The organism is Streptomyces sp. NPDC046831, assembly GCF_040645305.1.
Taxonomy (GTDB): domain Bacteria; phylum Actinomycetota; class Actinomycetes; order Streptomycetales; family Streptomycetaceae; genus Streptomyces.
Window position 1 is genome coordinate 1 of sequence record NZ_JBEYXZ010000018.1, and the last position, 114598, is coordinate 114598.

At 74.3% G+C, this 114598-nt stretch carries 97 protein-coding genes and 1 rRNA gene (1 of these 98 cut by a window edge); 61 read left to right on the forward strand and 37 right to left on the reverse strand.

Annotation, left to right across the window (positions count from 1 at the left end):
* The first annotated feature begins 56 nt into the window (after positions 1–56).
* Positions 57–173, forward strand: a 5S ribosomal RNA gene (gene rrf / locus ABZ920_RS17235).
* A 119-nt stretch (positions 174–292) separates the two neighbouring features.
* On the opposite strand, the gene ABZ920_RS17240 is transcribed toward rrf, so the two are convergent.
* A complete protein-coding gene (locus tag ABZ920_RS17240; protein ID WP_361505216.1) occupies positions 293–1234 on the reverse strand; it encodes a hypothetical protein in 942 nt (313 codons plus the stop codon).
* 222 nt (positions 1235–1456) lie between these two features.
* On the opposite strand from ABZ920_RS17240, the gene ABZ920_RS17245 reads away from it, so the two are divergent.
* The gene (locus ABZ920_RS17245; protein ID WP_361505201.1) at positions 1457–2185 is read left to right on the forward strand and encodes a hypothetical protein; all 729 of its coding nucleotides are present in this window, start codon (positions 1457–1459) and stop codon (positions 2183–2185) included.
* Between the two features lie 99 nt (positions 2186–2284).
* Here ABZ920_RS17245 and ABZ920_RS17250 read toward each other — a convergent pair whose 3' ends face one another.
* A complete protein-coding gene (locus ABZ920_RS17250) occupies positions 2285–3580 on the reverse strand; it encodes a DUF1015 domain-containing protein (protein WP_361504895.1) in 1296 nt (431 codons plus the stop codon).
* 73 nt (positions 3581–3653) lie between these two features.
* Here ABZ920_RS17250 and ABZ920_RS17255 point away from each other — a divergent pair, with 73 nt between their 5' ends.
* The 4 genes from ABZ920_RS17255 to ABZ920_RS17270 all read left to right on the forward strand — a co-directional run bounded on the left by ABZ920_RS17255 (position 3654) and on the right by ABZ920_RS17270 (position 8521).
* A complete protein-coding gene (locus tag ABZ920_RS17255; RefSeq protein WP_361504898.1) occupies positions 3654–4682 on the forward strand; it encodes an HAD hydrolase-like protein in 1029 nt (342 codons plus the stop codon).
* An 835-nt stretch (positions 4683–5517) separates the two neighbouring features.
* Positions 5518–6561 (forward strand): iron chelate uptake ABC transporter family permease subunit, encoded by a 1044-nt coding sequence (locus ABZ920_RS17260; protein ID WP_361504901.1) that lies wholly within the window; start codon positions 5518–5520, stop codon positions 6559–6561.
* Positions 6558–7631: an iron chelate uptake ABC transporter family permease subunit gene (locus ABZ920_RS17265; protein WP_361504904.1), complete on the forward strand. Its 1074-nt coding sequence runs from the start codon at positions 6558–6560 to the stop codon at positions 7629–7631. The genes ABZ920_RS17260 and ABZ920_RS17265 overlap by 4 nt, the downstream gene beginning before the upstream one ends.
* Positions 7628–8521, forward strand: a complete 894-nt coding sequence (locus ABZ920_RS17270) for an ABC transporter ATP-binding protein (RefSeq protein WP_361504907.1) — start codon at positions 7628–7630, stop codon at positions 8519–8521. The genes ABZ920_RS17265 and ABZ920_RS17270 overlap by 4 nt, the downstream gene beginning before the upstream one ends.
* A 255-nt stretch (positions 8522–8776) precedes the next feature.
* Here ABZ920_RS17270 and ABZ920_RS17275 read toward each other — a convergent pair whose 3' ends face one another.
* Positions 8777–9124: a sterol-binding protein gene (locus tag ABZ920_RS17275; protein ID WP_361504910.1), complete on the reverse strand. Its 348-nt coding sequence runs from the start codon at positions 9122–9124 to the stop codon at positions 8777–8779.
* Positions 9125–9166: 42 nt separating this feature from the next.
* On the opposite strand from ABZ920_RS17275, the gene ABZ920_RS17280 reads away from it, so the two are divergent.
* From ABZ920_RS17280 to ABZ920_RS17305, 6 genes are all read left to right on the forward strand, one after another.
* On the forward strand, positions 9167–9481 hold the full coding sequence (locus tag ABZ920_RS17280) for a hypothetical protein (protein ID WP_361504913.1): 315 nt from the start codon (positions 9167–9169) through the stop codon (positions 9479–9481).
* Between the two features lie 7 nt (positions 9482–9488).
* Positions 9489–10304: a TlyA family RNA methyltransferase gene (locus tag ABZ920_RS17285; RefSeq protein ID WP_361504916.1), complete on the forward strand. Its 816-nt coding sequence runs from the start codon at positions 9489–9491 to the stop codon at positions 10302–10304.
* Complete coding sequence (locus ABZ920_RS17290) at positions 10301–11206, forward strand: NAD kinase (protein WP_361504918.1); 906 nt, start codon at positions 10301–10303, stop codon at positions 11204–11206. The genes ABZ920_RS17285 and ABZ920_RS17290 overlap by 4 nt, the downstream gene beginning before the upstream one ends.
* A 212-nt stretch (positions 11207–11418) precedes the next feature.
* A complete protein-coding gene (recN, locus tag ABZ920_RS17295; RefSeq protein ID WP_361504921.1) occupies positions 11419–13161 on the forward strand; it encodes a DNA repair protein RecN in 1743 nt (580 codons plus the stop codon).
* Positions 13162–13195: 34 nt separating this feature from the next.
* Positions 13196–13945: a hypothetical protein gene (locus tag ABZ920_RS17300; RefSeq protein ID WP_361504924.1), complete on the forward strand. Its 750-nt coding sequence runs from the start codon at positions 13196–13198 to the stop codon at positions 13943–13945.
* A 230-nt stretch (positions 13946–14175) separates the two neighbouring features.
* Positions 14176–15309, forward strand: a complete 1134-nt coding sequence (locus ABZ920_RS17305) for a glycosyltransferase family 4 protein (RefSeq protein WP_361504927.1) — start codon at positions 14176–14178, stop codon at positions 15307–15309.
* Positions 15310–15751: 442 nt separating this feature from the next.
* On the opposite strand, the gene ABZ920_RS17310 is transcribed toward ABZ920_RS17305, so the two are convergent.
* Positions 15752–17416, reverse strand: a complete 1665-nt coding sequence (locus ABZ920_RS17310; protein ID WP_361504930.1) for a PucR family transcriptional regulator — start codon at positions 17414–17416, stop codon at positions 15752–15754.
* Positions 17417–17721: 305 nt separating this feature from the next.
* Positions 17722–19524 carry a glycoside hydrolase family 15 protein gene (locus tag ABZ920_RS17315; protein ID WP_361505203.1) on the reverse strand — a complete coding sequence of 601 codons (1803 nt, stop codon included), beginning with the start codon at positions 19522–19524 and terminating at the stop codon, positions 17722–17724.
* A gap of 563 nt (positions 19525–20087) precedes the next feature.
* Between ABZ920_RS17315 and ABZ920_RS17320 the strand changes: the two genes are divergently transcribed.
* From ABZ920_RS17320 to ABZ920_RS17360, 9 genes are all read left to right on the forward strand, one after another.
* Positions 20088–21767, forward strand: a complete 1680-nt coding sequence (locus ABZ920_RS17320; protein WP_361504933.1) for a CTP synthase — start codon at positions 20088–20090, stop codon at positions 21765–21767.
* A gap of 97 nt (positions 21768–21864) precedes the next feature.
* The gene (locus tag ABZ920_RS17325) at positions 21865–22491 is read left to right on the forward strand and encodes an NUDIX hydrolase (RefSeq protein ID WP_361504936.1); all 627 of its coding nucleotides are present in this window, start codon (positions 21865–21867) and stop codon (positions 22489–22491) included.
* Between the two features lie 265 nt (positions 22492–22756).
* On the forward strand, positions 22757–24817 hold the full coding sequence (locus ABZ920_RS17330) for a tetratricopeptide repeat protein (RefSeq protein ID WP_361504938.1): 2061 nt from the start codon (positions 22757–22759) through the stop codon (positions 24815–24817).
* 135 nt (positions 24818–24952) lie between these two features.
* Positions 24953–26077: an alanine dehydrogenase gene (gene ald / locus ABZ920_RS17335; RefSeq protein ID WP_361504941.1), complete on the forward strand. Its 1125-nt coding sequence runs from the start codon at positions 24953–24955 to the stop codon at positions 26075–26077.
* Between the two features lie 413 nt (positions 26078–26490).
* Positions 26491–27627, forward strand: a complete 1137-nt coding sequence (locus ABZ920_RS17340; protein ID WP_361504944.1) for a ParA family protein — start codon at positions 26491–26493, stop codon at positions 27625–27627.
* On the forward strand, positions 27624–28181 hold the full coding sequence (locus ABZ920_RS17345) for a hypothetical protein (RefSeq protein WP_361504947.1): 558 nt from the start codon (positions 27624–27626) through the stop codon (positions 28179–28181). The genes ABZ920_RS17340 and ABZ920_RS17345 overlap by 4 nt, the downstream gene beginning before the upstream one ends.
* Positions 28182–28610: 429 nt before the next feature.
* A complete protein-coding gene (locus tag ABZ920_RS17350) occupies positions 28611–29675 on the forward strand; it encodes a segregation/condensation protein A (RefSeq protein ID WP_361505205.1) in 1065 nt (354 codons plus the stop codon).
* Positions 29672–30355, forward strand: coding sequence for an SMC-Scp complex subunit ScpB (gene scpB, locus ABZ920_RS17355; protein WP_361504949.1), 684 nt, complete (start codon positions 29672–29674; stop codon positions 30353–30355). Before ABZ920_RS17350 ends, scpB begins: the two co-directional genes overlap by 4 nt.
* Positions 30355–31440: a pseudouridine synthase gene (locus ABZ920_RS17360; RefSeq protein ID WP_361504952.1), complete on the forward strand. Its 1086-nt coding sequence runs from the start codon at positions 30355–30357 to the stop codon at positions 31438–31440. The genes scpB and ABZ920_RS17360 overlap by 1 nt, the downstream gene beginning before the upstream one ends.
* A gap of 89 nt (positions 31441–31529) precedes the next feature.
* Here the strand turns inward: ABZ920_RS17360 and ABZ920_RS17365 are convergent, their stop codons facing one another.
* Entirely contained in the window at positions 31530–32315 is a 786-nt protein-coding gene (locus ABZ920_RS17365) for a nucleotidyltransferase domain-containing protein (RefSeq protein ID WP_361504955.1), read from the reverse strand.
* 22 nt (positions 32316–32337) lie between these two features.
* The gene (locus ABZ920_RS17370; protein WP_361504958.1) at positions 32338–32808 is read right to left on the reverse strand and encodes a Rieske (2Fe-2S) protein; all 471 of its coding nucleotides are present in this window, start codon (positions 32806–32808) and stop codon (positions 32338–32340) included.
* 245 nt (positions 32809–33053) lie between these two features.
* On the opposite strand from ABZ920_RS17370, the gene aroH reads away from it, so the two are divergent.
* The 5 genes from aroH (at position 33054) to der (ending at position 38074) form a co-directional block, all read left to right on the forward strand.
* Positions 33054–33416 carry a chorismate mutase gene (gene aroH / locus ABZ920_RS17375; RefSeq protein WP_361504961.1) on the forward strand — a complete coding sequence of 121 codons (363 nt, stop codon included), beginning with the start codon at positions 33054–33056 and terminating at the stop codon, positions 33414–33416.
* Positions 33413–34507 carry a prephenate dehydrogenase gene (locus ABZ920_RS17380; protein WP_361504964.1) on the forward strand — a complete coding sequence of 365 codons (1095 nt, stop codon included), beginning with the start codon at positions 33413–33415 and terminating at the stop codon, positions 34505–34507. The genes aroH and ABZ920_RS17380 overlap by 4 nt, the downstream gene beginning before the upstream one ends.
* 665 nt (positions 34508–35172) lie before the next feature.
* Positions 35173–35868, forward strand: a complete 696-nt coding sequence (cmk, locus tag ABZ920_RS17385; protein WP_361504967.1) for a (d)CMP kinase — start codon at positions 35173–35175, stop codon at positions 35866–35868.
* Positions 35869–35921: 53 nt separating this feature from the next.
* Positions 35922–36518 carry a lysophospholipid acyltransferase family protein gene (locus tag ABZ920_RS17390; protein ID WP_361505207.1) on the forward strand — a complete coding sequence of 199 codons (597 nt, stop codon included), beginning with the start codon at positions 35922–35924 and terminating at the stop codon, positions 36516–36518.
* Positions 36519–36592: 74 nt separating this feature from the next.
* Entirely contained in the window at positions 36593–38074 is a 1482-nt protein-coding gene (der, locus tag ABZ920_RS17395) for a ribosome biogenesis GTPase Der (RefSeq protein WP_361504970.1), read from the forward strand.
* 213 nt (positions 38075–38287) lie between these two features.
* On the opposite strand, the gene ABZ920_RS17400 is transcribed toward der, so the two are convergent.
* On the reverse strand, positions 38288–38710 hold the full coding sequence (locus ABZ920_RS17400) for a hypothetical protein (RefSeq protein WP_361504973.1): 423 nt from the start codon (positions 38708–38710) through the stop codon (positions 38288–38290).
* Between the two features lie 47 nt (positions 38711–38757).
* Positions 38758–39567: a hypothetical protein gene (locus ABZ920_RS17405; RefSeq protein ID WP_361504975.1), complete on the reverse strand. Its 810-nt coding sequence runs from the start codon at positions 39565–39567 to the stop codon at positions 38758–38760.
* 550 nt (positions 39568–40117) lie between these two features.
* Between ABZ920_RS17405 and ABZ920_RS17410 the strand changes: the two genes are divergently transcribed.
* The gene (locus tag ABZ920_RS17410) at positions 40118–40789 is read left to right on the forward strand and encodes a transglycosylase family protein (protein ID WP_361504978.1); all 672 of its coding nucleotides are present in this window, start codon (positions 40118–40120) and stop codon (positions 40787–40789) included.
* A gap of 160 nt (positions 40790–40949) precedes the next feature.
* Here ABZ920_RS17410 and ABZ920_RS17415 read toward each other — a convergent pair whose 3' ends face one another.
* Together ABZ920_RS17415 and ABZ920_RS17420 are read right to left on the reverse strand one after the other, a co-directional pair.
* On the reverse strand, positions 40950–41612 hold the full coding sequence (locus ABZ920_RS17415) for a response regulator transcription factor (RefSeq protein ID WP_361504981.1): 663 nt from the start codon (positions 41610–41612) through the stop codon (positions 40950–40952).
* A gap of 18 nt (positions 41613–41630) precedes the next feature.
* Positions 41631–42842, reverse strand: a complete 1212-nt coding sequence (locus ABZ920_RS17420; RefSeq protein ID WP_361504984.1) for a histidine kinase — start codon at positions 42840–42842, stop codon at positions 41631–41633.
* A 107-nt stretch (positions 42843–42949) separates the two neighbouring features.
* Here ABZ920_RS17420 and ABZ920_RS17425 point away from each other — a divergent pair, with 107 nt between their 5' ends.
* The 4 genes from ABZ920_RS17425 to ABZ920_RS17440 all read left to right on the forward strand — a co-directional run bounded on the left by ABZ920_RS17425 (position 42950) and on the right by ABZ920_RS17440 (position 46443).
* Positions 42950–43891 carry an ATP-binding cassette domain-containing protein gene (locus tag ABZ920_RS17425; RefSeq protein ID WP_361504987.1) on the forward strand — a complete coding sequence of 314 codons (942 nt, stop codon included), beginning with the start codon at positions 42950–42952 and terminating at the stop codon, positions 43889–43891.
* Positions 43892–43893: 2 nt separating this feature from the next.
* The gene (locus tag ABZ920_RS17430; protein WP_361504990.1) at positions 43894–44628 is read left to right on the forward strand and encodes an ABC transporter permease; all 735 of its coding nucleotides are present in this window, start codon (positions 43894–43896) and stop codon (positions 44626–44628) included.
* Between the two features lie 141 nt (positions 44629–44769).
* Positions 44770–45807: a YafY family protein gene (locus ABZ920_RS17435; protein ID WP_361504993.1), complete on the forward strand. Its 1038-nt coding sequence runs from the start codon at positions 44770–44772 to the stop codon at positions 45805–45807.
* Between the two features lie 420 nt (positions 45808–46227).
* Positions 46228–46443: an I78 family peptidase inhibitor gene (locus ABZ920_RS17440; protein WP_361504996.1), complete on the forward strand. Its 216-nt coding sequence runs from the start codon at positions 46228–46230 to the stop codon at positions 46441–46443.
* Between the two features lie 119 nt (positions 46444–46562).
* Here the strand turns inward: ABZ920_RS17440 and ABZ920_RS17445 are convergent, their stop codons facing one another.
* The gene (locus ABZ920_RS17445; protein ID WP_361504998.1) at positions 46563–47591 is read right to left on the reverse strand and encodes a phosphatase PAP2 family protein; all 1029 of its coding nucleotides are present in this window, start codon (positions 47589–47591) and stop codon (positions 46563–46565) included.
* Positions 47592–47846: 255 nt separating this feature from the next.
* Positions 47847–49112 (reverse strand): hypothetical protein, encoded by a 1266-nt coding sequence (locus ABZ920_RS17450; protein ID WP_361505001.1) that lies wholly within the window; start codon positions 49110–49112, stop codon positions 47847–47849.
* Between the two features lie 263 nt (positions 49113–49375).
* On the opposite strand from ABZ920_RS17450, the gene ABZ920_RS17455 reads away from it, so the two are divergent.
* Positions 49376–50974, forward strand: coding sequence for an MFS transporter (locus tag ABZ920_RS17455; protein ID WP_361505003.1), 1599 nt, complete (start codon positions 49376–49378; stop codon positions 50972–50974).
* Positions 50975–51205: 231 nt separating this feature from the next.
* A complete protein-coding gene (locus tag ABZ920_RS17460) occupies positions 51206–52396 on the forward strand; it encodes an acyl-CoA dehydrogenase family protein (RefSeq protein WP_361505006.1) in 1191 nt (396 codons plus the stop codon).
* A gap of 42 nt (positions 52397–52438) precedes the next feature.
* Here the strand turns inward: ABZ920_RS17460 and ABZ920_RS17465 are convergent, their stop codons facing one another.
* Positions 52439–52876 (reverse strand): cell division protein SepF, encoded by a 438-nt coding sequence (locus ABZ920_RS17465; RefSeq protein WP_361505009.1) that lies wholly within the window; start codon positions 52874–52876, stop codon positions 52439–52441.
* Positions 52877–53166: 290 nt separating this feature from the next.
* Between ABZ920_RS17465 and ABZ920_RS17470 the strand changes: the two genes are divergently transcribed.
* The 4 genes from ABZ920_RS17470 (at position 53167) to ABZ920_RS17485 (ending at position 61678) form a co-directional block, all read left to right on the forward strand.
* Complete coding sequence (locus ABZ920_RS17470) at positions 53167–54387, forward strand: DUF5685 family protein (RefSeq protein WP_361505012.1); 1221 nt, start codon at positions 53167–53169, stop codon at positions 54385–54387.
* Between the two features lie 932 nt (positions 54388–55319).
* Complete coding sequence (locus ABZ920_RS17475; RefSeq protein WP_361505015.1) at positions 55320–56219, forward strand: S1 family peptidase; 900 nt, start codon at positions 55320–55322, stop codon at positions 56217–56219.
* Between the two features lie 353 nt (positions 56220–56572).
* Positions 56573–60166, forward strand: a complete 3594-nt coding sequence (locus ABZ920_RS17480) for a DNA polymerase III subunit alpha (RefSeq protein ID WP_361505017.1) — start codon at positions 56573–56575, stop codon at positions 60164–60166.
* A gap of 612 nt (positions 60167–60778) precedes the next feature.
* Entirely contained in the window at positions 60779–61678 is a 900-nt protein-coding gene (locus ABZ920_RS17485) for an alpha/beta fold hydrolase (protein WP_361505020.1), read from the forward strand.
* An 82-nt stretch (positions 61679–61760) separates the two neighbouring features.
* Here ABZ920_RS17485 and ABZ920_RS17490 read toward each other — a convergent pair whose 3' ends face one another.
* Complete coding sequence (locus ABZ920_RS17490) at positions 61761–62849, reverse strand: lytic polysaccharide monooxygenase (RefSeq protein ID WP_361505210.1); 1089 nt, start codon at positions 62847–62849, stop codon at positions 61761–61763.
* Positions 62850–63723: 874 nt separating this feature from the next.
* Positions 63724–63858, reverse strand: coding sequence for a hypothetical protein (locus tag ABZ920_RS17495; RefSeq protein ID WP_361505023.1), 135 nt, complete (start codon positions 63856–63858; stop codon positions 63724–63726).
* A gap of 138 nt (positions 63859–63996) precedes the next feature.
* On the opposite strand from ABZ920_RS17495, the gene ABZ920_RS17500 reads away from it, so the two are divergent.
* Positions 63997–64617 carry a class I SAM-dependent methyltransferase gene (locus tag ABZ920_RS17500; protein WP_361505025.1) on the forward strand — a complete coding sequence of 207 codons (621 nt, stop codon included), beginning with the start codon at positions 63997–63999 and terminating at the stop codon, positions 64615–64617.
* A gap of 101 nt (positions 64618–64718) precedes the next feature.
* Here the strand turns inward: ABZ920_RS17500 and ABZ920_RS17505 are convergent, their stop codons facing one another.
* The gene (locus ABZ920_RS17505; RefSeq protein WP_361505028.1) at positions 64719–65219 is read right to left on the reverse strand and encodes a DUF402 domain-containing protein; all 501 of its coding nucleotides are present in this window, start codon (positions 65217–65219) and stop codon (positions 64719–64721) included.
* Positions 65200–66165: a GNAT family N-acetyltransferase gene (locus tag ABZ920_RS17510; RefSeq protein WP_361505031.1), complete on the reverse strand. Its 966-nt coding sequence runs from the start codon at positions 66163–66165 to the stop codon at positions 65200–65202. Before ABZ920_RS17510 ends, ABZ920_RS17505 begins: the two co-directional genes overlap by 20 nt.
* Positions 66166–66237: 72 nt before the next feature.
* Here ABZ920_RS17510 and ABZ920_RS17515 point away from each other — a divergent pair, with 72 nt between their 5' ends.
* The gene (locus tag ABZ920_RS17515; RefSeq protein ID WP_361505034.1) at positions 66238–66624 is read left to right on the forward strand and encodes a GntR family transcriptional regulator; all 387 of its coding nucleotides are present in this window, start codon (positions 66238–66240) and stop codon (positions 66622–66624) included.
* 235 nt (positions 66625–66859) lie between these two features.
* Here ABZ920_RS17515 and ABZ920_RS17520 read toward each other — a convergent pair whose 3' ends face one another.
* Positions 66860–67633: a DUF72 domain-containing protein gene (locus tag ABZ920_RS17520; RefSeq protein WP_361505037.1), complete on the reverse strand. Its 774-nt coding sequence runs from the start codon at positions 67631–67633 to the stop codon at positions 66860–66862.
* A gap of 83 nt (positions 67634–67716) precedes the next feature.
* The gene (locus tag ABZ920_RS17525) at positions 67717–68826 is read right to left on the reverse strand and encodes a DUF5925 domain-containing protein (protein ID WP_361505040.1); all 1110 of its coding nucleotides are present in this window, start codon (positions 68824–68826) and stop codon (positions 67717–67719) included.
* A gap of 546 nt (positions 68827–69372) precedes the next feature.
* Here ABZ920_RS17525 and ABZ920_RS17530 point away from each other — a divergent pair.
* Positions 69373–70179 (forward strand): SGNH/GDSL hydrolase family protein, encoded by an 807-nt coding sequence (locus ABZ920_RS17530; RefSeq protein ID WP_361505043.1) that lies wholly within the window; start codon positions 69373–69375, stop codon positions 70177–70179.
* Between the two features lie 84 nt (positions 70180–70263).
* On the opposite strand, the gene ABZ920_RS17535 is transcribed toward ABZ920_RS17530, so the two are convergent.
* From ABZ920_RS17535 to ABZ920_RS17545, 3 genes are all read right to left on the reverse strand, one after another.
* The gene (locus ABZ920_RS17535; protein ID WP_361505045.1) at positions 70264–71922 is read right to left on the reverse strand and encodes a nickel transporter; all 1659 of its coding nucleotides are present in this window, start codon (positions 71920–71922) and stop codon (positions 70264–70266) included.
* Positions 71919–73934, reverse strand: a complete 2016-nt coding sequence (locus ABZ920_RS17540) for a hypothetical protein (RefSeq protein ID WP_361505048.1) — start codon at positions 73932–73934, stop codon at positions 71919–71921. Before ABZ920_RS17540 ends, ABZ920_RS17535 begins: the two co-directional genes overlap by 4 nt.
* A gap of 134 nt (positions 73935–74068) precedes the next feature.
* Positions 74069–75643 (reverse strand): DUF4331 domain-containing protein, encoded by a 1575-nt coding sequence (locus tag ABZ920_RS17545; RefSeq protein ID WP_361505051.1) that lies wholly within the window; start codon positions 75641–75643, stop codon positions 74069–74071.
* A gap of 211 nt (positions 75644–75854) precedes the next feature.
* On the opposite strand from ABZ920_RS17545, the gene ABZ920_RS17550 reads away from it, so the two are divergent.
* Both ABZ920_RS17550 and ABZ920_RS17555 read left to right on the forward strand, forming a co-directional pair.
* The gene (locus tag ABZ920_RS17550) at positions 75855–76397 is read left to right on the forward strand and encodes a sigma-70 family RNA polymerase sigma factor (RefSeq protein ID WP_361505054.1); all 543 of its coding nucleotides are present in this window, start codon (positions 75855–75857) and stop codon (positions 76395–76397) included.
* 43 nt (positions 76398–76440) lie between these two features.
* Complete coding sequence (locus ABZ920_RS17555) at positions 76441–77250, forward strand: anti-sigma factor (RefSeq protein WP_361505057.1); 810 nt, start codon at positions 76441–76443, stop codon at positions 77248–77250.
* Between the two features lie 140 nt (positions 77251–77390).
* Here ABZ920_RS17555 and ABZ920_RS17560 read toward each other — a convergent pair whose 3' ends face one another.
* Positions 77391–78842, reverse strand: coding sequence for a PucR family transcriptional regulator ligand-binding domain-containing protein (locus ABZ920_RS17560; protein ID WP_361505060.1), 1452 nt, complete (start codon positions 78840–78842; stop codon positions 77391–77393).
* 99 nt (positions 78843–78941) lie between these two features.
* Here ABZ920_RS17560 and ABZ920_RS17565 point away from each other — a divergent pair, with 99 nt between their 5' ends.
* The 4 genes from ABZ920_RS17565 (at position 78942) to ABZ920_RS17580 (ending at position 83097) form a co-directional block, all read left to right on the forward strand.
* Positions 78942–80474 carry a cytosine permease gene (locus tag ABZ920_RS17565; RefSeq protein ID WP_361505062.1) on the forward strand — a complete coding sequence of 511 codons (1533 nt, stop codon included), beginning with the start codon at positions 78942–78944 and terminating at the stop codon, positions 80472–80474.
* Between the two features lie 76 nt (positions 80475–80550).
* Positions 80551–80952, forward strand: a complete 402-nt coding sequence (locus ABZ920_RS17570; protein WP_361505065.1) for a nuclear transport factor 2 family protein — start codon at positions 80551–80553, stop codon at positions 80950–80952.
* A gap of 16 nt (positions 80953–80968) precedes the next feature.
* Positions 80969–82408 (forward strand): gamma-aminobutyraldehyde dehydrogenase, encoded by a 1440-nt coding sequence (locus tag ABZ920_RS17575; RefSeq protein WP_361505068.1) that lies wholly within the window; start codon positions 80969–80971, stop codon positions 82406–82408.
* A gap of 422 nt (positions 82409–82830) precedes the next feature.
* Positions 82831–83097 carry a hypothetical protein gene (locus ABZ920_RS17580; RefSeq protein WP_361505071.1) on the forward strand — a complete coding sequence of 89 codons (267 nt, stop codon included), beginning with the start codon at positions 82831–82833 and terminating at the stop codon, positions 83095–83097.
* A gap of 40 nt (positions 83098–83137) precedes the next feature.
* Here ABZ920_RS17580 and ABZ920_RS17585 read toward each other — a convergent pair whose 3' ends face one another.
* The 4 genes from ABZ920_RS17585 to hmgA all read right to left on the reverse strand — a co-directional run bounded on the left by ABZ920_RS17585 (position 83138) and on the right by hmgA (position 88224).
* Entirely contained in the window at positions 83138–84346 is a 1209-nt protein-coding gene (locus tag ABZ920_RS17585; RefSeq protein WP_361505074.1) for a CaiB/BaiF CoA-transferase family protein, read from the reverse strand.
* 574 nt (positions 84347–84920) lie between these two features.
* A complete protein-coding gene (locus tag ABZ920_RS17590) occupies positions 84921–86096 on the reverse strand; it encodes a type ISP restriction/modification enzyme (RefSeq protein WP_361505077.1) in 1176 nt (391 codons plus the stop codon).
* Positions 86097–86129: 33 nt separating this feature from the next.
* Positions 86130–86879, reverse strand: coding sequence for a GntR family transcriptional regulator (locus tag ABZ920_RS17595; RefSeq protein WP_361505080.1), 750 nt, complete (start codon positions 86877–86879; stop codon positions 86130–86132).
* 28 nt (positions 86880–86907) lie between these two features.
* Positions 86908–88224, reverse strand: a complete 1317-nt coding sequence (gene hmgA / locus ABZ920_RS17600) for a homogentisate 1,2-dioxygenase (RefSeq protein ID WP_361505082.1) — start codon at positions 88222–88224, stop codon at positions 86908–86910.
* A gap of 151 nt (positions 88225–88375) precedes the next feature.
* Here hmgA and ABZ920_RS17605 point away from each other — a divergent pair, with 151 nt between their 5' ends.
* From ABZ920_RS17605 to ABZ920_RS17635, 7 genes are all read left to right on the forward strand, one after another.
* A complete protein-coding gene (locus ABZ920_RS17605; RefSeq protein ID WP_361505084.1) occupies positions 88376–88915 on the forward strand; it encodes a hypothetical protein in 540 nt (179 codons plus the stop codon).
* 101 nt (positions 88916–89016) lie between these two features.
* A complete protein-coding gene (locus ABZ920_RS17610; protein ID WP_361505087.1) occupies positions 89017–89631 on the forward strand; it encodes a TetR/AcrR family transcriptional regulator in 615 nt (204 codons plus the stop codon).
* Positions 89632–89767: 136 nt separating this feature from the next.
* A complete protein-coding gene (locus ABZ920_RS17615; protein WP_361505090.1) occupies positions 89768–92035 on the forward strand; it encodes a molybdopterin oxidoreductase family protein in 2268 nt (755 codons plus the stop codon).
* Between the two features lie 423 nt (positions 92036–92458).
* Positions 92459–93181, forward strand: coding sequence for a hypothetical protein (locus tag ABZ920_RS17620; protein WP_361505093.1), 723 nt, complete (start codon positions 92459–92461; stop codon positions 93179–93181).
* Entirely contained in the window at positions 93168–93890 is a 723-nt protein-coding gene (locus tag ABZ920_RS17625) for a class F sortase (protein WP_361505096.1), read from the forward strand. Before ABZ920_RS17620 ends, ABZ920_RS17625 begins: the two co-directional genes overlap by 14 nt.
* A gap of 362 nt (positions 93891–94252) precedes the next feature.
* Positions 94253–95641 carry an aldehyde dehydrogenase family protein gene (locus ABZ920_RS17630; protein WP_361505099.1) on the forward strand — a complete coding sequence of 463 codons (1389 nt, stop codon included), beginning with the start codon at positions 94253–94255 and terminating at the stop codon, positions 95639–95641.
* A gap of 14 nt (positions 95642–95655) precedes the next feature.
* On the forward strand, positions 95656–96738 hold the full coding sequence (locus tag ABZ920_RS17635) for a Zn-dependent alcohol dehydrogenase (RefSeq protein WP_361505101.1): 1083 nt from the start codon (positions 95656–95658) through the stop codon (positions 96736–96738).
* Positions 96739–96768: 30 nt separating this feature from the next.
* Here ABZ920_RS17635 and ABZ920_RS17640 read toward each other — a convergent pair whose 3' ends face one another.
* Positions 96769–97731 (reverse strand): DMT family transporter, encoded by a 963-nt coding sequence (locus tag ABZ920_RS17640; protein WP_361505213.1) that lies wholly within the window; start codon positions 97729–97731, stop codon positions 96769–96771.
* A 246-nt stretch (positions 97732–97977) separates the two neighbouring features.
* On the reverse strand, positions 97978–98619 hold the full coding sequence (locus tag ABZ920_RS17645; RefSeq protein WP_361505104.1) for a TetR/AcrR family transcriptional regulator: 642 nt from the start codon (positions 98617–98619) through the stop codon (positions 97978–97980).
* 88 nt (positions 98620–98707) lie between these two features.
* Here ABZ920_RS17645 and ABZ920_RS17650 point away from each other — a divergent pair, with 88 nt between their 5' ends.
* The 3 genes from ABZ920_RS17650 (at position 98708) to ABZ920_RS17660 (ending at position 100977) form a co-directional block, all read left to right on the forward strand.
* A complete protein-coding gene (locus tag ABZ920_RS17650) occupies positions 98708–99859 on the forward strand; it encodes an acyl-CoA dehydrogenase family protein (protein WP_361505106.1) in 1152 nt (383 codons plus the stop codon).
* Positions 99860–99917: 58 nt separating this feature from the next.
* Positions 99918–100205 carry a YiaA/YiaB family inner membrane protein gene (locus tag ABZ920_RS17655; RefSeq protein WP_361505109.1) on the forward strand — a complete coding sequence of 96 codons (288 nt, stop codon included), beginning with the start codon at positions 99918–99920 and terminating at the stop codon, positions 100203–100205.
* Between the two features lie 145 nt (positions 100206–100350).
* Entirely contained in the window at positions 100351–100977 is a 627-nt protein-coding gene (locus ABZ920_RS17660; RefSeq protein WP_361505111.1) for a TetR/AcrR family transcriptional regulator, read from the forward strand.
* A gap of 240 nt (positions 100978–101217) precedes the next feature.
* On the opposite strand, the gene ABZ920_RS17665 is transcribed toward ABZ920_RS17660, so the two are convergent.
* Positions 101218–101679 (reverse strand): MaoC family dehydratase, encoded by a 462-nt coding sequence (locus ABZ920_RS17665; RefSeq protein WP_361505114.1) that lies wholly within the window; start codon positions 101677–101679, stop codon positions 101218–101220.
* Positions 101680–101813: 134 nt separating this feature from the next.
* Here ABZ920_RS17665 and soxR point away from each other — a divergent pair, with 134 nt between their 5' ends.
* Positions 101814–102335, forward strand: a complete 522-nt coding sequence (gene soxR / locus ABZ920_RS17670; RefSeq protein WP_361505116.1) for a redox-sensitive transcriptional activator SoxR — start codon at positions 101814–101816, stop codon at positions 102333–102335.
* A 27-nt stretch (positions 102336–102362) separates the two neighbouring features.
* On the opposite strand, the gene ABZ920_RS17675 is transcribed toward soxR, so the two are convergent.
* Positions 102363–103085, reverse strand: coding sequence for a 3-keto-5-aminohexanoate cleavage protein (locus tag ABZ920_RS17675; protein ID WP_361505119.1), 723 nt, complete (start codon positions 103083–103085; stop codon positions 102363–102365).
* Positions 103086–103200: 115 nt separating this feature from the next.
* A complete protein-coding gene (locus ABZ920_RS17680) occupies positions 103201–103803 on the reverse strand; it encodes a hypothetical protein (RefSeq protein ID WP_361505121.1) in 603 nt (200 codons plus the stop codon).
* Between the two features lie 253 nt (positions 103804–104056).
* On the opposite strand from ABZ920_RS17680, the gene ABZ920_RS17685 reads away from it, so the two are divergent.
* Positions 104057–106858, forward strand: a complete 2802-nt coding sequence (locus tag ABZ920_RS17685) for a penicillin acylase family protein (protein ID WP_361505124.1) — start codon at positions 104057–104059, stop codon at positions 106856–106858.
* A gap of 91 nt (positions 106859–106949) precedes the next feature.
* Here ABZ920_RS17685 and ABZ920_RS17690 read toward each other — a convergent pair whose 3' ends face one another.
* Positions 106950–108218: a DUF1343 domain-containing protein gene (locus ABZ920_RS17690; RefSeq protein ID WP_361505127.1), complete on the reverse strand. Its 1269-nt coding sequence runs from the start codon at positions 108216–108218 to the stop codon at positions 106950–106952.
* A gap of 441 nt (positions 108219–108659) precedes the next feature.
* Between ABZ920_RS17690 and ABZ920_RS17695 the strand changes: the two genes are divergently transcribed.
* The 3 genes from ABZ920_RS17695 to ABZ920_RS17705 all read left to right on the forward strand — a co-directional run bounded on the left by ABZ920_RS17695 (position 108660) and on the right by ABZ920_RS17705 (position 111756).
* Entirely contained in the window at positions 108660–109424 is a 765-nt protein-coding gene (locus ABZ920_RS17695; RefSeq protein ID WP_361505130.1) for an SDR family oxidoreductase, read from the forward strand.
* Positions 109421–111079, forward strand: a complete 1659-nt coding sequence (locus tag ABZ920_RS17700) for an AMP-binding protein (RefSeq protein WP_361505133.1) — start codon at positions 109421–109423, stop codon at positions 111077–111079. Before ABZ920_RS17695 ends, ABZ920_RS17700 begins: the two co-directional genes overlap by 4 nt.
* Positions 111080–111162: 83 nt before the next feature.
* A complete protein-coding gene (locus tag ABZ920_RS17705) occupies positions 111163–111756 on the forward strand; it encodes a TetR/AcrR family transcriptional regulator (protein ID WP_361505136.1) in 594 nt (197 codons plus the stop codon).
* A 118-nt stretch (positions 111757–111874) separates the two neighbouring features.
* Here ABZ920_RS17705 and ABZ920_RS17710 read toward each other — a convergent pair whose 3' ends face one another.
* The 3 genes from ABZ920_RS17710 to ABZ920_RS17720 form a co-directional block, all read right to left on the reverse strand.
* The gene (locus ABZ920_RS17710) at positions 111875–113089 is read right to left on the reverse strand and encodes an acyl-CoA dehydrogenase family protein (RefSeq protein WP_361505139.1); all 1215 of its coding nucleotides are present in this window, start codon (positions 113087–113089) and stop codon (positions 111875–111877) included.
* Between the two features lie 5 nt (positions 113090–113094).
* Positions 113095–114129, reverse strand: a complete 1035-nt coding sequence (locus ABZ920_RS17715; RefSeq protein WP_361505142.1) for a phosphotransferase family protein — start codon at positions 114127–114129, stop codon at positions 113095–113097.
* A gap of 450 nt (positions 114130–114579) precedes the next feature.
* Positions 114580–114598, reverse strand: the end of a protein-coding gene (locus tag ABZ920_RS17720; protein WP_361505145.1) for a hypothetical protein. The gene runs 281 nt beyond the window's last position; only the last 19 of its 300 coding nucleotides appear in the window; its start codon lies off the right edge, out of view; its stop codon occupies positions 114580–114582.

Sequence of the window (114598 nt, forward strand, 5' to 3'; positions counted from 1 at the left end):
CACGAACGACCCCGCACATCTAGTGGTGTGTGGTGCGGTTGTCAGTTTCATAGTGTTTCGGTGGCCATAGCGTGAGGGAAACGCCCGGTTACATTCCGAACCCGGAAGCTAAGCCTCACAGCGCCGATGGTACTGCAGGGGGGACCCTGTGGGAGAGTAGGACGCCGCCGAACAATTCTTGGAGGACCCCTGGTCGCCAGCGTTCAGCTGGGACCAGGGGTCCTTTTGTTTTTTCATGGCGCACCGGGTACCCGGTTGCGCGAACACGACTGTGCGGTACACAAGACAGGAGTCACCGATGTCCACCAACTCTCCCGATGAGCGTCCGGAGCGCGATCAGCGCCGCCGGGACGGTGGTGACCGCGGTGACCGTGGCGGATACCGGGGTGGCCCGCGCCGCGACAGCGACCGCGGTGGCCAGGACCGCGGTACCTACGACCGCGGTGGCTACGGCCGTCGTGACGACCGCCGGCACGAAGAGCGCGGTGAGCGCTCGGAACGCGGCGACCGCGGCGGTTTCCGCCGCGACGACCGCCGGGACGACCGACGCGAGGGCGACCGTGGGGGCTACGGGCGCCGCGACGACCGCGACCGTGGGGTCCGCCGCGAAGGGGAACGTCCTGCGTACCGGCGCGACGACCGTCGAGACGACCGCCGTGACGGCGACCGCGGGGGCTTCGTCCGGCGCGACGACCGCGACGGCCGCGGGGAGGGGCGGGACGACCGTCGTGGTTTCCGGCGTGACGACGACCGCGGTGGCTCCGGCCGGCGGGACGACCGCGACCGGGGTTTCCGCCGCGACCGCGACGACCGGTCCGAGCGACCCGGCCGCGGAGGCTACCGCCGCGACGACAACCGGAGCGACAGCCGGGGCGAGCGCAGTGGCTACGGGCGTCGTGACGACCGCCGCGACAGCGATCGTCCGGCCTACCGGCGCGACGATCGGCGAGACGACCGGCGCGACGGAGACCGCCACGACCGGGGCGGCCACCGTCGCGACAGCGACCGTCCGTCCTACCGCCGCGAGGACGAGCGTTCCTCCTACCGTCGCGACAGCGACCGTCCGTCCTACCGTCGTGACGACGAGCGTTCCTCCTACCGTCGCGACAGCGACCGTCCGTCCTACCGTCGTGACGACGAGCGTTCCTCCTACCGTCGCGACAGCGACCGTCCGTCCCACCGTCGTGAGGACAGCCGTCCGTCCTACCGTCGTGACGACGAGCGTTCCTCCCACCGTCGTGACGACGACCGTCCGTCCTACCGTCGTGACGACCGCCGGGACGGTGACCGCGGTGGGTTCCGTGGCCGGGACGATCGCGGGGGACGCGGTCCCCGCCGGGACGACCGGGGCGGCCGCCCCGGTGGCTTCCGCGGCGGGGACGACCGGCGCGGCGGTGGCCGGTTCCGGGACGACCGGGACCGGGACAGGGACCGGGACCGGGAGCCGATCAAGCGGCTGCCCATCCCGCAGGACGTCACCGGCGAGGAGATCGACAAGGACGTCCGGCAGGAGCTGCAGAGCCTGCCGAAGACGCTCGCGGAGGACGTCGCCAGGAATCTGGTGATGGTCGCCCGGCTCATCGACGAGGACCCCGAGGGAGCCTACGGCTACTCCAGGGTCGCCCTGCGCCTGGCGTCGCGTGTCGCCGCCGTGCGCGAGGCGGCCGGGTTCGCCGCGTACGCCTGCCAGAAGTACGGCGAGGCGCTCGCGGAGTTCCGGGCGGCCCGCAGGATGACCGGCACCGTGGACCTGTGGCCCGTCATGGCCGACTGCGAGCGCGGACTCGGCCGGCCGGAGAAGACCCTGGACATGGCCGGGGCCCCCGAGGTGCGCAAGCTCGACAAGGCCGGCCAGGTCGAGATGCGGCTCGTCGCGGCCGGCGCCCGGCGTGACATGGGCCAGCTCGACGCGGCCATCGTGACGCTGCAGAGCTCCGAGCTGGCCTCCAACTCCGTGCAGCCGTGGACCGCGCGGCTGCGGTACGCCTACGCCGACGCCCTGCTCGCCGCCGGCCGGGAGGCCGAGGCACGGGACTGGTTCGCGAAGACCGTGGAGGCCGACCGGGACGGCAGCACCGACGCCTCGGACCGGCTGGCCGAGCTCGACGGGGTGGAGTTCGTCGACGCCCTGGACGACACCGAGGAGCCGTCCCCGGAGGCGTCCGAGGAGACCGACGAGGACTGACGTCGCGCCATGCGCAGGAGGGCAGGACCCCACGGGGTCCTGCCCTCCTGCGTTGCGCGTGGTGGTCGTTCCCGCGTCCGGGCGGCTCGGCGTCCCCGGTCAGACGTCCAGAGCGCGCAGCACGAGCCCCGACGCCGGCTTCGGACCGAACGACGTCGACTTGCGGGGCATCATGACGCCCTGCCGGGCCAGGTCCCGCACGACCTCCTCGCGGACCGGGTGCAGCAGGACCGCCGTGCCTCCGTCGCGCTCCGCCTTGCGCACCGTCGCCTCGGTGTCGTGGATGTAGGCGATGTGGGCCGGGGAGTCCTCGGGGACGCGCCAGACGTGGTCCAGGAGCGTCGCGTGCAGGACCGTGGCGTCCAGCGTGCGCCAGGCGGCGGGGCGGTCCGCGGGGACCGTGCGGGCCAGCAGGTCGGGGTCCGGCCGGTCCACGAGGTGGAAGGAGCCGTCCCCGGCGAGCAGGAGGGCGTTGCCCGCGGCGGCCGCGTCCGCGAGGGCCTGCAGGGCCTTCGCGAGCGGGACGTCGAGGTGGCGCACACGGAACTGCCCGCCGAGCGCGGCCAGCGCGTCCGCGACCGGCAGGCCGTGCAGCAGACGGTGGATGGCGCGGACGCGGAGCGGGTAGCGGGCCGTGTCGACGAGGAGGACCAGCCCGTGGTCCCAGGGGCCGGGGGAGGAGTGCTCGGCGCGGAGCTGCCGGTAGGTGGCCCAACGGTGGTGGCCGTCGGCGATCAGCGCCTGGTGGCGGGCGAGGTCCTCCTGGACGCGGGCCAGGTCGGCGGGGTCGGTGATCGACCACAGGCGGTGGCTGAAACCGTCCTCGGTGGTCGTCGACAGCAGCGGGGGCCGTTCGGCGGTGCGCTCGACGATCACCGCCGTGGCGGCCGCCGGGTCCTCGTCGCCGCGGTAGGTCAGGAGCAGCGGCTCGAGGTTCGCGCGGGTCGCGCGCATCAGGCCGGCGCGGTCGGCGACCACGTGGGGCATGACGTCCTCGTGCGGCAGCACCACGCCCTCCGCCGGGTCCGACACGCGCAGGGCGCCGATGAGGCCGCGCTGCAGCAGACCGCCGCCGTCGCACTGTTCGTAGACGTACAGCCCGGGCTCGGGGTCGGCGGTCAGGACGCCCTCGGCCAGCCAGCGGCGCAGGGTGTCCGCGGCCTGCTCGTTGCGGGCGCCGGGCGTTCCGTCCTGCGGCAGGATCAGGCGGACGATGTTGTGGGGGTCGGCGGACTCCAGGTGGTGCAGGCCGTCGGGGCGTACGACGACGTCGTACGGCGGCGACGTCACTGCAGCCAGGCTGCCGACCCGGTCGGGGTCGTAGCGCAGGCCCCGGAACGGGGTGAGTTCGAGGCCTCGGCGCGTCGTTGCCGGCGAGTGACCTGCAGTGTTCATCCCGGCATCGTACGTGGGACGCGGCCATGGGGGATGATCGGGGGAAAGTCGGCGATTCGAGGAGCGATGCACCATGAGCCAGGGCGTCAGGACGAGGCCCGAGGGCAGTGAGCGGGCCCTGCACGAGGCATACGACACGGCCCTGCTCGACCTGGACGGAGTGGTGTACGCGGGCGGGGAGGCGATCGCCCACGCGGTCGGGTCCCTGGGCACGGCCCGGGAGGCCGGCATGCGTCTGGCGTACGTCACCAACAACGCGCTGCGCACCCCGGACGCCGTGGCCGGCCACCTCACGGAGCTGGGGATACCGGCGCAGGCGGCCGACGTCATCACCTCGGCGCAGGCGGTGGCCCGGCTGATCGCCGACCAGTTGCCCCAGGGGGCGCGCGTCCTCGTCGTCGGCGGGGAGGGACTGCGGGTGGCGCTGCGCGAGCGCGGCCTGGAACCGGTCGAGTCGGCCGACGACGACCCGGCAGCGGTCGTGCAGGGCTACGGCGGGCCGGACATGGGCTGGGGGAGGTTCGCGGAGGCGTGCTACGCCATCGCGCGCGGGGTGCCGTGGTACGCCTCCAACACCGACCTCACCATCCCGAGCGCCCGGGGGATCGCGCCGGGCAACGGCGCCGCCGTGGAGGTCGTCCGGCTCACCACGGGGGCGGAACCGCAGGTGGCGGGCAAGCCGCTGCCGCCCATGCACCGCGAGACGATCCTGCGCACCGGGGCACGGCGGCCGCTGGTGGTCGGGGACCGGCTCGACACGGACATCGAGGGAGCGTTCAACGGCGGCGTCGACTCCCTGCTCGTCCTGACCGGCGTGACCGACGGGGCGCGGCTGCTCGCCGCGCCGCCACGGCACCGGCCGACGTACGTCGACGCCGACCTGCGGGGCCTGCTCACCGGGCAGCCGGAGGTCAGCGCCGACGAGAGCGGCTTCCGGTGCGGCGGCTGGACGGCGACGGCGGGTCCGCAGCGGCTGGAGCTGGACGGTGACGGCGAGGCGCTGGACGGGCTGCGCGCCCTGTGCGCGGCGGCGTGGACGGCCGCCGGTGACGGAGTGTGTGAGCTGGACGGCGAGAAGGCGCTGGCCCGGCTGGCTCTGTGACGCCGGGGCGGCCCGTCGTGCGGGGACTGCCCGCGGCGGCCCTCCGCCCCGGTGCCGGGCCGACCGGAGACAGCGGCCGGGGCCGGCGGGCCTCCAGCTGGCAGGACGGCGTGGCCCGGCGGCTTCCTGGCGGAGCGGCCTGCGGCGGCCGGACGGCCCGAGGCGGCCTTCCGGTCTCTCGGCCGGGGCGGCGGTCTTCGGATGGCAGGACGGCGTGGCCCGGCGGCTTCCTGGCGGAGCGGCCTGCGGTGGCCGAGCGGCCCGAGGCGGCCTTCCGGTCTCTCGGCCGGGGCGGCGGTCTTCGGATGGCAGGACGGTCGGCCCGGCGGCTTCCTGGCGGAGCGGCCTGCGGTGGCCGGACGGCCCGAGGCGGCCTTCCGGTCTCTCGGCCGGGGCGGCGGTCTTCGGATGGCAGGACGGCGTGGCCCGGCGGTTCCCTGGCGGAGCGGCCTGCGGTGGCCGAGCGGCCCGAGGCGGCCTTCCGGTCTCTCGGCCGGGGCGGCGGTCTTCGGATGGCAGGACGGTCGGCCCGGCGGTTCCCTGGCGGAGCGGCCTGCGGTGGCCGAGCGGCCCGAGGCGGCCTTCCGGTCTCTCGGCCGGGGCGGCGGTCTTCGGATGGCAGGACGGTCGGCCCGGCGGCTTCCTGGCGGAGCGGCCTGCGGCGGCCGAGCGGCGGCCTTCCGGTCTCTCGGCCGGGGCGGCGGTTGTCAGATGGCACGACGGTCGGCCCGGCGGTTCCCTGGCGGAGCGGCCTGCGCCTCGCGCCGAGGCAGGGCGAGGGGCGAGGCCGGGCGATGCACCGTGCAGCCGCGGAGGGTAGGCTAACCTAACCTCTGTGCTGGTCGACAGTCCTCCCGAGAAGCGCGCGGCGATCGCCGCGGCGCCGCCCACCCGCCGGGCGACACGAGCCGTCGGGCTCCTCGTCTCCCTCGCCGTCCTGGCGCTCGTCGCTCTGGCGAGCATCGCGATCGGGGCGAAGGAGCTGTCCCTGGCCCAGGTCTGGCACGGGCTGTTCCAGGACTCGGGGACGTACGGCGACATCGTGGTGGGTGAGCGGCTGTCCCGCACTGTCCTCGGCCTGCTCGTCGGGGCGGCGCTCGGGCTGTCCGGGGCGGTCCTGCAGGCCCTGACCCGCAATCCGCTCGCCGAGCCGGGCCTGCTCGGCATCAACGCCGGCGCCTCGGCGGCGGTCGTCACCGCCCTGACGTACTTCGGGGTCACCAGCCTCAGCGGCTACGTCTGGTTCGCCTTCCTCGGCGCGGCCGCGGTGGGCGCGCTGGTGTGGTTCCTCGGCGGCAGCCGCAGCGCCACCCCCGTCCGGCTCGCGCTCGCGGGCACCGCCGTCAGCGCCGCGCTCTACGGCTATCTGCAGGCCGTCATGATCACGGACGGCGCGGCGCTCGGCACGATGCGCTTCTGGACCGTCGGCTCGCTGGCCTCGGCCACCGGCACGACGATCGAGCAGGTGCTGCCGTTCCTCGCGGCGGGGACGGTCCTCGCGCTGCTGCTGGCCCGGCCGCTCAACGCCCTCGCGATGGGCGACGACACCGCCCGCGCCCTCGGCGCCGACCTGAACCGCACCCGGGCGCTCGCGATGCTCGCCGCGACGGTGCTGTGCGGGGCCGCGACCGCGGCCTGCGGGCCGATCGTCTTCGTCGGGCTGATGGTGCCGCACGCCATCCGCTCCTTCACCGGTCCCGACCTGCGGTGGATCCTGCCGTACGCCACGGTCCTGTCGCCGGTGCTGCTGCTCGGCGCGGACGTGGTCGGGCGGATCGTCGCCCGGCCCGCCGAGGTGCAGGTCGGTGTCGTCACCGCGATCATCGGCGGCCCGGTGTTCATCCTGCTCGTACGGCGGCGGAGGACGACGCAGCTGTGAAGACCACCCTTCCGACGCCGTCCGGCCGTTCGCCGCGGGCCGTGCGCGCGCTGCGCGCCCCGGGCGGCCTCTCGGTCCGCCTGGACGCGCGGGCCTCGGCCGTCGTCCTGCTGCTGGTGCTGGCCGCGCTCGTCGCGGGCGTCGCGCTGATCGGCACCGGCGACTTCCCGATCCCGGCCTCCGACGTGCTGCGGACGCTCCTCGGCCGGGGTGACCGGGGCCAGGAGTTCATCGTCCGCGAACTGCGTCTGCCGCGCGTCCTCGCCGGGCTTCTCGTCGGTGCCTGCCTCGGGCTCGCGGGCGCGCTGTTCCAGTGCGTCTCCCGCAACCCGCTGGGCAGTCCGGACGTCCTCGGCCTCACGCAGGGGGCGACGGCGGGAGCGCTCACCGTGATCGTGCTGTTCTCCGGCAGCGCCGCGGCGGTCACCGCGGGCGCGCTCGCGGGTGGTCTGGTCACCGGGCTCGCCATCTACCTGCTCGCCTGGAAGCGGGGCGTGCACGGCTACCGGCTGGTGCTCGTCGGCATCGGCGTGTGCGCGGTGGTCACCGCGGTCAACGGCTACCTCATCACCCAGGCCGACTTCGTGGACGCGGCGCGCGCGGTCGTGTGGATGACCGGTTCCCTCAACGGCCGTGACTGGGACCAGGTCCGGCCGCTGCTCGCCGTGTGCGCCGTGATCGTGCCCCTCGTCCTCGTCCGCGCCCGCGACCTGCGGATGACGGAGATGGGCGACGACGTCGCCGGCGCCCTCGGGGTCCGCGTGGAGCGGGTGAGGCTGCTGCTGACGGCGGCCGCCGTGCTGCTCACCGCGGCCGCCACCGCCGCCGCCGGGCCCGTCGCCTTCGTCGCCCTGACCGCACCGCAGCTGGCCCGGCGCCTGACCTCCTCGCCCGGGCCGAACCTGGTGCCGTCCCTGTGCATGGGCGCCGCCCTGCTGGTCACCGCGGACTGGGCCTCCCAGCGGGTGTTCGGTGCCGACCAGCTGCCCGTGGGCGTGGTCACCGGCGTACTGGGCGGGGTGTACCTGCTGTGGCTCCTGGTCGCCGAGCGCCGGGCCGGCCGGGTATGAGCGACCTGCACCCGCCGAGCGCCACCGCGGGCGTCCGCGGCGGGCCGAACAACCGAAGGAGCACCGTGAACCGTCTGTCCGCCGACCGCGTCACCCTCGCCTACGACCGGCGCGTCATCGCCGAGCAGCTGTCGGTGGACATCCCCGACAACTCCTTCACCGTGATCGTCGGTCCGAACGCGTGCGGCAAGTCCACCCTGCTGCGGGCGCTGTCGCGGATGCTCAGGCCGAGCGAGGGCCGGGTGCTGCTGGACGGGCAGGTCATCCAGTCGATGCCCGCGAAGAAGGTCGCCCGGACGCTGGGCCTGCTGCCGCAGTCGTCGGTCGCACCCGACGGCATCACGGTCGGCGACCTGGTGGGCCGCGGCCGCTACCCGCACCAGGGCCTCCTGCGGCAGTGGTCGGCCGAGGACGAGCGGGTCGTCCGGGAGTCGATGGAGCGGACCGGCGTCGCCGAGCTCGCCGACCGCTACGTCGACGAGCTGTCCGGGGGGCAGCGGCAGCGGGTGTGGATCGCGATGGCGCTCGCCCAGCAGACGCCGCTGCTGCTGCTGGACGAGCCGACCACCTACCTCGACATCCAGCACCAGATCGACGTCCTCGACCTGTGCGCCGAACTGCACGAGGAGCACGGGCGCACGCTGGTGGCCGTCCTGCACGACCTCAACCACGCCGCCCGGTACGCCACCCACCTCGTCGCCCTGCGCGCCGGCCGGGTCGTCGCCGAGGGCGCGCCGCGGGACATCGTCACGGCGGAGCTGGTGGAGGAGGTGTTCGGACTGCGCTGCCAGGTCATCGACGACCCCGAGACGGGGACGCCGCTGGTGGTGCCCGCGGCGCGCAGGGCACGCGCCCGGGTGTCCGCGAAGGGGGCCGCCACCGCCGGCTGACGGCTGGCGGGCCCGGGCAGCGGGCCCGCAGCGGCTTCCCAGGGCTCCTGACCGGCGCGGCCGGGCCGTCGCCGGTCGGGGCCGGGCGGGCCCCAAGGGCTGTCCCGTGATCCGCGGTGGACCAGCGCTCGGCGTCGGATGCGGTGCGTCGCAAGGCGGAGGGGCGCCCTCGTACTGGGCCTATTCGGGCGATCCGACAACGCGGCGAGGTGCCGTGGCTGTCGTCGTGCGCCCGCCGGGGTCACGGGACAGCCCTCAGAGCAGTTTCCGCAGGCGGAACAGGTCCGTCAGGCCGGCCTCCAGCCTGACCCGGCCGGCCCCCCACGCCTTGGCGAAGTGCAGCCGGCCCCCGACCAGCGCGACCAGGTCGTCGCCGGTCATGGCCAGCCGGATCTGGGCCCTGGCCCGCGGCGGCCCCTTCAGGGTGTCGTGCACCTCGATCCGCCCGCCGGCGAGCCGCCCGGCGAAGGTGATGTCGAGGTCGGTGATCCAGCAGGTCACGGAGCGGTCGAGGGAGGCCGCCGCCCGGACGTCCCCCTCGGCGCCCCGCATGCTGTCCGACAGCTTCTCCAGTGCGGCGCGGCACTCCTCGATCGTGGCCATCGCGACCGACGGTACCCCGCGGCTTCGAGGTAGCGTCGGGGCATGAACGACTCTGTGCCCGAGGGCGCGGTCGCGGAGGAGGCGACGACCCCGGAACCGGGTGCTCCGGCCGCACCGCGGCACGACCCGGACCACGACCCCTCCGCCCCCGCGCCCCTGAACGTGCCCCGCACCCCCACCGGCGACGCGGACGTCGACGCGGCCCTGGAGCGGCTCGGGGACGCCGACCACCTCGCCACGGACGGTCACGTCGAGGTGTACGAGGATGTACACAGGGGACTGCGTGACGCGCTGACCGCGCTCGACGCCCGCCCGGGACCTCCGGTGCCCCCACGACCTCTCGACAACAGGAGCTGAACCGAACGTGGCAGGAGTCGCACGCCGCCGTCTCGACGCGGAGCTGGTCCGCCGGAAGCTCGCGCGCTCGCGCGAGCACGCCGGCCAGCTGATCGCCGCCGGGCGGGTCACCGTGGGCAAGACCGTCGCGACCAAGCCGGCCACGCAGGTGGAGACCGCCGCCGCCATCGTCGTCGCCGCCGACGACAGCGACCCCGACTACGTCTCCCGGGGCGGCCACAAACTCGCCGGCGCCCTCGCGGCCTTCGTTCCGCGGGGGCTCGTCGTCGAGGGTCGGCGGGCGCTGGACGCGGGCGCGTCCACCGGCGGCTTCACCGACGTCCTGCTGCGGGCCGGGGCCGCGCACGTCGTCGCCGTCGACGTCGGATACGGACAACTCGCCTGGTCCCTGCGAAACGATGAACGCGTCACCGTCAAGGACCGTACGAACGTACGCGAGTTGACGATCGAGGCGATCGATGGGGGGGCTGTGGATCTTGTCGTGGGGGATCTGTCCTTCATCCCGCTCGGCCTGGTGCTGCCCGCCCTGGTGCGGTGCACGAAGCCGGACGCCGACCTGGTGATGATGGTCAAGCCGCAGTTCGAGGTGGGCAAGGAGCGGCTGGGCAGCGGCGGCGTGGTCCGCAGTCCCGAGCTGCGCGCCGAGGCGGTGCGGGCGGTGGCCGCGAAGGCGTGGGATCTGGGGCTCGGTGTGAACGGCGTCACCGCCAGTCCGCTGCCGGGACCCTCGGGCAATGTCGAATACTTTCTCTGGCTGCGGGCCGGCGCTCCCGAACCGGACCCGGCCGACATCGACCGTGCAGTGGCGGAGGGGCCGCGTTGACACAGACCCAAGCTCGTACCGTTTTCCTGCTGGCCCACACCGGGCGGCCGGCAGCCATTCGCAGTGCCGAGCTCGTGGTCAAGGGGCTCCTGCGCTGGGGCATCGGCGTGCGCGTCCTGGAGGCCGAGGCGCGCGACCTGCCGCTGCCGGACGAGGTGGAGCTGGTCAAGGAGGCCACTCCGCAGTGCCTGGACGGCTGCGAACTGCTGATCGTGCTCGGCGGCGACGGCACGCTGCTGCGCGGCGCCGAGTTCGCGCGGGCCTCCGGGGTGCCGATGCTCGGCGTCAACCTCGGGCGCGTCGGGTTCCTCGCCGAGGCCGAGCGGGACGACCTCGACAAGGTTGTCGACCGTGTGGTGTCGCGGGCGTACGAGGTCGAGGAGCGCATGACCGTCGACGTGGTCGTGCACCGCAACGGCGACATCGTGCACACGGACTGGGCCCTGAACGAGGCGGCCGTGCAGAAGGTGTCCGCCGAGCGGATGCTCGAGGTGGTGCTGGAGATCGACGGGCGGCCGGTGACCGGCTTCGGCTGCGACGGGATCGTGTGCGCGACCCCGACCGGGTCGACCGCCTACGCGTTCTCGGCGGGCGGGCCCGTGGTGTGGCCGGAGGTGGAGGCGCTGCTCATGGTGCCCATCTCGGCGCACGCCCTCTTCGCCAAGCCGCTGGTGACGTCGCCGGACTCCGTGCTGGCGGTGGAGGTCCTGCCGCACGTTCCGCCGGGTGTCCTGTGGTGCGACGGACGGCGGACCGTCGAGCTGCCGCCGGGGGCGCGGGTCGAGGTGCGGCGGGGCGCGGTGCCGGTGCGGCTGGCCCGGCTGCACCACGCCTCCTTCACGGACCGGCTGGTGGCGAAGTTCGCGCTGCCGGTGTCGGGGTGGCGGGGGGCGCCGCACTAGCGTCCGACGTCCGTATCGACCACCACGGGAGCGGAAGCGGCGCCTCCGGGACGTGCCCGGGAATTTTCCGGGACGCGGGCGGTCCGGCCGTCCCCGCGCGGGGCCCGGCCGTCCCCGCGAGGGCGGGGACGGCCGGCGGTCTGTCCATGCGCACGGACGTGCGGCTTCCCCCCTCGGGTGGGGCGCGTCGCACAGCACGGGCAAAACCTCGTATGGTCGGGGACGTGTTGGAGGAGATGCGGATACGGTCGCTCGGTGTGATCGACGACGCGGTCGTCGAGTTGTCACCCGGCTTCACCGCCGTCACGGGTGAGACGGGTGCGGGCAAGACCATGGTGGTCACCAGCCTGGGACTGCTGCTGGGCGGGCGCGCGGACGCGGCGCTCGTCCGGATCGGGGCCAGGAACGCGGTCGTGGAGGGACGGATCACCGTGCCCGCGGACACCGCCGCCGTCGTGCGGGCCGAGGAGGCCGGGGCGGAGCTGGACGACGGGGCGCTGCTGATCAGCCGTACCGTTTCGGCCGAGGGGCGCTCGCGGGCGCACCTGGGCGGGCGCAGCGTGCCCGTGGGGCTGCTGTCGGAGCTCGCCGACGAGCTGGTCGCGGTGCACGGGCAGACCGACCAGCAGGGCCTGCTGAAGCTGTCCCGGCAGCGGCAGGCGCTGGACCGGTACGCCGGGGACGCGGTGGCCGTGCCGCTGGCGAAGTACTCCGAGGCCTACCGGCGCCTGCGCGCGGTCTCCGCGCAGCTGGACGAGATCACCACACGGGCGCGTGAGCGCGCCCAGGAGGCCGACCTGCTGCGCTTCGGCCTCGACGAGATCGCGGCGGTCGAACCGCGGGCCGGCGAGGACGTGGAACTGGCCGAGGAGGCGGAGCGGCTCGGGCACGCGGAGGCCCTGTCCTCCGCCGCGACGGCCGCGCACGCCGCCCTCGCGGGCAATCCGGAGGATCCCGAGGGCATCGACGCGGCGACCCTCGTCGCGGGCGCTCAGCGGGCGCTGGAGGCCGTGCGGTCGCACGACCCGGCGCTCGCCGCGCTGACCGACCGGATCGGGGAGATCGGCATCCTGCTGGGCGACGTCGCCGGGGAGCTTGCGGGCTACGCCGACGACCTGGACGCCGATCCGCTGCGGCTGGCGGCCGTGGAGGAGCGCCGGGCCGCGCTGACCGCGCTGACGCGCAAGTACGGCGAGGACGTCTCCGCCGTGCTCACGTGGGCCGAGCGGAGCGCCGCACGGCTGACGGAACTCGACAGCGACGACGAGCGGATCGAGGAGCTGACCGCCGAGCGGGACGCGCTGCGCTTCGAGCTGGGCGCGCTGGCACAGGCGCTGACGGACGCGCGGACGGAGGCCGCCGAGCGGTTCGCGGCCGCCGTGACCGCCGAGCTGGCCTCGCTCGCCATGCCGCACGCCCGGGTGTCGTTCGACATCCGGCAGACGGAGGACCCCGAGGGCGTCGAGGTCGGCGGGCGCACCGTCGCCTACGGGCCCTCCGGCGCCGACGAGGTGGAGCTGCTGCTCGCCCCGCACCCGGGGGCGCCGCCGCGGCCGATCGCCAAGGGCGCCTCGGGCGGTGAGCTGTCGCGGGTGATGCTGGCGGTGGAGGTCGTGTTCGCGGGCACGGACCCGGTGCCGACGTACCTGTTCGACGAGGTGGACGCCGGTGTCGGCGGCAAGGCGGCGGTGGAGATCGGGCGCCGCCTGGCCAAGCTGGCGAAGACCGCCCAGGTCGTGGTGGTCACGCACCTGCCGCAGGTGGCGGCCTTCGCCGACCGGCAGCTGCTCGTGGAGAAGACCGACGACGGGTCGGTGACCCGGTCCGGGGTGAAGGTGCTCGAGGGCGAGGACCGCATCCGGGAGCTGTCGCGCATGCTGGCGGGCCAGGAGGACTCCGAGACGGCCCGCGCGCACGCCGAGGAGCTGCTGGCGAGCGCCCGCGCGGACCGGTAGCGAACGGGGTCCGTACGGTCCGTAGGGTGACGGCATGATCACTGGTGTCGCCGCCTCCGCCGCCTGCTCCGCCGTCCTGACCCGTGCCGGAACGGCCGTGCTGCGTGCCACGGCGCCCGGTGGCCGGGGCCGTTGGGAGCGGCGCAACCACGCCGGGCGGTCCGTCGGGCTCCACGCCGGTCCCGCGGTGGCCGTGGCGGCCGCGGTCGCGGCGGGCCGGGTGCGGCCGGCCGCCGGCCTCGCCGTGCTGGCCGCCGGTGCCTGCGGTGCCTACGACGACGTGGCCGGCGCCGGTGACCCCCGGCGCGGGTTCCGGGCGCACCTGGCGGCCCTGCGGGACGGCGAGGTCACCAGCGGGGCGGTCAAGCTGTTCGGCATCGGCGCGGCGGGCCTGGCCGCCGGCGCCCTGCTGCGGGAGCGGCCGCTGGACAAGGTGCTCGCGGGTGTCGTGATCGCCGGGGCGGCGCACGCGGTCAACCTCGTCGACGTGCGGCCCGGACGGGCCGCCGCCACGGTGCTCGCCCTGGCGGCGCCCGGGCTGCTGCGGCGGGGACCCGGCGCGGAACTGGCCGCCGCCGCTGTGGGCGCGGCCGCGGCGGTCCTCCCCGAGGACCTGGGGGAGCGCGTGATGATCGGCGACACGGGGGCGCACGCCCTGGGCGCGACACTCGGCGCGGCCGCCGTCGTGTGCAACGGGCGCCTCGGTCTGGTGGCGCACGCGGCGGCGGTGGTGGCCGCAGCCGTGTACGGGGACAAGGTGAGCGAGCCGGCCCGAGCCCGGTGAGAGAAGAGCGCCCCGCCCGTTCTTTTCACCCGTGTGGGTGACCCAATCGGGCTCGTCGCCCTGTTTCCGCGTGCCCCTCACACCCCCGCCGTTCCCGGAACACCCGTACGTGCTGGCATCCTTGACGCCGGAACCAGCGCGTGGAGGCATCGAGCGGCACGCCCCTGAGCCGGCTTCCTTCTGTACGTTTCGTCGTGACCGCCCGACGCCGAACCAGGAGCCCCGGCCACGTGAGCCACGTGAGCAGCCGCGCATCGCACGGCCAGTCACCGCTGCGCACCGTGCAGGTGCTGGGCGGTGGCAACGCCGGCAGCAGCGCGCACGTGCGGTCGCTGACCGCGGGGCTCGTCGCCCGGGGCGTGCGGGTCACCGTGTGCGCCCCCGAGGAGGCCGACCACGCCTACGACTTCACCGGCGCCGGTGCGCGGCATGTGCCCGTGCCGCGCAGTACCGACCCGGTGTCCGTGGCCGCGCTGCGGACCGCCTGCGCGGACGCCGACCTCGTGCACGCGCACGGGCTGCACGCCTCGTTCCGGGCGGCGCTCGCCCTCAGCGGGCGGAGCACCCCGCTCGTCGTCACCTGGCACAACCGCGCGTACGCCGAGGGGCCCCGGGCGCATCTCCTGCGCCTGCTGGAGCGGCGCGTCGTCAGGGCGGCCACGGTCGTGTTCGGCACCACCTCGCCGCTGGTGGACCGGGCCCGCCGCAGGGGCGCGCGCGACGCACGGCTCGGCGCGGTCGCACTTCCTTTGCCGTCCGCTGCCGCGAGCGAGGACCCCGATCGTCCGCGGGCCAAGGTGCGGGCAGAACTCGGCGCCACGGGACGGCCGCTGCTGATCGCCGTGGGCTCCCTCGACCCCACCCGCGGCCACGAGGTCCTGCTGGACGCGGCCCGCGCCTGGCGCGGCCTCGACCCCGTCCCCCTGCTCGTGATCGCCGGTGAGGGACCGCTGCGGCCCCTGCTGCAACGCCGCATCGAGGACGAGGAACTGCCCGTCCGGCTGCTCGGCCGGCGCGACGACGTGGGGGAACTCCTCGCCGCCGCCGACCTCGCCCTGCTGCCGGGCAGCGAGGAGGCCCGCTCGGTCCTCGCGCAGGAGGCCCTGCACGCGCGCGTGCCGCTCGTCGCGGCGCTGACCGGCGGAGTCCGCGAACTCGTCGGAGACGCCGCGGAACTGGTGCCCCGTCAGGACGCCGGGGCGCTCGCCGCCGCCGTCGTGCGCCTGCTCGGCGACCCCGAGCGGTGCGAGCAGCTCCGGCAGCACGGCGCCCGGCAGGCGGCCACCTGGCCGACGGAGGAGGAAACCGTCGCCCAGGTCCTCAGCGTGTACGACGAGCTGACCCAGCCGCGGCTCCTGGCCTGAGGTCCGGCGGGTGCCCGGGGCCGGGCGCGTTCCTCACCGGACACGGCGCGGTTGGGCCCCACCCGTCAAGGCCGCCCGGGACCGAGTGACGGCGCCGCCGTCCGCGATGCCGGCGGGCTCGGGCTGAAAGAAGACGGTCCCGGCCGGGGTGCGACAAGCGACGGCACGACGACCACCAAGGGCACGGGCACCGCGATCCTGAACAGAACCAGCTCCCGACCCGCAGGATGCTGTCGGCCCACCGCACGCCCGAGCACAGGGAGTTGAAGAGCCTTGCCGCTCCGTGCCGGGCAGGTACGCCGCCGCACCGGTCGATCTCCGCGTCGAGCGCGGCCCGGCGGCCTCCCGACCGGCCCGCGCCCTGCCACCCGTTCAGCGGGAGACCGCCGTTCCTGTCCCGGTGCAACGCGCGCCGACGGCCCCGGCCGCGGCGGGACGGGGCTCAGGTGACGTGCCGGCGCGCCCGCAGCGCCAGGCTCAGCGCCAGCACCGTCTGCGGGTCGTCGAGGTCGGTGCCCAGCAGCTCCCCGATGCGCGCGAGGCGGTTGTAGAGCGTCTGCCGGTTCAGGTGCAGCTCACGGGCCGTCTCCGCCTTGCGGCCCGCGTGCGCCAGGTACGTCTCCAGGGTGGGCAGCAGCGGCGGCTTGGCCCGGTGGTCGTGATCGCGCAGCGGGCCGATCGCGCGGTCCACGAAGTCGGCCAGGTCCGGGTGGTCCCGCAGCCGCCACAGCAGCAGGTCGATGTCGAGACGGCGGGCGTCGTACCACGGCCGGTCCGGCAGGCCCTGCGCGGCCGTCGCCGTCTCGGCCGCGTGCCGCAGGCCGGCCGAGGCCGCCGCCCAGCCGCCGGCCACCCCCACCACCACGACCGGCGGCTGCGCGCCCGGCCGCCGCATGCCCGCCCGCTCCGCACCGGCCCGCAGGGCCGCCGCGACCCGGTCCGCGACCACCGGCCGCTCCGACTCCGCGCGCAGGCCGAGCAGCAGCGGCACCCGGCCCTCCACCGGCCGCACGCCCAGCAGCACCGGCACGCCGACCGAGGCCAGCTCCTCGGCGACCGCGCGCGCCAGGACCGCCCAGCCGCCGCCGACCGCGCCGGCGCGCGCCGTGCCGTCGGCGGCCGGCGCGTCGCCGAGCCGCATGACCACGGGCAGCAGCGGTCCGTCGCCCGGCTTGAAGCCGAGGACGCGCGCCTGCGCCGGGGCGTCGTCGGCGGCGATACGGCCTTCGGCGAGGTCGGAGAGGAAGTCGCCGCGGCCGCGTGCCGCCAGCTCCTCCTCCTGGCGGGCCTGCATCAGCACCACGGCCAGGATGCCCGCCGCCCGCTCGACCGCCATGCGGTGCACCGGCGCCAGCGGCGCCCGGACCGGCAGCAGCACGAGCCGGGCGCGGACCGCACCGGCCCCCGGCCCACCGCCGGGCACGTCCACGAGGACGGAACCGGACGGCGGCGGGGCGTCGGCGTCCCGGTGCTGGCCGCGCAGCCCCTCCCAGACCTGCAGCGGGTCCGCACCCTCGGGTCCGGCACCGGCCGCGTACAGCAGCCGGCCGCCGGGGGTCTCCAGGAACACGGGGTTGCCGGCGAAGCCGGCCAGGACGCCGAGGACCTGCGGCACTCCGCCGCCGGCCAGCAGGGCGCCGGTGCAGCGGCGGTAGACCTCCTCGGCCCGCTGCTGGAGCGCGTAGTGCCCGTTGACGATCTCGGTGTGGATCTCCTCGGTGACGGTCACGAACGGCACCTCGCGGTGCAGCTGCACCAGCGGGAGGCCGGCCGTGCGCGCCGTCTCGACCAGGGCGGCGGGCAGACGCGCGAACCGGGGGCCGAGCTCGACCACGAGCGCGGCGATGCCGCGGTCGGCGAGGGTGCGGACGAAGGCGCGCTGCTCGGCGGGGCGGGTGCCGAGGCCGTAACCGGTGGTCAGCAGCAGCTCGCCCCCCTTGAGCAGGGAGGCGATGTTGGGGACCTCGCCGGCGTGGACCCAGCGGACGGTGCGGTCCAGCCGGTCGCCGCAGGCGAGGACCTCGGGCAGGCCGCTGCGCAGGCCGGGCAGCTCCAGAGCGCGCCGCACCGTGATCCCCGCGCCCTCGGTGTCGAATGCGCTGTCCATGCAGCGGACGCTACCTGGGCGGACGTCCGCGAGACAGCTCGGGCGGCACACCCGCGCCCGGTCCGTCCCGCAGACCCGTCCGGCCCGGCCCATGGGCGGCCGCCCTGCCGGACTCGTCCTGCCGGCCGCCGCCCTGCGGGCCGCACGCCGGGCCTGTCCTGTCCTGCGGGCCGCCGCCCCAGCGGCCTCGGGCGGTGCCCCCGCCGATCCGTCCTCAGGACGTGCGGACGGGCATCGGCCCGGTGCCCGTCCGCACGTCCGGTGCCCGGGCACCGGACGTGGCCCGCGACCCGGTGCTCCCGCGATCAGCCCCCGTAGGCGCCGCTCGCGGTCAGCCGCAGGGCGGTGTCGATCAGGGGGACGTGGCTGAAGGCCTGCGGGAAGTTGCCCACCTGGCGCTGCAGGCGCGGGTCCCACTCCTCGGCCAGCAGGCCGAGGTCGTTGCGCAGGGACAGCAGCTTCTCGAACAGCTTCCGGGCCTCGTCGACGCGGCCGATCATCGCCAGGTCGTCGGCCATCCAGAACGAACAGGCGAGGAAGGCGCCCTCGTCGCCGGGGAGGCCGTCGACGCCCGCGTGGTCGCCTTCCGTGGGGTAGCGCAGGATGAAGCCGTCCGGCGTGGACAGCTCGCGCTGGATCGCCTCGATGGTGCCGATGACCCGTTTGTCGTCCGGCGGCAGGAAGCCCACCTGCGGAATGATCAGCAGGGACGCGTCCAGCTCCTGCGAGCCGTAGGACTGCGTGAACGTGTTGCGCTCCGGGTCGTAGCCTCTCTCGCACACGTCCCGGTGGATCTCGTCGCGCAGTTCCTTCCAGCGCTCCAGCGGGCCGTCGGCGTCCCCGGACTCCAGCAGCTTGATCGTCCGGTCGACGGCGACCCACGCCATGACCTTGGAGTGCACGAAGTGACGGCGCGGGCCGCGCACCTCCCAGATGCCCTCGTCCGGCTCCTGCCAGTGCTGCTCCAGGTAGCGGATGAGCTTGATCTGGAGCAGCGAGGCGTAGTCGTTGCGGGCCAGACCCGTCATGTGGGCCAGGTGCAGGGCCTCGGTGACCTCGCCGTAGACGTCCAGCTGGAGCTGGTGCGCGGCGCCGTTGCCGACCCGGACCGGCGCGGAGTTCTCGTAGCCGGGCAGCCACTCCAGCTCCGCCTCGCCGAGCTCGCGCTCACCGGCGATGCCGTACATGATCTGCAGGTTCTCCGGGTCGCCGGCGACGGCCCGCAGCAGCCACTCGCGCCAGGCGCGGGCCTCCTCGCGGTAGCCGGTGCGCAGCAGCGACGACAGGGTGATCGCCGCGTCGCGCAGCCAGGTGTAGCGGTAGTCCCAGTTGCGGACGCCGCCGATGTCCTCGGGCAGGGAGGTGGTGGGGGCGGCGACGATGCCGCCGGTGGGGGCGTACGTCAGCGCCTTGAGCGTGATCAGGGAGCGGACGACGGCCTCGCGGTACGGGCCGTGGTACGTACAGTGCCCCACCCACTCACGCCAGAACGCCTCCGTCGCCGCCAGCGACTGCTCCGGCTCCGGCAGCGGCGGCGGCTCCTTGTGCGAGGGCTGCCACGAGATCGTGAAGGCGATCCGGTCACCCGGGGCGACCGTGAAGTCCGCGTACGTGGTCAGCGACTCGCCGTACGCCTCCGCCGGTGTGTCGAACCACACGGAGTCGGGCCCGGCGACCGCCACCGTGCGCCCCTCGTGCTTGTGCACCCAGGGCACGATGCGGCCGTAGGAGAACCGCATCCGCAGCGCCGAGCGCATCGGCACCCGGCCCGAGACGCCCTCGACGATCCGGATCAGCTGCGGGGCTCCGTCGCGCGGCGGCATGAAATCGGTCACGCGGACCGTGCCGCGCGGCGTGTCCCACTCCGATTCGAGGATCAGCGAGTCGCCGCGGTAGCTGCGGCGGGCCGCGACGGGCGGCTCCGCGTCGGCCGCGTGAGCCGGGCCGAGGCGCCAGAAGCCGTGCTCCTCGGTGCCGAGCAGACCGGCGAAGATGGCATGCGAGTCGAAGCGGGGCAGGCACAGCCAGTCGACTGTCCCGTCCCGGCAGACCAGTGCTGCGGTCTGCATGTCTCCGATGAGTGCGTAGTCCTCGATGCGCCCGGCCACGTGCATCTCCAGTCGAACGGCCACGTCACCCCGCGAAGGGGCGGTCGCTAGTGCGGTCAGGGGGTCGTTGTAGTGCGTCGTTGAGCGGTGAGGCAATCAGCCGCTCGGCTTGTCATGCAGAACGGCAAAACGACAACTGTTGCTCAACGATCTGACGAGCTCACGTTGTTCCGGGTCTTACGGGCGGGGTGGTGCCGTGTTGCCGGCCGGGCTCGGCAGCGAGTGTCCGAGCAGGATACGACGCACGTAGATGATGTGCGTGCCGCTCCGGGCAACGCGCGTGAGCCGAACGGGTGGGCCATGGGTGAGACGCGCGGGAACGGCGGTGCCTCCGTGGCGGCGCGTGCGCGGAGCGTGGCCGGAACCCGTCCCCGCCCGCTGCCGACGCCTGGCCGGAAGCCATCCGGCTTTGGCGCTGATACGCTGGTAGCCCGTGGACCGGTGGGCTTCAAACCCCCGAACCGCAGCGACGGCTCCTCCGGGACGTGACCCGGGAGACAACCCGGATACCCGGACAGCCGCACCGCACTCCAGACCGCGACCACGGGAGCCCCCTCTTGGCCATGCCGCCCGCTGCTTTCCGCAGCACAGCCACGACGACCAAGCACATCTTCGTCACCGGGGGTGTCGCCTCCTCGCTCGGCAAGGGACTGACCGCGTCGAGCCTCGGCATGCTGCTCAAGGCCCGCGGCCTGCGCGTGGTGATGCAGAAGCTCGACCCGTACCTGAACGTCGACCCCGGGACGATGAACCCGTTCCAGCACGGTGAGGTGTTCGTCACCAACGACGGCGCCGAGACCGACCTGGACATCGGCCACTACGAGCGCTTCCTCGACCGGGACCTCGACGGCTCGGCCAACGTCACCACCGGCCAGGTGTACTCCACGGTGATCGCCAAGGAGCGCCGCGGCGAGTACCTGGGCGACACCGTGCAGGTCATCCCGCACATCACCAACGAGATCAAGCACCGCATCCGCCGCATGGCCACCGACGAGGTGGACGTCGTCATCACCGAGGTCGGCGGCACCGTCGGCGACATCGAGTCCCTGCCGTTCCTGGAGACCGTCCGCCAGGTCCGCCACGAGGTCGGCCGCGACAACGTCTTCGTGGTGCACATCTCGCTGCTGCCGTACATCGGCCCGTCCGGCGAGCTGAAGACCAAGCCGACCCAGCACTCGGTCGCCGCCCTGCGCAACATCGGCATCCAGCCGGACGCGATCGTGCTGCGCTGCGACCGAGAGGTGCCGACCGCGATCAAGCGCAAGATCTCCCTGATGTGCGACGTCGACGAGGCCGCCGTCGTCGCCTGCCCCGACGCGCGCTCGATCTACGACATCCCGAAGGTCGTGCACTCCGAGGGCCTGGACGCCTACGTCGTGCGCAAGCTCGACCTGCCGTTCCGCGACGTCGACTGGACCACCTGGGACGACCTGCTCGACCGCGTCCACAACCCCGACCACGAGGTCACCCTCGCCCTGGTCGGCAAGTACATCGACCTGCCCGACGCCTACCTGTCGGTCATCGAGGCGCTGCGCGCGGGCGGGTTCGCCAACCGGGCGCGCGTGAAGATCAAGTGGGTGACGTCCGACGACTGCAAGACCCCGGCCGGCGCCGAGGCGCAGCTCGCCGACGTCGACGCCATCTGCATCCCCGGCGGGTTCGGCGACCGCGGCGTCCTCGGCAAGGTCGGCGCCATCCGCTACGCCCGCGAGAACCGGATCCCGCTGCTCGGCCTCTGCCTGGGCCTGCAGTGCATCGTGATCGAGGCCGCGCGCAACCTCGCCGACATCCCGGACGCCAACTCCACCGAGTTCGACCCGGCCACCGCGCACCCGGTCATCTCCACGATGGCCGAGCAGCTCGACATCGTCGCCGGCGAGGGCGACATGGGCGGGACGATGCGCCTGGGCATGTACCCGGCCAAGCTGGCCGAGGGGTCGATCGTGCGCGAGGTGTACGACGGCAAGGAGTACATCGAGGAGCGCCACCGCCACCGCTACGAGGTGAACAACGCCTACCGCGCGGAGCTGGAGAAGAAGGCGGGCATCGTCTTCTCCGGCACCTCGCCGGACGGCAAGCTCGTCGAGTATGTCGAGTACCCGCGCGACGTCCACCCGTACCTGGTCGCCACGCAGGCGCACCCCGAGCTGCGCTCGCGCCCGACCCGTCCGCACCCGCTGTTCGCCGGCCTGGTGAAGGCGGCCGTGCAGCGGCAGGCCGAGGCGGGCCGCGTCTCCGAGTGACACACCGGCTGTACGGTTGCCGGGGTGCACACCCTCACCAGGTGGGCACCCCGGTGACGCAGGCAACCGATGCACCGTACGTGTGGAAGGGCAGGGCATGACGATCAAGGACGCCGCCGAGGAGTGGGAGATCCGGGCGACCGAGACCCCGTTCACCGGGAACAAGACGTCGGTCCGCACCGACGACGTGGTGATGCCCGACGGCAGCGTGGTCCGCCGCGACTACCAGGTCCACCCCGGCTCCGTGGCCGTCCTCGCCCTCGACGACGCCGGCCGGGTGCTGGTCATCCGCCAGTACCGGCACCCCGTGCGGCAGAAGCTGTGGGAGATCCCGGCCGGTCTGCTCGACGTGCCCGGCGAGAACCCGCTGCACGCCGCCCAGCGCGAGCTGTACGAGGAGGCGCACGTCAAGGCCGAGGACTGGCGGGTGCTGACCGACGTGTACACCACCCCCGGCGGCTGCGACGAGGCCGTGCGGATCTTCCTCGCCCGCGGTCTGTCCGTGGCCGAGGGCGAGCGCTTCCAGGCCGAGCACGAGGAGACGGACCTGGAGCTCGCCCGCGTTCCGGTCGACGAACTGGTGCGCGGCGTGCTCGCGGGCCAACTGCACAACAACTGCCTCGTCGTGGGCGTCCTCTCCCTGGTCGCGGCCCAGCGGGGTGACGGCCTGGACGCCCTGCGCCCGGCCGAGGCGCCCTGGCCCGCGCGCCCCTTCGAGTCCTGACGGGCTCCGCTCCTCCCACCGCCGTCCCCCTGCGCGGTGGTGACCGCTCCGCGGCCCCGGACCTGGTGACCACCGCCGTGCGGACCGGTCCGACGATCGCCTGATCCGATCAGGGGACGTGTCCGCCGTGCTCCACACGGAAGGTCGCAGAGCGTGAACTAGGCTTTTCACCACGCCCGGACCGGAGTTCCGGCGGGCTGGCGCGTGCGGTGGGACGGGAGCGTGGCCCGTGACGGATCAGGCGGTGGGCGCAGGTGGCGCGGAAGTGTCCCGGAAGGACCCGAAGCCCGCCACGGCACCGAGCCGGTTCCTGGGCCGTACACGCGAGTTGAAGGAGCTGCGCGCCGACATCGAGCGGGCCGGCCTCGACACCCTGGCCGGCCGCAAGGCTCCCCGCGCGCGTGTGCTCCTGATCGCCGGCAGGCCCGGCTCCGGCCGTACCGCGCTCGCGGAGGAGCTGGTGCGGCAGGTGGCCGGGCGGTATCCGGACGGCGTGCTGCGGGCCCGCCTCACCGACCCCGACGGCACCCCCGTGCCCGTCGTGCGCGCGGCCCGCGACCTGCTCACCGCGCTGGAGCTGCCGACCCCGCCCGGCGCCGCCGAGGACGAGCTGGCCGAGGCCTTCCGCGCCGCCCTCGCCGGCCGGCGGACGCTGCTCGTGCTCGACGACGCGGCCGACGCCGAACAGGTCGACGCGCTGCTGCCGGAGAACGCGGACTGCCTGGTCGTCGCCGTCGCCGAGGGCCCGCTCACCGGCATCGCGGACGTCCGCCCCTGCACCCTGGGCGGGCTGGACACCAAGTCCGCGGTGGCGCTGCTGTGCCGGCACATCGACCCCGTCCGTGTCACCGTCGATCCGCGTGCCGCCGAGGCCCTCGTCGAGACCCTCCAGGGGCAGCCCGCCGCGCTGGTCCTGGCCGCCGGCTGGCTCGCCGCCCGCCCCCAGGCGGCCGTCGCGGACCTCGCCAGGCACCTGCACGCCGACCCCGGCGACGGCACCCCGCTCGCCCGGATCCTGCGGCTCGTGCACTCCGCTCTGCCCGGCGCCGCCGCGCGCACGCTCCGCCTGCTCGCCCTCGCCCCGGCCGGCGACGTGGACCCGCACACCGCCTCCGCGCTCGCCGGCTGCTCGGTGGACGCGGCCCGCGCCCTCCTCGACGACTTCGCCGCCTCCGGCCTGCTGCGGCCCCTGACCTCGCCGCTGCCGCGCTACGAGGTGCCGGGCTGCCTGCACCCGCTGCTGCGATCCCTGGCTCGCGCCCACGACCGCCCCGCCGAACTCCAGCTGGCCCGCGCCCGCATGCTGGAGCGCACGGTGCGGCTGCTGCAGTCCTGCCGCGCGATCACCGAGACCGACAGTCCCGATTCCCGGGAGCGGCTGAACGGACTCCCCGCCGCCCTGCGCTTTCCCAGCCCGCGCGCCGCGGAGGTCTGGCTCGGCGCGCGCCGTCCCGCGCTGCTCGCCGCCGCGCGGCTCGCGGTCGCCGACGGGGAGCTGGACACCCTGGCCCGGCGCCTGATGTCACAGCTCGTGAGGGCGATGGCCGCCCACTTCGGCACCCAGGCCGCCGCCGGCGACCTCTACGACATCCACGGCCTCGTCCTCGACGTCGCCGAGCGTCGCGACCTGCCGAGGGAGAAGGCCGCCGCCCTGCTGAACCTCGCCGACCTCGACGCCCGGACCGGCCGGACGGCCACGGCGCTGGCCCGCTACCGGGCGGCGCTGGACGCCGGGCGGGAGGCGAACGACCCGTACGCGGCCGGCCGCGCGATGGAATCCGTAGGCGGCGCCCACCTGGAGCTCGGGGACTACGACCGGGCGGCGGACTGGTTCGGCCGGGCCCTGGCCCACCGCCTCGCCCGCGGCGAACGCGTCGACGCCGCCCGGCTGTACGGCCGTATCGCCACCGCGGCCACCTACGCGGGCCGTTACGGGGAGGCCCTGCGCAACTGGCGCGCGGCCGTCGCCGCGCACCGCAAGAACGGCGATGTCGCGGGCCAGGCGCGGGCGTTGAGCGAACTGGCCCGGGTCCAGGAGTACGCGGGACGGCCCGCGGAGTCGCTGCGCACCTGCCAGGAGGCGGTGGAGTGGGCGCGCCGGGCCGAGGACGTCCGGCTGCAGGCGGCGCTCCAACTGCGGCTCGCCGACACCCTGGAGCGCCTGGGCGACCCGACGGCCGCGAGCCTGCACCGGGGGGCGGCCGGGCGCATGCTGGGAGAGGAGATCCGGGGGATCGACGGCCGTACCGACGGCGACACGGAGGTCACAGCGCCGGAACAGGACTCCAACGCCTGCGAAATCCGCAGTGCATCCGACGAAGATTGATGCAATGGAAGGCTAGACAGCGAGAACACCTTCATTAGACTGGCTTTGCCGCTCGTTCTCCCGCGGTGTCTCCTGGTGTGCCCCCGTATGCCGGGTTACGTCTTGCATTGCCCCACATTCCCTGAGTCAAGGACCGTGATCGACGTGAAGGTCGGCATCCCCCGCGAGGTCAAGAACAACGAGTTCCGGGTGGCCATCACCCCCGCCGGCGTGCACGAGCTGGTGCGCAACGGCCACCAGGTCGTCGTCGAGCGGAACGCCGGTATCGGCTCCTCCATCCCGGACGAGGAGTACGTGGCGGCCGGCGCCCGGATCCTGGAGACCGCCGACGAGGTCTGGGCCTCCGCCGACCTGCTGCTGAAGGTCAAGGAGCCCGTCGCCGAGGAGTACCACCGCCTCCGCAAGGACCAGATCCTCTTCACCTACCTGCACCTGGCCGCCTCCAGGGAGTGCACGGACGCCCTGCTGGAGTCCGGCACCACGGCGATCGCCTACGAGACCGTCGAGCTGCCGAACCGCGCGCTGCCGCTGCTGGCCCCGATGTCCGAGGTCGCCGGCCGCCTGGCCCCGCACGTCGGCGCCTACCACCTGCTGGCCGCGAACGGCGGCCGCGGTGTGCTGCCCGGCGGTGTCCCGGGCGTGCCGGCCGGCAAGGCCGTCATCATCGGCGGCGGCGTCTCCGGCTGGAACGCCGCGCAGATCGCCATCGGCCTGGGCTTCCACGTGACCCTGCTCGACAAGGACATCAACAAGCTGAGGGAGGCCGACAAGATCTTCGGTACGAGGATCCAGACCGTCGTCTCCAACGCCTTCGAGCTGGAGAAGGCCTGCCTCGACGCCGACCTCGTCGTCGGCGCCGTCCTCATCCCGGGCGCCAAGGCCCCGAAGCTGGTCACCAACGAGCTGGTCTCCCGGATGAAGTCCGGAAGTGTCCTTGTCGACATCGCGATCGACCAGGGCGGCTGCTTCGAGGACTCCCACCCGACCACGCACGCCGAGCCGACCTTCAGGGTCCACCAGTCGGTGTTCTACTGCGTCGCCAACATGCCCGGCGCGGTGCCCAACACCTCGACCTACGCGCTCACCAACGCCACGCTGCCGTACATCGTCGAGCTCGCCAACCGCGGCTGGGTGGACGCGCTGCGCCGCGACCCCGCGCTGGCCAGGGGGCTCAACACCCATGACGGCAAGGTCGTCTACAAGGAGGTCGCCGAGGCGCACGGCCTGGAGCACGTGGAGCTGGACTCCCTGCTCGGCTGAGCGGCCCGCCCGTCCCTGCCGCCAAGTGCCCCGGCGGCAAAAGGCGATTCGTCAACACATCTGGTCAACCTCACACATCCGGCCGGACCTTGCCCGACAAGGTCCGGCCGGATGTGTGTATGGTCACTTCGCCGCACTCGGTCAACTCGCCTCGAACGTAACCCTTCGACCGATTCACGCCACGGTGGAACCTGCCGTGCGACGGTCGTACGCCCTTGACAGAGGGTTGTTTCATGGCCGACACATCGGGCCGGGTCCGGGCGATTGTGTTGCTGCGGACCGCCGACACGCCATAGAGTCGCCAACCGTCGGCATGGTGCCACGCTGACCTGTCTAGAAGTTTCCTGGTCACCAAGGAGGTAAGACGACTTGTGAATGAGTCGACATTTTCTCCCGGGGGTGGTCAACCAGGAATGCCTGCGCGGGGCCAGAGCCCCACAGGGCTCGAGGCTGTCGGCTCCGTCGCGGTGCGCACCTTCGCAGCCCACCAGAGTCACCAGAAGCCAGGAATGACTCCGTCAGCACACCAGAGCATGGATGGCCAACACGTGAACGCCATGGCCGGCGACGGAAGTGGCGCGTCCCACAACCACTTCGCCGACTACGACGAACTGCCCGACGGGCACTTCTACGACCCCGACGCCGAGTACGAACCGGACCCCGAGTACGCGGCCACGCTCGCGCCCGACGCCGCCCGCCAGCGTCGTGAGCGCGTCGGCCCGACCGGCCGCCCGCTGCCGTACTTCCCGATCCCGGGCCCGCTGACCGACCACGGCCCCGCGAAGATCATCGCGATGTGCAACCAGAAGGGCGGCGTCGGCAAGACCACGTCGACCATCAACCTGGGTGCCGCGCTCGCGGAGTACGGCCGGCGCGTGCTGCTCGTGGACTTCGACCCGCAGGGCGCGCTGTCGGTGGGTCTCGGCGTCAACCCGATGGAGCTCGACCTCACCGTCTACAACCTGCTCATGGAGCGGGGCATGTCCGCGGACGAGGTGCTGCTGAAGACCGCGGTCCCGAACATGGACCTGCTGCCCAGCAACATCGACCTGTCGGCGGCCGAGGTGCAGCTCGTCAGCGAGGTCGCGCGCGAGTCGACGCTGGCGCGCGCCCTGAAGCCGCTGCTGTCCGACTACGACTACATCGTCATCGACTGCCAGCCCTCGCTCGGGCTGCTCACCGTCAACGCCCTGACGGCCGCGCACAAGGTGATCGTGCCGCTCGAGTGCGAGTTCTTCGCGCTGCGCGGTGTGGCCCTGCTGACCGAGACCATCGAGAAGGTGCAGGAGCGGCTCAACCCGGAGCTCGAGCTCGACGGGATCCTCGCCACGATGTACGACTCGCGCACCGTGCACAGCCGTGAGGTGCTCGCGCGGGTCGTCGAGGCGTTCGACGACCACGTCTACCACACGGTCATCGGCCGCACGGTCCGCTTCCCCGAGACCACCGTCGCCGGTGAGCCGATCACCACGTACGCCTCCAACTCCGTCGGTGCCGCCGCCTACCGCCAGCTCGCCAGGGAGGTGCTCGCCCGGTGTCACGCCGAGTGAGTCTCCCCGGGGCCGACGAACTCTTCCGCACGACAGGGGGTATGGCGCTCCAGCCCTCCACTCCCCGGCGCCAGGCCAACGGCGAGGCCCGGGTCCCCGCTCCGGCGGGGGAGAGCGACCCCGCCGCCCCGGCGGACGACGCGCCGCAGGCGGTGCCTGCGCGGGGCGGCGACGGCGAGGGCGCCGAGCACGTCGCCGTCGGCACCGACGCGGCCGACGCGGGGGAGTCCCGCAGCCGGGGCGCGGCCGGCGAGCGCTCCGGGCGCCCCCAGGGAGCACCGGACGGCGCTTCCGCCGCCGCCCAGCCCCGCAAGCGCGGGCGGACCGCGACACGGCGGCCCAGCGGCCGGGAGCGGCACGACGAGAAGATCACGGTCTACGTCTCCGCCGAGGAGCTCATGGACCTCGAACACGCGCGCCTGGTGCTCCGCGGCGAGCACGGGCTGGCCGTCGACCGCGGGCGGATCGTCCGCGAGGCGGTCGCGGTCGTGCTCGCGGACCTGGAGACCCGGGGGGACGCCAGCATCCTCGTACGACGGCTGCGCGGGCGGTAGCGGTAGCCTGCGGGGGTCATGACCTCGAACGACGTTCCCCCTCCCGCCCCGGGCGCCTTCGCCGGCCGACGGCGCGCGCTGGGGCGGGGGCCGGGCGCGAGCGCTCCGCGCGCCGAGCCGGAGGCGCCGGCGGCGCCCCGGGCGGCGGCGCGGTCCGTCGCACCTCCGGCGGGCGGCGGTCGGCCGGTGGCGGAGCGGGAGGCGGCAGAGGCCGAGCGGGCGGTACCGGGCACCGAGCCGGGGGCACCGGACAGCGTGCCGGAGGCGCCGGACAGCGGCCGGGCGGTACCGGACAGCGTGCCGGAGGCGCCGGGCACCGGCCGGGAGGCGTCGGCCAGCGAGCCGGAGGTACCGGCGGTCGCCGGTGGGACGCCGCGCCCGTCCTCCCCGCAGCATGCGTCCTCCCGTGAGCGTCCAGCTTTCCCTGGGATTCCGGCATTCCCTGAGCGTCCGGCTTCCCCTGCGCCCTCGGCCGCGCCCGACCGCGAAGACACCGACGGGCGGGGGGCACTCCCGTCGCCCGGCGGAACGAGCGCCCGGCAGGCCGGCCGGCCGGGCCACGACCCGTCGGCTGCCGACGGGCGGGAGGCCACCCGAGGGCAGGGGGCCGCCGTCCCGGAGCCCGCAGCGGCGCGCGAGGCCGCCGGCGGGGCCGTGCCCGGGGAGGGCGACGGCGGCGACGGCGTCTTCCGGGTGCGCCTGTCGAACTTCGAGGGGCCCTTCGACCTGCTCCTCCAACTGATCTCCAAGCACCGGATGGACGTGACCGAGGTCGCCCTCTCCAAGGTCACCGACGAGTTCATGGCGCACATCCGGGCCATGGGGCCGGACTGGGACCTGGACGAGACGACCGAGTTCCTGGTCGTGGCGGCCACACTGCTCGACCTCAAGGCGGCCCGGCTGCTGCCCGCCGCCGAGATCGAGGACGAGGCCGACCTGGCGCTGCTGGAGGCACGCGACCTGCTGTTCGCCCGCCTGCTGCAGTACCGCGCCTACAAGCAGATCGCCGACATCCTCAGCCACCGCCTCGACCAGGAGGCCCGGCGCCACCCCCGTACCGTCGGCCTGGAACCGCACCACGCGGAGCTGCTGCCCGAGGTGGTCATCACCGTCGGCGCGGAAGGACTGGCCCGGCTCGCCGTCAAGGCGATGCAGCCCAGGCCCAAGCCGCAGGTGTACGTCGACCACATCCACGCGCCCCTGGTGAGCGTGCAGGAGCAGGCCGGGGTCGTCGTCGCGCGGCTGCGGGAGCTGGGCGAGGCCAGTTTCCGCGCCCTGACGGAGGACACGGACGACACGCTCACCGTCGTGGCCCGCTTCCTGGCCCTGCTGGAGCTGTACCGCGAGAAGGCCGTGGCGCTGGAGCAGGAGACCGCACTCGGCGAACTGCTGGTGCGCTGGACCGGCGGGGACGGGGACACGGCTCCGCATGTGACGGACGAGTTCGACCGGCCGCCCGAGCGGCCCGGGACGGCCAAGGAGGCGAAACCGTGAGCGAGGAGACCACCGGCGCACCGGCGGGAGGGCGCACGGTCGCGGACCTCGACCTCAAGCCCGCCCTGGAGGCGGTCCTCATGGTCGTGGACGAGCCCGCGACCGAGGAGCACCTGGCGAAGATACTGCAGCGCCCCCGCGGGCGGATCGCGGACGCGCTGCGCGAGCTCGCCGACGAGTACACGGTCCAGGGACGCGGCTTCGAGCTGCGGCTGATCGCCGGCGGCTGGCGCTTCTACACCCGTCCCGAGTACGCGGCCGCCGTCGAGGGCTTCGTCCTCGACGGGCAGCAGGCCCGGCTCACCCAGGCCGCACTGGAGACGCTCGCGGTCGTCGCCTACCGCCAGCCCGTCAGCCGCAGCCGCGTCTCCGCCGTGCGCGGAGTGAACTGCGACGGCGTGATGCGCACCCTGCTCCAGCGCGGTCTGGTCGAGGAGGCGGGCGCGGAACCCGAAACAGGTGCGATCCTGTACAGGACGACGAACTACTTCCTGGAGCGGATGGGCCTGCGCGGTCTGGACGAGCTCCCGGAGCTCGCGCCCTTCCTCCCGGAGGCGGAGGCGATCGAGGCCGAGACCCAGGAGGGCGTACCGTCGTTCGACCCGGACGCACCCGATGACGGCCCGGGCACCCCGGTCACCCCGGGAACCGACGACGCAGACGACCAGACGGAACATTGATGCGAAGCAGCGGCAGGAACGGCGGACACGGCGGGCGCGGCAACCACCGCGGCGCCGGCAACGACAGGGACGACAAGCAGGGGCAGGGCCGTCCCCGCAAGCCCCGCCCCGAGGAGCGCCGCTACGACGTGGGCCCCGGCGCCACGAAGGACGGCCCGAAGTCCGGACGTGGCGGTGCGGCCCGCGGCGGCGCGAAGGGCGGCCCCCGGCAGCCCGGGCAGTCCCCGCAGCAGGGCGGCGGACGCGGCCGGACCGCCCCGGCGCGCCCGCGCGAGTACGAGGCGCAGATCGAGGAGCGCAACCGGGAGCGGTACGCGGGCAGGAAGGACGTCAAGCTGCCCAAGACCTTCCCCGGCGCCGAGCAGGAGGGCGAGCGGCTGCAGAAGGTGCTCGCGCGCGCCGGCTACGGCTCCCGGCGCGCCTGTGAGGAGCTGATCGAGCAGGCCCGGGTCGAGGTCAACGGCGAGATCGTCCTCGAGCAGGGCCGCCGGGTCGACCCGGAGAAGGACGAGGTCAAGGTCGACGGCCTGACCGTGGCCACGCAGTCGTACCAGTTCTTCTCGCTGAACAAGCCCGCCGGTGTCGTCTCCACCATGGAGGACCCGGAGGGCCGCCAGTGCCTCGGCGACTACGTCACCAACCGCGAGACGCGGCTCTTCCACGTCGGACGGCTGGACACCGAGACCGAGGGCATCATCCTCCTCACCAACCACGGCGAACTGGCGCACCGGCTCACCCACCCCAAGTACGGCGTGCGCAAGACCTACCTCGCGCACATCGTCGGCCCGATCCCCCGGGACCTGGGCAAGCAGCTGAAGGACGGCATCCAGCTCGAGGACGGCTACGCCCGCGCCGACCACTTCCGGGTCGTCGAGCAGACCGGGAAGAACTACCTCGTCGAGGTCACCCTCCACGAGGGCCGTAAGCACATCGTCCGCCGGATGCTGGCGACCGCCGGCTTCCCGGTCGACAAGCTGGTCCGCACCGCCTTCGGGCCCATCACCCTCGGCGACCAGAAGTCCGGCTGGCTGCGCCGCCTGTCGAACACCGAGGTCGGCATGCTGATGAAGGAGGTCGACCTCTAGGGCTCGCGCCGGAGACCTCCAGGGCCGGTCCGGACCGGCCCCCGCTCCGGACCGGCCCCGCTCCGGGGCCGGTCGTCGCGCGGGGCGCCTCAGAGCTGCCCGGCGCGCCGCGGGGGCACGACGCCCCGCACGCCTTCACGGTCCGGGAGCGGCCGGAGGGCCGAGGCGCGGCGGACGCGGACCAGGAAGTCCTCCACCCGGCGGCGGTCCGGCTCCGGCGGGAGCGGTGTCCGGTGGGAGGCCTTCTCGGTCTCCGCCGCCAGGCGGGTCGTCCACGCGTCCACCTCGGGCCACGGGACCTCCCCGCGCCGGACCGCCAGCAGGCGCTCGCGCTCGTCCCCGACGTCGACGGCCAGCCGGCCCGTGCGCACCAGGCCGCGGGCGCTGTGCAGCAGGCGCAGCATGTGCATCGCGTGCTTCCAGCGGCGGGCGGCGGCGCTGGTCCCGCCTGCCGGGGCGGAGTCGCGGGGCCAAGGCTGATGGCGCAGGTCGGCCTCCAGTCTGCGGCGCTGCGCGAGGGCGTAGCGCGTGAAGCTCTCCCGCACCCGGCGGGAGAGGAACGCCCCGCGCAGTGCGAGCAGTTCACGGCCCGTGTCGTCGGCGTGCTCCACCAGCGGCGAGTGCAGGCACTCCAGGACGTTCGGATTCCCGCGCAGCGCCAGCTCGCAGAAGCGCTCCAGCTCCCAGCCGAACTGCTCCGGCAGCGGCCCCTCCACGTGCGTCGGCGGCTTCTCGAAGCGCCAGAACAGGGCGGTGGGGGCGACGAACACGCCCCGGCGGTCCGTGTCGCTGCCCTCCGTCGCCAGACCGAAGGCGCGCGAGCCCATGACACAGGCGTAGATCGTGTGGTCGCGTACCAGGTCCTCGGGCTGCATGGCGGGCAGCGTACGCGGGGCCTCACGCCAGGCGGATCGAATTTCCCTCCACCGTGATCCGCTCGGCGGGCAGGGGAGTGGTGGCCGGGCCCTGGGCCACCGAGCCGTCCGCGACGCGGAAGCGGCTGCCGTGGCAGGGGCAGTGGATGCTGCCGTCGGCGACCTGGTTCAGCGTGCAGCGCTGATGGGTGCAGACCGCCGAGAAGGCCTTGAACTCGCCCTTGACCGGCTGGGTCACCACGACCTTGTGATCGGTGAAGACCGTTCCGCCGCCCACCGGGATGTCGGCCGTCGTCGTCAGTTCCCTGACACCGGCCGCCTCGGTGGCGGCCGGCGCGGAGGACTTCCCGGCCGGCGAGGACGGCGGCACGGAGGACCCGGAGGGCGTCGAGGGCGCCCCGGGAGCGGCGGAGTCGTTGCTGCCGCATCCCGCCGCGACGAGCGCCGCCGCGCCCGCTGCCAGAACCGTGCGCCGCGAAGAGCTGTGGGTCATGTCGTCACTCCGAAGATCCCGGGGGAGGGGGCGCTCCGAGCGGAGCGGCAGCATCCTCGCACCGAAAACGATCAGGACGAAGCAAGCCGGGACACAGTAGCGCGTAAGGGGCATTCCGTAGCGCTGCATGTCGTACCCGTGGCGCGCACCCGTGCCGTCTCAGCGGGCGGGCGCCGCCGACCGGCCGGGCCGGGTCTGACTAGGCTGGACGCGAGCCGATACGCACGTCAGCAAGGAGCACCACCGTGGCGGTACGAGCGGTCCGGGGGGCCGTCCAACTGGAGCGGGACGAGGCCGGTCACATGGACGAGCAGGTAGGGTCCCTGCTCACCGCCCTCCTGGAGCGGAACGGCCTGACCACCGACGACCTGATCAGCATCTGGTTCACGGCCACGCCCGACCTGCACAGCGACTTCCCGGCGGCCGCCGCCCGCAAGCTGGGCATCGTCGACGTGCCGCTGATCTGCGCCCAGGAGCTGGACATCGAGGGCGCGATGCCGCGAGTCGTCCGCGTGCTCGCGCACATCGAGACCGACCGGCCGCGCGCCGACGTCGTCCACGTCTACCTCGGCGCCGCGGCCGCCCTGCGCAAGGACATCGCCCAGTGAGGACCGCGCTTGTCATCGGCACCGGGCTCATCGGCACCTCCGCCGCCCTGGCCCTCGTCCGGCGCGGTGTCACCGTCCACCTCGCCGATCACGACCCGCAGCAGGCCCGCACGGCGGCCGCGCTCGGCGCCGGGACGGACGAGGCGCCGCAGGGCCCCGTCGACCTCGCGATCGTCGCGGCTCCGCCGGCGCACGTGGCCGGCGTGCTCGCCGACGCCATGCGCCGGGACCTGGCACGCGGATACCTGGACGTCGCCAGCGTCAAGGGCGGCCCGCGCCGTGCCCTGGAGGCACTCGGCTTCGACCCGGCGGCCCTGTCCCGCTACATCGGCACGCACCCGATGTCGGGCCGGGAGAAGTCCGGCCCGCTGGCCGCGACCGCCGACCTCTTCGAGGGGCGCCCCTGGGTGCTGACCCCGACCCGGGACACCGACACCGAGGTCCTCAACCTCGCGCTCGAACTGGTCTCGCACTGCCGCGCGGTGCCCGTGGTGATGGACGCGGACGCCCACGACCGCGCCGTCGCCCTCGTCTCCCACATGCCCCACCTGGTCTCCAGCATGGTCGCGGCGCGCCTGGAGCACGCCGAGGACGCGGCCGTACGGCTGTGCGGCCAGGGCATCCGGGACGTGACGCGGATCGCCGCCTCCGACCCGCGGATGTGGATCGACATCCTGTCCGCGAACCCGGGGCCGGTCGCCGACCTCCTCGCCGACGTCTCCGCCGACCTGGAGGAGACGGTCCGCGCGCTGCGCGCCCTGCAGTCCTCCGACGAGGCCAAGCGCGAGGAAGGCGCCGCCGGCATCGAGGACGTGCTGCGCCGCGGCAACGCCGGCCAGGTCCGCGTCCCCGGCAAGCACGGCTCCGCGCCGCGGGAGTACGAGGTCGTCGCGGTCCTCATCGACGACCAGCCCGGACAGCTGGCCCGCATCTTCGCGGACGCGGGGATGGCCGGGGTCAACATCGAGGACGTGCGCATCGAGCATGCCGCGGGGCAGCAGGCCGGCCTGGTGCAGCTGATGGTGGAGCCCAAGGCGGCGCCGGTCCTGACGACCGCCCTGCGGGAACGGGGCTGGGCCATCCGGCAGTAGCCGCACGGCGCGGGCCCGCCGGGGGGCGGGAGAGTGCCCGCGCGGCCGGCCGTCCCGGTACGGGGGCCGTCCGCCGGGGGCGTGCCTCGGCGGACCCCGGCGCCCGCCGCAGGGCCCGCCCGCGGTGGGCGCGCGATCCGCCGGAAGCCGGGCGCGCACCAGGGCCGGGCGGCCGCCGTTGACCCGGGGGCCCACCCCCGAGCCGGGCGTCGGGCGTCCGGACGCCCGTCCGCCGGTCGTCCTGCCGTCCGCCGGTTCTCCTGGGGATCCGCCGGGCTCGAAGTCGTCCGCGGTAGGGCCGACGTCGGGCGCTGGCCGGCCTGCGGACCGCCCGTCCGCCGGTTCTCCCCAGGCGTCCACCGGTCGTCCGGGTCATCCGCCGCGAGCCTGCGCCGGGCGTCCACGCCGGTCGTCCGGAACCGGCCGACCCGTGACGGGCGCGGGACAGGCGAGTGGCGGCGTCGTCCGCCGTGAGCCGGGGCGTCCCCGAGAGGGCGGCGCTTGGCGCGGCCGTCGTGCGTGGTGCGGCCGCCGGCCGCGGCGGGGCTTTCCGCCGTGGACGACGGCCGCCCGTCGGAGGGGGGTCCTGGAGCCAGTAACCTTGTGCGGGGCGCCCTCGCGTCCCGTCGACCCGCCACCACCCTTCACCAGGAAGGTGCCCCGCTGTGGAAAACGGCGCCGCCCGGACCGCCCAGCCCGTGATTGTCGCCATCGACGGCCCCTCCGGCACGGGCAAGTCGAGCACGTCGAAGGCCGTGGCCGCGCAGCTCGGCCTGAGCTACCTGGACACCGGCGCCCAGTACCGGGCGATCACCTGGTGGATGGTGACCAACGGGATCGACGTCGAGGACCCCACCGCGATCGCCGCGGTGGCCGGCAAGCCCGAGATCGTCTCCGGCACCGACCCGGCCCACCCGACGATCACCGTCGACGGCGTGGACGTCTCCGGGCCGATCCGCACCCAGGAGGTCACCTCCCAGGTCAGCGCCGTCAGCGCCGTCCCGGAGGTGCGCGCCCGGATCACCGAGCTGCAGCGCTCGCTGGCCGCCTCCGCCCCGGCCGGCATCGTCGTCGAGGGCCGTGACATCGGCACCACCGTGCTGCCCGACGCGGACCTGAAGATCTTCCTCACCGCCTCCGCGGAGGCGCGCGCCGCCCGCCGCAGCGGGGAACTCAAGGGCGCCGATGTCCACACCACCCGCGAGGCCCTGATCAAGCGGGACGCGGCCGACTCCAGCCGCAAGACCTCGCCGCTGGCGAAGGCGGACGACGCCGTCGAGGTGGACACCACCGAGCTCACGCTCACGCAGGTGATCGAGTGCGTCGTCACCCTCGTCGAGGAGAAGCGGGCCGCGAGGTGAGCCTTCCGTCGGAGCGCGGCGCCGACGTCGGCCGGCGGATCGGCGTCGGGCTGATGTACGGGCTGTGGCGTCCCCGCGTCCTCGGCGCCTGGAGGATGCCCGCCACCGGTCCGGTGATCGTCGCCGTCAACCACTCCCACAACATCGACGGCCCGATGGTGATGGGCGTGGCCCCCAGGCCGGTCCACTTCCTGATCAAGAAAGAGGCGTTCGTCGGCCCGCTCGCCCCCTTCCTGACCGGCATCGGCCAGCTGAAGGTGGACCGCCACACCACCGACCGCACCGCCATCACCACGGCGCTCGGCGTCCTGGACAACGGCGGCGTCCTCGGGATCTTCCCGGAGGGCACGCGCGGCGAGGGCGACTTCGCCTCCCTGCGGGCCGGGCTCGCGTACTTCGCGGTGCGCAGCGGCGCCCCGATCGTCCCGGTGGCCGTGCTGGGAAGTTCTGACCGGCGCGGGCGGTTGACAAGGGCGCTGCCCCCGCTGCGCTCCCGCGTGGACGTCGTCTTCGGCGACCCCTTCCCGGCAGTCGAGAACACCGGCGCGGCGGTGCGGCGCACGCGCCGGGCGCTGGACGAGGCGACCGAGCGCATCCAGAAGCAGCTCACCGCCCACCTGGAAAACGCCAGGCGCCTCACCGGGCGCTAGGCGACACTTGAGTAGTGGATGACCCGCCGGGGTGCGCCACCGATCACCACAATGAACGACGAGGTACGGACTTCATGAACGACGACATCCAGCCCGACGGCTCGGCGGAGCACGAGTACGAGCACGGGGCACTCGGTGACGCCGAGTACGCGGAGTTCATGCAGCTCGCCGCGGACGAGGGCTTCGACATCGAGGACGTGGAGGGCGCCATCGAGGCGGCCGGACACGGCCCGCTGCCCGTGCTCGCCGTCGTCGGCCGCCCCAATGTCGGCAAGTCGACCCTGGTGAACCGCATCATCGGCCGTCGCGAGGCGGTCGTCGAGGACAAGCCCGGTGTCACCCGCGACCGCGTCACCTACGAGGCGGAGTGGGCCGGCCGCCGGTTCAAGGTCGTCGACACGGGCGGCTGGGAGCAGGACGTCCTCGGCATCGACGCCTCGGTGGCCGCGCAGGCCGAGTACGCCATCGAGGCCGCCGACGCCGTCGTCTTCGTCGTCGACGCCAAGGTCGGCGCCACGGACACCGACGAGGCCGTCGTGCGCCTGCTGCGCAAGGCCGGCAAGCCGGTCGTGCTGGCCGCCAACAAGGTCGACGGCCCGAGCGGTGAGGCCGACGCCGCCTATCTGTGGTCCCTCGGCCTGGGGGAGCCGCACCCGGTCTCCGCGCTGCACGGCCGCGGCACCGGCGACATGCTGGACCGCGTTCTGGAGGCGCTGCCCGACGCCCCGGCGCAGACCTTCGGCACCGCCGTCGGCGGACCCCGCCGCATCGCCCTGATCGGCCGTCCGAACGTCGGCAAGTCCTCGCTGCTGAACAAGGTGGCGGGCGAGGAGCGCGTCGTCGTCGACGAGCTGGCGGGCACCACCCGCGACCCGGTCGACGAGCTGATCGAACTGGGCGGCACGACCTGGAAGTTCGTCGACACCGCCGGCATCCGCAAGCGCGTGCACCTCCAGCAGGGCGCCGACTACTACGCCTCGCTGCGCACCGCCGCCGCCGTGGAGAAGGCCGAGGTGGCCGTCGTCCTCATCGACGCCTCCGAATCCATCTCGGTGCAGGACCAGCGGATCGTCACCATGGCCGTCGAGGCGGGCCGCGCCCTCGTCATCGCCTACAACAAGTGGGACACCCTGGACGAGGAGCGCCGCTACTACCTGGAGCGCGAGATCGAGACCGAGTTCGGGCAGGTCTCCTGGGCGCCGCGGGTGAACGTCTCGGCGCGGACCGGCCGGCACATGGAGAAGCTGGTCCCGGCGATCGAGACCGCGCTCGCCGGCTGGGAGACCCGGGTGCCGACCGGGCGGCTCAACGCCTTCCTCGGCGAGCTGGTCGCCGCCCACCCGCACCCGATCCGGGGCGGCAAGCAGCCGCGCATCCTGTTCGGCACGCAGGCCGGCACCAAGCCGCCGCGGTTCGTGCTGTTCGCCTCCGGCTTCATCGAGGCGGGTTACCGGCGCTTCATCGAGCGCAGGCTGCGCGAGGAGTTCGGCTTTGAAGGCACGCCGATCCACATCTCGGTGCGGGTGCGCGAGAAGCGCGGCGCGAAGAAGAAGTAACCGGGCAGGCGGCCCGCGCGGCGGGCGGACAGGCAGGAGGGGCGGCCCCCCCCCGGGGCGCCCCCCCCGCCGGCCGCCCCGCACCCCCCCCCCCCCGGCCGGGGGGCCCCCGCGCGCGCCCCACCCCCCCCCCCCCCCGCCCGGGGGGGGGGGGGGGGGGCCCCGGGGGGGGGGGGGGCCCCCCCCGGGCCCCCCCCCCTCCTGCCTGCCGCGTCACAGCCCCCGGCGCGGCGCGGGCGGCAGCGCCGCCGGTACGTGGTGCGTCCCGGTGCCCTGCCGTCCGATCGTCCCCACGCGCTGCCACTGCGCCTGCTGCTCACCGGTGCCGTGCCGGGTGCCGTACGCGTCCGTGCCGTAGGCGCCGTACGTGCTCGAACCGTAGGAGCCCGTACCGTGCGCCAGGTTCCCGAACCCGACGAAGTGCAGGTCCTCCTCGCCGCTGCGGTCGCCCGGCAGGGTCCGGTAGGACTTGACGTACTCGGCGTAGAGCGCGTCGTAGATCGGCGTGGCCGAAGGGGCGCCGTGCGGATCCTGGCCCGTCCGTGAGGCCGGCACCTGCCCGGTCGAGCCCAGGCGGGAACTCGGGGCGGGGATGGGCGGGTAGGACTGGCGGCGGGGAACGTCATATGCGTGCACGTATGTCCAAACGACCCCGGCACGGAAGGGATGCGGTGTCCGGGGGCTCAGGTCCCGGCCAGCGGCATCGCGGCCGCGACCAGCCGGCCGGCGGCCGCCGCCCGGTCCAGGGCGTCGCGCAGCAGGTCCTCCCGCGGCTGCCGTCCGATGGACCCCACCGGAGCCGCGAACATGAGGACCTGCTGGTGCTTGTTCGCCGCCGCCCGCCAGCCGTCGGTGACCTGGAGCGGCTGGTGCGCCTGCCACCAGGCCACCGGCTGGCCCCCGTTGCCGCCGGGCTGCAGGACGGCGTGCAGCTGCCCCATGGCGACCAGCACCGACCAGCCGTGCAGGACCGGGGGCACGGCGGTCAGGCCGGACACGGGCACGAAGCCCTGCTCGGCCAGCAGCGGCAGGAAGTCGTCACCGGTGCCGCCGGTGGCGCCGGCACCCGGGCGCGCGATGGGGGCGGTCGGCTCGACGACCAGCGCCGGGTGCAACTCCCCGGCGATCAGGACGAGTCCGCTGGTCACACCCAGGACGGCCTGCTCGGGCACGACCGTGGCGGGCTGCGGCGGCAGTTCCGGTTCTGCGGTCCGGGAGCCGGCGTTGATGGAGCGCACCGCGCCCTGCAACTGCTCCTCCGTGACCTGGACGACCTGCGAGGGCAGGCAGGTGGCGTGGGCGAAGGCGAGGACGGCGGTCTCGTCGCCGATGAACAGGACGGTGCTGGTGCGCTCCTGCCCGGAGTCGCCCGGGGTGCGGCAGGACGTGCAGTCGTAACTGCCCGGGGCGTTCTCTCCGGCGAGCAGCCGGTCGGCTTCTTCGTCGCCGATCTCGGCGCGAACGGCGTCGCTGACGTCGAGCATGCGCGGCACGGGTGGCTCCCTCGGATGCGGTGCGTGGCGGGACCGGGTGGCTCCCGGCCCGGGAACCGGGTGGGCTCCCGGCTCATGAAGATGACAACGGCCGATCTGTGGCGGGAGTCACGCACCACGCCGAACGGAATCGAACCGTCCGACGCGGAGGGTCACGTGCCGTGCGGAAGCTGTCACTCGTCGTCAACTCCCCGGCGCCCAGGAAAGGTTGAGTGCGTGAGGTGGGTCACAGGAACTCGTGGCGCGTGGTCGAAAAATCAGGAAATCAACGAATGAAGTGGGTGTCCGGAAATCGCCGATACCTTCAGTAACGAGCAACTGGCCAGCGGCGACCGGTAATTGGTTGATTCCGGGCCGAGTCGCTCCCTACATTCCTCCGCCGTGTGCAACGAGCACCGCTCGGGTACGTCCGCCGACCGTACGGCACCCGTACGACACCGGTTCGACAGCACGCCCTCACGGCGGACGGGGGCGGAGCGTGACGGCCGCGCCCCAGCGCGCGGAGCGCGCCCCGCCCCGGGGGAGCCCGGGTCCTCCCGGAGGGATCCACATGTCCGATTGTGCCGATACCACCCGCTACACCGTCCGCAAGGCGCGGACGGCGGCGGTTCTCGCCGGGGCGGCGCTGCTCGCCCCGCTCGGGCTGCTGGCCGCGACGGGCGACGCCCGGGCGGCGGACGGGGGAGTGTGGGACCGCATCGCCCAGTGCGAGAGCGGCGGCAACTGGCACATCAACACCGGCAACGGCTACTACGGCGGGCTCCAGTTCGCCGCCGGCACCTGGCGGGCCTACGGCGGTACGGCCTACGCGCCGACCGCCGACCGGGCCTCGAGGTCCCAGCAGATCGCCGTCGCCACCCGGGTCCAGCGCGCCCAGGGATGGGGCGCGTGGCCGGTCTGCTCGGCCCGGGCCGGAGCGTCCGGCAGCGCACCGGCCGCCACCGGGACGGGAAACGGATCGGCCCGGCCGGGTCACGCACCGGCGCGGAAGGCGGCCCGTGCGACGGCCCCCGCGCAGCGGCCGGCGAAGGCGCCGGACCGGGCGCCGGACCACCCGGACCGCGGCGCGTCCCGCGGCGACTACATCGTCCGCGCGGGCGACACGCTGAGCGGCATCGCCGCCCGGCACGGGACCACCTGGCAGCGGCTGCACGCCCTCAACAGGGCCGTCATCGGCGACGATCCCGACGTGATCCTCCCCGGTCAGCGCCTGGCCCTCTGAGCCGGCGCCTCCCCGCCGCGGACCGCACGGCGGCGCCCACCGGCCCACCCGCCGGCGGGCGCGGCCGGTCCGCGAGCACGTGCGCCGGCTGTCCGGCAGGCCCGTTGCGGCCGCGCCGGGCAGCCGGCGCGCGGCCCAGTCACCGGTCGCCGCCCGATCCTCAGCCCGGCGAGACGAAGCCGGACTCGTACGCCGCGATGACCGCCTGGGTGCGGTCCCGGGCGCCGAGTTTCGCCAGTACGGAGCTGACGTGCGACTTCACGGTCTCGGTCCCCACCACCAGGTGCGCGGCGATCTCCGCGTTCGACAGGCCTCGTGCCATGAGACGCAGCACCTCCCCCTCGCGCTCGGTCAGTGCGGCACGTTCCACGGCACTCAGGGCCGCGGTACCGCCGTGGGCCCGGCCGTAGGAGGAGGCCAGCCGCCGCACCGCCGCCGGGAACAGCAGGGAGTCGCCCTCGGCCACCAGCCGTACGGCGTGCACGATCTCCGCCGGCCGTGCCCGCTTGAGCAGGAAGCCGTCGGCGCCGGCGCGCAGCGCCCCGTACACGTACTCGTCGTTCTCGAAGGTTGTCACCACCACGATCTTCGGTGGGTCCGCCATGGTGCGCAGCACCGCCCGGGTGGCCTCGATGCCGTCCATCAGCGGCATGCGGACGTCCATGACGACGACGTCGGGGCGCCGTTGCCGTACCAGGGGGATCACGGCGGCCCCGTCGGCGGCCTCGCCCACTACTGCGATGTCCGGCTGAGCCTCCAGCACGGCCCGCAGTCCGGCCCGTACGAGCGGCTCGTCGTCGACCAGGAGAACGGTGAGGGGCATCCGGTCAGCCTAGGTCAGCTACAGCGGCAGATCGACGTGCAGCAGCCAGTGGCCGCCGTGCCGTCCCGCCCAGGCCCCGCCCCCTAGCAGCGCGGCCCGCTCACGGATCCCGCGCAGCCCTCGGCCGCCGCCCGCGCCAGGCACCGGTGCCGGATCGGGCAGCGGATTGCGCACTTCGAGCCGCAGCCGCGCCGATTCGACGGCGATGCGCACGCCGATGCGCACGGGGCCCGCGTGCCGCAGCACGTTGGTGAGGGCCTCCTGGAGCATCCGGTAGGCCTCGCGGGACACCGGGGCCGGAAGGTCCTCCAACGGCCCGGTCACCTCGGCGTCGACCTCGGCACCCGAGGACCGGGCGGAATCCAGCAGTCGGCCCGCCTCGTCGAGAGCCGGACGTGCGCCGGCCGGCTGCCCTGTCTCGCGCAGGACGAGCAGGACACGGTCCAGGTCCTCCAGCGCGGCCCGTCCCGTCTCCTCGATGGCCTTGAGCGCCCGGTCGGTGAAGTCCGGGTCGCCGGCCGCCCGGGCGGCACCCGCCTGCACCACGGCCAGGGTCAGCGCGTGGCCGAGAGTGTCGTGCAACTCCCGTGCGATGTCGTTGCGTTCCAGCAGCCGCTCGGTGCGTTCCTCCAACTCGGCCAGCCGTTCCCTGACCGACGGTCCGAGCAGCATGCGAGCGGCCGGGGCCATGAGCGCCCCCGCCCCGGCGGCCACCATGACCAGCACCAGCACGGGCACCGGTGCCAGCAGGACGTACACCCAGCCCGCCCCCTGAACGTACGGGAGCGGGCCGGGGAGGCCCGGGTCGCCGGCGGCCGCCCCGGCGAGCGACAGCGTGAGCGCCAGCAGTGCGTTGGTCACCAGTGCGAGGGCGAGCCCCGCTTCCAGACGCAAGGCCAGCCAGGCGCCGGTTCTGGCGCGGTCGGCCCACGACGCGGAGGAAACGGTGGAGACACCCGGGTCCTCGTCGTTCCGCACGCGGGCGTGCGGTCCGGGAAACAGCATCAGCCGCGCCTGCAGCCCCTCCGCACGGCGGACCGAGGGCACCATGGCGGCGGCCGGAGCCAGGGGAATCGGAAGGACCGCGATCAGCAGCCAGTCGTGCGGTGACGGGTCGCTCAGCCCGGGATAGACCATGGCGCAGGCCAACGGCACGATCGCACCCACGAGCGTGTGCAGCCAGCGGGTGTAGGTGACCGCACGCGTCAACGGCAGCAGGAAGCCCGGCATGCCGTCATCGTGGCAGAGCAGCAGGGGCCGCCGTCTCCCCCGTGCGGGGGAGACGCTCTCCTCGGACGGGGGATGTCCGTCCGCGCTCTCCCGGCAACGCTGGGGCCATGACCAGCATCGACGTCGAAGAACTCACCAAGAAGTACGGCGGCACCCGGGCCGTCGACCGCCTGACGTGCAGCATCGCTCCGGGACGGGTCACCGGTTTCCTCGGCCCCAACGGCGCCGGCAAGTCCACCACCATGCGCCTTGTCCTCGGCCTCGACCGCCCCACCTCCGGCACCGCCACGGTCGGCGGCCGCCCCTACGCGACGCTGCGCCAGCCCCTGCGCACGGTCGGCGCCCTCCTGGACGCGCAGGCGGCCCACGGTTCCCGCACCGCCCGTGATCATCTGCGCTTCCTCGCCGTCAGCAACCGCCTCCCGGCACGCCGTGTGGCGGAGGTCTTGGAGGACACCGGTCTCACCGGTGTGGCACACCGTCGCATCGGGACCTTCTCGCTCGGCATGCGCCAGCGCCTCGGCATCGCCACCGCGCTCCTCGGGGATCCACCCGTCCTCATGCTGGACGAGCCCACCAACGGGCTCGACCCGGAAGGGATCGTCCGGATGCGCCGCTTGCTGCGCCGGCTCGCCCGCGAAGGGCGCACGGTCCTGGTCTCCAGCCACCTGATGAACGAGACCGCGGCCTTCGCCGACCATCTCGTCGTCCTCGGCAGGGGCCGGCTCCTGGCCGACGTCCCGACACAGGACTTCATCGAACAGCACAGCCATCCGCGCGTACGCGTCCGCACCAGTGATCCCGGCCGGCTGCGGGCCGCACTGGTGGCCCGGGGACACACGGTCGCGGAAGGCGATGACGGCCGATGGGTCGTCGACGGCGCCACAGCCGAACAGATCGGGGCCGTCGTCGCCCGCGAGGGCATTCCCGTCTTCGAACTCACCGACGAGCGTGCCTCCCTGGAGCAGGCCTACCTCGCTCTCACGGCGGCCGAGGGGGAGTTCGCCTCCGCGACCCCCGCGTCCCCGACCACCACGCAGGAGGCCTGACCATGTCCGTTTCCGCGGTGCTCCACTCCGAGTGGATCAAAATCAGGTCGGTCCGTGCGAGCTTCGGATCGCTCCTCGCTGTCTTCGCCGCCACGGTGGCGATCACGCTGCTCGTCTTCGCCACCGTGGGCCGGGCAGAGGCGGAGAGCGGCGAGGATCCCGTCTTCGGGGCCTTCTACGCGCTCAACTTCGCGCAGATCGCTGCGATCGCCTTCGGGGCCACCGCCGTGTCCTCCGAGTACGCGGGCGGTGCCCTGCGGATCTCCCTGTCGGCGGTGCCGCGCCGGGGCCTTTTCTACGCGGCCAAGACGGCCGTCGTGGCCACCGCCGCCCTCGTTGTGGGACTCGCCACCGCGTTCGCCACCTTCTTCGCGGGCCAGGCGTTCCTGGGAGAGTACGCCATCGGCCTCGATGAGCCGGGAGCGCTGCGGGCCTGCGTCGGCGGGGGGATCTACCTCGCTCTGATGGCCCTGTTCGCCACGGGACTCACTTTCCTGCTGCGCAGCGCCGTCGCGGTGCTCAGCCTGCTCATCCCGTTCATCCTGATCGTGTCCTTCGTGGTCGGGGGCGTCGCGGAGGGTGCCGCCGCCTATCTGCCCGATCGTGCCGGGCAGCAGGTCCTGCACCAGGACCCGGCAGGAGACGTCGGCCCCTGGGCAGGTCTCGCCGTGACAGCGCTGTGGGCGGCAGCCGCGCTCCTGGCCGGTCGGTGGGCGGTGCGCCGGCGTGATGCCTGACCGCTCGGTGGCCGGCGGGCGCCCGCCGCCCGTCCCGGACTGCTGCGAGGAGGTCCGGCGCGGACCGGTTCCGCGAAGTGCGGCGTCCTCGGGGGACACTTGCGGACAGTCGCTGTCCGCGACTCCTGGCAGACTCGAAGCATGCTGGAGACCTCGGCACGACTGCTGCGCCTGCTCTCACTGCTCCAGGCCCACCGTGAGTGGTCCGGCTCCGAACTGGCCGCACGGCTCGGCGTCACCGCGCGCACGGTGCGCCGGGACGTGGACCGGCTGCGGGAACTCGGCTACCCCGTCAACGCCAGTCCCGGCACGGGCGGCGGCTACCAGCTGGGCGCCGGCGCCGAGTTGCCGCCGCTGCTCCTGGACGACGACGAGGCGGTCGCCGTCGCCGTCGGACTGCGCACGGCCGCCGGGCAGGGCATCGAGGGCATCGGCGAGACGTCGGTGCGGGCCCTGGCCAAGCTGGAGCAGGTGCTGCCGGGCCGGCTGCGCCGCCGGGTCGGCGCCCTGAACGCCTTCACCGTGCCGATGCTGCGCGGCCCGCAGCCCTCCACCGTCGACCCGGCCGTCCTGACCGAGCTGGCCCATCTGTGCCGGGACGCCGAACGGCTCCGTCTGGAGTACCGCAGCCACGACGGCACCGTGACCCGCCGCACCGTCGAACCGCACCGCCTGGTGTGCACCGAGCGCCGCTGGTACCTCGTCGCCTGGGACCTCGACCGCGACGACTGGCGCACCTTCCGGGTCGACCGCATTACCCCGACACCGCCGCACGGGCCGCGCTTCACCCCGCGCACCCCGCCCGCCGACGACCTCGCCGCCTATGTCTCGAAGGGCGTCTCCACGCACGCGTACGCCACCCACGCCGTCGTCCGCCTGCTGGTCCCGCTCGCCGAGGCCGCGGAGCGCGTCTCGCCCTCGGCGGGGACGCTGGAGGCCGACGGGCCCGGCGCGTGCGTGCTGCGGACGGGTGCGGCGACCCTCGACGTGATGGTCGTGCACGTCATGATGACGGGCCTGCCGTTCGAGGTGCTGGAGCCCGCGGAGCTGACGGAGGCGATCAGGTCGGCGCGCGACCGGCTCGACGCCGCCCTCGCCCGGTCCGAGGGGACTGGCCGGCGTGCCCCGGACGGCGAAGGCAGGACGTCGAAGGTCCGCGACGGAACCGGGGCGGCGTGACGACCCCGCGGCGCGGCGGCGGACAGGGACCGCCCGCGGGGGCAGCGGCCGGCCGGGGCCAGGGGCGCCGTCCGCCTCCCTCGTGCTCCGCGGCGGGGGCCTGCGGGGGGTCGGTGGTGAAGCGGTGGATTTCCTGTGGTGGCGCCTGTCCCCCGACCCGCGGTATTCACCGGGAAATAATGTGCCGCCGCCCCCGGCCGGTTCTCACGGCGCATTTCCGCGCGCTTTACGGCCGTGCCGTGCCGGTCCGGGGAATCGCGTGCGCATTCCCGCGAAAGGGTGACGGAATCGGCCGCGCGGGTGAAGGGGCGGGCCGGGACGGGTGTCGTGCCTGTGACAGAAGTGTGACCGGAGGGGGATGTGTGATCCCGGTGTTCCGGGGCACTTCCCCGGGCCGCGTCCTGCGCCTAGCGTGGCGGCATGGCACCGATTCCCGCTCCGTCAGCGGAGCCCCAGGACAGTCCGGACGGGTACGTCGGCCTCGACGCCGAGCGCGCCGAGCACCTCGCGCGTGAGCGCGGCTGGACCACCGTGCGGTCCCTCGAACCGGGCACGGTCATCACCATGGAGTACCGCGTCGGGCGGCTGAACTTCGAGGTGACGGACGGCCGCGTGGCCCGGGCCTGGAAGGGCTGAGCCACCTGATGGGCGAGGGCCCCGGCGTCCCGGACGGGCACCGGGGCCCTCGCCCCGTGTGAGGGAGGTGCGCACCGGGCGCGGCCTCCCGCGGCGCCGGTGCCCGGCGGTGCGGGAGGTCAGTTGCCCGTCAGAGGACGGGCCGCCGAGGGCGTGGCACGCGCGACGCGGTCGGCGTGCGGGGGCCTGCGGCTGCCCACGGGAGTGACCGGGGTGCGCTCCGAACGGGTCGCGTGCGGGCCCGGGGCGAGGTAGATCGGCGTCCTGGGCGCGCGGGGAGTGACGCCCTCGCAGGCCGCCGGTGCCTCCTCCGGGGCGCGGGTGTGCGCGCCCAGCGGCACCGGCGCCCCGGCCGGGGCGGTCGGCACGGGCACCGGCGCGACGCGGCCGCGACGGTCGCGCAGGCGGTCGCGCAGCTCGAACAGCGCGGCCTCGGCCCCCGCGATCAGCGGCTCGAACCACGGCAGGGCCAGCAGGATCAGCAGCCCGGCGGCCCAGCCGAGCAGCACGTCGCTGAGCCAGTGCGTCCCCAGGTACACGGTGGTGAGGCCGACCCCGAGCGACGTCACCGCGGACAGCGCCGACAACCAGCGCCGCGCCTGCGGCGTGGAGGCCAGATAGGCCAGGATGCCCCAGGTCACCACGGCGTTCGCGGTGTGGCCGCTGGGGAATATATCGCCGCCCAGGCCCATCTCGTTCGAGCCGATCACGGTCGCGTAGTGCGGCCCGAGACGTCCCATGCCGAGCTTCGCGGCGCCGACCGTGACGTTCAGCAGCAGCAGCGACGCGGCGAGGGTGAGCAGCGGACGAAGGGTGTGCTGCCGCCACGAGCGCCAGCCCAGCCACGCCGCGACCATCACGGCGGTCGGGCCGCGCTGGCCCAGCACCACGTAGTAGTCGAGGAAGGCGTGGATCTGCGGCCACTGCTGGTACGGCCGGAAGAACATGACCTGCCAGTCCAGCCGGACCAGCCAGGAGGTCGTCACCACGGCCCAGACGATCGCCAGGTAGAAGGCCAGGGTCGAGGAGAACAGCACGACCCGGTGCCGGCTCATCCTCGGCACGTCGATGTGCGCCGGCCGTTGCGGCTCACGGTCCAGCCTGGCGAACACCCGGTCCAGGCGGGTGAGGGTTCGTTCGGTACGCACCTAATCGACGTTACAGGGAGTGAGCTCACCTCCCTGACGAAGCACGGGGTTTGTGATGACGATGTGATGTGGGATTGCTCTCAGCCGGCGTTGCTTTTCCGCCGTCGTGAAATGCCGCGGGCGCACGGCAGGTAATTCCTTTGATCATTCCGGTGGGGAGTTGTTCCGGTGCCCGGGAATTCACCGGCCGAACGCCCCGGACGTATTCCGTCGCGCGTTCACCGGACGCTCCGGTCACCCTCCCGGCCGGGTCGATCACGGGGGACCGGAGCCGTTCAGCCAGAACGCCCCGTACACCGCCGAGGCCACCGCCACGCCGCCCACCACCAGCGCCGCCCTGGACGTCCGCAGCCGGCCCACGGTGAGGGCGAGTGGCAGCAGCAGCGGGAAGGCGGGCAGCAGCAGGCGCGGCTTGGAGCCGAAGTAGCTCGACGCACACAGCGCCAGCGCGGTGACGATCCCCGAGTACACCAGGAGCGGGAGCGGCTGGCCCTGCCGGGCGCCGGCCACGTACAGCCGGGCCACCAGAGCCACTCCGGCGACGAGTGCGAGTCCCGCCAGGGCCGAGGGGAACGACGTGAACTTGTCGCCGACGAAGCGGGCGAAGGCGTACCCGCCGTCGAAGCCGTTGCGCCAGCCCGCCTGGACGTCCAGGTAGCCGAGGGGCCCCTTCCCGGTGCGGTGCCCCACCCACAGGACGTACCCGGCCGCGCCGAGCGGGGCGAGGAGCACGCCGGCGGCGCGCCGGGCACCCGGCCGGGAGGCGCGGGTCTCCTCCCGCGCGCCGGGCGCCCCCGCGGCGCCCCGGCTCCGCAGGTACGAGGCGGCGGCCGCCGTCCAGACCGCCGCCACCACGGCGAGGCCCACCGGCCGGGTCAGTCCCGCCGCCAGGGCCAGGGCACCCGCGGTCACCCAGCGGCCGGTCAGCACCGCGTACAGCGACCAGGCGGCCAGCGCGGTGAACAGCGACTCGCTGTACGCCATCGACTGGACGATCCCGACCGGCAGCACCGCCCACAGCAGCACCGCGTACGTGGCGGTCCGCGCCGCTCGCGCCGGCACGGGTCCGGCGCCGCGCTGCGACGCGCCTTCCGCGCCCCCGCCGTACCCGTCGCCTCCGCCGCACACGTGCTCGGCGACCGCGAAGACGCCCCAGGCCGCGGCCACCGAGGCGAGCAGGGCGACGACGAAGCCGGCGTCGGCGTACGACAGGGGGCTCACCGCGGCGAGCAGCCGCTCCAGCCAGGGCAGCAGCGGGAAGAAGGCCAGGGCGGAGTGGACGTCCCCGTTCGGCAGGCGCACCTCGTAGCCGTAGCCGCCGCCGGCCACCCGCGCGTACCACAGGGCGTCCCAGCGTGCGGTCAGCAGCGTGTACCCGCTCCGGCCGTGCGCGGCGCTCCACAGGACCAGGACGAGGACGCCCAGGGCGCGGACGGCCGCGTACCCGAGGAGGGCCGGCGCGGCCCGGCGCAGCATGCCGGGCCGGGCCGGTGCCGGCGCGCGCGTGTCAAGAACGGTCACGGGCCCGATTATCGGCCGCGCCCGCGGCCGCCCGGACCGCCGGGCCCCTGCCCTTCCGGATGCGGAGTGGCGTACGCCACATGGTTCCCCGACAGGTGTGAGAGATGGGCCACGTGGCACGGGAACGGACTCGCGTACGCTGACGAGTCACTCGCACTTCGTTGCGCGGGCCGGGGACCACCGCTCCTTCCCGGCCGAGCCGTGGGGGAGTCCCCCATCCCGCGGACCCGCCGGAGGCGAGGGTTCATCTGGGAGGTACGTACATGTCCGGGACGACCACGGCCGCCGCGCTGCGCCGTCGGGCGGCCGGGGCCGGTGCCAACCGCTGGGTCGTCCTCGTCGTCCTCTGCGTCAGCCTGCTGCTGGTCGCGGTGGACGCGACCGTCCTGCACGTGGCGGTACCCGCCGTCACCGAGGACCTCCGGCCCGGCGCGATCGAACTGCTCTGGATCGTCGACACCTACCCGCTCGTCTGCGCCTCACTGCTGATCCTCTTCGGCACCCTCGGCGACCGGGTGGGCCGCAGACGGATCCTGCTCCTCGGCTACGCCCTGTTCGGGATCGCCTCCGCCGTGGCGGCCTTCGCGCAGAGCCCGCAGACGCTGATCGGCGCCCGGGCGCTGCTCGGCGTCGGCGGCGCCATGATCATGCCGGCGACGCTGTCGATTCTGCGGCAGGTCTTCCCGGACCGGCGCGAACGCGCGCTGGCGATCGGCATCTGGAGCGCGGTGGCGGCGGTGGGCGCGGCGGTCGGGCCGCTGCTCGGCGGCTTCCTGCTGGAGCACTTCTGGTGGGGGTCGGTCTTCCTCGTCAACATCCCGCTGATGCTGGTCAGTCTGCCGGTGGGCCGGCTGCTGCTGCCCGAGTCGACGGGCCGCCGTGACGGTCCGTGGGACGTCGTCGGCGCGCTCATGGCGGCGGCCGGACTGTTCGGGGCGGTGCTGGGCGTCAAGCGGCTCGGCGGCGGGGAGCCCGCGCTGAGCGTGCTCACCGTGGTCCCGCTGCTGGTGGGAGCGGTGCTGCTCGTGGGGTTCGTGCGGCGCCAGCGGCGCCGGACGCATCCCCTGGTGGACCTCGGCATGTTCGCGCGGCCGGCGTTCAGCACGTCGGTGGGGTGCATCGTGCTGGCCATGCTCGCCCTGGTGGGGCTGGAGCTGATCGCGGCGCAGTACCTGCAGCTGGTGCTGGGGCTGTCCCCGCTGCGGACCGGGCTGCGCCTGCTGCCGCTGACGTTCGCCGCGATGGCCGCCGGGCTGGCGGGCGCGCGGGCGCTGCGGCGGTTCGGGCCGCGCCGGATGGTGTGCTTCGGTTTCTGCCTGACGGCGGCCGCGGTGGTGCTGCTGACGGCGATGGGCCGGCACGACGACGCCGGGCTGCTGCTGACCGGTTTCGTGCTCCTCGGCTTCGGCCTGGAGACGACGCTGTTCGCGGCGTACGAGTCGATGCTGAACGAGGCCCCGGCGGCGCAGGCGGGCGGGGCCGCGGCGATCGGGGAGACGTCGTACCAGCTGGGCGCCGGCATCGGGATCGCGCTGCTGGGCAGCGTGATGAACGCGGCCTACGCGCCCGGGCTGGCGGCGGTGCCCGGGGTTCCGGCGGACGCCTCGCGGGCCGCGTCGCACTCCGTGGGGGAGGCCTACGAGGTGGCCGGGCAGCTCGGCGGCTCCGCCGGTGCGGCGCTGCGGCGGGCGGCCCGGGACTCCTTCGTGCACGGCCTGCACGTCACGTTGCTGGTGAGCGCGGGACTGCTGCTGCTGGGGGCCCTGATGGCGCTGCGGCTGCCGCGGGCGATGCAGTGCGAGGAGGCGGCGGTGGAGCTGCCCGCGCCCCGGGAGGCCGAGAGGTCGCGCGTCTCGGCGTGAGAGCCGCCTAGGCGCACGGCCGGTGACGGGCACCTCGGCGCACCGCCGGTGACGGGACGTCCGGTGTCCGCCTGCGCTCCGGGGCCGCGTCGCACCCCGCCGCCGGCCGTCGGCCCCGCAGCGCGCGGCGCGGGGTGGGGGAGCGGGCTGGACGTGGGGGAGACTGCGTCGTAACGTCGGGCCGGAGTCGCGTAACTAGCGCCGCTAGTTTTAGTTGCCGGAGGGTGTCCCATGTCCGCGTCCTCGAAGTTGCCCCCGTTCGACCCCGCCGATCCGCTCGGCGTCGACGACCTGCTGGACCCCGAGGACCTGGCCGTCCGCGACACCGTGCGGAACTGGGCCGCCGATCGTGTCCTGCCCCACGTCGCCGAGTGGTACGAGAAGGGCGAACTGCCCGTCGTCCGCGACCTCGCCCGCGAACTCGGCGCCATCGGCGCGCTCGGCATGTCCCTGGAGGGCTACGGCTGCGCCGGGGCCACCGCCGTGCAGTACGGACTGGCCTGCCTGGAGCTGGAGGCGGCCGACTCCGGGATCCGCTCCCTGGTCTCGGTCCAGGGCTCGCTCGCGATGTACGCCATCCACCGCTTCGGCTCCGAGGAGCAGAAGCAGGAGTGGCTCCCCCGCATGGCCGCCGGCGAGGTGATCGGCTGCTTCGGCCTCACCGAGCCCGACCACGGGTCCGACCCGGCCTCGATGCGTACCCACGCCAAGCGCGACGGCGCCGACTGGGTCCTCAACGGCCGCAAGATGTGGATCACCAACGGCTCCGTCGCCGGGGTGGCCGTCGTCTGGGCCCGGACCGAGGAGGGCATCCGCGGGTTCCTCGTGCCGGCCGGCGCGCCCGGGTTCTCCGCACCGGAGATCAGGCACAAGTGGTCCCTGCGGGCCAGCGTCACCAGCGAGCTCGTCCTCGACGACGTCCGGCTGCCGGCCGACGCGGTGCTGCCCGGGGTGGTCGGGCTGCGCGGGCCCCTCGGCTGTCTGTCCCACGCCCGGTACGGCATCGTCTGGGGCGCCATGGGCGCGGCCCGGTCCTGCTTCGAGTCCGCGGTGCGGTACGCGACGTCGCGGGAGCAGTTCGGGCGGCCGATCGGCGGCTTCCAGCTCACCCAGGCCAAGCTCGCCGACATGGCGGTCGAGCTGCACAAGGGAATTCTGCTCGCCCATCATCTGGGGCGGCGCATGGACGCCGGCCGCCTGCGTCCCGAGCAGGTCAGCTTCGGCAAGCTCAACAACGTGCGCGAGGCGATCGAGATCTGCCGTACCGCGCGGACGATTCTGGGGGCGAACGGAATTTCGCTGGAGTACCCGGTGATGCGGCACGCGACGAATCTGGAATCGGTGCTCACCTACGAGGGCACCGTCGAGATGCACCAGCTCGTGCTGGGCAAGGCGCTCACCGGACTCGACGCCTTCCGCTGACCCGGCGAACGGGAACGGGCAGGGCCGGTGAGCGGCCCTGCCTCAGCTCTGGTTGTAGAAGCCGTCCGAGCGGTGCTGCGCGGACTGGCCGCTGACGATCTCCGTGTCGGCCGGCGTGAGCAGGAAGACCCGGTTGGACACGCGGTCGATCTGGCCGCGCAGGCCGAAGATGAGCCCCGCCGCGAAGTCGACCACGCGCTTGGCGTCGGCGGGCTCCATGGCCGTGAGGTTCATGATGACGGGCACCCCGTCCCGGAAGAGCTCGCCGATGGCGCGGGCGTCCCGGAAGCTGTCCGGCGTCACCGTGCCGATCCGGCGGCCCTTGTCCTCGGCCGTGTCCGAGGCCACCTTCACCCGGGGGTCGGTGACCCAGGCGTCCCCGGACTCGGTCCCCTCGGAGTAGTCGTCGTCGTAGTAGCGCTCGTCATCGTTGTCGTCGACGAGGCCGAGCCACGCACTCGCCTTGCGTACCGATCCCATGGACGCCTCCTCTCACAGCGGTCTTTCTTGCATTCCGCATCCCTATCGTCATCCATGATGCGGACAGTGCGCCAAGTGGATAGACGCCGCGCGGGGGGTTTGTGACGGTACTGGTGCACAGCGAATCCGTCGAGAGGCCGTGTGCCCCAAGGCTCGAGAACTACACGGCTGCTGACGGTGAGTGAAATATGATTGTCCACGGCGTACGGGTGACGGCCGGGGCGTACGGGTGAACGAAGGGGCCGACGCGATGCGGCGGCTCGACGGCGTACACACTACGGGGGAATGCCGTGTTCGGAATTGTCAGACCCTGCCGTCACCGGCTCGGTGAAAGCCTGAAGGCCCAGTGGACGGCCCATTTGTGCGGGCTGTGCCTGGCGCTGCGCGGGGACCACGGCCAGCTCGCGCGCGTCGTGACGAACTACGACGGGCTCCTGATATCCGTCCTGGCGGAGGCTCAGGCGGAGCGGTCCGGCGGCGCGCGGCGCACGGCCGGGCCGTGTCCGCTGCGGGGCATGCGCACCGCCTCCGTCGCGCAGGGTGACGGCGCCCGGCTCGCGGCGGCCGTCTCGCTGGTGCTCGCCTCGGCCAAGGTGCGCGACCACGTCGCGGACGGGGACGGGCTGCTGGCGCGCCGCCCGGTGGCGCACGCGGCGCGCCGGGTCGCCGAGAGCTGGGGACGCGCGGGCGCCCGCACGGGGGCGGACGTCGGGTTCGACGCGGCCGTCCTCGTCGACGCCGTCGACCGGCAGCCGGGCGTCGAGGCGCTCGCCGGACCCGGGACGCCGATCCTGACCGTCACCGAGCCGACCGAGACGGCGACCGCCGCGGCCTTCGCGCACACCGCGCTCCTGGCCGGGCGTCCGGGCAACGCCGAGCCGCTGGCCGAGGCCGGTCGGCTGTTCGGGCGGCTCGCCCACCTCCTGGACGCCGTGGAGGACAAGGACGCCGACGCCGCCTCGGGCGCCTGGAACCCGCTCACCGCGACGGGCACGCCGCTCACCGAGGCCCGCCGGCTCGCCGACGACGCCGTGCACGGCATCCGGCTCGCACTGCGCGAGGTCGAGTTCACGGACGGACGGCTGGCCCACCGGCTGCTCGCGCACGAACTGGGCCGCTCGGTCGACCGGGCCTTCGGCACCGAGTCCTGCGGGCACGCCACCGACGCCGCCTTCGGACCGCCGCAGGGCCCCTACGCGCCCCAGGGACCCCGGCACCCGGGCACTCCGTACGACCCGGACCACCCTGATGACCCGAACCACCCGCACGGTCCCGGCAGCCCCTTCGGCGAGCCCCCGCGGCCGGGCCGCCGCGGTCTGTGGAGCGGGTGCGCGGTCGCGATCGGGCTGTGCTGCACCTGCAAGGTGTGCTGCGCCGACGAGTTCGAGGGCCCCTGGTCGAGGCAGCGGCGCGAGGGCTGGTGCAGCGGTTGCGACTGCTGTGACTGCAGCGACTGCTGCGGTTGCTGCGAGTGCTGCGACGGATGCGACTGCGGCTGCTGCGACTGCTGAGGCCGGGGAGCCGTCCACGGCACGCCGCCGTGCTGGTGCCGCGTCAGGCGACGTCTGCCCGTCGAGGAGCGGCGTCCGGTGCGTGCTCCCGGGGTGCCGGCCGGACGCCCTCGTACTGGATGTACTGGGGCTTTCGGCCGGTTCGAGGACGGGGGCGCGTGCCGGGCGTCGCGACGGGGCGGACATCGGCTGTCGCGCCACTGAAGCTGCGCGGGAGGTTGACGCGCCGTGAGGTCCGCGACCGCGCAGGGCCCCGGGGTGTCCGGCTCGTCCGACGGCTGGTCACCCGCCGGGATCGTCGTCGTTGCGCCGGGTTTGCGCCCGCGTTCGGGGATGGAAGTCCTGATGCCATGACGACGGACGCATCCGACGCGGCAGGGTCGCGGCTCCCACGCCGTGTCAGCGCGCTTCAGGGGACTGGTGGGCCGCTCGTTGCCGCCGCCACGCACGGTTCCGGTGGTTTTCCGGAGGGTCGAATTCCAGACATCGCCCGGATCCGGCCGGTCACCGGTCAGGCGGCCGCCCCCGCCCCGGGTGCGGACGGCCCGGCCGGGCGGGTACGGGTGTCCGGCGAGGCGGTGCGAACCGGTCGCCGGCACCGGACAACGGCCACCTGATCTGCCTCTTCGCGCGCGCCGGGCCGGGTGCCGGCGGCGCGGCGGCGGCGGACGGCGCCCGCCCGCCCGGGCGGTGGCGCCGGCCCGGTTCCGACCGGACGTCAACCAGGCCTCGTCGCACACGATCCACCCGCATCGCACCCCGTCGCACGGCCGAAAGGCACCCTTGCGCCGACCGTCCGTTCGGCCGAATACTCCCCCCACAGCGCTTGTCAGGGACACGGCGTGTTCGGAATCCGGTCACGTTCCCCTGGCTGCGCCTCACGGGCCCCGACCCCACGCGGGCCCCCTACTTCCCCTGTGGAGGAACGTAAAGTGAGGATCAAGCGCACCACCAGCAGCGGCACGACGAGACGGACCCGGCTGATCGCCATCGCTTCCGGACTCGTGGCCGCCGCCGCGATCGCGGTCCCCAGCGCGAACGCGTCCGACACGGCCACCTTCAGCTCCGCCCAGCTCACCAACGCGAGCGACTCGGTGCTCAAGGCCGACATCCCGGGCACCGCCTGGGCCGTCGACAGCAAGACCAACCGTGTCGTCGTCACCGTCGACAGCACCGTCTCCCAGGCCGAGATCGCCCAGATCAAGGAGCAGGCCGGCGCCAACGCCGGTGCCCTGACCATCAAGCGCACCCCGGGCAAGTTCAACAAGCTGATCTCCGGCGGCGACGCCATCTATGCGAGTAGCTGGCGCTGCTCGCTGGGCTTCAACGTCCAGGACAACAGCGGCAACTACTACTTCCTCACGGCCGGTCACTGCACCGACGGTGCGGGCACCTGGTGGTCGAACTCCTCGCACACGACCACGCTCGGCACCACCGCCGGCTCCTCCTTCCCCGGCAACGACTACGGCATCGTGCGCTACACGAACAGCTCGGTGGCCAAGTCGGGCAGCGTGGGAAGCCAGGACATCACCAGCGCCGCCACGCCGTCGGTCGGCACCACCGTCTACCGCCGCGGCTCCACGACCGGCACCCACAGCGGCCGGGTGACCGCGCTCAACGCGACCGTGAACTACGGCGGCGGCGACATCGTCTACGGTCTCATCCAGACCACGGTCTGCGCCGAGCCCGGAGACTCCGGCGGCCCGCTGTACGGCGGCACCACCGCCTACGGCCTCACCTCCGGCGGCAGCGGCAACTGCAGCTCGGGCGGTACGACCTTCTTCCAGCCGGTCACCGAGGCGCTGAGCGCCTACGGGGTCCACGTCTACTGACGCGCCCCGGCCGGCCGGCACGGTGACCCCGCGCGGCCCGTTCCGCCGCCGGCGGCAGGTGAGCCCCCGCACACGATCGTCCGATCGTGTGCGGGGGCTCACGCGTGTGCCGCGTCCTGCGTGGGCTGACGCCGGGGCTCGGCGGTCCGCCACGGCTGCGCCGGCCGACGGCCCGCGCCGGCCCGCCCTCCACCGGGTCCGGCCCGCCCCGTCCCGCGCGTTGCGTTTGCGCAGGTGAGACGCGCCAGAACGGTTGTCGCACAGACGTTCGAGGATGGGGGTATGGTGGAGCTGGGGAAGTTGTGAACTGATGTTCGAGAGCCGATGCGGGCTCACGAGTACGGGAGGTGCGGGTGCCGGGCTTCACGCATCTGCACACCGTCTCCGGGTTCTCCCTGCGCTACGGCGCCTCACACCCGGAGAGGCTGGCCGAGCGGGCCCTGGAGCGGGGCATGGACGCCCTCGCGCTCACCGACCGCGACACGCTCGCCGGCACGGTGCGCTTCGCCAAGGCCTGCGTGAAGGCGGGCATCCGCCCGCTGTTCGGTGTGGAGCTGGCGGTGGCGGAGTCCGAGCCGGCGCGGCCGGAGGCGCCCGGGCGGCCGGAACGGCGCCGGACGCCCGTGCGCGGCGGCGCCTTCGTCGACGAGTCGGCCCCCCGCGTCACCTTCCTCGCGCGGGACGGCGCCCGCGGCTGGGCCGGCCTGTGCCGCCTGGTCACCGCCGCCCACTCCCCGAAGTCCTCGGCTTCGTCCCAGCGGCCGTCCCTCCTCGGGCCGGGGGGATCGCCGGCCCCTGACTCCCCACTGCTGACCTGGTCCGACAACCACGCCGACGGCCTGACCGTACTGCTCGGGCCCGGCTCCGACGTCGGCCGCGCCCTGGCCGCCGGCCGCCCGGACCGGGCGGCGCGGCTGCTGGCGCCCTGGCGTGAGGTCTACGGCGACTCCCTGCGTCTGGAGGCCGTCTGGCACGGCCGCACCGGCACCGGCCCCGGGTCGCTGCGCCTGGCCGCCCGCACCGTCGGCTTCGCCGCCGAGCAGGGCGTCCGGCCGGTGCTCAGCAACGCCGTCCGCTACGCCGACCCCGGCCAGGGCCCGGTCGCCGACGTCCTCGACGCCGCCCGCCGGCTGGTTCCCGTCGGCGCGGCCGGGGAGCTCGACTCCGGCGAGGCGTGGCTGAAGGACCCGGGCGCGATGCTGCACGCCGCCGAGCGGATCGTCGAGGCGGCGGGCTTCCGGCGCGAGGCCGCCCACCGCCTGCTGGAGCAGACGCGGGCCACGGCCGCCGAGTGCCGGGTCGACCCCGAGGACGACCTCGGCATGGGCTCCGTCCACTTCCCCGAGCCGCACCTCGTCGGCGCCGGCCGGCGCACCGCCCAGCGCGCCCTCGCCTCCCGGGCGGCCGCGGGCATGGTGCTGCGCGGCTACGCCGGCCGCCGGGACTACTGGGAGCGGATGCACGACGAGCTGGACATCATCGCCCACCACGGCTTCGCCTCCTACTTCCTCACCGTCGCCCGGGTGGTCGACGACGTGCGGGGGATGGGCATCCGGGTCGCCGCCCGCGGCTCCGGCGCCGGCTCCCTGGTCAACCACCTCCTCGGCATCGCGCACGCCGATCCGGTCGAGCACGGGCTGCTGATGGAGCGCTTCCTGTCCAAGCGCCGCATGGTCCTGCCCGACATCGACATCGACGTGGAGTCCGCGCGCCGGCTGGAGGTCTACCGCGCGATCATCGGCCGGTTCGGCACCGAACGGGTCGCGACGGTCGCCATGCCGGAGACGTACCGGGTCCGCCACGCGATCCGCGACGTCGGCGCCGCCCTGTCCATGGACCCCGCCGACGTCGACCGCATCGCCAAGTCCTTCCCGCACATCCGCGCCCGCGACGCCCGCGCGGCGCTGGAGGAACTGCCCGAGCTCCGGAAACTGGCGGGGGAGTCCCAGCGGGAGGGCGGGCGGTACGAGCGGCTGTGGGACCTCGTCGAGGCTCTCGACGCCCTGCCGCGCGGCATCGCCATGCACCCGTGTGGTGTGCTCCTGTCCGACGCCTCCCTGCTCTCCCGGACACCGGTGATGCCGACCAGCGGCGAGGGCTTCCCCATGTCCCAGTTCGACAAGGACGACGTCGAGGACCTCGGGCTGCTCAAACTCGACGTGCTGGGCGTGCGGATGCAGTCGGCGATGGCGCACGCGGTCGCCGAGGTGGAGCGGGCGGCGGGGGAGCGGGTCGACCTGGACGCGCTGCCGCCGGACGACCCGGCGACGTACGGACTCATCCGCTCCACCGAGACGCTGGGCTGCTTCCAGATCGAGTCGCCGGGCCAGCGCGACCTGGTCGGGCGCCTGCAGCCGTCGACCTTCGGCGACCTGGTCGTCGACATCTCGCTCTTCCGGCCGGGCCCGGTCGCCGCCGACATGGTGCGGCCCTTCATCGAGGCGCGGCACGGGCGGGCGCCGGTGCGCTTTCCGCACCCGGACCTGGCGGAGCCGCTGAGGGAGACGTACGGGGTCGTCGTCTTCCACGAGCAGGTCATCCACATCCTGGACATCATGACCGGCTGCGGACGGGACGAGGCCGACCGGGTGCGGCGCGGGCTGTCGGACCCGGAGTCGCAGGCGCGGATCCGCGTGTGGTTCGCGCAGCACGCGGCGGCGCGGGGCTACAGCGCGGAAACGATTCAGCGGACCTGGGAGATCGTCGAGGCGTTCGGCTCCTACGGCTTCTGCAAGGCGCACGCGGTGGCCTTCGCCGTGCCGACGTACCAGTCGGCCTGGCTGAAGGCGCATCACCCGGCCGCCTTCTACGCGGGACTGCTCACGCACGACCCCGGCATGTACCCCAAGCGGCTGCTGCTGGCGGACGCGCGGCGGCGCGGGGTGCCGATCCTGCCGCTGGACGTGAACAAGTCGGGGGTCGCCCACCGGATCGAACTGGTGTCTGAATCGGCGCGATGGGGGCTGCGGTTGGCCCTGTCCGACGTGCACGGCATCAGCGAGGCCGAGGCGGCGCGGATCGCGGACGGGCAGCCGTACGCCTCGCTGGTGGACTTCTGGGAGCGGGCGCGTCCGAGCCGTCCCGTCGCCCAGCGGCTCGCCCAGGTGGGCGCGCTGGACGCGTTCGGCGCCAACCGCCGCGACCTGCAACTGCACCTCACCGAGCTGCACCGGGGCACCCGGAGCACCGGCGGCGCCCAACTGCCGCTGGGCGGAGGGCGGAAGACCGCGGCGGCCGGACTGCCGGCCCTGTCGGCCGAGGAGCGGCTCAGTGCCGAGCTGGGCGTGCTGTCCATGGACACCTCGCGCAACCTGATGGACGACTACCGCACCTTCCTCGACGAACTGGGCGTGCTGCCGGCGCGGCGGCTGCGCGAGGCGCGGCACGGCGAGACCGTCCTCGTGGCGGGCGCCAAGGCGGCCACCCAGACCCCGCCGATCCGTTCCGGCCGGCGGGTCATCTTCACCACGCTGGACGACGGCACCGGCCTGGTCGACCTCGCCTTCTTCGACGACTCCCACGACGCCTGCGCGCACACCGTCTTCCACTCCTGGCTGCTGCTGGTGCGCGGGGTGGTGCAGCGGCGCGGACCGCGCAGCTTCAGCGTGGTGGGCGCCGCCGCCTGGAACCTCGCCGAGCTGACCGAACTGCGCGCCCGGGGCGGCCTCGACGAGGTGGCCGCCCGGCTGGCGCGGCCGGGCGGCCCGCCGGAGGGGGCACAGGACGCTCCGGACGGCGGCGCCCGGCGCGCCCGGCTCGCCGGATCGGAGGGGCGGCCGGAGCCGGCCGGGTCCGCGGCGCAGGACCCCATGGAGGCCGCCCGCAACCGCAGCATCCGCATGCCCACCGGCTACGAGATGCACCCGTGGGCGGATCTGCGCCCCGCGGGCGAAGGGCCGCCGAACGGAAGGAAGTTGTGGCACCGCAGTCCCGGAAGCGCGGGCTGACGCCACCCCGCGCCGGGGTCCGGCTGCGGGCCGGTGCGTGGGGCGGCGCCGCCGCGGTCGGCTCCGGTGTGGCCGGTTCCGCCGCGGTCGGCTCCGGTGTGGCCGGTTCCGCCGCGGTCGGCTCCGGTGTAGCCCCCCGCCGCGGTCGGCTCCGTGTGACACGCCGGGGTTCTGACGGCCGGGGAGCGTGTACGGGGCGGCTGACCGCGGGCGCCCGCGACCGCCCGCGGTGCCGCGGCCGGTGACGGCCGTGGTCCGGGACGACGGGGCGTGACGGCCGCCGGCCCGCCGCGACGGGTCGGTGCGGTCGGCCCGGCATGAGCCATGAGCAGGGGAGCGGCAGTCCGGCGTCGGCAGAACCGCGCGACCCAGGGCCTGTCCTGCGACGGAGCTCACGCGTCCGCGCACCTCGGAGACCTCTCCCGGCCGGAGTCATGACGGCCCGTCAATCAGGTTATCGCGGCTCCCTGTTGTCCCGGGAAGTTTTTACCGACGCATAACTTCACACTTGGACTACTCACCCGTAACTTGACGAATGAACAGCATCCTCGTGATCCGGATCACAGGGCGTCGTGCCGTCGCACCTCCCTTGAGCCGCAAGGAGATCACCCGATGCTGCCCTGGAAACGCCTGCTCAGACCCCTGGCCGCCGTGCTCCTGGCCACCGCCGTCGCCACCGTCCCCGCCGCCACGGCCCACGCGGCCGGGAACCCCGGCCGGCAGGCCCCCCTCGCCGCGCAGAGCACGGCGTCCGCGGGAGGCTGGAACAACTACGCCTGCAAGCCGACCGCCGCGCACCCCCGCCCCGTCGTCCTCGTCCACGGAACCTTCGGCAATGGCGTCGACAACTGGCTGTCGCTCACGCCGTATCTGACGGACCGCGGCTACTGCGTCTTCTCCCTCGACTACGGCCAACTGCCCGGCGTCCCGGTCTTCTACGGCCTCGGCCCCATCGACAAGTCGGCGCAGCAGCTGTCCGTCTTCGTCGACAAGGTGATCGCCGCGACCGGCGCCGCCGAGGTCGACATCGTCGGCCACTCGCAGGGCGGCATGATGCCCCGCCACTACCTCAAGTTCCTCGGCGGAGCCGCCAAGGTGAACGCCCTCGTCGGCATCGCGCCCGACAACCACGGCACCACGCTGGGCGGACTCACCAAGCTGCTGCCGTACTTCCCCGGCGCCGCCGACCTGCTGACCGCCGCCACCCCCGGCCTCGCCGACCAGGTGGCCGGGTCCCCCTTCCTCACCCGGCTCAACGAGGGCGGCGACACCGTGCCCGGCGTCCGCTACACCGTCATCGCCACCGCGTACGACGAGGTGGTCACGCCCTACCGCAGCCAGTTCCTGAGCGGAGCAGACGTGCGGAACGTGCTGCTGCAGGACCTGTGCCCGGTCGACCTGTCCGAGCACGTGGTGATCGGACTCTTCGACCGCATCGCCTTCCACGAGGTGGCCAACGCCCTCGACCCGGCCCACGCCTCCGCCACCACCTGCGCGTCGGTCTTCAGCTGACCCCGCGACGGCCCCGGGCCGCGCCGCACCGAGGGGCCTGTCCGGCCTGAGCCGCCGGACAGGCCCCTCCCGCGAGTCCGCGTCAGCGGCCGTGCCGGGCCGTCCGGACCGCCCGCCGCCGGACCGAGGCGAACAGCGCCGCCGCGCCGAGTGCCAGGGCGGCGGCGCCGCCGACGGCGACGTACGGCGTGCTGCCGTCGCCGCCGGTCTCGGCGAGGCTCCGGGAGGCGCCGGCCGCCTTCGGGACGTTCCCGGACACGACGGTGTTCTCCGCGTCCGGCGTGGAACCGCCGGCGGGCCGCGCGTCCGCCCCGGAACCACCGGCGGTCTGCGTCCCGCCGTCCGCCGGAGTGCCCTCGGCGGCCGGGCGGTCCGCCGGGCCGGACGGGTCCGTCGTGGTGCGGGGGTCGTCGTCCCCGTGGCCGTGGTGCTCGATCGTCGACTTGCCGGCACCGTCCGCGATCTGCTGCTCGGTGGGCGCGGAGGCGGCCGGGGCCGGGGCCGTGCCGCCGCCCGCCGTGCCGCCGCCTCCGCTGCCGCCGAAGGTGACGTCCGAGCAGGAGTAGAAGGCCTCCGGGCTGTCCGAGCGCTGCCAGACCGCGTACAGCAGGTGCCGCCCCGAACGCTCGGGGAGGGAACCGGAGAAGGTGTAGAAGCCGCCGGAGGCCACCGGGTCGGTGGCCGTCGCGACCGGATGCCCGAGGTCGAGGTCGCCCCACGCCAGCGGCTTGGCCGGGTCGTAGCCGGGCTTGGTGATGTACACGGTGAAGGTGCCCTTGTGGGGTGCGGTCACGCGGTACTTGAAGGTGTGCGCGCCACTGTCCACACCGGTCGCCGGCCAGTCCGCGCGGGCCAGGTCCAGGCCCTTGAACTCCTCGTTGTCCGCGCTGCACAGCTTGCCGTCCGGGATGAGCTCCCGGTGCCGGCCGCCCGCGTCACCGATCCGGATGCCGTTCCAGTCGTACAGCGCCTGGGTGCCGCCGGCCGCGACGGCCGCCTTGCACGCCGCCGACTTCGGGCTCTCCGGCCCCTCGGCGTAGCACTGGGACACCCGGCTGACCGGGTCGCCCATGGTGCCGTGCGCGGAGGCGGGTGCGGCGGCCAGTGCGGTGAGCGCGAGCGGGGCTGTGCCGAGGGCGACGACGGCGGCGGCCCTGCGGCGCGGGGACATCCCCTGCTCGCACGGGGCGGAGAGCTTGGGGGGGCGCATGGGGGAACTCCTCGGGGAAACGGTCCAGGGGCGTCAGTGGGAAACCGGCGGGGCGGAAGGCCTCGGCCGGATCCCGTGGGGTGATCAGAAGCTAGCCCCGGAAGACCGGGATATCGCCTGCTGAAGGCGGCGGGAGGAGATCCTTATGCTCGCGTTAAGACAGGGCTAACCGAGCGCTCAGGAACAGCGGCCGACGCGCTCGGGCCGGGCGGCTCAGCGCTGGGGGAGAGCCGCCGACGTGCTGGGGAAGAGTGGCCGAGCCCTCGGGGGAGGGGCCGGCGCGCTCGGGCAGAGTGGCTCAGCGCTCGGGCACGGGGCGGTTGAGCGCTCAGGAGAACGGCCGGCGCGCTGGGCAAGGTGGCTGAGCGCTCGGGGAGTGCGGCCGGACGGTTCAGCAGTGCCGGCCGGACGCTCGGGACGGTGAGGAAACGGGTGGCGCCGGGTGGGGCGCCTGCCGCGTCGGCAAGGCGCGCGGGCGCCGCTCGACACGAGGGCGCGTCGCAGCCGGGGCGGGGCGGGAGCGGCCGCCCGCGCGGCACGGCGATGACGGCCAGGGCACGCGACGGCTCCGCGTCACCGCAGGCCGGCTCGGCCCACGGCATGCGGGAGGCCGGACGACGGCGGCAGCCCGTCCGGACGTGGCACGGGGCAGGGGACCAGCAGGTCCGTCCGCCGTTCGGCCACCAAGACGCCGAACGGCGTGCGACCGGCCGGTACGACCGGGCCCGCTACCGCGGGCGGCTCGGCCGATGCCCGGGCCCGGCCGGGCCCGGTTCGCGCTCCGGTTCCCCCGGCACCGGCCGTACAGCGCGTCTCATGGACCGCGTTCCGCCGGTCATGCGTCCGGCCACCAGGTGCGGGCGATGTCCTTGCGGACCTCCGGGCGCCCCGCCGGGCGCGCCTCGGCTTCCTCGCCGGCCCGGCGGGTGTCCGTCTTCCTCAGGGGCTTCTGCACGGTCACACGGCGCATTGCTGCCTCCTTCGCGGCCCACCGGGTTCCGTGTTCCCACGGAGGTGGACCTTGCGGGCGAGAGTTCCTCATCGGCGGGGGTCTGTCTGTGGCCGCGGTCACCATCGGACTGTCAGTGGCGGGTGCCACTCTGCGCCCATGAGCGAGCGGACGGACGAACGGCGGGACATCGTGGGCGACGGACCGGTCCCGGCCCGAGTGGACTGGGACGCGCAGGCGGCGTCCTTCGACGAGGAGCCCGACCACGGGCTGCGCGACCCGGGGGTGCGCGCCGCCTGGGCGGAGCGGCTGCGCTCCTGGCTGCCGCAGCCGCCCGGCGACCTCCTCGACATCGGCTGCGGTACCGGCAGCCTGTCGCTCCTGGCGGCCGAGCAGGGACACCGGGCGACGGGCGTCGACAGGTCCCCGGCCATGGTGGAGCGGGCGCGCGCCGAGCTCGCCGGCCGTGACACCGTGCTCCTCGTCGGCGACGCCGCGGCCCCGCCCGTCCGGGAGGGGTGCTTCGACACCGTCCGCGTACGCCACCTGCTGTGGGCGCTGCCCGACCCCGGCCGCGCGCTGCTGCGCCCGGCCGGGCGGCTGGTCCTCGTCGAGGGCGTGTGGGGCGGCGTCATGCCCGTCGGCATACCCGTCGACCGGCTGACCATGCTTCTCGGGCCGCTCACGCATCACATCCGCATCGAGCGCCTCTCCGGCGACGACCGGCTGTGGGGCAGGGAAGTGAACGACGAGCGGTACGCGGTGGTGGCCATGGTGTGAGCCGCGCGGGCCCGCCCCGGACCGGGCGGTGCCCCACGGGCAGGGGCTTCGCCGGGCCGTGCCGCGAGGGTGAGCGGCCCGGCCGTCCGGCGGGCCGGCGCTCAGGTCAGCAGCGCGTCGAAGCCGCCCCCGCGGGCCAGCGTCTCCAGTTCGTCGAGGGCGGACACGGCGGCGTGCGCGGCCTCGGGGTCCGTCCGCGCCAGGCCGCTCGCCGCGAACTCGTCCTCGTCCAGCCGCCGCACGTCACCCCCGTCGGCCGAGCGCCACAGGTCCAGGTCGAGGTCCTCGACGACGACCGTGCCGCCCGCGCGTGTGGCAGGGCGCGTGACGTCGCAGTACCAGCCCTTCAGCGCGCCTCCGGCGGCCCGGACCTCCTTCACCGAGTACCAGCGGTCGCGCCAGTAGTACTCGGTGAAGACGTCGCCCGGCTCGAAGCGGACGAAACCGAAGTCGCGCACGCCGTCGCCCGCCCAGGCCGCCCGGACGGCGATCCGGGTGCCGTCGTCGGCCAGCAGCTCCGCCGGATAACAGATCTTGGTCCGGCCGCCCTTGACGAGGACGACGTCCACCCCGGTGGCCGGCTCAGCCGAGTTCGCGGACATGGCGCACCTCCGTCGCGCAGATCTCGTAACCGAGCCGGCGGTTGACCGCCAGCATCGGCCCGTTGCCGGTGTCGTTGCCCGTGAACGCCTGCGTGAACCCGGCGGCCCGGGCGCGGTGCAGCGCGTCGGTCTTCACCAGCCTGGCCAGGCCCCGGCCGCGGAAGGCGCGGGCGGTGCCGGTCATGACGGTGCCGACGACGCTCGCCCCGCCCGCGCGGGGGCGACGGAGCGGGAGGGGGCTGCCGTCGGTGCGGGTCAGAGTGAAGGCGGCGGGGCGCCCGTCGACCACGGCGACGGAGGACAGCTCGGCGCTGACCAGCGGATGCCGCCAGGTCTCCGTCAGCCACGCGTCGTAGTCGCTCAGCCGCATGTCGACGTCGCTCGGCTCGTCCGTCACCGTCTCCGCGTCCAGCTCGAAGAGGGGGCGCGGGTCGCCGGCGAAGTCGGCCGCGCTGCGCACCTCGACGCCCGGTGGTGCGACCGGTGCCGGCGGGAGCGTGCCGGCCGCCAGGTCCAGGCGCAGGAAGTGCGCCGAGCGGCTCGCCCGGTAGCCGTTGCTCTCGGCGAAGGCCCGATTGCCCGGTTCGTCCAGTACCCAGGCGTACAGCCTCCGCGCGCCGAGGGCGGCCAGGTGCTCCTCGGCGGCCCGCAGGAGCAGCCCGCCGGCGCCGCGACGGGTGTGCGCCGGGTCCACGTACACGTTGACGTTGCCCTGGCCGGGCTCGCCACTGTCGTGCGTGAGGTGCACCTGTGCCGTGCCGATCACCTCGCCGTCCGCGACGGCGACGAGGGGGCGGTAGTGGGCGTCGGGGTGCATGTGGCGGAGGTCGTAGGCGAGGGAGTCCGGGGTGAGCAGGATGAACGGGAGCGCGCGGCGCCTGACGCGGGCGAAGCCCTCGAGGTCGGCGCGGGCCTCGGGGCGCAGGGCGCGGACGGTCACAGTCATGACCGCGCACGCTACGGGGAGGAACCGGCGGCCGGCCTCCCATTTTCCGGTGGGTGCGGGACAATCGTGTGCGTGACCTTGAAGATCCACATCGACGACGGCACCCCACCGTACGAGCAGGTGCGGGCGCAGATCTCCGAGCAGGCGCGGTCGGGCGCGCTGCCGGTGGGGTACCGGCTGCCGACGGTGCGCGGACTGGCCGAGTCGCTGGGCCTCGCGGCGAACACGGTGGCCAAGGCCTACCGGGCGCTGGAGGCGGACGGCGTGATCGAGACGCGCGGCCGCAACGGCACGTTCGTGGCCGCCGCCGGCTCCGCCGCGGCACGGGAGGCGGCGGCCGCCGCCCAGGCCTACGCGGACCGGGTCCGGCGCCTCGGGCTGACGGAGACCGACGCACTGGCGGCCGCCCGGGACGCCCTGCGGGCGGCCTACGGCGGGTCCGGCGGGCACGAGGGCTAGTGCCGCGACAGGCAACGTCCGCCCCGTCGCGACGCCCGGCACGCGCCCCCGTCCTCGAACCGGCTTCGCACGGCTCGGAGGGGGGACCCCCTTCGCCGCACCGGACGAAAGCCCCAGTGCATCCAGTGCGAGGGCGTCCGGCCGGCACGCCGGGAGCACGCACCGGACGCCGCTCCTCGACGGGCAGACGTTGCCGGCCGCGGCACCAGGGAGCCGGTGGCGTGACGCGCGCCGGTCAGCTCCGCGCCGGCACCTTTCCCGGCGTCCGCGTCACCGTCCGTCCCGCCGTCCTCGCCGCCCGGGCGAAGCGGACCGCGTCCCGCACCGCCGCCCCGAGCGGGTCGTTGTTGAAGTAGGCGTACACGTCGTGGTCGTCCGGCCAGGTGACGGCGACGCGGTCCACCCACGTCTCCAGCGAGCGGCGGCCGTAGTGCGGCCACACCCGGGCGCGCCCCACGTGGAAGCGGACGTAGCCCCAGTCGGTGGTCCGCCACAGCGGCGTCACCGGCCGGGCGAGGACGTCGGCCCAGCACAGGGCGGCCCCGCGCCGCTCCAGGATGTCGCGCACCTGCGGCGTCCACCACGACTCGTGGCGCGGCTCCACCGCGACCCGGGTGCCGGCCGGGAAGCAGGCGAGGCAGGCGTCCAGCAGCTCTGGATCGGCCCGCAGCGTCGGCGGCAGCTGGAGCAGGACCGGCCCGAGCCGCCCGCCCAGGCCGCCGGCGTGCGTCATCAGGCGGCGCACCGGCTCCTCGGGCTCCTTCAGGCGCTTGATGTGCGTCAGATAGCGGCTGGCCTTGACCGCGACGACGAAGTCCGGCGGGACCCGCTCCCGCCAGCTCTCGAAGGTCTCCCGCGAGGGCAGCCGGTAGAAGGCGTTGTTGACCTCCACCGTCGCGAAGGCCGCCGCGTACTCCTCCAGCCACAGCCGCACGGGGCACCCCTGCGGGTACAGCACACCCCGCCAGTCCTTGTACTGCCAGCCCGACGTGCCGACGAACAGGGTCATACGCCCATCAAAACACCGGCCCGGCCACCGGGCGCCCGGTCGGCGGGGCCACGCCCGTCACACCGCCGGCACGGCCCGGCGCGTCACAGGTACAGCCCCGCGTCCTCGCCGCCCCGCGGCTCCGGCAGCGCCGTCGGCGACGTGCCCCGGCGCAGGGCGTACAGCTCGGCGAGGGTCGCCCCGTGGCGGCCGACGGCGTCCTTGCGGCCCTCGGCCTCCTCGCCCAGCCAGGCCAGCGCCTCCCGGCGGGTCAGCGGGCCCACCTCGATGCGGGCCAGGCAGCGGCCGGGGCGGACCACGGCCGGGTGCAGCCGCTCCAGGTCCTCGTTGGTGGTCACTCCGACCAGGACGTTGCGGCCCTGGCCGAGCAGGCCGTCGGTGAGGTTGAGCAGCCGGGACAGCGCCTGGCCCGCCGTGTGCTTGGCCTCGCCGCGGATCAGCTCGTCGCAGTCCTCCAGCAGCAGCAGACGCCAGCGGCCCTTGCCCGCCCCGTCCTCCTCGCCGATCGCGATGTCCATGAGGTACCCGACGTCGGAGAAGAGCCGCTCCGGGTCGAGTACGCAGTCCACCTGGCACCAGTCCCGCCAGGACCTGGCCAGCGTGCGCAGCGCCGAGGTCTTGCCCGTGCCCGGGGGGCCGTGCAGCAGCAGGAGCCGGCCCGCGATGTCCTCCGGGGTCGTCTTCATCAGGCGGTCCAGGGCGTCCGCCACCGGCGCCGTGTAGTTGGCCCGCAGCTCCTCCCAGGTGCTCGCCGAGATCTGACGGGTCGTGCGGTGCGGGCCGCGGCGGGGGGAGACGTACCAGAAGCCCATGGTGACGTTCTCCGGCTGCGGCTCGGGCTCGTCCGCCGCGCCGTCCGTCGCCTCCTGGAGCACTCGCGCGGCCAGCTCGGCGCTGGTCGCCGTGACCGTGACGTCGGCGCCCCGGTTCCAGCGGGAGACCAGCAGCGTCCAGCCGTCGCCCTCGGCGAGGGTCGCGCTGCGGTCGTCGTCGCGGGCGGCCCGCAGCACGCGGGCGCCCTGCGGCAGCAGTGTGGCGCCGGAGCGGACCCGGTCGATGTTCGCCGCGTGTGAGTACGGCTGCTCGCCCGTTGCGAAGCGGCCGAGGAACAGCGCGTCGACGACGTCGGACGGCGAGTCGGAGTCGTCGACGTTGAGCCGGATCGGCAGAGCGTCGTGTGGGTTCGCAGACATGCCGCCATGATCCGGCACACGGACTGGGTGCGCACCCGGTTTCCGAGGTGCGCGCGGCGTGTCGGCCGCGGCACGTGCTCCCCGCCTCCTTCCCGTGTCCCGCCGCCTGCGCGCCCCGGACCCGCCGCGGCGGGGGCGCGTCCGTCCGATCCGCCACGGACGTCCGTAGCGCCGGTTCGTGCTGCCGGACCGTCAGGAACCGCGACCCGGTTCGTGGTCCGGTCGGGGGATCGGTCCGTGTGAGTGGCTTGTCCCCTCCAGGCGCCGGGTGCCGGGCCGCAGTGCGCGGTCGCCAAGGAGGCGTCGAGAGGCACGCGCCCCGCCCACCTCGCTCCTGGCGGGCTCATGTTCGGGAGCAGACGCGACGCCTACAGCACCTCACCTGGCGACCTGTCATGGTCCGTGGTGGAAGGACCTGGTGACGGGACGATGAACCACACGGATGAATTTCGTTGAGTGGTGGAATTTTCTTGGCATGGACACTTCCAGTCAACACGCGTAGCTGCTACCACAGTTGTGGCAGAGATCCTGCTAAAGGGAGGTTCCATGAGACGTTCCCGACTTTCCGCCTACATCACCTCCATCCTCCTGGGCATCGGCCTCACGCTCACCGGGGCGGCTTCCACGCAGGCATCCGAACTCGCCGCCACCGGCGGCTACGTGGCCCTCGGCGACTCGTACTCCTCCGGGGTCGGCGCGGGCAGCTACATCAGCTCCAGCGGTGACTGCGACCGCAGCACGAAGGCGTACCCGTACCTGTGGAACGCCGCCCACGCACCTTCCTCGTTCTCCTTCACCGCCTGCTCGGGCGCCCGGACGGACGACGTCCTGGCGAACCAGCTGGGCCCGCTCACCTCCTCCACCGGGCTCGTGTCCCTCAGCGTCGGCGGCAACGACGCCGGTTTCGCCGACGTCATGACGACCTGTGTCACCTCGTCCGACAGCACGTGCCTGTCCCGCATCAACACCGCCATGGCGTACGTCGACACGACGCTGCCCGGCAAGCTCAGCAACCTCTACTCGGTCATCCGCAGCAAGGCGCCCAACGCCCGGGTGGTCGTCCTCGGCTACCCGCGCTTCTACAAGCTCGGCACCACCTGCCTCGGCCTGTCCGAGACCAAGCGCTCCGCCATCAACAACGCCTCCGACCACCTCAACGCCGCCGTCGCCAAGGTGGTCGCGAACCACGGCTTCGTCTTCGGCGACGTCCGCACCACGTTCTCCGGGCACGAGATCTGCTCCAGCAGCTCCTGGCTGCACAGCGTCAACTGGCTCAACATCGGCGAGTCGTACCACCCCACCGCCTCCGGCCAGTCGGGCGGCTACCTGCCGGTGCTCACCAACGCGGCCTGACTCTCGGGGAGTCGGCGCCTCAGCCGTGGAGGAGACCTTGTCCGCCGGGGTCTCCTCCACGCACGTCGCCGGGGCCGTCCCGGCTCAGCCCAGCGCGGACGCCGCCCCCCTGAGCACCAGTCCGGCGCCCAGGGCCAGCACGACCAGCGCGGAACCCAGCGGCGCGCACCGGCGCACCAGCGCGGTGAGCGGGCCGGCGGTCCACCCAGAGCGGCGGCGCAGCACGCCGGTGAGGCCGGTGCCGAGCCTGACGACGGCGAACCCGGCCGCGGTGAGGGTCAGGGCGAGCCCCAGACCGTAGGCGACGACCAGCAGGAGCCCGAACCAGGCCTTGCCGAGCGCTGCCGCGCCCACCAGCACCACCACGGCCGACGGACTGGGCACGAGCCCGCCGGCGAACCCCATGAGCAGCGTGCCGCGGAGAGTCGGGGCGACGGGGTGGGTGTGGGCGAAGCCGCCGTGGGTGTGCTCGAGACCGCCGGAGACCGGGGAGTCGTCAGGGCTCTCGTGCTCGGGGTGGGTGTGGGCGTGGTCCTCACCGTGGTGGCCCTGGGCGGGGGCGTGAGCGTGGGCGTGGTCGTGGTCCCGCTCCGGTTCGTGCCCGCGCGGCGGGGAGTGCCCGTGCGCCGGGGAGTGCGCGGGAGCGTGATCCGGCGCGTGGGGGTGGACGTGCTCCGGCGTGTGGGGGTGGGCGTGCGGGTGAGGCCGGTCCCGGTGGTGCCAGGCGCGGCGCAGGAGGGCGGCGCCCGCGAGGGTCACCAGGACACCGCTCGCGACCCCCAGCCAGGCGATCACCGACGGCGCCGCCGCGGAACCGGCCGTGACCAGGAGGCCGAGCGCCACCACGCCGAGGGTGTGGGTGACCGTCACCGACGCCGCGAGCGGCAGGACGTCCCTCAGCCGGGCCCGGCCGCCGCGCGCCGCCGCGGTCGCCGCCATCAGGGTCTTGCCGTGGCCCGGGGCGAGCGCGTGCATCGCGCCCAGGCCGACGGCGACGACCAGCGCGAGGGCGGCGAAGCCGAGGGTGAGGTGCCGGCGGGCGACCAGGTCGTCCAGGGCGCGGGTCCAGCGGTCGGCCCCACGCGGCAGGACGGAGGCGGCGGGCGCCTCTTTCCCCCCGGCGGCCAGCGCGGGACCGCCGGGACGAACCCGCAGGGAGGCGGTGGCGGTGTCGGCCGGGGACGACAGCAACTCCTCGGGGTAGACGGTCAGTTCACGGGAGACGGAGGAGGCGGGCACGTCGGACGCGGTCAGCGTCGTCCGGTCGCCTCGTGCGGTGATCTCCCGCCAGCCGGGCCCGGTGGACGCCCCCGCACCGCGGAAGCCGAGTGCGAGCGTGCGCTCCCTCGGCAGCGGCGCCGTCAGCCGGCACTCCACGCGCAGGGTGTCGAGTCCCGCCTGACCGGGCCGCACGCGCGCGTGAGCGGCGCCGACGGTGAGGACGGCCGCGCGCCCGTCGACGGTGACGGTGCTTGCGCGCGCCGCCCGCTCGCACCGCTGCCGGGCCCACGCGGACAGGCCGAGCCGCTCGATGTCCGGCCCGGCCTGGGTCGCCGGGATCTCGGCGAGGTCCTCGACGTGGTGGACGCGCAGCGCGCCGGGGGCGGCGACGAGGCCGTCGTAGCGGTTGACGGTGAAGTTGCCCAGGGGATGCGCGCTCGCGGCGCCGGTGGGGACCAGCGCGAGCGCGCAGGCGGCCAGGAGGACCGCGGCGGCGCGGGCGCCTGCACGACGGGGGTTCACCGGGCCGCCTCCAGCGCCGTCAGCGCGGCTCGGGCCGCGCGGGCGCCGAGCGGGGAGAAGCCGGGGTTCAGCTCCAGTGCCCGGGTGAGATGGGTCCGGGCGTCACGGGGGCGGCCCGTGGCGCGTTCGATCACCCCGCGGTGGTAGAGGAACACGGCGTTGCGGTAGCCGGTCGCCGTGGCGCGGCGGGCGTAGGGCAGTGCCTCGTCGTCGCGGCCGTCGGCGTGCAGCGCCCAGGCGAGGGCGTCCGCGGTGTGCACGGTCTGCCGGCGGGCCCACTCGGCGCGGGCCGCGCGCAGGGCCTCCCGGGCGTCGCCGTGGTCGGCGGCGGCGAGCGCGGTGTCGAGGTCGGCCTGGACGCCGTTCGCGCGGGCCAGGGCGAGCCACGCGCCGACCAGGGCGTACTGGTCGCGGGCCCGGGCCCGGTCGCCCTCGCCGCCACGGGCCTCGTACAACTCGCCGAGTGCGACGAGGGGGCCGGGCAGCGGATGCGTGGCGACGACCCGCTCCATGCCCGCGACCGCGTCCGCGAGGTCACCGCCGGCGGCCTGGGCGCGGGCCCGGCCCTCCAGGGCGGGCAGGTAGGTGTCGTCGGCGGCGAGGGCGCGGGCGTAGTGACGGAGTGCGGTCGTGTAGTCGCCCTGGTTCCAGGCCAGTTGTCCGAGCTGGGTGGCGACGTATGCGATGTCGCCGGCCGACGCGGCGCTGCCCAGGGCCTGTTCGAGCACGCGCCGGGCGGTGCCGACGTCGCCGCGCAACTCGCGCACGTACGCGTACCGGGTGAACACCGGGACCCCGGGGCGCCGGGCGTCGGCGGTGTCCGCCGCCCGGGCCGCCTCGCCGTACCGGCCGAGTTCCACCAGGGCGTCGATGCGCGAGCACAGGGCGCGTTCGCTGTAGGGGTTCCGCTCCAGGGCCCGGTCCGCGTGGGCCAGGGCGCCGGTGAAGTCGTGCCGGGCGGCGGCGAGGGCGGCCTGTCCGGCGAGCGCCTGGTCGTTTCCGGGCGCGAGCTTCAGGGAGCGTGCCAGCGCCCTCGCGGCCTCGGGGTAGCGCGACGGATCGCCCTTGGTCCGGGCCTGCTCCACGTACGCCAGTGCCAGCGTCGCCCAGCCGCCGTGGTCCCTCGGCTGCTCCCGCAGGTGCGCCTGCAGGGAGGCGACGTCCGCGTCGAGATCCCGGCCCGCGGGCGACCCCGCGGCCACCGCGCCGGCCGTCGCCGGGGCAACCGGCTGACCGCCGTCCCGTACGGCACCGACGGCGACCGCGCCCCCGGTGAGCGCGACCGCCAGCAGCAGAGCGGGTCCGGCCAGCCGCAGGGCCCGCCACCGCCGCCCCGCGGCGGCGACCCGCCGGACGGCGGCCACCCGCTGCTCCTCGCCCGGCACGGGACGTGCTGCGCCGCCCGGCCCCGCCCCCAGGGCCGTCGCCGGCTGGGCGGACGGCCCCCCGCCGGGCCCGCACTCCACCGCTGCGGCCGGTCGGGCGCCGGGGCGGGAGTCCGCCGCCGCGGGGGGTTCGGTGGGGGGCCGGTCGCCCGCTGCGGCGGGGAGCGTGCCGGGGCGGGTGCCCGTGATCGTGGCCGGTTCCGTGCCGGGTCCGCTGTCCGCGGCCGGTCGCGTGTCCGGCCGGGCGTCCCGCGCTCCGACCGCGACCGAGGGAGTGTCGTGCCGTGCGTCGGTCGCGGCCGCGGGAGTGTGGTGCCGGGCGTCGGTCGCGTCGGCGGGAGCGCTGTGCCGGGTGTCCCGGGCGTCGGTCGCGGTGCCGGAGCCGTCTCGCCCGGTGTCCCGTGCGTCGGTCGCGGCCGTGATCGCGTGCCCGCCGCCCGCCGCGGCCTCCGTGCCGCGTCCGGGCTCGCCTCGCCGCGTGCGGCGCGGCGCGGCGCTCGGGGTGCCGCCGGGGGCGCCGGGGTGCGGCGCGGCCGTCGGGGCCGCGCCGTCCCCGCGCTCCGGGGGCGCGGCGGGGAGCGCGCCGTGTCCCGTGTCCCGTGCGGTGTCGTTCCTCCGCGAGGCCATGCCCTCTCCTCGGTCGCGTGTCATCGTTCAACCTGCCTGGCCGGTGGGCCCGTCGCCGTCGGACGGGTGGCGCGGCCCGCGCCGTGGGGGACGGAAACGCGGGCCGCGCCGGTCGGGGGGAAGGGACGGGCGGGTCAGTACGGGCGGTGCAGGCGGCGGCGCCACCACGCCAGGCCGGTGCCGAGCAGCAGGACCGCGGCCGCCCCCGACGCCGCCGACGCGGCGATCAGGACGGTGTTCCCGGAGCCCGCCGCCTGCGCGCCGGCCGGGCGCAGGGCGTCCCCGAGCTGGCTGCGGACGTCGGCGCCGCTGGTCGTTCCCTTGGCGAGCGGGCCGCGCGATCCCGAGGTCGGCTCCGCGACGTAGGGGAAGTGCGTCTCGAACTTCTTGTCGTTCTCGTCGACGGCGTCACCCAGGTCGTTCTTCGAGCCGACCAGTTCGCCCTCGACGACCTGGAGCGCCGCGTCGATCACGTCGTCGCCGAGCCGGCGCCCGTTCGGGAAGCCCGCGTTGTCGCCGTCCAGGACACCGAGCCGCTTCGGGTGCGGGTTCGGCTTGACGGAGGTGTTGAGCCGCAGTTCCTCCGCCGGCCGCACGTGCGGGGGCTGGTTGAGGCCCTCGACGCCCTTGAGGAAGACGTCGACCAGGTCGTTGCGCGGCTCGGCGGGTGCCTTGATCTTGTAGATGCCCTCGATGAGCTTCGGCAGCTCGGGCTGGGTGACGTTCTTCAGGAACTGCGCGTCGTCGTACGGCGTGGAGGCGTTGAACTTGTCCTTGTCCTTCTGCGGGTTGACGACCTCGTTGACCAGCGGGTTGCCGAGGCGGGAGACCTGGGTCCAGCCGCCGCGCGCGTTCCTGCGCTGGGTCGTCGACCAGATGCCCACGACCGGCTGGTGCTCCGACTCGCGGATCAGGTCGTTCGGCACCTGCAGGGCGATCGTGTTGACGTTGTAGCCGGCGAGCGTGTCCCGGCCGACCTCGGAGAGGTTCCCGCCGTACAGCAGGTCGAAGACGCGCAGGTCGAGGAAGAAGGGGTCGTCGGCCTGGCCCGCGAAGGTCGAGGCGCCCCCGGCCGTCGTGTGGACCGCGTGCCGGCGCAGCATGCCGTAGTCCGGCATGGACGCCTTGCCGACGTTGGACGGCGCCACCGGCACGTCGTCCGCGAGCTTCGTCCTGGACACCGGCTTCCGGTGGTGCAGCCTGATCAGCTCGATGTCGTACGTCTGCGTGATGTTCAGGTCCGGGTCGTCCAGGCTGGTGACCGGGCCGGTGTTGTAGAGGAACGTGTCCCCGTTCTTGCGGTGCGTGCTGAACGTGTAGCGGAAGACCAGCTCGCTCTGCGCGTCGCCGTCGTTGTCGACGTGCAGGTCGTACTGGGCGTCGTCCGCGAAGGTGTAGAAGTTCGGCCCGCCGGCCGGCTCCTCGAACGGGATCCAGTTCGCCACGATCGTCGTCGTGTCGGGCTTGTCCGGGCTGACGAACGCGTAGACGTCCGTGTTGTCGTACTGCGGCGTCCCGGAGATGAGCGGGGCCTCACGGTGGCTGGAGGCGGACGCCACGCCGGGTTCCAGCGTGGCCACGCCCGCCGCCGCGATGCCCCCGGCGGCCAGCGCCCCGCAGACGAGCGTGGCGAGGCCTCTGCGTGCCGCCCGCGCCGACCGCTGCTGGGTGGGCCCCTCGCGCCCGGAGAGACTGGAGAAAGCTGTCATGCCGATCCGTCCTCAGTGCCGACTTGCCTGTCGCCGGGGCATTCGGAGGCGGCGGCGGGGCGGATTGGTCGGCGGCCCGGAAATCTTTTCCGCCCGTCCGACCCGCGTTTTCGGCCCGCTGATCCGTAACACCTCCGGGAGGCGCGCGCGTCGCGCACGCCCCGCGTGACGGGACGGACCCGCGGCGGTCGCGGCGGAGAGGGGGTACGGGGTGGAGGCGGACGAACTCCTGGTGCTCGTGGCAGGGGGCGACCAGAAGGCCTTCGAGCAGCTGTACGGGCTGGTGTCCGGGCCCGTGTACGGACTGGTGCGGCGCGTGGTGCGCGACCCCGCCCAGTCCGAGGAGGTGGCCCAGGAGGTGCTGCTCGACATGTGGCGTTCCGCCGTCCGGTTCGACCCGGAGCGCGGCAGCGCGCTGTCCTGGGTCCTCACCCTCGCCCACCGCCGCGCCGTCGACCGGGTGCGCAGCGCCCGCGCCGCCGGTGAACGCGAGCAGCGCGAGGCGCTGCGCGCGGCCGAGCCCGCCTTCGACCACGTCGCCGAGGAGGTGGAGGCCGGACTGGAACGCCAGTGGGTGCGGCGCTGCCTGGACCGCCTCACCGCACTGCAGCGCCAGTCGCTCACCCTGGCCTACTACGACGGCTACACCTACCGTGAGGTGGCCGAGCGGCTCTCCCTGCCGCTGGGGACGGTCAAGACACGCATGCGTGACGGGCTGACCCGGATGCGCAACTGCCTGGGAGGTGTCGCATGAGTGCCGTCGACCGTCCGTGCCGTGCGGGCCGGGGAGGTGTGGCATGAGCCTCCTCGACCGCCTGCTGCGCCGCGAGGACCTGCACTCCCTCGCCGCCCCCTACGCCCTCGACGCGCTCGAACCCGGCGAACGCGTCCGCTTCGAGCGGCACCTGAGGCAGTGCGACAGGTGCACCGCCGAAGTCCGCGCCCTGGCCGAGGACGCGGTGCGGCTGGCCTGGTCGGCGGCCGCGCCGGCGCCTGCCGCGCTGCGCGAGAGGGTGATGGCCGCCGTCCGCACCACCGCGCAGGAGCCCGCCCCGGCCCGCGGCCACACCCCTCAACTTCCCCCGCACGTATGGGGCGTGCAGCCGCCACCCGGCCGCACCCGCGCGTCCCGGCCGCGCCCGCTGTTCGCGCCGTTCGCCACCGTGACCGCCGCCGCGGCCCTCGTCGTGGCCGCGCTCTTCGCCGTCCAGGCCCAGCGGACGCAGGACCGGCTGGACGCCGAGCGGGACCGGGCACGTGAGATCGCCCACGTTCTGACCGCGTCCGACGCGCGGGCCGCCACCGGCCGGGACACCCGGGGAGGCAGTATCGGAGTGATCGCTTCCGCACAGGAGGGGCGGGCCGTCGTCACGCTGAGCGGATACGGCACCCCGCCGGGCGGACGCGTACGGCAGCTCTGGCTGATGCGTCCCGGTGCGCGTCCGCAGTCCCTCGGGCTCTTCGACGCCGACACGCCTCTGGTCGCCTCCGGTCTGACCCGGTCGGCCACGTCACTGGCCGTGACCGTCGAGCCCGACGGGGGATCCGAACAGCCGACCACGCGGCCGATTGTCCAACTCGGCCTGGAATCCGTTGGATTCGGTTAGGCCTTCTCCGCGCAGCCGGGTCAGGGCCGCGGCTGCGCGGAGAAGGGGTGCAGGGAGTCCCGCAGAGCTCCCGACCCTCGCCCCCCTTCTCTCATGCGCTTTCGTCGCTGAGGCGGTCGACCGGCCTGCCGAGGAGGTGCTCAGTCGGTGAGGCCCAGCGCCCCCGCCGCCTGAATGGCCAGCCAGACCTCGGCCAGAGCCCCGGTCGACGTCAGATCACGGCCGACGAGAGCACCGAACCGGCGCAGCCGGTAGGCAAGGGTGTTGGGGTGGATGTGGAGCGCCGCCGCGGCCGTCTCGGTTCGGCGGTCGCGCTCCATCCAGGTACGGGCGGAGACCAGCAGTTGCGAGCCATGGGCCTCGTCGTAGCGCAGGACCCCGCCGAGCACGTGCTCGACCAGCGCGCTCAGGACGGCGGGGTCGTCGGGCAGCCACCGTCCCGTCGAGTCGTCGCCGTACCGGACGACGGGGCGGCCCGACTCCCCGGCCTTGGCCACCGCCCACAGCGCCTCGCGCTGGGCGACCTTCAGCGGTGCGCCCGGCCGGAAGGGGCGGCTGACCCCTGCTGTCACGGCCGGCAGCTCACCGACGGCCACCGCCAGCTCCGGCGGCCCCAGGACGTAGCGGTCCTCGCCGCGGGTGAGCAGCAGATGGGGTTGGTCCTCCAGGCAGCGCAGCAGCGCCTCGTCGGTGGTGTGGCGCACCACGAGGAGTACGGTGTCGCCCTCGATCGCGTGCCGGGCGAGCCGGCGGCGGGCCGCCTCCGGATCGAGCACCTCCTGCAGTAGTTCGGCCAGTGTCTCCGCGCCCTCGCGGCGCAGCGTCTCACGCTCGTTGCGTACCATCGCCAGCCGCAGCGCCGCCACGGTGGCGATGTGCTGGGCGACGGCGAGTCCCCCGGGCTGGGCACCCTGACGCTCGTACGCGACCAGAAAGCCCGCCGGGCCGCCGGGTGCGGGCACCGGGAGGACGAATCCGCCGGGAATCGTCGGCGGGGCGTCGACGGAAGCGGGCAGGACGGCGGGATCCGGCACGGGAACGCCGGGCAGAAGCGGGCGGCCCTGCGGTGTGCAGAGATGGACCTCGTAACCCGACAGACCTTCCAGACGGCGCAGGAGTGTCGGCGTGTCGAGGTCCTCGGCGACCAGCCAGCGCAGCGCGTCGAAGACCTGGAGCTGCGCGCCCAGCCGGTGCCGGGCGTCCTCCTGGGCGGCGGCCGCGACTTCCTGGGCGACGGCGATGAACGGGACGGCGAGCGGCACTTCGAGGACCGGGAAGCCCCGCTCGTCCGCCGCCTGGAAGAACGCGTCGTGCAGCGGGGGCATGTGCAGCTGTGCGGAGAGGGCGAGAGCCGACACCCCTGCGTCGTCCAGCCGCTCCAGGTAGGCGCGCTGCCCGGCAGCGGTACGGGGGACGGCCATGCCCGCCGTCATGATCACCTCGGCACCCAGGAGCCAGGGCGTGGGATCGGCAAGCTCGCTGGCATGCGCCCAGGACACGGACCGGTCCAGACCGGCGCTGCCGGCCCTCACGGAGAGCCGGAGCGCCGGGAAGGACAGCAGATCACCGACGGTGAGTTTGTTTTTGGCCACATAAAACAGCCTACGTCTCTGTGACGTACACAATTGTCGCTGGTCATCTGAGTGGACCAGACTGTGGCGCCTCCCCCTGTATGACCGAAAGGTGATGCCATGACGGCGTCGATAACCGAGATCGAGACCTATGGTGTGGAGCGGATCCCGGACCAGGACCGCACGGCCCGCCCGATCGATCTGTTCCGGCTCGCCTTCGGTGGTGCCAACACTTTCGCGACCTGTGTGCTGGGCGCCTTCCCGATCCTCTTCGGCCTCTCCTTCTGGCAGGGTGCCGCGGCGACCGCCCTCGGTCTCGTGGCGGGTGCGCTCCTCCTGGCCCCGATGGCGCTGTTCGGCCCCGCCAACGGCACGAACAACGCCGTCTCCTCCTCCGCGCACCTGGGTGTGCACGGCCGGGTCGTCGGATCGTTCCTCTCCCTGCTCACCGCCATCGCGTTCTTCTCGATCTCGGTGTGGTCCTCGGGGGACGCGCTGGTCGGCGGCGCGCACCGGCTCGCCGACGTCCCCGAGTCGGACGTGACGTACGGCATCGCGTACGCGATCTTCGCCGGGCTGGTCCTGGTCGTCTGCGTCTACGGGTTCCGGTTCATGCTGCTGGTCAACAAGATCGCGGTCCTGGCGGCGTCGGCCCTCTTCGTGCTCGGCGCCTTCGCCTTCGCCGGCGATTTCGACGCCGGTTACGCAGGGGCCTTCACGTCCACGGCCGACCCGCTGTTCTGGCCTTCGTTCATCGGCTCCGCGCTGATCGTGCTCTCCAACCCGGTCTCCTTCGGCGCGTTCCTCGGTGACTGGTCCCGCTACATCCCGGCCGGGGCTCCGCGCCGCCGGGTGATGGGGGCTGCGTTCCTCGCCCAGATCGCCACCCTGCTGCCCTTCCTCTTCGGCCTGGCCACCGCGTCGATCATCGCGTCGAAGGCCGAGAAGTACGTCGATCCCGCCGCCCCCAACTACGTGGGCGGACTGCTCGCGATCTCACCGGGCTGGTACTTCCTGCCGCTCTGCCTGATCGCCCTGATCGGCGGCCTCTCCACCGGCACGACGTCCCTGTACGGCACGGGGCTCGACTTCTCCAGCGTCTTCCCGCGTTTCAGCCGCGTCCAGGCCACCTTCTTCATCGGTGTGCTGTCCATCGCGTTCATCTTCGCCGGCCGCTTCGCGCTCAACCTCGCGCAGTCCATCTCGACTTTCGCCACGCTGATCATCACCTGCACCGCACCGTGGATGATCGTCATGACTCTCGGCTACGTCACCCGGCGCGGCTGGTACGACGCGGAGGCTCTGCAGGTCTTCAACCGCCGCCAACGCGGCGGCCGCTACTGGTTCACGCACGGCTGGAACTGGCGCGGCATGTCCACCTGGCTCGTCTCCGCCGTCGTGGCGGTCCTCTTCACCAATCTCCCCGGCCAGTTCGTCGGCCCGCTCGGCGATCTCGCGGGCGGCACGGACATCTCGCTGCTGGTCGGCCTCACCCTCGCGATCGTGCTCTACCTCGCCCTGCTCGCTCTGTTCCCCGAACCGCGCGCCGTGTACGGACCGGCCGGACCCCGATTCGTGCGCGCGTCGGATGCCCCGGTGCCGCCGATCACCGGCGCCGAGGAGACCGTGACCGATCCCGCCGTGGCCCACTGAGCCCCACCGTCACCCACCGCAATCGAACACGGGGGTTGCGGCCCGATCACCGAGCGCCCATGACCAGGAGCCGCACATGAGCACCACCACCGTCCAGGAGGTCCGGACCGCCGCGGACGCGCTTGTCGCCGCCTTCGCCGAGGGCCGCGTCGACGACTACTTCGGCGCCTTCGCGCCGGACGCGACCTTCGTCTTCCACACCACCCCGCGGCGGCTCGGCTCCACGGCCGAGTACCGGGCGCTGTGGCAGCAGTGGGTGGAACAGGACGGCTTCCGGATCCTCGGCTGCACCTCGTCCGGACAGCTGATCCAGCCCTTCGGCGACACGGCCGTCTTCAGCCACGACGTCGAAACCCGGGTCGCCACCCACACCGGCGAGGAGACGGTCCACGAACGGGAGACCATCGTCTTCACTCGCGCCGACGACGGCCGGTGGGTCGCCGTCCACGAGCACCTTTCCGCCCGTACCGCCGTCTGACCAGGAGAGACGTTCCATGAGCACCACCTTCCGCAACTACGTCGACGGTGCGTTCGCGGACGCCTCGGACGGCCGCACGCTCGATGTGGTGGACCCCACCACGGGGGACGTCTACGCGACCTCCCCGCTCTCGGGGGCCGCGGACGTGGACGCCGCGATGGCGGCCGCGGCCTCGGCGTTCCCCGTCTGGCGCGACACCACGCCGTCCGTACGGCAGCGGGCACTGCTGAAGATCGCCGACGCCATGGAGGCGCGGGCCGACGAGCTCGTCGCCGCGGAGAGCCGGGACACCGGCAAGCCGCTTGGCCTGACCCGCAGCGAGGAACTCGCTCCCGCGATCGACCAGATCCGCTTCTTCGCGGGCGCGGCGCGCATGCTGGAGGGCCGCTCGGCCGGCGAGTACACGGAGGGAATGACCTCCATCGTCCGGCGTGAGCCGGTCGGTGTGTGCGCGCAGGTCGCGCCCTGGAACTACCCGTTGCTGATGGCGGTGTGGAAGTTCGCCCCGGCGCTCGCGGCGGGCAACGCCGTGGTCCTCAAGCCCTCGGACACCACCCCGGCCTCCACGGTTCTGATCGCCGAGATCATCGGCGGTGTCCTGGAGGAGCTGGCGCTGCCCCGCGGAATCTTCAACGTGGTCTGCGGTGACCGTGAGACCGGCCGTCTCATGGTGGAGCACCCGACCCCCGCGATGGCGTCCATCACCGGTTCGGTACGCGCCGGCGTCCAGGTCGCCCAGAGCGCCGCCAAGGACGTCAAGCGGGTCCACCTGGAACTCGGAGGCAAGGCCCCGGCGGTGGTCTTCGAGGACGCCGATCTGGCGAAGGCGGTCGAGGACCTCGTGATCGGCGGCTTCTTCAACGCCGGGCAGGACTGCACGGCCGCGACCCGCGTCCTGGTCCACGAGTCGGTCCACGACGCATTCGTCGCCGCCCTCGCCAAGGCCGCGGCCGACATCAGGACCGGACTTCCGGACGACGAGGGCGTGCTGTACGGACCGCTGAACAACGCGGCCCAGCTCGCCCAGGTCAGCGGCTTCATCGAGCGTCTGCCCGGCCACGCCAGGATCGAGACCGGCGGCCACCGGGTCGGCGAGCAGGGCTACTTCTACGCCCCGACCGTGGTCTCCGGCCTCCACCAGGACGACGAGATCATCCAGAACGAGGTGTTCGGCCCGGTCATCACGGTCCAGTCCTTCACGGACGAGGCCCAGGCCGTGCGGTACGCCAACGGTGTCGACTACGCGCTCGCCTCCTCGGTGTGGACCAAGGACCACGCGCGGGCGATGAGAATGTCGAAGAACCTCGACTTCGGCTGTGTATGGATCAACGCCCACATGGCCCTCGTCGCCGAGATGCCGCACGGCGGGTTCAAGAAGTCCGGCTACGGCAAGGACCTCTCCGCATACGGCTTCGAGGACTACACCCGGATCAAGCACGTCATGACGTCGCTCTGAGGTCCGGCAACGGCACCGGTGGCGGGCCGTCGGCGTCGACGGCACGTCCTGGACGTCCTTGTGCAGAACCGGCAGACCCCGATCCGGGTGCGGCATCGGGACATCGCAGTGAGGTGCTGCCGGAGCGGTCCGCCGAAGCAGGGGTTCGTCGTCGGTCGGGCAGTGTCCCGTCGCCTGCCGGCGAGCGCCGAGGGGCTGCCGGCGTACGGCCGGGCATCCGGCGGATGCGGCCACGAAGGTCCAGGACGGCCACACGGCCAGATCGGTGAGCTGGTCGAGCAATCAGATCGGCGAGCTGGGCGAGCGATCGTCAACCCTCTTGCGGGGAAGGTGAATCGTGTGGCCGCGATACACGGGTGCCCCGACGGGGCGATAGGGTTACTCTGCCCGGGCCGGGTGGACTCGTACGGGTGGGGAGTGACATGGAGCAGATAACAGTGCGCAGCAGGGCGAGGGTTCCTGCGATCACCTGCGGGAGCAGCGCGACCAGTTCGCGTCTCGACCGCCATCTCGCGGTGCTGGCGGGACCTGCCGTCCCGCAGCGCGAGACGGCCGAGGCCACCTCGCTGATGCGCGAGTTGACCGCGCGTGACACGCACGACCGCACGGGCAGGGGCGCACGGGTCAGCCGGGTGTCGCTGTTCGCGCCGCTGCGCCGGCTGCGCCGCTCGCTCTTCGGCGGGCACTGACCGGGCGCGGCGTCCCCGCGCCGTCCACCAGGACCCGCGCTCAGGCCGCCACACCGTCCCGGCGCAGCGCTGCGATCTCGTCGTCCGTCATCCCCACGGCACGCAGCAGCGCCTCGGTGTGCTGACCGAGCGCGGGCACGTCCCCCATGCGCGGCGCCGATCCGCCCGGCAGCGTGATCGGCGGCAGCAGCGCCCGCAGCGGCCCCACCGGCGTCCCCACCTCCCGCCACCGCTCGCGGGCCGCCAGCTGAGGGTGCCGCGCCACCTCGTCGACGCCGCGCAGCCGCGCGCAGGCGATGCCCGCTCCCTCCAGCCGCGCCAGCGCCTCGTCGGTGGCCAGCGCGCCCAGCGCCTTCGCGACCAGGTCGTCGGTGCGCCGCCGGTTCGCCACCCGGGCCGCGTTCGTCGCGTACTCCGGTGCCGTCCCCGCCTCCGGCTGGTCCAGCACCTGTTCGGCCAGCCGCCGCCACTCGCGGTCGTTCTGCACCGACAGCAGCACCCGGCCGCCGTCCGCGGTCGCGTAGGCGTCGTAGGGCGCGATGACGGCGTGCGCGAGACCCGTGCGAGCGGGCGGAGTGCCGCCGTGCATCGCGTGGTGCAGCGGGTGGCCCATCCACTCCGCGAGGGCCTCCAGCATCGACACCTCCACCGGGCCGCCGCGCCCGGTCGTGCCACGCCGCACCAGGGCCGCGAGCACCCCTGAGAAGGCGTACATGGCCGCCGCGATGTCGGCCGCCGGGATGCCCGCCTTCACCGGCTGCTCCGGCGTGCCGGTCACCGACACCAGTCCGGCCTCGCACTGCACGAGCATGTCGTAGGCCCGCTTGTCCGCGTACGGCCCCGAGGACCCGTACCCCGAGATGTCGACGGCGACCAGCCGCGGGTGCGCGGCGCACAGCGTGGCGGCGTCCAGGCCGAGCCGGGCCGCGGCACCTTGGGCGAGGTTCTGCACGAACACGTCCGCGCCGGCGACCAGCCGGCGGACGACGTCCAGGCCCCGCGGGTTCTTCAGGTCCAGCGCGATCGACTCCTTGCCGCGGTTGCACCACACGAAGTGCGAGGCGAGTCCGGCGGCGGCGGTGTCGTACCCCCGTGCGAAGTCGCCGCCGTCGACCCGCTCGACCTTGATGACCCGGGCGCCGAGGTCGGCGAGCTGCCGGGTCGCGAACGGGGCGGAGACCGCCTGCTCGACGGCGACGACGGTGATGCCCTCCAGGGGCAGGGGGAGCTGGTCCACGGAAGGGATCATGTCGTCTGAGCGGCGGTCCTGTCACCAGCCGAGCACCGCGGACCGGAGACCGCCCGGGCTCCCGGGCCGGCCGGTCGCGGTCCGGGGGCGGCCGGTCATTCCGTGCCGGCCCCGGCCCGCGTACGCGCCGCCCGCGCGAGCGGAGGTCGTGAGGGCTTCGTCACAGGCCGCGGTCCGGCCGCCACCACGGTCCCCGCGGACGCCACTGCCCCGCGTCGACGCAGCCATGCCCGTGCTCCCGCCGGACCACCCGCCCGGCAGGCCGTCCGCCGGCCGGCGGCTGCGAAGCCGCGACGGAACCCCAGGAGCACCGCGGTCGGGCACTCGCGGCCGGCGGCGGCTCTCGCGCGGGGACCGGTGCCGGCCGGCAGGCGCGGCTGCGCAGCCGGCCACGACGGAACCGCCTGCGGCGGCGCGGTCGGGCACCCCGCCGCCGGCGGCGGGCCTCGCGCGGTGACCGGTGCCGGCCGACCTGGAGCGGGTGTCCGGGCGGGCGGGCAGCGCGACGCCTCCGCACCCTCGCGCGCCCCCGGGGAGCGCGGCCCGGCCGCTGCCGGGGTCCGGACGTCCGTGCTCAGAGCAGGGCGAACTGGCCCTCCGGGCCCTCCTCGTGGAAGTCGAGCACGGACGCGGGGCGGCGGGCCGTCCGCGGCACCGGCAGCACGCCCGCCGCGCGCAGGTCCGCCGCCGTGATCGGGGCGCCGGCCGCCGCTTCCGGCCGCAGCGGGGGCAGTTCGGCGAGCAGGGTCAGGACCGTGATCAGTTCGAGCAGTTCGGACGTCCACGCCTGCGGCCAGGCCGCCGGGCGGATCGCGGCCAGGGTGCCGGGCTCCGCCTCGGCCGTCCGGGCCGCGAACCACCGCTCCAGCACGCGCCCGCCGCCGGCCTCGAAGTCCCACGCCGCGGCCGGCACCGGGGAGATGCGGCCCCCGTCCAGGTGCAGGGTCTCCTCGTCGCGGTCGTAGTGGAGGGTCAGCGGCCGGGCCGGCAGGGGCGCGCGGACGTAGGGGCGGCGGCCGCCCGGCAGCTTGGGGCGGTCCCCGTCGCGGCGCATCAGCCAGAGCGCGCGGCGGCCCGACTCGACGCCGGCCGCCCAGAGTCCGGCGTCCCCGGTCAGCGGGACGGCGAGCCCACCGGGACCGGGGCGCACCGCCGTGAGGATCCAGGCGAGGACGTCGACCGGGTCGGGGCGGTGGCCCAGGCGGTCGGCCAGGAGCCCGGTCAGGCCGGGGGCCAGATTGGGTTCCACGCCTCCCGGGCGGCGGTACAGCGGGCGGACCCGGCCGGGCCCGAGGAGGGGCAGCAGACTCGTCGCCAGCAGCAGCGGCCCCGTGCCGCCCGGCACGGCGGCCGTCTCGACCGCGAAGACCTGGCCCGCGTCCGCCACCCGCCACAGCTCCGGGCGGGCCGCGTCGATCAGCCGGTGGTCCGGGATCAGCCACTGCTCGTCGAAGGGCGCCCGCAGCACCCGCACCGGCGCGGGGCAGGGGCCCGCCGCGCGGGCCAGTCTGCCGGTGCCGCCGGACCGGCCCGGCAGCTGCCCGACCGCCGTGTGCAGCGTGCGGGAGCGGGTCGGCTCGAACAGGGCCTCCCGGTCCGGCCCGACGGCCTGGACCAGGGCGTCCCAGCGCGCTGTCAGGCAGGCCGCGTCGGGGGCCGCCGGCCACCCCCGGCCGAGCCGCGGCGGTGCGACGGACCACGGCATGAGGTCCGCCAGCAGCGGAGCGTCGTCGTGCGTCACGCCGGGCATCGTACGACGGGGCGCGGGCCGCACGGGGCGGTCTCAGGTGGCATCGAGCGTGACCGTGAAGGAGAAGCGGTCGCCGCGGTAGTGGATCACCGCCACGTCCAGCGGCCGGCCGTCCGTCCCGTAGGTGATGCCCGTGTAGTGCAGGATCGGGCTGAGCAGCGGCACCTCGAGCAGCCGTGCCGTGTCCGGGTCCGCCAGCCGGGCCTCCACGGTGTCGGTGATCCGGCTGATGCCCACGCCCACGACGTCCCGCAGCACCTTCGTCATCGGCCACCGCGCCAGGTCGTCCGGGGCGATGCGCTCGGCCAGCTCGGGACGGACGTAGTTGCGGGCGTGGTTGGTCGGCTCGCCCGTCTTCTCGTCGCTGCGCAGCCGGTGGTACGTCGCCACCTCGCCGAGGTCCGGGAAGAACTCGGCGATCTCGCCGGGCACCGGCACCGTGCCCCGGTCCAGCAGCCGGGTCCGCATGCCGGACTGCTGGGCCACGATCGCGTCCACCGAGCCCAGCAGCCGTACCGGGGAGCCCCGGCGCGCACCGGGCTCGATGAACGTGCCGAGCCGGCGGCGGCGCGTGATCAGCCCCTCGTCCTCCAGCTCCTTGAGCGCCTGGCGCATGGTCAGCACGCTCACGCCGTAGTGCTCCGCCAGCTGCTCCTCGGTGGGCAGGCGCAGCGGGTCCCGGGGCGAGCGCCCGAGTATCGAGGCACGCAGCGACTGCGACACCTGGTACCACAGCGGCAGTTTGCGGTTCAGGACGATCGAATCCGGGGCGAAGGAGGTCACGGGGCTATCCGTACCGGTCGGACATCGCTCAGCGCAACGGGCGGAAGTGCCGCTGAAGGCCCTCCCAGACCCCGTCGTACGCCTGCTGCAGGTGCTCCGCGCCCGCCGCGTGCGGCGTCAGGGTCACCGGCCAGCGGGTCTCGAACATGAACGCCAGCCCGTCGTCCACCTTCTGCGGCCTCAGCTCGGCGGCGCTCGCCCGGTCGAACGTCTCCCGGTCCGGGCCGTGCGCCGACATCATGTTGTGCAGCGAGCCGCCGCCCGGCACGAAGCCCTCGGCCTTGGCGTCGTAGGCGCCCTCGATCAGGCCCATGTACTCGCTCATCACGTTCCGGTGGAAGTACGGCGGCCGGAAGGTGTCCTCGCCCACCAGCCAGCGCGGCGCGAAGACGACGAAGTCCACGCCGGCCAGGCCCGGGGTGTCGCTCGGCGAGGTGAGCACCGTGAAGATCGACGGGTCGGGGTGGTCGTAGCTGATGGTGCCGATCACGTTGAAGCGGCGCAGGTCGTAGACGTACGGCACGTGGTTGCCGTGCCAGGCGACGACGTCGAGCGGCGAGTGGTCGTACGTGGCCGTCCAGAGGTTGCCGCAGAACTTGTTCACCACCTCCACCGGGCCTTCCACGTCCTCGTAGGCGGCGACGGGCGCCCGGAAGTCGCGGGCGTTGGCGAGGCCGTTGGCCCCGATGGGGCCGAGGTCGGGGAGGTGGAAGGGGGCGCCGTAGTTCTCGCAGACGTAGCCCCTGGCCGTACCGTCCAGAAGCTCCACGCGGAAGCGCACCCCGCGCGGGATCAGCGCGACGTGGCCCGGCTCGGCGTGCAGGAGGCCGAACTCCGTGCGCAGCAGCAGCCCGCCGCGCTCGGGCACGACCAGCAGCTCCCCGTCGGCGTCGCTGAAGACCCGCTCCATCGAGGAGTTGGCGTGGTACAGGTGCACGGCCATGCCGGTGCGCTGGGTGGCGTCGCCGTTGCCGCCGAGGGTCCACAGGCCGGCCAGGAAGTCGGTGCCGCCGGCGGGTTCCGGGAGCGGGTTCCAGCGCAGGCGGTTGGGGTCGGGCACCGCCTCGGTGAACGGTGCCGTGCGGATCGCGCCGTTGCCGGTGCGCGTGAACGCGGAGTGCGCGGCCGAGGGGCGGATGCGGTACAGCCAGGAGCGGCGGTTGTGGGCGCGCGGCTCGGTGAACGCCGTACCGCTGAGCTGCTCCGCGTACAGGCCGAGGGGAGCGCGCTGCGGGGAGTTGCGGCCCTCGGGCAGGGCGCCCGGAACCGCCTCCGAGCTGTGCTCGTTGCCGAAACCGGAGAGGTAGGTCAGTGCCTCGGCGGTCTTGCGTGCGTCCCCGCTCATGATCGCTCCCTTGCCATCTGATTCCTATGGCACACCGTAGGATTGCGGTTTCCCCCGGCGCAAGGGGGTTCCGGTCCTCCTTCCCGGGGATGGCCGGAACCCGACGCCGGGCGGATCCGGCGGGCCGAACCGGTGTTCTACGCTCCCCGGCATGGCGTCCTGGAACCGAGCCCTCGGCACCTCGCTGGCGGTCTGTGTCCTGCTGTCCGGCCCGGCCGCCTGCGGCCCGGAGGGCAAGGAGGTGCGGGGCGGCGCGCCGGCCCCCTCGGCGGGCAGGCTGCTGGACTCCACCGACGGGTCCGGGCGGCGCTACCGCGAGGTGGACGCCCGCGACGCGCCCCGGCTCGCCATCGAGGTGCAGCCCGACACCGCGGGCGGCTGGGACGTACGGCTGACCGTCCACCGCTTCCGCTTCTCGCCGCCGGGCACGGCGCCGCGGGCGGTGGCGGGACGCGGCCATGCGCTGCTCCTGGTCGACGGCCACCCGGCCGCCCGCCTGCACGGCCCCCGGTACCACCTGTCCGCGCGCCTCGCGCACCGCGGGACCCACCACGTCACCGCCCGGCTGCACGCCGACGACGGCACGGTGTGGGCCGTGTCCGGGCGGCCGGTCGAGGAGACGGCGGACATCACGCTGTCGCAGGCGGCGGGGGCCGGGCCGACGTCGCCGTCGGCACGGGCCTCGCCGTGACGGCAGCCACGGGCCGGCGGACCCGGACGGCGCGAGCAGCCCCTTCCGGGGCCGGCCCGGCGGTGCGGGCGCGCTTCACTGATCCGCGGCCGGCGGGCATCATGAGGCCCGTGCCCCCAGCGACCCCGTTCCGCCGCGCACCCGTGCAGCGGCGCAGCGCCGAACGGCTGACCAGGATCCTCGACGCCTGCGCCGACCTCCTCGACGAGGTGGGCTACGACGACCTGAGCACACGGGCCGTCGCGCTGCGGGCCGGTGTCCCCATCGGCTCGGTCTACCGCTTCTTCGGCAACAAGCGCGCGATGGCCGACGCTCTCGCCGAGCGCAACCTGGAGCGGTACACCGAACGCGTCGCCGAGCGGCTCGGGGAGACCGGCGGCGGAGGCTGGCGCGCGGCCCTGGACACCGTGCTCGACGAGTACCTGACGATGAAGCGGACCGCTCCGGGCTTCTCCCTGGTCGACTTCGGCAACCAGCTTCCCGTCGGCAGCCGCCACGAGCCCAACCACCGGGTCGCCGACCGGCTCACCGCGCTGCTGGCCGGCCACCTGGGCCGCGCAGCCGACGACGACCTGCGCCGCACCGTCCTGATCGCCGTGGAGACCGCCGACTCGCTCATCCAGCTGGCGTTCCGCGCCGACCCGGTGGGCGACGAGGCGGTCATCGGGGAGATGCGGGAGATGCTCCTGGCGTACCTGGCGCGGGTGCTGGACTGAGGGAACCGGAGCCCCCCGGCATCCGCGCGGCAGGCCCCTCGTCCCCGGGAGACCTTCCGCGAACCCCTCCCCACCATGCCTACCGGTCGGTATGCTCGCCGGAGTACCGCGCCGCCGCCGTCCTCCGGGAGGACCCGTGTCCCGCACCGCCCTGCGAATCTGTCCCCTCTGCGAGGCCACCTGCGGGCTGACGCTCACCATCGAGGGCACCCGCGTCACCGGTGCCCGCGGTGACCGGGACGACGTCTTCAGCAAGGGGTTCATCTGCCCCAAGGGCGCCTCCTTCGGCGCCGTCGACGCCGACCCCGACCGGCTTCGCGCTCCGCTGGTCCGCCGGGGCGGGGAGCTGCGGGAGGCCACCTGGGAGGAGGCGTTCGACGCGGTCGCCGCCGGGATCCGGCCGGTCGCCGAGCGGTACGGGCCGCACTCGGTCGCGGTCGTCCTCGGCAACCCCAACGTGCACACCATGGCCGGCGGGCTGTACCCGCCGGTCCTGATCGGCGCCCTCGGCACCCGCAGCGTGTTCACCGCGTCCACGGTCGACCAGATGCCCAAGCACGTCTCCAGCGGCCTGCTCTACGGCGACGCGAACGCCATCCCCGTGCCCGACCTCGACCGCACCGACCACCTGCTCCTCCTCGGCGCCAACCCCCTGGAGTCCAACGGGAGTCTGTGCACCGCCCCCGACTTCCCCGGCCGGCTGAAGGCCCTCAAGGCCCGCGGCGGCACCCTCACCGTCGTCGACCCGCGCCGCACGCGCACGGCCCGGCTCGCCGACCGCCACATCCCCATCCGGCCCGGCACCGACGCCCTGCTGCTGGCCGCGATGGCGCACGTGCTGTACGAGGAGAACCTCGTCGACCTCGGGGACCTCGCTCCGCACGTCCAGGGGCTCGGTGAAGTCGGCGACGCCCTCGCCGACTTCACCCCCGAGGCCGTCGCCGCGGCCTGCGACGTCGACGCCCCGACCATCCGGACGCTCGCCCGCGAGCTCGCCGCCGCCCCCACCGCCGCCGTCTACGGCCGCATCGGCAGCTGCACCGTCCCGCACGGCACCCTGGCCAGCTGGCTGGTGGACGTCCTGAACATCCTGACCGGCAACCTCGACCGGCCCGGCGGCGCCCTGTTCCCGCAGGCCGCCACCGACCGGACGCCCCGGCCCGCCGGGCCCGGACGCGGCTTCGCGCTCGGCCGCTGGCACTCCCGGGTGAGCCGGCACCCCGAGGCCAAGGGGGAGATGCCGCTGGCCGCGCTCGCCGAGGAGATCGACACCGCCACCGAGGAGGGCGAGCCGGTCCGGGCCCTGATCGCCGTCGCCGCCAACCCCGTGCTGTCCGCCCCCGACGGCGACCGGCTCGACAAGGCCCTCGGCTCGCTGGACTTCATGGTCAGCGTCGACCCGTACCTGAACGAGACCTCGCGCCACGCCCACGTCGTGCTGCCCCCGCCGCCGCCCGCGCAGAGCCCGCACCACGACTTCGCCTTCAACACCCTCGCCGTGCGCAACCAGGTCCGCTACACCCGCCCCGCCGTCCCCCTCGAACCCGGCCGGATGGCCGAGACCGAGATCCTGGCCCGGCTGATCCTCGCCGTCTCCGGCCTGGGCGGCCCCGGCGCCGACCCGGCGGCCGTCGACGCGATGGTGGTCGAGCAGACGCTCGGCAAGGCGGTGGGGGACCCGCACTCGCCCGTCCACGGCCGGGACCCGAAGGAGCTGGCCGCCCTGCTCACCGGCGAGAACGGACCCGAGCGCCGCCTGGACATGATGCTGCGCCTCGGCCCCTACGGCGACGGCTTCGGCGCCCGGCCGGACGGGCTCGGCCTGGCCAGGCTGCTCGACCACCCGCACGGCATCGACCTCGGGCCGCTGCGCCCGCGCCTGCCCCAGCCGCTGCGGACCGTCAGCGGCAGGATCGAGCTGCTGCCGCGGCCGATCGCGGACGACCTGCCGCGGCTGCGCGGGGCGCTCGGCGAGCGCCGGGAGGGCATCCTCCTCGTCGGCCGCCGGCACCTGCGCTCCAACAACAGCTGGATGCACAACGTGCCTGCCCTGACCGGCGGTTCCAACCGCTGCACCCTGCACATCCACCCCGACGACGCCGGCCGTCTGGGCATCCGCGACGGCGCTGCGGTGCGCGTCAAGGGGGCCGGGGGAGAGGTGACCGCGCCGGCCGAGGTCACCGACGGCGTGCGCCCCGGCGTGGTGAGCCTGCCGCACGGCTGGGGCCACGACCGGCCCGGCACGCGGCTCAGGCACGCCGCGGCCGACCCGGGCGTCAACGTCAACCAGCTCCTCGACGGCAGCCTGCTCGACCCGCTCTCGGGCAACGCGGTCCTCAACGGCGTGCCCGTCGAACTGTCGCCCGTGGAGCAGGCGGCCACCGAACCGGCTCCCGCCGGCTGACAGCCCGGGCCCGCCGGGCGGGGCGGAGCCGGGCCCCGGCCGGCGCTCCCGGCCCCCGCCGCGGCCCCGTACGGCGTCCTCGCTCTCGCACACGTCGCCGGCCGCCGCGAGGGCGGGCGGCCCGGCGTGCCGCCGCCGGGCTCGGGCGGGGCCGGTGTCGTGCGCGTGCCGGGAGCGCGCCGGGCGCCGAGGGTCGGGCCGGGCTGCCGGGCTGCGGGCCCCGAGGGCCGGCGACCGGGCCGGAGGGCACGCCGACGGGTGCCGGACGGCCCCGCGCGGCCGCCCGAAGGGAGCGCGGTTGCGCCGGACGAGCGGACTTCGACGGCGCGTCGCCCGTCGGTGCCGCGCCGCGGGGAGCGGACGTGAAAGAGAGTCAGTGGAAGAGCGATTTGTATGAAAATCGTCTGACTCGGAGGAGCACGCATGCCGACCTCGACACTCCCACGTACCACCGGAGCCCGCGCCGGTGCCGCCGCCCTCACGATCCTCACGGCGGCGGGTGCCACGTGGCTGGCGGCGCCGGACGCCCATGCTCAAGGAGAAGCCGGCGACATCAAGATCCACCGGGTGGGCGTGCCCTTCGGCGTCTCCAAGGACGACCCCGTGGTCTGCCGGTTCTACCTGGACGCCGTCAACTTCGACACCCTCACGGCCATCGCGTACACCATCCAGGCGCAGCCGCCGCTGCCCACGCAGGCCATTGTGAGCGGCACGATCGCCCTGGCCGGCGGCGCGGGCCACACCGATCCCCTGGGGCTGTCGGACGGCCAGTACCGGCTGATGTGGACCGTCGCCGGCAATGTGCGGGAGAAGATCTTCCGCGTCAACTGCCGCGACGAGGACCAGCGGCACGACGGGGCGCAGGGGCCGGCCGGCCAGATCGCGGACCACGGGCGCGGCAACGAGGGCCCCGGCCACGGCAACGAGGACGGCGGCCGCGGGGAGGTGGGCCGGGGCGGCGAGGACCCGGGCCGCGGCCAGGGCGACCGGGATGGCGGCCCCAGGGGCGGCGTCCACGCGGGCGGCGGCGGACTCGCGCCCACGGCGTTCTCGCCGGTGACGGCGGCGGCGGGCGTGGGCCTCGTCGCGGTCTGCTGCGCGGTGTACCTCCGGCTCGTGCGCCGGCGCCCCCGTGGTGCCGCGTAGACGCAGCCGCAGGCCCCGGTGCGGGACCCGTCCCTCCCGCATCGGCAGGACGGCCGCGGTCGCGGCCGTCCTGGTGACGGCGGGATACCTGTACGGGGGGCACCACGAACCCACCGGACCGCTGTGGGCCGCCGGCCCCCGTGCCGTGGCGCCGGCCGGCCCGTCCCCCTCCGAGGGCGGCGCGGGCGGGCGCCGGGGCGAGGCGGCCGGCCCGAGCCCCACGGCACCGTCCGAGCCGCCCCCACCGCCGCTGCCCCGGTCCCGGGCCACCTCGCTGCGCATCCCCTCCCTCGGGATCGACGCACCCGTCGTCGGGCTGGGCCTGGACCGCAACCGGGGCCTGCGCACGCCGCCGGTCGACGAACCCAGGCTCGTCGGCTGGTACCGGGACGGGCCGTCGCCCGGCGAGGCGGGCACCGCCGTCGCCGTGGGGCACCGCGACACCAGGACGGGCGCCGCCGTCTTCGCCGCGCTCGGCCAGGTGGAGCCCGGCAAGCACATCGAGGCCCGGCGCGCCGACGGCCGCACCGCCGTCTACACCGTGGACAAGGTGCGGGTCTTCGACAAGGCGCACTTCCCCGACAAGGAGGTGTACGGGCGCAGCAGGCGCCCCGAGCTCCGCCTGCTCACCTGCGGCGGCCTCTACACCCGCACGACGGGCTACTCCAGCAACGTCGTCGTCTTCGCCCATCTGACGGCGACCAGGTGACCGGGGTGCGCGCCCCCGGCTCCCGGCCCGCCGCCGCGCCGGAGCCGGAGACCCCGCGCCGCGCCCTCCCCGCGACCCGGCACGGCGAGGAGTGTCCGTCCGGCCCCGGAGCGGCACGGCCCCGGACCGGCCCTTCGGACCCGGAGAGGCCGCGGACGCGAGCGGCGCCCACCCCTGCGGGCCGCGCCGGCCTGCACGGGTGTCCACCGGCCACCGTCAGTGCCCTCCGGGTCCGCTCCGGTCCGCTCGCGGCCGCCCCTTCGGGCGGGCGGCGAAAGTCTCTCTGGCGCCCGAAAACTATCGGCGCTAGTTTGTGGGGCTGTCGGTAGGTTGTGACGACGCACCCGCCCCGGAGGAGCACGATGAAGGCAGACGACGGCATGTACATCGACGGCGCCTGGCGCCCCGCCGCGGGCCACGACGTCATCGAGGTGGTGAACCCGGCCGACGAACAGGTCGTGGCCACCGTCCCCGCGGGCACCGCCGAGGACGTCGACACCGCCGTGCGCGCCGCCCGCGCCGCACTGCCGTCGTGGGCCGCGACCCCGCCCGCGGAGCGGGCCGCGCGGCTGGCGGCCCTCCGGGACGCGCTCGTGGCCCGCAAGGACGAGATCGCCGCGACCGTCACCGCCGAACTGGGCTCCCCGCCGGCGTTCTCGCAGGCGGTCCACGCGGCCGTGCCGATCGCGGTCGCGGGCTCGTACGCCGAGCTGGCCGCCACGTACGCCTTCGAGGAGAAGGTCGGCAACTCCACCGTCCACCACGAGCCGGTCGGCGTGGTCGGCGCCATCACGCCCTGGAACTACCCGCTCCACCAGATCGTCGCCAAGGTCGCCCCGGCCCTGGCCGCGGGCTGCACGGTCGTGCTGAAGCCGGCCGAGGACACCCCGCTGACCGCCCGGCTGTTCGCCGGGGCCGTGCACGAGGCCGGCGTCCCGGCCGGCGTCTTCAACCTGGTCACCGGCCTCGGCCCGGTCGCCGGCCAGGCCCTCGCCGAGCACCCCGGCGTCGACCTCGTCTCCTTCACCGGCTCCACGGCCGTCGGCCGGCGCATCGGCGCGATCGCGGGGGCCGCCGTGAAGAAGGTCGCCCTGGAACTCGGCGGCAAGTCCGCCAACGTGATCCTGCCGAGCGCCGACCTCGCCAAGGCGGTCAACGTCGGCGTCGCCAACGTCATGTCCAACTCCGGCCAGACCTGCAGCGCCTGGACGCGCATGCTGGTGCACCGCGACCAGTACGACGAGGCCGTGGCGCTGGCCGCGGCGGCCGCCGCCAAGTACGGGGACCGCATCGGCCCGGTGGTCAGCGCGCGGCAGCAGGAGCGGGTGCGCGGCTACATCGAGAAGGGTGTCGCCGAGGGCGCCCGCCTCGTCGCGGGCGGCCCCGACGCGCCGCGCGAGAAGGGCTACTTCGTCAGCCCCACCGTCTTCGCCGACGTCACCCCCGACATGGTGATCGCGCAGGAGGAGATCTTCGGCCCGGTGCTCAGCATCCTCCGCTACGAGGACGAGGAGGACGCCCTGCGCATCGCCAACGGCACCGTCTACGGCCTCGCGGGAGCCGTCTGGGCGGGCGACGAGGCGGAGGCGGTGGCCTTCGCGCGCCGGATGGAGACCGGCCAGGTCGACATCAACGGCGGCCGCTTCAACCCGCTGGCCCCGTTCGGCGGTTACAAGCAGTCGGGCGTCGGCCGCGAGCTCGGCGTCCACGGCCTCACCGAGTACCTCCAGACCAAGTCCCTCCAGTTCTAGGGGAGCTGCCCACCATGGCCGTCCGCGCCGCCGTCCTGCCCGCCATCGGCTCCCCCCTGGAGATCACCGGGATCGAGCTGCCGGAACCGGGCCCCGGCCGGGTCCGGGTCCGCCTCGCCGCCGCAGGGGTGTGCCACTCCGACCTCTCCCTGTCCAACGGCACCATGCGGGTGCCGGTCCCCGCCGTCCTCGGCCACGAGGGCGCGGGCACCGTCGTCGCCGTCGGCGAGGGCGTCACCCACGTCGCCCCTGGCGACGGCGTCGTCCTCAACTGGGCGCCGTCCTGCGGCGGCTGCCACGCCTGCTCGCTCGGCGAGGTCTGGCTGTGCGCCAACGCCCTCAGCGGCGCCGCCGACCTGCACGCCCGCACCGTCGACGGCACCGACCTGCACCCGGGCCTGAACGTGGCCGCCTTCGCCGAGGAGACGGTGGTCCCCGCATCCTGCGCCCTGCCGCTGCCCGACGGCGTCCCGCTCACCGACGCGGCCCTCCTGGGCTGCGCCGTCCTCACCGGCTACGGCGCCGTCCACCACGCGGCGCAGGTCCGGCCCGGGGAGACGGTCGCCGTGTTCGGCGCCGGCGGGGTGGGCCTGGCCGCCCTCCAGGCCGCCCGGATCGCCGGGGCCTCGACGATCGTCGCCGTCGACGTCTCCCCGGAGAAGGAGGAGCTGGCGCGGGCGGCCGGCGCCACCGAGTACCTGGTCGCCTCCGAGAACACGCCCCGCGAGATCCGCGCCCTGACCGGCAGGCAGGGCGTCGACGTCTCGGTCGAGTGCGTGGGCCGCGCGGTCACCATCCGGGCCGCCTGGGAGTCCACCCGCCGCGGCGGCCGCACCACCGTCGTCGGCATCGGCGGCACCGACCAGCAGGTCACCTTCAACGCGCTGGAGATCTTCCACTGGGGCCGGACCCTGTCCGGCTGCGTGTACGGCAACTCCGACCCGGCCCGCGACCTGCCCGTGCTCGCCGGCCACGTCCGCGCCGGGCGCCTGGACCTCGGGGCGCTGGTGACCGAGCGGATCGACCTCGACTCGATCCCGGCGGCGTTCGCGAACATGGAGGCCGGCAAGGGCGGACGGGCGCTGGTCGTCTTCTGACGCCCGGCGCCCCGGGCTCCGTCCACGCCCTCAGGCGCGCTCGGACACCCGCCCGGGCCGCGGCTCGGCAGCCGTGTCCCGGGCGCCGGTCCCCCCGCCGGTCCGCCGCCGCGAGCGGGACACGGCCACGCCCGCCAGGCACAGCACCCCGCCCACCAGCGTCAACGGCCCCGGCACCTCGCCCAGCGCCAGCCACGACATCAGCACCACCAGGGCGGGCACGGCGTACGTGGTCGCGCCCATGCGGCTCGCGGTCGTACGGGCCAGCGCGTACGCCCAGGTGGTGAACGCCAGGGCGGTCGGGAAGACCCCCAGGTACACCATGTTGAGCGTCGCGGACACCGGCGCGTGGGCGGCCTCGTGGACCAGGGCGCCCGCGAACGGCAGACACGCCACCGCCCCGACCAGGCAGCCGAACGTGGTGACCTGCAGCGGACTGGCGCTGCCCAGGGCGGGCTTCTGCGAGACCACCCCCGCGGCGTACGCGACCGCGGCGAGCAGGCAGAGCACCACCCCGAGCACCGAGGACCCGCCCGAGCCCGACATCGACAGTCCCACGGTCACCGCGCCCGCGAACGACACGGCCATGCCCGCCAGCAGCCGCGGCGGCATGGTGTCGCCGAGCAGCCGCGCGCCGAGCAGGGCGATCAGCAGCGGTCCGATGTTGACGACCAGGGCGGCCGTGCCGGCGTCCACCTGCTGCTCGCCCCAGTTCAGGGCGACCATGTAGAAGCCGAACCAGAGCACCCCGGATATCGCGATCCCGCGCCAGGCCGCCCGCGGGGGCCATCCCTCACGCCGCACGAGACAGAACACCCCCAGCGTCACGGCGCCGGCGAGCAGCCGTCCGAGCGCCAGCGCACCCGGTGAGTACGCGGCGCCCGCGCTGCGGATGGACACGAAGGCCGAGGCCCACAGGACGACGGTGACGGTGGCCGCGCCGGCGGCGAGCAGCTCGGCGCGGCGGGCGGGACGGAACGGGGAGGCGTTCATCATGCTCCACAGGCTAGGAGGGGCGGTGGGCGACGGGCTGGCGCGTTCCGGACGGGACGCCGGAGGCGGCGGACCGCCGCGGCCGGCGTGAGGGACCTCGGTGACCGGGCCGGGAAGCCGACAACCGGCCGGGGACGCCGGCGCCCGCCGGCCGGCCCGGCCGCCGGGGGACGCCGGCGTGGCGGGGGCGCGCCCGGGCGGACGCCCGGCCGGGGAGCCCGGGTCCCAGGCGCCCCGGAAGGCCGCCTACGCCTCCCGCCGCACGTCCCGGTACTGCTGCGCGAGGCCGTCCAGCAGGGCCGTGAGACCCGTCTCGAAGGCCCGCTCGTCGATCTTCTCCTGCTGCTCGGCCAGCAGGTGGGCCTGCTGCAGGTGCGGATAGTCGGCGGGGTCGTAGGCGCTCGCGTCGTCCACGAAGCCGCCCGCGAAGGAACCGAGCGCGGAGCCCATGACGAAGTACCGCATCAGCGCGCCGATGGACGTCGCCTGCGCGGGCGGCCAGCCCGCGTCGACCATGGCGCCGTAGACGGCGTCGGCGAGCCGCAGCCCGGCCGGACGGCGGCCGGGGCCGCGGGCGAGCACCGGCACGATGTTCGGGTGGTCGCGCAGCGCGGCCCGGTAGGAGACGGCCCAGTCGTGCAGCGCGGTCCGCCAGTCCCGGCCGTCCTCGAACATCGACAGGTCGACCTGGGAGCTCACCGAGTCCGCGACCGCCTCCAGGATCTCGTCCTTGGTGCGGAAGTGGTTGTACAGCGAGGGCCCGCTCACCCCCAGCTCGGCGGCGAGGCGGCGGGTGGAGACCGCCGCCAGGCCCTCCGCGTCCACGAGGCCCCGCGCCGTCGTGACGATGCGGTCGGTGCTGAGGAGGGGCTTGCGCGGTCGGGCCATGGCGCACATAGTAGGGCTGCGGCATTAAACTAGCAGTGCTAATTTAAATGTACGGCTTTCACAGTCGCTACAGGTGGGGTGATCCGTCATGAACCTCGGACTCAGCGAGGAACAGGCCGCGGTGCGGCAGTTGGCCAGGGACTTCGTCGAGGGCGAGATCGCCCCGCACGTCGTGGCGTGGGACCGGGCCGAGGAGGTCGACCGGTCGATCGTGAAGAAGCTCGGCGAGGTCGGCTTCCTCGGGCTGACGATCGCCGAGGAGTACGGCGGCTCGGGCGGCGACCACCTGGCGTACTGCCTGGTGACCGAGGAGCTCGGCCGCGGCGACTCCTCCGTGCGCGGGATCGTCTCCGTCTCCCTCGGCCTGGTCGCCAAGTCGATCGCCGCCTGGGGGAGCGAGGAGCAGAAGCGGCGGTGGCTGCCGGGCCTGACCTCCGGCGAACTCGTCGGCTGCTTCGGCCTGACCGAGCCCGGTACCGGTTCGGACGCGGGCAACCTGGCCACCCGGGCGGTGCGGGACGGGGACGACTACGTCGTCAACGGCACCAAGATGTTCATCACCAACGGCACCTGGGCCGATGTCGTCCTCCTCTTCGCCCGCTCCACGGACGCCCCCGGCCACAAGGGCGTCAGCGCCTTCCTGGTGCCGACCGACACTCCCGGCCTGACCCGCCGCACGATCCACGGCAAGCTCGGCCTGCGCGGCCAGGCCACCGCGGAGCTGGTCCTGGAGGACGTGCGGGTCCCCGCGTCCGCGATGCTGGCCCCGGAGGGCAAGGGCTTCTCCGTCGCGATGACGGCACTGGCCAAGGGCCGGATGTCGGTGGCGGCCGGCTGCGTCGGCATAGCCCAGGCCGCGCTGGACGCGGCGGTGCGGTACGCGGGGGAGCGCGAGCAGTTCGGCAAGACCATCGCCCACCACCAGCTCGTCCAGGAGCTGATCAGCGACATCTCCGTCGACGTGGACGCCGCCCGGCTGCTGACCTGGCGGGTCGCGGACCTGATCGACCGCGGGCTGCCCTTCACGGTGGAGTCCTCCAAGGCCAAGCTGTTCGCCTCGGAGGCCGCGGTGCGCGCGGCGAACAACGCCCTGCAGGTCTTCGGCGGTTACGGCTACATCGACGAGTACCCGGCGGGCAAGCTGCTGCGCGACGCCCGGGTGATGACCCTCTACGAGGGCACCAGCCAGATCCAGAAGCTGGTCATCGGCCGTGCGCTGACCGGGGTTTCGGCCTTCTGAGTACCTTCTGAGTAGTCGCGCGGATGCGTCGCCGGCCCCGCCCGGTGACGCTTTCCGCATGAACGAGACTCCGGTCAAGCAGCAGAGCACCGCCGCCTTCTACGGGCAGGCGGTCGCGTCCTTCGCGGTGGCCCTGGCGGCGACCGCGATCGGCATCGTCCGGCTGGACGCCGACTCCTGGGTGCGGGCGTTCCTGGGCATCGCCGTCCTGTACCTCGTCACCTCGGCGTTCACGCTCGCCAAGGTGATCAGGGACCGCCAGGAGGAGGGGCGGATCGTCAGCCGGGTCGACCAGGCCAGGCTGGAGAAGCTGCTCGCCGAGCACGACCCCTTCGAGAAGCTGTAGCGGCGTTCCCGCCGGCCCGCGCCCTCGCCGTGCCCGGAACCGCTGCCCGCGCCGGCGGCCGTCACCCGCCCGGCGGCCGCTCTAAGCGGTCGCTCACCTTCGGCGGTATGGTGGAGCCCAAGACCGAGGAAGGGGCGAGCCAGCGATGAGTACGGCGGAGGAGACGGCCGGCGGCGAGGCGCAGCCGTGGGGCGAGGTCACGCCTGACGCGGCCCGGCGACTGCTCGTGGCCGCCGTGGAGGCCTTCGCCGAGCGGGGCTACCACGCGACCACCACCCGCGACATCGCGGGCCGCGCCGGCATGAGCCCGGCCGCGCTCTACATCCACTACAAGACCAAGGAAGAGCTCCTCCACCGCATCAGCCGGATCGGTCACGAGAAGGCCCTGGAGATCCTGCGGACGGCGGCCCGGCGCGAGGGAAGCGCGACCGAGCGGCTCGCCGACGCCGTGAGCTCCTTCGTGCGCTGGCACGCCGGCGGGCGCACCACGGCCCGGGTCGTGCAGTACGAGCTGGACTCGCTCGGTCCCGACGCCCGCGCGGAGATCCTCGCGCTGCGCCGGCAGGTCGACGCCGAGGTGCGCGGAATCATCGAGGAGGGCGCGGCGTCGGGCGAGTTCGACGTGCTCGACGTGAACGGCACCACGCTGGCCGTTCTCTCCCTGTGCATCGACGTCGCCCGCTGGTTCAGCGTGGACGGCCCCCGGACGCCCGAGGAGGTCGGCGCGCTCTACGCCGACCTCGTGCTGCGGATGGTGGGGGCGGCGAAGTAGCCCGGACGCCCCCGGGCCGCCACGCCGCGGCGCCTCTCGGCCGCGGCGCGGCGCGCACGCCAGGAACCGCGCGGTCTCTGGACGTACGGCCCCGCGCGGCGTCCGGACGTACGGCCCCCGCGCGGCGTCCGGGCCACGGCCCCGCGCGGCGTTCGGGAGCCAGCCCCGCGCGGCGTCCGGGCCACGGCCCCGCGCGGCGTTCGGGAGCCAGCCCCGCGCGGTGTCCGGGAGCCGGACCTCCTACAGGTAGTACCGCGCCACCGACTCCGCGACGCACACCGGCTTGTCGCCGCCCTCGCGCTCCACGGTGAAGGCGACGGTCACCTGCACGCCGCCCGGCACGTCGTCCACCGCGCTGATCGTCGCGGTGGCGCGCAGCCGCGATCCGACCGGGACCGGGGCGGGGAAACGGACCTTGTTGGTGCCGTAGTTGACGCCCATCTTCATGCCCTCGACCCCGATGAGCTGCGGGCCGAAGAGCGGGAGGAGCGACAGGGTCAGATAGCCGTGAGCGATGGTCGTGCCGAAGGGCCCCGCGGCGGCCTTCTCCGGGTCGACGTGGATCCACTGGTGGTCCCCGGTGGCCTCGGCGAACAGGTCGATGCGCTTCTGGTCGACCTCCAGCCAGTCGGTGTACCCCAGCTGCTCGCCCACCGCCGACTTCAGCTCGTCGGCGGAGGTGAAGATCCTCGGCTCTGCCATGTGCCCGGCCTCTCGCGTTGCTCCGTCGTCCGCGTCGTCGACGCCGACCTGTCTAAGCAACTGCTTAGCATGGTCGGGTCCGGGGCTCAAGTCAACGGGCCGGGGCCGCGGATCCGGTGGGTAGGCTCTGGGGGGTGCCCAAGATTCCCGAGAAGATCCACGAGCTGACCGTCGGCCAGTTGTCCGCGCGCAGCGGCGCCGCCGTCTCCGCCCTGCACTTCTACGAGTCCAAGGGCCTCATCAGCAGCCGCCGCACCTCGGGCAACCAGCGCCGCTACACCCGTGACACGCTGCGGCGGGTCGCCTTCATCCGGGCCGCGCAGCGCGTCGGCATCCCGCTGGCCACGATCCGCGAGGCGCTCGCCGAACTCCCCGAGGAACGCACTCCCACACGCGAGGACTGGGCGCGGCTCTCCGAGGTCTGGCGTTCGGAACTGGAGGAGCGCATCAAACAGCTCAACCGCCTGCGCGACCACCTCACCGACTGCATCGGCTGCGGCTGCCTGTCCCTGGACACCTGCGTGCTGTCCAACCCGGACGACGTGTTCGGCGAGGAGCGCGCGGGCTCCCGCCTGATGGTGGAACGGGGGAACGGCCGGCGCGGTGAGCCGTCCCGGGCGCGGACGCAGCGGCCGGAGCCCGACACCTGCCGCTGACGCCGGCTGCCCGCCCGCGGCCGTGTGCTACAGGGCGCTGCCGCGGTGCAGCCGCACGCCCTCCGCGACCAACTCGGCGTTCGACGAGGCGCGTTGCCCGTCCGGCAGCAGCAGTGTGTCCTCCAGGCCGATGCGGGTGGCCAGGCCCAGGCGCCCCGCCAGCCGCAGCACCGGCCAGGCACCGCCGTCCTCGCCGTGCAGCAGGACGGGCCGGCCGTGCGCGTCGCCGAGGCCGGCCAGCAGGGCGCGCGCGGACTCCCCGGCCGTCGCCGGGTCCGTGTCGGTCACCTCCGCGAGCACCCGCAGCACCCTCGGGCCGAGCGGCGAAGCGGCGAACCGGGCCGCGCCCTCCGTGCCCGACCAGACGCCCGCCTCCACGCCCACGCCCCGGTCCAGCAGCGCGGCGGCCAGTTCCTCCGCCCCGGGCTCGTGCCAGTTCACCGAGGCGTGGTCGGGCAGCACCGTCCACGCGCGCACGCGCGCCGGCCGGGCCGCCGGGTCGGGCTCGGCCCAGACGCCCGTGGTCACACCGACCGGTACCCGCACACGGGCCCGGACGGCCCCCACCGCCGCCGCCACCACCCGGGGGGACAGCGTGTCCCGCCCGCACCGTGTCTTGGGGTGGAGATGGACGTCCGCGGCACCGGCCGCGACGGCCCGGGCGGCGGACTCGGCCATCGCGTGCGGGGTGAGCGGAATTGCCGCGCCGTCGCGGGCTCCACGGGCCCCGTTGAGGCAGACCTGTATCACCCCGGTGGTCTTCCCCGGCGAGCCCGGCCGACACCGGCCGCGGCCGGCGGACGGGCCCTCCGGCCGGACCGGAGGGGGGTGCGGTACCCCCGGCGCACCCCCCGGACGGTCTCGTTCAGGCCGACATCAGCAGCGGTCCCCGGCGGGCCGAGCGCACGGCCTCGGGAGTCAGCACGTGACGCGGCACCAGGATGCCGCAGTCCGCGCAGACGGGGCCCTGCGAGGGCTCGTGATCCAGGCCGTACCGCCACACCAGGCGTTCCGCGCCGCACACCGGGCAGCCCGAGCCCGGTTCGCGCTCCAGCGCGGCGATCAGCCGGCGCAGCACCTCGGCCAGCGGCTCGCGCGGGTGCACCCGCGGGTTGTCGCACCAGGCCACACCGAAACCGCCCCAGGTCAGCCGGTGCCAGTCGTCCACACTGCCGGGCCTGCGCAGCCCGTCGTGCTTCTCCTTCCTGCGTCGCTCGGCGAACTCCACCTCGTAGGCCAGCCAGACCGTGCGCGCCTCCTCCAGCTCCTCCAGCGCGGCCACGAGCCGCGCCGGATCGGGGGAGCGGTCCTCCGGGGCGAAGCCCCACCGGGAGCACAGATGGTCCCAGGTCGCCCTGTGCCCGTAAGGGGCGAACCGCTCAAGGCACTTGCGCAGTGAGTAGCGCCGCAGCGCCAGATCGCACCGCGGATCCCTCACCTGTCTCGCCAGACTCCGGAAACCGGCCATCGCCCTGCACCTCCGTCACACCTGCACCTGTACTTCGGTCACTTCGGCGTCGTCGTACGGAGTCGTCGTACGGACGTCGCCGAGTAGACGTGTCGACACGCGATTCGGCTCCCTCCGTTTTCCGATGTCCCCCATGAACCCGGGCGCGGTGACCCGCACCCGGTCGCTCCGTAGAACTGACGCATGTTCACCTTCCAACTCGGGGGATACCGGCGGTAGCGTCCCGCCCCGTCCCCGTCCGGGAGGAGCTGCCATGTCACGGCGCACCCCACGCAACGCGCTCGACGGAGTGAGAACTCCCCACAGATTCACCGGGTTCCTGAAGACGGCGTCCGTATGCGTCCTCATAGCCGGTCTTTTGTCGCCGTTTTCCCCGGCGGCCGCCGCCGGGACCGCCGGCACGGCGCCGGCGGCCGCACCCGAGGACCACTGCGGCGGCCGGTGCTCGGACATCCTGCCGCCCGGCGAGAACGGCAACGCCACCCTCGCCCAGATCCTGCTGAACCAGGCCTTCGGCACGCAGCCGGCGCACGCCGAGGACCAGCTCGGCCCCTACGCCGCCCTCGCCAAGGGCTACCCCGCGCTCACCGACGCGACCGTCAACAGCTTCTTCAACGACGCCTCGTTCGGCGTGCCCTCGGGCCAGGCCGCCTCCACCGAGAGGCCCGCCGGCCGCGGCGACGTCACAATCGTCCGCGACCGCAGGACCGGCGTGCCGCACATCACGGGCACCACCCGGTACGGCACCGAGTTCGGCGCCGGGTACGCCGCCGCCCAGGACCGGCTGTGGCTGATGGACGTCTTCCGGCACGTGGGACGCGGCCAGTTGACCTCCTTCGCGGGCGGCGCGGCCGCCAACCAGGGTCTGGAGCAGCAGTTCTGGCGCAGCGCGCCCTACACCGAGTCCGACCTGCAGGCGCAGATCGACAGCGCGGTGGCCTCCGCCGGCGACCGCGGCACGCAGGCCCTCGCCGACGTCAACGCCTACCTCGACGGCATCAACGCCTACATCGACGCCTCCGACAGCGGCCGCTACTTCCCCGGCGAGTACGTGCTGACCGGGCACAAGGACGCGCTCACCAACGCCGGCACCATCGAGCACTTCAAGGTCACCGACCTGGTCGCCCTCGCCTCCGTCGTCGGCGCGCTGTTCGGCTCGGGCGGCGGGGGCGAGGTGAACAACGCCCTGTCGCTGCTGGCCGCACAGGCCAGGTACGGCGTGCGCGAGGGCACCGAGGTCTGGGAGTCCTTCCGCATGCGCAACGACCCCGAGGCCGTCCTCACCCTCCACGACGGCCAGAGCTTCCCGTACGCGACGAAGCCCGGCAGCGCGCGCGGCGGAGCGCTGCCCGACACCGGGTCGGTGGCGGAGGAGCCGCTCGTGTTCGACCGCAGCGGCAGCGCGGCCGCCGCAGGCGCCGCCGCCACCTCCCGGGCCGCGGCGAAGGCGGCCCTGTCCTCCGCCAGGCGCGGCATGTCCAACGCCCTGGTGGTCAGCGGCAGCCGCACCGCCTCCGGCCACCCGATCGCCGTCTTCGGCCCGCAGACCGGCTACTTCGCGCCCCAGCTGCTCATGCTCCAGGAGATCCAGGGCCCGGGCATCAGCGCCCGCGGCGCCTCCTTCGCGGGCCTGAGCATGTACGTCGAACTGGGCCGCGGGCAGGACTACGCGTGGAGCGCCACGACCTCCGGCCAGGACGTCATCGACACCTACGCCGTCGAGCTGTGCCAGGACGACCACCACTACCTGTACCACGGCACCTGTACGGCCATGGAGCAGGTGGAGCGGAAGAACGCCTGGTCACCGACGACCGCCGACGCGACGCCGGCCGGCTCCTACACGATGCGGGTCTGGCGCACGAAGTACGGTCCCGTCGCGTACCGCGCCACCGTCGGCGGCAAGAAGGTCGCCTACACCACGCTGCGTTCGTCGTTCCTGCACGAGGTCGACTCCATCATCGGCTTCCAGATGCTGAACGACCCCGGCTACGTCAAGGGCCCGCGCGACTTCCAGACCGCCGCGCAGCACATCGACTACACGTTCAACTGGTTCTACGCCGATTCCGAGCACACCGCGTACTACAACAGCGGCGCCAACCCGGTGCGGGCGAGCGGCGTCGACGCCGAGTTCCCGGTCTGGGCCCAGGAGGCGTACGAGTGGCGGAACTGGGACCCGGCGTCGAACACCGCCGACCTCACGCCCCCGTCAGCCCACCCCGCCTCGGTGGACCAGGACTACTACATCTCCTGGAACAACAAGCAGGCCGAGGACTACGCGGCCGCGCCCTGGGGTGAGGGGTCGGTGCACCGCGGTGACCTGCTCGACGACCGGGTGGGCCGGCTGGTGGCGGCCGGCGGGGTGACCCGGTCCGCGCTGGTGAAGGCGATGGCCGAGGCGGGCCAGGCCGATCTGCGGGCCGAGGACGTGCTGCCGGGGCTGCTCAAGGTGATCGACAGCGCGCCGGTGACCGACCCCGCGGCCGCGGCCGCGGTGGGCAGGCTCTCCGCGTGGGTGTCGGCGGGCGCCCTGCGCACGGAGACCTCGGCCGGGTCCAGGAAGTACGCCCACGCCGACGCGATCAGGATCCTGGACGCCTGGTGGCCGCTGCTCGTGCGGGCCGAGTTCGCTCCCGGGCTCGGGAGCGACCTGTACACCGCCTTCGGCGCCAACCTGCCCGTCGACGAGTCCCCGTCGGCCGGGCACGGCCCGACCGGAGCACACGCCGGCAGCGCCTTCCAGTACGGCTGGTGGAGTTACGTCGACAAGGACATCCGGGCGGTGCTGGGCGAGCCGGTGAAGGGGCCGCTGGCCCGCACCTACTGCGGCGGGGGCGACCTCGGCGCCTGCCGGGACGTCCTCCTCGCCACCCTGAAGGAGGCGGCCGGCAGGACGGCGGCCCAGGTCTACCCCGGCGACGACCAGTGCGGCGCGGGCGACCAGTGGTGCGTCGACGCGATCGTCCAGCGCGCCCTGGGCGGCATCGGGCACGGCCGGATCAGCTGGCAGAACCGGCCCACCTACCAGCAGGTGGTGGAGTTCACGTCCCACCGGTGACCACCGCGTGACCACCGCGCGGCGGCGGGCCGTGAACCGGCCCGCCGCCGTCCCGCGGCGCCGTCGTCCTCCGCGCGGGGGCACGCGAGGCTCACCGGTAGAGGAGATACCTCCCGCGCGTCCTGCGGAAGGCCGCCAGCTCCTCCTGCCACCCCGCCACCACCTCGTCCGGGTCCGCCCCGGCGTCGATCATGGTCCGCACGCGCGAGGAACCGGTGAGCTTGTCGATCCACTGGTCGGAGCGCCAGGCGAAGCCGCTCCACACCCGCTTGGCGGTCACCAGCAGCCCGACGCCGGTGCGCACGGGGTCGAACGCCGCCCGGTCGTGCACGTGGACCTGCACCCCGCCCACGGTCTTCCCCTGGAACTTGGAGGACGTGGGGGCGAAGTAGGCCTCCCTGAAGTGGACTCCCGGCAGGCCGAGTTCCTCCGCCGCGGCCGCCCACCGGCCGTCCACGCCCTCGGCGCCGAGCAGTTCGAACGGGCGGGTGGTGCCGCGCCCCTCCGACAGGTTGGTGCCCTCGAACAGGCAGGTGCCCGAGTACACCAGGGCCGTGTCGGGCGTCGGCATGTTCGGGCTGGGCGGCACCCACGGCAGCCCGGAGGCGTCGTAGAAGTCCGACCGCCGCCACCCCGTCATGAGCACGGTCTCCAGCGGCACCGGGGCGGTCAGGAACTCCCCGTTGAACAGCCGCGCCAGCTCCGCGACCGTCATCCCGTGCGCCTGGGCGATCGGCCGCCGTCCGACGAAGGTCGCGAACTCCTTGTGCAGCACCGGTCCCAGGGCCTGCCGCCCGGTGACCGGGTTGGGCCGGTCCAGGACGACGAACCGCTTGCCCGCGAGCGCGGCCGCCTCCATGCAGTCGAACAGCGTCCAGATGTACGTGTAGAAGCGCGCGCCCACGTCCTGGATGTCGAAGACGACGGTGTCCACGCCGGACGCGGTGAAGACGTCCGCCAGCGGCTGCCCGCTCTTGAGGTAGGTGTCGTGGACGGGCAGGCCGGTCGCCGGGTCGTCGTAGCGGCCCTCGGAGCCGCCCGCCTGCGCGGTGCCGCGGAAGCCGTGCTCGGGCCCGAAGACCGCGACCAGGTCCACGCGGCGGTCGGCGTGCATGACGTCGACGATGTGCCGCACCGCCCCGCTCCCGCGCGCGCTGCCGCCGCCGGTGACGCCGGTGGGGTTGGTCACGACGCCGACCCGCTGCCCGTCGAGCACGGCGTAGCCGTCGGCGGCCAGCCGGTCGAAACCGGTGCGCAGCCGCCGTCCGCCGTCGGGGGCCGCGTGCGCGGAGGCCGCCTGCGTCCCCGTCGCCGCGACCGCGGCCGTGCCGGCGAGCAGACTTCGTCTGGACAGCTTCATGCGGTGACCTCCGTGATCGGCGGGTGTCATGCCCACGCACTTGGGCCTGTCCCGGCGGATCCTGCCGCAGAACCGCGGTGCCGCACAGCCGTCTGCGGCGTTCTCCTCACCCACGGGCGCGGACCCGACCCGGACGGAGGACTCCCGCCGTGCCGGCAGCGCTCCCTGGCCCGGGCACACGCCGCCCGCCCGCCTGCGCCGGCCGGGCGCCCCCGCTTCCCCGGCGGTCCGGTCCGGCGTGGCCCGGCCCGGCCGGGTCCGGCGGGGCGGGCGGATCCGGGCGCGCTCCGCGGCTAAGGAGCGCGGCGCGCGGGCGCCCGCGCGCGCCGTCCGTGCGTGCCGCCTCTTCCGCCGCGACATACCGACCGGTTAGTCTGGCGCCGCAGCAGAGCCGCCGATGCCGACGCGTCGGGCGCCGTGACGCCGTGTCGAAGGAGACCGATGGTGCAAGCCGTGCAGGATGCGGGAGTGGTGGTCACCGGGGCGGGAGGCGGCATCGGAGCCGCGCTGGCCCGCCGGTTCGCCGCCGAGGGCGCCCGGGTCGTGGTCAACGACCTCGACGCCGAACGGGCCAAGGAGGTCGCCGCGGAGATCGGCGGTGTCGCGGTGCCGGGCGACGCCTCCGCGATCGTCGCCGAGGCCCGTGACGCGCTGGGCGGCACGGTCGACGTCTACTGCGCCAACGCGGGCGTGGCCTCCGCCGGTTCGGAAGCGGCCGGAGAGGACGTCTGGGCGCTCGCCTGGGACGTCAACGTCATGGCCCACGTACGCGCGGCCCGGGCGCTGCTCCCCGGCTGGCTGGAGCGCGGCAGCGGCCGTTTCGTCTCCACCGTCTCCGCCGCCGGGCTGCTCACCATGATCGGCGCCGCCCCGTACAGCGTCACCAAGCATGGCGCCCTGGCCTTCGCCGAGTGGCTGTCGCTGACGTACCGCCACCGCGGGATCAAGGTGCACGCCATCTGCCCCCAGGGAGTGCGCACCGACATGCTGACCGCCTCCGGAAGCGCCGGCGAACTCGTCCTGCAGCCCACCGCGATCGACGCCGAGGACGTGGCCGAGGCCCTCTTCCGGGGCATCGAGGAGGACCGCTTCCTGATCCTGCCGCACCCCGAGGTCGCCGGGTACCACCAGGCCCGCGCCGCCGACCCCGACCGCTGGCTGTCCGGCATGAACCACCTCCAGCGCACCTGGGAGGAGAACCGGTGACCGCCTCCCGCTACGCCGCCAAGCCCTGGCTGGACCTCCTCGACGAGGCCCAGCGCGCTCCGGTCGACCCGGCAGACTCCCTGGTGCACGCCCTGCGCCGCGCGGTCGCCGAGGCCCCGGACCGCACCTTCCTCGCCTACTTCGACGCCCGCCTGACCTACCGGGAGGCCGACGAGCTCAGCGACTCCGTCGCCGGCCACCTCGCCGCGCGCGGCCTGCGGCGCGGCGACCGGGTCGCCGTCCTGCTGCAGAACTCCCCGCACTTCGTGCTCGCGGTCTTCGGCGCCTGGAAGGCCGGCGCGACCGTCGTCCCCGTCAATCCGATGTACAAGTCGGGGGAGGTCGCCCACGTCCTGAAGGACGGCGAGGTGGCCGCGCTCGTCTGCTCCGACCGGGCCTGGGAGTCCTACCTGCGCGACACGGCCGAGGGCTCCCCGGTGCGTGTCGTGCTCACCGCCTGCGAGCGGGACTTCCAGACCCGCGACGACGCTCGGGTGCTCACCTTCGAACGGCTGCCGCAGGCCCCCGACGCCGACGACCTGGTGGCCGTCGCCCGGCAGGGCCACCGGGCGCCCGCGGACCGCGACCCCGCGCCGGCCGACATCGCCCTGATCAGCTACACCTCGGGCACCAGCGGCACCCCCAAGGGAGCCACCAACACCCACGGCAACATCATGCACAACGCCGAGCGCCAGCGGACCGGCCTCGGCCTGCCCGAGGCGCCCGTCTACTTCGCGATGGCGCCGCTGTTCCACATCACCGGCATGGTCTGCCAGTTCGGCGCCTGCCTGAACAGCGCCGGCACGCTCGTGCTGGCGTACCGCTTCGAGGCCGGCGTGGTCCTGGACGCCTTCGCCGAGCACCGGCCGCACTACACCGTCGGCCCCTCGACCGCGTTCATGGCGCTGGCCGCCCACCCAGCCGTCACCCCGGACCACTTCGCCTCCTTCCGCGTCATCTCCTCCGGCGGCGCGCCGCTGCCGCCCGCACTGGTGGAGAAGTTCCGCGCCGGCTTCGGCCCGTACATCCGCAACGGCTACGGGCTCACCGAGTGCACCGCGCCCTGCGCCTCCGTGCCGCCCCACCGGGAGGCCCCCGTGGACCCGGTCTCGGGCACGCTGGCCGTCGGGGTGCCCGGACCCGACACGGTCGTACGGATCGTCGACGACGCCGGCGCGGAGGTGCCCTTCGGCGAGCAGGGCGAGATCGTCGTCCGCGGCCCGCAGGTCGTCCCCGGCTACTGGCGGCGCCCCGATGCCACCGCCGCGACCTTCCCGGACGGCGAGCTGCGCACCGGCGACATCGGGTTCATGGACGAGCAGGGCTGGCTGTACGTCGTCGACCGCAAGAAGGACATGATCAACGCCTCCGGCTTCAAGGTCTGGCCGCGCGAGGTCGAGGACGTGCTCTACACGCACCCGGCGGTCCGCGAGGCGGCCGTCGTCGGGGTGCCCGACGGCTACCGGGGGGAGACCGTCAAGGCCTACATCAGCCTCCGCCCGGGCGCCGAGACGGACCCGGACGCACTCGCCGCGTACTGCAAGGAGAGACTGGCCGCCTACAAGTACCCGCGGCAGGTGGAGATCCTGCCGGACTTGCCCAAGACGGCGAGTGGGAAGATCCTCCGGCGGGAACTTCGTTCCCGCCGGGAGTGAGCCTCGGGGGCGCGCCTTGGAGGCGGACAGCACCCACGGGGGTCAGGACAGTCGGCAGTACCACGGAAAGGCAGGTGGCGGCAGTGCCCAGGACGACGGACGGTGACGGGACTCCTGTGCCGCAGCGGCTCCTGGCCGCCGCCACCCGGCTCTTCGCCGAGCAGGGGTACGACCGGACCTCCGTGCAGGAGATCGTCGAGGCGGCGGGCGTCACCAAGGGCGCGCTGTACCACTACTTCGGCTCCAAGGACGACCTCCTGCACGAGGTGTACGCGCGCGTGCTGCGCGTGCAGCAGGAGCGGCTCGACGCCTTCGCCAACGCGGACGAGCCGATCGACAAGCGCGTCCGGGACGCCGCCGCGGACGTCGTGGTCACGACGATCGACAACCTCGACGACGCGTCGATCTTCTTCCGCTCCATGCACCACCTCAGCCCGGAGAAGAACAAGCAGGTGCGCGCCGAGCGCCGGCGCTACCACGAACGCTTCCGCGCGCTCATCGAGGAGGGCCAGCAGGCCGGCGTCTTCTCCAAGGAGACCCCCGCCGACCTGGTGGTCGACTACCACTTCGGGTCGGTGCACCACCTGTCGACCTGGTACCGGCCCGACGGCCCGCTCAGCCCGCAGGAGGTCGCCGACCACCTCGCCGACCTGCTGCTGCGGGCCCTGCGTCCCTGAGCCGCCCGGCGCCGCCGCGCCGCGGCCGGCCCCGAGCAAGCACGGCCGGGCCCCCGCCGCACACAGCATCCACAGCGCGGCGGGGGCCCGGCCGTGTGCCGGCGCGATGACGGGACCGTCAGAGGTACTTCTTCAGCTCCCGCCGCGCCAGTGAGCGCTGGTGCACCTCGTCCGGGCCGTCGGCGAGCATCAGGGTGCGGGCGGCGGCGTAGAGCTCGGCCAGCGGGAAGTCCTGGCTGACGCCGCCCGCGCCGTGCAGCTGGATCGCCCGGTCGAGGATGCCGACCACCGCGCGGGGCGTGGCGATCTTGATGGACTGGATCTCGGTGTGGGCGCCCCTGTTGCCCACGGTGTCCATCAGCCAGGCCGTCTTCAGCACCAGCAGCCGCAGCTGCTCGACCGTCACGCGCGCGTCCGCGATCCAGTTCTGGACCACGCCCTGCTGCGCCAGCGCCTTGCCGAAGGCCGTGCGCGAGGTGGCACGGCGGCACATCAGCTCGATCGCCCGCTCCGCCATCCCGATCAGGCGCATGCAGTGGTGGATGCGGCCCGGGCCGAGGCGGGCCTGGGCGATGGCGAAGCCGCCGCCCTCCTCGCCGATGAGGTTCGCCACCGGCACCCGGGCGTGGTCGAAGACCACCTCCGCGTGGCCGCCGTGGTAGTGGTCCTCGTACCCGAAGACCTGCATGGCGCGGCGGACCGTGACGCCCGGGGTGTCGCGCGGGACCAGCACCATGGACTGCTGGCGGCGGATGTCCGGCCCGTCCGGGTCCGTCTTGCCCATCACGATGAAGATGCTGCAGTTCGGGTCCATCGCCCCGGAGATGTACCACTTGCGGCCGGTGACGACGTACTCGTCGCCGTCCCGTTCGATGTGGGTGGTGATGTTCGTGGCGTCCGAGGAGGCCACCTCCGGCTCGGTCATCGCGAACGCCGAGCGGATCTCACCGGCGAGCAGCGGCTCCAGCCACTGCTTGCGCTGCCGCTCGTCGCCGAACTGGGCCAGCACCTCCATGTTGCCGGTGTCGGGGGCCGCGCAGTTCGTGACCGTGGGCGCCAGCTGCGGGCTGCGGCCGGTGATCTCCGCGAGCGGGGCGTACTGCAGGTTGGTGAGCCCGGCCCCGTACTCGGCGTCGGGCAGGAACAGGTTCCACAGCCCCTGCCGGCGTGCCTCGGCCTTCAGCTCCTCGACGACCGGCGGGGTGTCCCACGGCGACGCGAGCCGCGCGCGCTGCTCGTGCGCGACCGGCTCGGCCGGGTAGACGTACTCCTCCATGAAGGCGGTGAGCCGGGCGCGCAGCTCCTCGGTGCGCGCGTCGAACGTGAAGTCCATACGGATCAGCCCTCCTGGAGGCCGTCGTGCAGCGTGGTGAGGCCGTGCTCGATGAAGACCGGGACGAGGCCGCCGATGCGGTCGAAACCGCGGCCGACCGTCTGGCCGAGCGTGTACCGGTAGTGGATGCCCTCCAGGATCACGGCCAGCTTGAACCAGGCGAACGCCGTGTACCAGGAGACGGCCGAGACGTCGCGCCCCGAGCGCGCGGCGTACCGCTCGATCAGCTCGGCGGGCGCGGGGTGGCCGGCCGCCTGGGCGGTGGTGGAGACGGGGGAGCGGGGCAGGCCCAGCGGCGTGCTGTACATCACCAGCAGGCCCAGGTCGGTCAGCGGGTCGCCGAGCGTGGACATCTCCCAGTCGAGGATCGCCTTGATCCGGTCGCCCTCGCCGATCAGGACGTTGTCCAGCCGGTAGTCGCCGTGCACGACGGTGGGCGCCGGGGAGGCGGGCAGGGCGCGGCCGAGCGCCGCGTGCAGCTCGTCGATGCCGGCCAGCTCCCGGTTGCGGGAGGCGTCGAGCTGCTTGCCCCAGCGGCGCAGCTGACGGTCCAGGAAGCCCTCGGGGCGCCCGAAGTCGGCGAGCCCGACCTCGCCGGCGTCGACCGCGTGCAGCTCGACCAGGGTGTCCACCAGGGACAGCACCGCGCCCCGGGTGCGCTCCGGGCCGAGCGCAGCGAGCTGTTCGGCGGTGCGGTACGGGGTACCGGCCACGAACTCCATGACGTAGAACGGTGCTCCGAGCACGTCCTCGTCCTCGCACAGCAGCACCGGACGCGGCACCGGTACGTTCGTCGGGTGCAGCGCGTCGATCACCCGGTACTCGCGCCGCATGTCGTGCGCGGTGGCGAGGACGTGGCCGAGCGGCGGGCGCCGTACCACCCACCGGGAGGTGCCGTCCGAGACCTCGTAGGTGAGGTTCGACCGTCCGCCCTCGATCAGCCGGCCGGTCAGGGGGCCCTGGGCCAGGCCGGGCCGCTCGCGGTCGAGCAGGCCGCGCAGCCGGTCGAGGTCGAGTCCGGGCGGGTGGTCGGGGCTCATCGTGGCTCCTCCGGGCGGTGAAGAACGGGACCCGACCATGATGCCGACCGGTCGGTATGTCGTCCAGTGGGCGGACCGAACGTGATCGGGGCCACGAGGGGCCCACGGGAGCGCGACGGCGGTGGTGGCCGCTGCCGGGGCCCCGGTGTCCCGGCAGGCGACAGCTCCCCGCCTGCTGTGCCGGGGAGCTGTCGGATGGCGGCCGGGGGCGGGCCTCAACGGGGCCGGCGGGCGGCGATGTCCGGGGCCGGGACAGGCAACGTTCGCCCCGTCGCGGCGCCCGGCACGCGCCCCCGTCCTCGAACCGGCTTCGCGCGGCTGGGACGGGGGGACCCCCTTCGCCGCACCGGCCGAACGCCCGGTGCAGCCACTACGAGGGCGTCCGGCCGACACGCCGAGAGCAGGCACCGGACGCCGCTGCTTGACGGGCAAGCGTTGCCTGGCGCGGAACTAGTGGTCGTCCCAGTGC

Bases quoted from the DNA above. Each gene is read 5' to 3' on its own strand.
- ABZ920_RS17250 (WP_361504895.1), bottom strand. From the start codon at position 3,580: ATGAACACTGCAGGTCACTCGCCGGCAACGACGCGCCGAGGCCTCGAA.
- ABZ920_RS17255 (WP_361504898.1), top strand. From the start codon at position 3,654: ATGAGCCAGGGCGTCAGGACGAGGCCCGAGGGCAGTGAGCGGGCCCTG.
- ABZ920_RS17270 (WP_361504907.1), top strand. From the start codon at position 7,628: ATGAGCGACCTGCACCCGCCGAGCGCCACCGCGGGCGTCCGCGGCGGG.
- ABZ920_RS17275 (WP_361504910.1), bottom strand. From the start codon at position 9,124: ATGGCCACGATCGAGGAGTGCCGCGCCGCACTGGAGAAGCTGTCGGAC.
- ABZ920_RS17280 (WP_361504913.1), top strand. From the start codon at position 9,167: ATGAACGACTCTGTGCCCGAGGGCGCGGTCGCGGAGGAGGCGACGACC.
- recN (WP_361504921.1), top strand. From the start codon at position 11,419: ATGGTCGGGGACGTGTTGGAGGAGATGCGGATACGGTCGCTCGGTGTG.
- ABZ920_RS17300 (WP_361504924.1), top strand. From the start codon at position 13,196: ATGATCACTGGTGTCGCCGCCTCCGCCGCCTGCTCCGCCGTCCTGACC.
- ABZ920_RS17310 (WP_361504930.1), bottom strand. From the start codon at position 17,416: ATGGACAGCGCATTCGACACCGAGGGCGCGGGGATCACGGTGCGGCGC.
- ABZ920_RS17320 (WP_361504933.1), top strand. From the start codon at position 20,088: ATGCCGCCCGCTGCTTTCCGCAGCACAGCCACGACGACCAAGCACATC.
- ABZ920_RS17325 (WP_361504936.1), top strand. From the start codon at position 21,865: ATGACGATCAAGGACGCCGCCGAGGAGTGGGAGATCCGGGCGACCGAG.
- ABZ920_RS17340 (WP_361504944.1), top strand. From the start codon at position 26,491: ATGCCTGCGCGGGGCCAGAGCCCCACAGGGCTCGAGGCTGTCGGCTCC.
- ABZ920_RS17360 (WP_361504952.1), top strand. From the start codon at position 30,355: ATGCGAAGCAGCGGCAGGAACGGCGGACACGGCGGGCGCGGCAACCAC.
- ABZ920_RS17365 (WP_361504955.1), bottom strand. From the start codon at position 32,315: ATGCAGCCCGAGGACCTGGTACGCGACCACACGATCTACGCCTGTGTC.
- ABZ920_RS17370 (WP_361504958.1), bottom strand. From the start codon at position 32,808: ATGACCCACAGCTCTTCGCGGCGCACGGTTCTGGCAGCGGGCGCGGCG.
- ABZ920_RS17390 (WP_361505207.1), top strand. From the start codon at position 35,922: ATGTACGGGCTGTGGCGTCCCCGCGTCCTCGGCGCCTGGAGGATGCCC.
- der (WP_361504970.1), top strand. From the start codon at position 36,593: ATGAACGACGACATCCAGCCCGACGGCTCGGCGGAGCACGAGTACGAG.
- ABZ920_RS17410 (WP_361504978.1), top strand. From the start codon at position 40,118: ATGTCCGATTGTGCCGATACCACCCGCTACACCGTCCGCAAGGCGCGG.
- ABZ920_RS17415 (WP_361504981.1), bottom strand. From the start codon at position 41,612: ATGCCCCTCACCGTTCTCCTGGTCGACGACGAGCCGCTCGTACGGGCC.
- ABZ920_RS17420 (WP_361504984.1), bottom strand. From the start codon at position 42,842: ATGCCGGGCTTCCTGCTGCCGTTGACGCGTGCGGTCACCTACACCCGC.
- ABZ920_RS17425 (WP_361504987.1), top strand. From the start codon at position 42,950: ATGACCAGCATCGACGTCGAAGAACTCACCAAGAAGTACGGCGGCACC.
- ABZ920_RS17430 (WP_361504990.1), top strand. From the start codon at position 43,894: ATGTCCGTTTCCGCGGTGCTCCACTCCGAGTGGATCAAAATCAGGTCG.
- ABZ920_RS17435 (WP_361504993.1), top strand. From the start codon at position 44,770: ATGCTGGAGACCTCGGCACGACTGCTGCGCCTGCTCTCACTGCTCCAG.
- ABZ920_RS17440 (WP_361504996.1), top strand. From the start codon at position 46,228: ATGGCACCGATTCCCGCTCCGTCAGCGGAGCCCCAGGACAGTCCGGAC.
- ABZ920_RS17455 (WP_361505003.1), top strand. From the start codon at position 49,376: ATGTCCGGGACGACCACGGCCGCCGCGCTGCGCCGTCGGGCGGCCGGG.
- ABZ920_RS17460 (WP_361505006.1), top strand. From the start codon at position 51,206: ATGTCCGCGTCCTCGAAGTTGCCCCCGTTCGACCCCGCCGATCCGCTC.
- ABZ920_RS17465 (WP_361505009.1), bottom strand. From the start codon at position 52,876: ATGGGATCGGTACGCAAGGCGAGTGCGTGGCTCGGCCTCGTCGACGAC.
- ABZ920_RS17485 (WP_361505020.1), top strand. From the start codon at position 60,779: ATGCTGCCCTGGAAACGCCTGCTCAGACCCCTGGCCGCCGTGCTCCTG.
- ABZ920_RS17490 (WP_361505210.1), bottom strand. From the start codon at position 62,849: ATGTCCCCGCGCCGCAGGGCCGCCGCCGTCGTCGCCCTCGGCACAGCC.
- ABZ920_RS17495 (WP_361505023.1), bottom strand. From the start codon at position 63,858: ATGCGCCGTGTGACCGTGCAGAAGCCCCTGAGGAAGACGGACACCCGC.
- ABZ920_RS17500 (WP_361505025.1), top strand. From the start codon at position 63,997: ATGAGCGAGCGGACGGACGAACGGCGGGACATCGTGGGCGACGGACCG.
- ABZ920_RS17505 (WP_361505028.1), bottom strand. From the start codon at position 65,219: ATGTCCGCGAACTCGGCTGAGCCGGCCACCGGGGTGGACGTCGTCCTC.
- ABZ920_RS17510 (WP_361505031.1), bottom strand. From the start codon at position 66,165: ATGACTGTGACCGTCCGCGCCCTGCGCCCCGAGGCCCGCGCCGACCTC.
- ABZ920_RS17520 (WP_361505037.1), bottom strand. From the start codon at position 67,633: ATGACCCTGTTCGTCGGCACGTCGGGCTGGCAGTACAAGGACTGGCGG.
- ABZ920_RS17525 (WP_361505040.1), bottom strand. From the start codon at position 68,826: ATGTCTGCGAACCCACACGACGCTCTGCCGATCCGGCTCAACGTCGAC.
- ABZ920_RS17530 (WP_361505043.1), top strand. From the start codon at position 69,373: ATGAGACGTTCCCGACTTTCCGCCTACATCACCTCCATCCTCCTGGGC.
- ABZ920_RS17540 (WP_361505048.1), bottom strand. From the start codon at position 73,934: ATGGCCTCGCGGAGGAACGACACCGCACGGGACACGGGACACGGCGCG.
- ABZ920_RS17545 (WP_361505051.1), bottom strand. From the start codon at position 75,643: ATGACAGCTTTCTCCAGTCTCTCCGGGCGCGAGGGGCCCACCCAGCAG.
- ABZ920_RS17555 (WP_361505057.1), top strand. From the start codon at position 76,441: ATGAGCCTCCTCGACCGCCTGCTGCGCCGCGAGGACCTGCACTCCCTC.
- ABZ920_RS17565 (WP_361505062.1), top strand. From the start codon at position 78,942: ATGACGGCGTCGATAACCGAGATCGAGACCTATGGTGTGGAGCGGATC.
- ABZ920_RS17570 (WP_361505065.1), top strand. From the start codon at position 80,551: ATGAGCACCACCACCGTCCAGGAGGTCCGGACCGCCGCGGACGCGCTT.
- ABZ920_RS17575 (WP_361505068.1), top strand. From the start codon at position 80,969: ATGAGCACCACCTTCCGCAACTACGTCGACGGTGCGTTCGCGGACGCC.
- ABZ920_RS17580 (WP_361505071.1), top strand. From the start codon at position 82,831: ATGGAGCAGATAACAGTGCGCAGCAGGGCGAGGGTTCCTGCGATCACC.
- ABZ920_RS17585 (WP_361505074.1), bottom strand. From the start codon at position 84,346: ATGATCCCTTCCGTGGACCAGCTCCCCCTGCCCCTGGAGGGCATCACC.
- ABZ920_RS17590 (WP_361505077.1), bottom strand. From the start codon at position 86,096: ATGCCCGGCGTGACGCACGACGACGCTCCGCTGCTGGCGGACCTCATG.
- hmgA (WP_361505082.1), bottom strand. From the start codon at position 88,224: ATGAGCGGGGACGCACGCAAGACCGCCGAGGCACTGACCTACCTCTCC.
- ABZ920_RS17605 (WP_361505084.1), top strand. From the start codon at position 88,376: ATGGCGTCCTGGAACCGAGCCCTCGGCACCTCGCTGGCGGTCTGTGTC.
- ABZ920_RS17610 (WP_361505087.1), top strand. From the start codon at position 89,017: ATGAGGCCCGTGCCCCCAGCGACCCCGTTCCGCCGCGCACCCGTGCAG.
- ABZ920_RS17620 (WP_361505093.1), top strand. From the start codon at position 92,459: ATGCCGACCTCGACACTCCCACGTACCACCGGAGCCCGCGCCGGTGCC.
- ABZ920_RS17630 (WP_361505099.1), top strand. From the start codon at position 94,253: ATGAAGGCAGACGACGGCATGTACATCGACGGCGCCTGGCGCCCCGCC.
- ABZ920_RS17635 (WP_361505101.1), top strand. From the start codon at position 95,656: ATGGCCGTCCGCGCCGCCGTCCTGCCCGCCATCGGCTCCCCCCTGGAG.
- ABZ920_RS17640 (WP_361505213.1), bottom strand. From the start codon at position 97,731: ATGAACGCCTCCCCGTTCCGTCCCGCCCGCCGCGCCGAGCTGCTCGCC.
- ABZ920_RS17645 (WP_361505104.1), bottom strand. From the start codon at position 98,619: ATGGCCCGACCGCGCAAGCCCCTCCTCAGCACCGACCGCATCGTCACG.
- ABZ920_RS17650 (WP_361505106.1), top strand. From the start codon at position 98,708: ATGAACCTCGGACTCAGCGAGGAACAGGCCGCGGTGCGGCAGTTGGCC.
- ABZ920_RS17655 (WP_361505109.1), top strand. From the start codon at position 99,918: ATGAACGAGACTCCGGTCAAGCAGCAGAGCACCGCCGCCTTCTACGGG.
- ABZ920_RS17660 (WP_361505111.1), top strand. From the start codon at position 100,351: ATGAGTACGGCGGAGGAGACGGCCGGCGGCGAGGCGCAGCCGTGGGGC.
- ABZ920_RS17665 (WP_361505114.1), bottom strand. From the start codon at position 101,679: ATGGCAGAGCCGAGGATCTTCACCTCCGCCGACGAGCTGAAGTCGGCG.
- ABZ920_RS17680 (WP_361505121.1), bottom strand. From the start codon at position 103,803: ATGGCCGGTTTCCGGAGTCTGGCGAGACAGGTGAGGGATCCGCGGTGC.
- ABZ920_RS17685 (WP_361505124.1), top strand. From the start codon at position 104,057: ATGTCACGGCGCACCCCACGCAACGCGCTCGACGGAGTGAGAACTCCC.
- ABZ920_RS17690 (WP_361505127.1), bottom strand. From the start codon at position 108,218: ATGAAGCTGTCCAGACGAAGTCTGCTCGCCGGCACGGCCGCGGTCGCG.
- ABZ920_RS17695 (WP_361505130.1), top strand. From the start codon at position 108,660: ATGGTGCAAGCCGTGCAGGATGCGGGAGTGGTGGTCACCGGGGCGGGA.
- ABZ920_RS17710 (WP_361505139.1), bottom strand. From the start codon at position 113,089: ATGGACTTCACGTTCGACGCGCGCACCGAGGAGCTGCGCGCCCGGCTC.
- ABZ920_RS17715 (WP_361505142.1), bottom strand. From the start codon at position 114,129: ATGAGCCCCGACCACCCGCCCGGACTCGACCTCGACCGGCTGCGCGGC.